At 34.0% G+C, this 115343-nt stretch carries 95 protein-coding genes, 15 tRNA genes and 2 pseudogenes (1 of these 112 cut by a window edge); 46 read left to right on the plus strand and 66 right to left on the minus strand.

Features of this window, described 5'->3' with window-relative positions; translation table 11 throughout:
• The first annotated feature begins 81 nt into the window (after window positions 1-81).
• Both KCG49_RS06210 and KCG49_RS06215 read left to right on the plus strand, forming a co-directional pair.
• A complete protein-coding gene (locus KCG49_RS06210; protein ID WP_218545337.1) occupies window positions 82-816 on the plus strand; it encodes a LytR/AlgR family response regulator transcription factor in 735 nt (244 codons plus the stop codon).
• Between the two features lie 76 nt (window positions 817-892).
• On the plus strand, window positions 893-2761 hold the full coding sequence (locus tag KCG49_RS06215) for a tetratricopeptide repeat-containing sensor histidine kinase (RefSeq protein ID WP_256259896.1): 1869 nt from the start codon (window positions 893-895) through the stop codon (window positions 2759-2761).
• 6 nt (window positions 2762-2767) lie between these two features.
• Here the strand turns inward: KCG49_RS06215 and KCG49_RS06220 are convergent, their stop codons facing one another.
• Window positions 2768-3340, minus strand: coding sequence for a DUF3109 family protein (locus KCG49_RS06220; RefSeq protein WP_218545339.1), 573 nt, complete (start codon window positions 3338-3340; stop codon window positions 2768-2770).
• Window positions 3341-3430: 90 nt separating this feature from the next.
• On the opposite strand from KCG49_RS06220, the gene KCG49_RS06225 reads away from it, so the two are divergent.
• The 3 genes from KCG49_RS06225 to KCG49_RS06235 all read left to right on the plus strand — a co-directional run bounded on the left by KCG49_RS06225 (window position 3431) and on the right by KCG49_RS06235 (window position 4944).
• The gene (locus tag KCG49_RS06225; RefSeq protein WP_218545340.1) at window positions 3431-4012 is read left to right on the plus strand and encodes a MarC family protein; all 582 of its coding nucleotides are present in this window, start codon (window positions 3431-3433) and stop codon (window positions 4010-4012) included.
• A 111-nt stretch (window positions 4013-4123) separates the two neighbouring features.
• Window positions 4124-4327 carry a hypothetical protein gene (locus tag KCG49_RS06230; protein WP_218545341.1) on the plus strand — a complete coding sequence of 68 codons (204 nt, stop codon included), beginning with the start codon at window positions 4124-4126 and terminating at the stop codon, window positions 4325-4327.
• Window positions 4324-4944: an FAD-dependent oxidoreductase gene (locus KCG49_RS06235; protein WP_218545342.1), complete on the plus strand. Its 621-nt coding sequence runs from the start codon at window positions 4324-4326 to the stop codon at window positions 4942-4944. The genes KCG49_RS06230 and KCG49_RS06235 overlap by 4 nt, the downstream gene beginning before the upstream one ends.
• On the opposite strand, the gene KCG49_RS06240 is transcribed toward KCG49_RS06235, so the two are convergent.
• The 29 genes and pseudogenes from KCG49_RS06240 to KCG49_RS06380 all read right to left on the minus strand — a co-directional run bounded on the left by KCG49_RS06240 (window position 4934) and on the right by KCG49_RS06380 (window position 21198).
• Entirely contained in the window at window positions 4934-6541 is a 1608-nt protein-coding gene (locus tag KCG49_RS06240; RefSeq protein WP_218545343.1) for a S41 family peptidase, read from the minus strand. The genes KCG49_RS06235 and KCG49_RS06240 overlap by 11 nt on opposite strands.
• A 26-nt stretch (window positions 6542-6567) precedes the next feature.
• The gene (locus KCG49_RS06245) at window positions 6568-6996 is read right to left on the minus strand and encodes a deoxycytidylate deaminase (RefSeq protein WP_218545344.1); all 429 of its coding nucleotides are present in this window, start codon (window positions 6994-6996) and stop codon (window positions 6568-6570) included.
• Between the two features lie 91 nt (window positions 6997-7087).
• Window positions 7088-7678 carry a HupE/UreJ family protein gene (locus KCG49_RS06250; RefSeq protein ID WP_218545345.1) on the minus strand — a complete coding sequence of 197 codons (591 nt, stop codon included), beginning with the start codon at window positions 7676-7678 and terminating at the stop codon, window positions 7088-7090.
• 240 nt (window positions 7679-7918) lie between these two features.
• Window positions 7919-9019 carry a slipin family protein gene (locus tag KCG49_RS06255; protein WP_218545346.1) on the minus strand — a complete coding sequence of 367 codons (1101 nt, stop codon included), beginning with the start codon at window positions 9017-9019 and terminating at the stop codon, window positions 7919-7921.
• Between the two features lie 477 nt (window positions 9020-9496).
• Window positions 9497-9551: transfer RNA gene (locus KCG49_RS06260), tRNA-OTHER, on the minus strand.
• Between the two features lie 1721 nt (window positions 9552-11272).
• Window positions 11273-11758 carry a ribonuclease H-like YkuK family protein gene (locus tag KCG49_RS06265; RefSeq protein ID WP_218545347.1) on the minus strand — a complete coding sequence of 162 codons (486 nt, stop codon included), beginning with the start codon at window positions 11756-11758 and terminating at the stop codon, window positions 11273-11275.
• 34 nt (window positions 11759-11792) lie between these two features.
• A tRNA-Phe gene (locus KCG49_RS06270) sits at window positions 11793-11865 on the minus strand.
• 5 nt (window positions 11866-11870) lie between these two features.
• Window positions 11871-11943 (minus strand) — tRNA-His (locus KCG49_RS06275).
• Window positions 11944-11951: 8 nt separating this feature from the next.
• Window positions 11952-12024: transfer RNA gene (locus KCG49_RS06280), tRNA-Gln, on the minus strand.
• Between the two features lie 3 nt (window positions 12025-12027).
• Window positions 12028-12101, minus strand: a tRNA-Leu gene (locus tag KCG49_RS06285).
• A gap of 4 nt (window positions 12102-12105) precedes the next feature.
• Window positions 12106-12179, minus strand: a tRNA-Leu gene (locus KCG49_RS06290).
• A 12-nt stretch (window positions 12180-12191) separates the two neighbouring features.
• Window positions 12192-12263: transfer RNA gene (locus KCG49_RS06295), tRNA-Glu, on the minus strand.
• Window positions 12264-12270: 7 nt separating this feature from the next.
• Window positions 12271-12342: transfer RNA gene (locus tag KCG49_RS06300), tRNA-Pro, on the minus strand.
• Between the two features lie 5 nt (window positions 12343-12347).
• Window positions 12348-12420: transfer RNA gene (locus KCG49_RS06305), tRNA-Asp, on the minus strand.
• Between the two features lie 5 nt (window positions 12421-12425).
• Window positions 12426-12508, minus strand: a tRNA-Tyr gene (locus tag KCG49_RS06310).
• Between the two features lie 8 nt (window positions 12509-12516).
• Window positions 12517-12589: transfer RNA gene (locus KCG49_RS06315), tRNA-Cys, on the minus strand.
• Window positions 12590-12597: 8 nt separating this feature from the next.
• Window positions 12598-12684 (minus strand) — tRNA-Ser (locus KCG49_RS06320).
• Between the two features lie 14 nt (window positions 12685-12698).
• Window positions 12699-12771, minus strand: a tRNA-Pro gene (locus KCG49_RS06325).
• Between the two features lie 150 nt (window positions 12772-12921).
• A tRNA-Lys gene (locus tag KCG49_RS06330) sits at window positions 12922-12994 on the minus strand.
• An 893-nt stretch (window positions 12995-13887) separates the two neighbouring features.
• The gene (locus KCG49_RS06335; RefSeq protein ID WP_218545348.1) at window positions 13888-14214 is read right to left on the minus strand and encodes a hypothetical protein; all 327 of its coding nucleotides are present in this window, start codon (window positions 14212-14214) and stop codon (window positions 13888-13890) included.
• A gap of 32 nt (window positions 14215-14246) precedes the next feature.
• Window positions 14247-14582 (minus strand): hypothetical protein, encoded by a 336-nt coding sequence (locus KCG49_RS06340; RefSeq protein WP_218545349.1) that lies wholly within the window; start codon window positions 14580-14582, stop codon window positions 14247-14249.
• A gap of 81 nt (window positions 14583-14663) precedes the next feature.
• Window positions 14664-15224 carry a metallophosphoesterase family protein gene (locus tag KCG49_RS06345; RefSeq protein ID WP_218545350.1) on the minus strand — a complete coding sequence of 187 codons (561 nt, stop codon included), beginning with the start codon at window positions 15222-15224 and terminating at the stop codon, window positions 14664-14666.
• Between the two features lie 102 nt (window positions 15225-15326).
• The gene (locus KCG49_RS06350) at window positions 15327-15644 is read right to left on the minus strand and encodes a hypothetical protein (protein WP_218545351.1); all 318 of its coding nucleotides are present in this window, start codon (window positions 15642-15644) and stop codon (window positions 15327-15329) included.
• Window positions 15645-15664: 20 nt separating this feature from the next.
• A complete protein-coding gene (locus KCG49_RS06355; protein WP_218545352.1) occupies window positions 15665-16186 on the minus strand; it encodes a hypothetical protein in 522 nt (173 codons plus the stop codon).
• Entirely contained in the window at window positions 16186-16878 is a 693-nt protein-coding gene (gene prfH / locus KCG49_RS06360; RefSeq protein ID WP_218545353.1) for a peptide chain release factor H, read from the minus strand. The genes KCG49_RS06355 and prfH overlap by 1 nt, the downstream gene beginning before the upstream one ends.
• 13 nt (window positions 16879-16891) lie before the next feature.
• Complete coding sequence (locus KCG49_RS06365) at window positions 16892-18283, minus strand: RtcB family protein (protein WP_218545354.1); 1392 nt, start codon at window positions 18281-18283, stop codon at window positions 16892-16894.
• Window positions 18284-19025: 742 nt separating this feature from the next.
• Window positions 19026-19124, minus strand: a pseudogene (locus tag KCG49_RS06370) (DNA polymerase beta superfamily protein); the annotation flags it as partial.
• Window positions 19125-19135: 11 nt separating this feature from the next.
• Entirely contained in the window at window positions 19136-19807 is a 672-nt protein-coding gene (locus tag KCG49_RS06375; protein ID WP_218545355.1) for a hypothetical protein, read from the minus strand.
• 8 nt (window positions 19808-19815) lie between these two features.
• Window positions 19816-21198 (minus strand): RtcB family protein, encoded by a 1383-nt coding sequence (locus KCG49_RS06380; protein ID WP_218545356.1) that lies wholly within the window; start codon window positions 21196-21198, stop codon window positions 19816-19818.
• Window positions 21199-21359: 161 nt separating this feature from the next.
• On the opposite strand from KCG49_RS06380, the gene KCG49_RS06385 reads away from it, so the two are divergent.
• On the plus strand, window positions 21360-22373 hold the full coding sequence (locus tag KCG49_RS06385) for a helix-turn-helix transcriptional regulator (protein WP_218545357.1): 1014 nt from the start codon (window positions 21360-21362) through the stop codon (window positions 22371-22373).
• Window positions 22374-22571: 198 nt separating this feature from the next.
• Window positions 22572-23012 (plus strand): heavy-metal-associated domain-containing protein, encoded by a 441-nt coding sequence (locus KCG49_RS06395; RefSeq protein ID WP_218545358.1) that lies wholly within the window; start codon window positions 22572-22574, stop codon window positions 23010-23012.
• Between the two features lie 363 nt (window positions 23013-23375).
• Here KCG49_RS06395 and KCG49_RS06400 read toward each other — a convergent pair.
• The 9 genes and pseudogenes from KCG49_RS06400 to KCG49_RS06440 all read right to left on the minus strand — a co-directional run.
• Window positions 23376-23757: pseudogene (locus KCG49_RS06400) on the minus strand (SPFH domain-containing protein); the annotation flags it as partial.
• Window positions 23758-23971: 214 nt separating this feature from the next.
• Window positions 23972-25546 carry a serine hydrolase domain-containing protein gene (locus KCG49_RS06405; protein ID WP_218545359.1) on the minus strand — a complete coding sequence of 525 codons (1575 nt, stop codon included), beginning with the start codon at window positions 25544-25546 and terminating at the stop codon, window positions 23972-23974.
• Between the two features lie 98 nt (window positions 25547-25644).
• Window positions 25645-26673 (minus strand): helix-turn-helix domain-containing protein, encoded by a 1029-nt coding sequence (locus KCG49_RS06410; protein ID WP_218545360.1) that lies wholly within the window; start codon window positions 26671-26673, stop codon window positions 25645-25647.
• 176 nt (window positions 26674-26849) lie between these two features.
• Window positions 26850-28055, minus strand: a complete 1206-nt coding sequence (locus KCG49_RS06415; RefSeq protein ID WP_218545361.1) for a TlpA family protein disulfide reductase — start codon at window positions 28053-28055, stop codon at window positions 26850-26852.
• 137 nt (window positions 28056-28192) lie between these two features.
• Window positions 28193-29584 (minus strand): hypothetical protein, encoded by a 1392-nt coding sequence (locus KCG49_RS06420; protein WP_218545362.1) that lies wholly within the window; start codon window positions 29582-29584, stop codon window positions 28193-28195.
• A gap of 63 nt (window positions 29585-29647) precedes the next feature.
• Window positions 29648-30109, minus strand: a complete 462-nt coding sequence (locus KCG49_RS06425) for a hypothetical protein (protein WP_218545363.1) — start codon at window positions 30107-30109, stop codon at window positions 29648-29650.
• A gap of 193 nt (window positions 30110-30302) precedes the next feature.
• Complete coding sequence (locus tag KCG49_RS06430) at window positions 30303-31163, minus strand: helix-turn-helix domain-containing protein (RefSeq protein WP_218545364.1); 861 nt, start codon at window positions 31161-31163, stop codon at window positions 30303-30305.
• Between the two features lie 473 nt (window positions 31164-31636).
• The gene (locus KCG49_RS06435) at window positions 31637-32122 is read right to left on the minus strand and encodes a hypothetical protein (RefSeq protein WP_256259897.1); all 486 of its coding nucleotides are present in this window, start codon (window positions 32120-32122) and stop codon (window positions 31637-31639) included.
• A gap of 28 nt (window positions 32123-32150) precedes the next feature.
• On the minus strand, window positions 32151-33935 hold the full coding sequence (locus tag KCG49_RS06440) for a hypothetical protein (protein WP_218545365.1): 1785 nt from the start codon (window positions 33933-33935) through the stop codon (window positions 32151-32153).
• A 148-nt stretch (window positions 33936-34083) separates the two neighbouring features.
• On the opposite strand from KCG49_RS06440, the gene KCG49_RS06445 reads away from it, so the two are divergent.
• From KCG49_RS06445 to KCG49_RS06465, 5 genes are all read left to right on the plus strand, one after another.
• Window positions 34084-34608: an RNA polymerase sigma factor gene (locus KCG49_RS06445; RefSeq protein WP_218545366.1), complete on the plus strand. Its 525-nt coding sequence runs from the start codon at window positions 34084-34086 to the stop codon at window positions 34606-34608.
• 49 nt (window positions 34609-34657) lie between these two features.
• Window positions 34658-35557: a FecR family protein gene (locus tag KCG49_RS06450; RefSeq protein ID WP_218545367.1), complete on the plus strand. Its 900-nt coding sequence runs from the start codon at window positions 34658-34660 to the stop codon at window positions 35555-35557.
• Entirely contained in the window at window positions 35544-38048 is a 2505-nt protein-coding gene (locus tag KCG49_RS06455; RefSeq protein ID WP_218545368.1) for a TonB-dependent receptor, read from the plus strand. Before KCG49_RS06450 ends, KCG49_RS06455 begins: the two co-directional genes overlap by 14 nt.
• Before the next feature lie 87 nt (window positions 38049-38135).
• Window positions 38136-38753: a Crp/Fnr family transcriptional regulator gene (locus KCG49_RS06460; RefSeq protein ID WP_218545369.1), complete on the plus strand. Its 618-nt coding sequence runs from the start codon at window positions 38136-38138 to the stop codon at window positions 38751-38753.
• Between the two features lie 75 nt (window positions 38754-38828).
• Entirely contained in the window at window positions 38829-39041 is a 213-nt protein-coding gene (locus KCG49_RS06465) for a YgaP family membrane protein (RefSeq protein WP_218545370.1), read from the plus strand.
• A gap of 307 nt (window positions 39042-39348) precedes the next feature.
• On the opposite strand, the gene KCG49_RS06470 is transcribed toward KCG49_RS06465, so the two are convergent.
• The 8 genes from KCG49_RS06470 to KCG49_RS06505 form a co-directional block, all read right to left on the minus strand.
• Window positions 39349-39430, minus strand: a tRNA-Leu gene (locus tag KCG49_RS06470).
• A 43-nt stretch (window positions 39431-39473) separates the two neighbouring features.
• The gene (locus KCG49_RS06475; protein ID WP_218545371.1) at window positions 39474-39767 is read right to left on the minus strand and encodes a F0F1 ATP synthase subunit delta/epsilon; all 294 of its coding nucleotides are present in this window, start codon (window positions 39765-39767) and stop codon (window positions 39474-39476) included.
• A 79-nt stretch (window positions 39768-39846) separates the two neighbouring features.
• A complete protein-coding gene (gene atpD, locus KCG49_RS06480) occupies window positions 39847-41355 on the minus strand; it encodes a F0F1 ATP synthase subunit beta (RefSeq protein WP_218545372.1) in 1509 nt (502 codons plus the stop codon).
• A 157-nt stretch (window positions 41356-41512) separates the two neighbouring features.
• Window positions 41513-43075 carry an SGNH/GDSL hydrolase family protein gene (locus KCG49_RS06485; protein ID WP_218545373.1) on the minus strand — a complete coding sequence of 521 codons (1563 nt, stop codon included), beginning with the start codon at window positions 43073-43075 and terminating at the stop codon, window positions 41513-41515.
• A gap of 12 nt (window positions 43076-43087) precedes the next feature.
• Window positions 43088-45907, minus strand: coding sequence for a TonB-dependent receptor domain-containing protein (locus tag KCG49_RS06490; RefSeq protein WP_218545374.1), 2820 nt, complete (start codon window positions 45905-45907; stop codon window positions 43088-43090).
• Between the two features lie 170 nt (window positions 45908-46077).
• Window positions 46078-47925 carry a glutamine--fructose-6-phosphate transaminase (isomerizing) gene (glmS, locus tag KCG49_RS06495; protein WP_218545375.1) on the minus strand — a complete coding sequence of 616 codons (1848 nt, stop codon included), beginning with the start codon at window positions 47923-47925 and terminating at the stop codon, window positions 46078-46080.
• A 12-nt stretch (window positions 47926-47937) separates the two neighbouring features.
• Window positions 47938-49626, minus strand: a complete 1689-nt coding sequence (bamH, locus tag KCG49_RS06500) for a BamH family beta-barrel-assembly machinery protein (protein WP_218545376.1) — start codon at window positions 49624-49626, stop codon at window positions 47938-47940.
• 7 nt (window positions 49627-49633) lie between these two features.
• The gene (locus tag KCG49_RS06505) at window positions 49634-50446 is read right to left on the minus strand and encodes a glycogen/starch synthase (RefSeq protein WP_218545377.1); all 813 of its coding nucleotides are present in this window, start codon (window positions 50444-50446) and stop codon (window positions 49634-49636) included.
• A gap of 109 nt (window positions 50447-50555) precedes the next feature.
• Between KCG49_RS06505 and panC the strand changes: the two genes are divergently transcribed.
• The 11 genes from panC (at window position 50556) to KCG49_RS06560 (ending at window position 66487) form a co-directional block, all read left to right on the plus strand.
• Complete coding sequence (gene panC, locus KCG49_RS06510) at window positions 50556-51407, plus strand: pantoate--beta-alanine ligase (protein ID WP_218545378.1); 852 nt, start codon at window positions 50556-50558, stop codon at window positions 51405-51407.
• 13 nt (window positions 51408-51420) lie between these two features.
• Window positions 51421-51771, plus strand: coding sequence for an aspartate 1-decarboxylase (panD, locus tag KCG49_RS06515; protein WP_218545379.1), 351 nt, complete (start codon window positions 51421-51423; stop codon window positions 51769-51771).
• Between the two features lie 4 nt (window positions 51772-51775).
• Window positions 51776-52735 carry a lysylphosphatidylglycerol synthase transmembrane domain-containing protein gene (locus KCG49_RS06520; protein ID WP_218545380.1) on the plus strand — a complete coding sequence of 320 codons (960 nt, stop codon included), beginning with the start codon at window positions 51776-51778 and terminating at the stop codon, window positions 52733-52735.
• A gap of 43 nt (window positions 52736-52778) precedes the next feature.
• On the plus strand, window positions 52779-53927 hold the full coding sequence (locus tag KCG49_RS06525; RefSeq protein WP_218545381.1) for an alpha/beta hydrolase: 1149 nt from the start codon (window positions 52779-52781) through the stop codon (window positions 53925-53927).
• A gap of 55 nt (window positions 53928-53982) precedes the next feature.
• Window positions 53983-55236 (plus strand): alpha/beta hydrolase, encoded by a 1254-nt coding sequence (locus tag KCG49_RS06530; RefSeq protein ID WP_218545382.1) that lies wholly within the window; start codon window positions 53983-53985, stop codon window positions 55234-55236.
• Window positions 55237-55253: 17 nt separating this feature from the next.
• A complete protein-coding gene (radA, locus tag KCG49_RS06535; RefSeq protein ID WP_218545383.1) occupies window positions 55254-56612 on the plus strand; it encodes a DNA repair protein RadA in 1359 nt (452 codons plus the stop codon).
• Between the two features lie 562 nt (window positions 56613-57174).
• Window positions 57175-61110 (plus strand): DUF8693 domain-containing protein, encoded by a 3936-nt coding sequence (locus KCG49_RS06540; RefSeq protein WP_218545384.1) that lies wholly within the window; start codon window positions 57175-57177, stop codon window positions 61108-61110.
• 97 nt (window positions 61111-61207) lie between these two features.
• Window positions 61208-61780 (plus strand): hypothetical protein, encoded by a 573-nt coding sequence (locus tag KCG49_RS06545; RefSeq protein WP_218545385.1) that lies wholly within the window; start codon window positions 61208-61210, stop codon window positions 61778-61780.
• Between the two features lie 129 nt (window positions 61781-61909).
• Window positions 61910-65335, plus strand: a complete 3426-nt coding sequence (gene ileS, locus KCG49_RS06550) for an isoleucine--tRNA ligase (protein WP_218545386.1) — start codon at window positions 61910-61912, stop codon at window positions 65333-65335.
• 6 nt (window positions 65336-65341) lie between these two features.
• The gene (locus KCG49_RS06555; protein WP_218545387.1) at window positions 65342-65725 is read left to right on the plus strand and encodes a TraR/DksA family transcriptional regulator; all 384 of its coding nucleotides are present in this window, start codon (window positions 65342-65344) and stop codon (window positions 65723-65725) included.
• A gap of 96 nt (window positions 65726-65821) precedes the next feature.
• Window positions 65822-66487 (plus strand): lipoprotein signal peptidase, encoded by a 666-nt coding sequence (locus KCG49_RS06560; protein ID WP_218545388.1) that lies wholly within the window; start codon window positions 65822-65824, stop codon window positions 66485-66487.
• On the opposite strand, the gene KCG49_RS06565 is transcribed toward KCG49_RS06560, so the two are convergent.
• Genes KCG49_RS06565 through rimK form a run of 3 tightly spaced genes read right to left on the minus strand, consistent with a single transcriptional unit; the run spans window position 66441 to window position 68893 of the window.
• Window positions 66441-67004, minus strand: a complete 564-nt coding sequence (locus KCG49_RS06565) for a 5-formyltetrahydrofolate cyclo-ligase (RefSeq protein WP_218545389.1) — start codon at window positions 67002-67004, stop codon at window positions 66441-66443. The genes KCG49_RS06560 and KCG49_RS06565 overlap by 47 nt on opposite strands.
• Complete coding sequence (locus tag KCG49_RS06570) at window positions 67004-67969, minus strand: succinylglutamate desuccinylase/aspartoacylase family protein (protein WP_218545502.1); 966 nt, start codon at window positions 67967-67969, stop codon at window positions 67004-67006. Before KCG49_RS06570 ends, KCG49_RS06565 begins: the two co-directional genes overlap by 1 nt.
• 48 nt (window positions 67970-68017) lie before the next feature.
• Window positions 68018-68893, minus strand: coding sequence for a 30S ribosomal protein S6--L-glutamate ligase (gene rimK / locus KCG49_RS06575; RefSeq protein ID WP_218545503.1), 876 nt, complete (start codon window positions 68891-68893; stop codon window positions 68018-68020).
• Window positions 68894-69035: 142 nt separating this feature from the next.
• On the opposite strand from rimK, the gene uvrC reads away from it, so the two are divergent.
• The 9 genes from uvrC to KCG49_RS06620 all read left to right on the plus strand — a co-directional run bounded on the left by uvrC (window position 69036) and on the right by KCG49_RS06620 (window position 84048).
• Window positions 69036-70829: an excinuclease ABC subunit UvrC gene (uvrC, locus tag KCG49_RS06580; protein ID WP_218545390.1), complete on the plus strand. Its 1794-nt coding sequence runs from the start codon at window positions 69036-69038 to the stop codon at window positions 70827-70829.
• 5 nt (window positions 70830-70834) lie between these two features.
• Window positions 70835-73093 carry a patatin-like phospholipase family protein gene (locus tag KCG49_RS06585; protein WP_369680349.1) on the plus strand — a complete coding sequence of 753 codons (2259 nt, stop codon included), beginning with the start codon at window positions 70835-70837 and terminating at the stop codon, window positions 73091-73093.
• 684 nt (window positions 73094-73777) lie between these two features.
• Window positions 73778-74932: a homogentisate 1,2-dioxygenase gene (locus tag KCG49_RS06590; RefSeq protein WP_218545391.1), complete on the plus strand. Its 1155-nt coding sequence runs from the start codon at window positions 73778-73780 to the stop codon at window positions 74930-74932.
• Between the two features lie 143 nt (window positions 74933-75075).
• Window positions 75076-76239: a 4-hydroxyphenylpyruvate dioxygenase gene (gene hppD / locus KCG49_RS06595; protein ID WP_218545392.1), complete on the plus strand. Its 1164-nt coding sequence runs from the start codon at window positions 75076-75078 to the stop codon at window positions 76237-76239.
• Window positions 76240-76517: 278 nt separating this feature from the next.
• Window positions 76518-77306 carry a DUF3108 domain-containing protein gene (locus KCG49_RS06600; RefSeq protein ID WP_218545393.1) on the plus strand — a complete coding sequence of 263 codons (789 nt, stop codon included), beginning with the start codon at window positions 76518-76520 and terminating at the stop codon, window positions 77304-77306.
• Window positions 77307-77315: 9 nt separating this feature from the next.
• On the plus strand, window positions 77316-78248 hold the full coding sequence (locus tag KCG49_RS06605; protein WP_218545394.1) for a tryptophan 2,3-dioxygenase family protein: 933 nt from the start codon (window positions 77316-77318) through the stop codon (window positions 78246-78248).
• A gap of 11 nt (window positions 78249-78259) precedes the next feature.
• On the plus strand, window positions 78260-79576 hold the full coding sequence (locus KCG49_RS06610; RefSeq protein WP_218545395.1) for a M23 family metallopeptidase: 1317 nt from the start codon (window positions 78260-78262) through the stop codon (window positions 79574-79576).
• Window positions 79576-81222, plus strand: coding sequence for a glucose-6-phosphate isomerase (pgi, locus tag KCG49_RS06615; protein WP_218545396.1), 1647 nt, complete (start codon window positions 79576-79578; stop codon window positions 81220-81222). The genes KCG49_RS06610 and pgi overlap by 1 nt, the downstream gene beginning before the upstream one ends.
• 162 nt (window positions 81223-81384) lie before the next feature.
• Window positions 81385-84048: a TonB-dependent receptor gene (locus KCG49_RS06620; protein WP_218545397.1), complete on the plus strand. Its 2664-nt coding sequence runs from the start codon at window positions 81385-81387 to the stop codon at window positions 84046-84048.
• A 56-nt stretch (window positions 84049-84104) separates the two neighbouring features.
• Here the strand turns inward: KCG49_RS06620 and gldD are convergent, their stop codons facing one another.
• From gldD to mutY, 4 genes are all read right to left on the minus strand, one after another.
• Window positions 84105-84674, minus strand: coding sequence for a gliding motility lipoprotein GldD (gldD, locus tag KCG49_RS06625; protein ID WP_218545398.1), 570 nt, complete (start codon window positions 84672-84674; stop codon window positions 84105-84107).
• Window positions 84671-85990 (minus strand): gliding motility-associated protein GldE, encoded by a 1320-nt coding sequence (locus KCG49_RS06630; protein ID WP_218545399.1) that lies wholly within the window; start codon window positions 85988-85990, stop codon window positions 84671-84673. The genes gldD and KCG49_RS06630 overlap by 4 nt, the downstream gene beginning before the upstream one ends.
• Before the next feature lie 22 nt (window positions 85991-86012).
• Window positions 86013-86477 (minus strand): single-stranded DNA-binding protein, encoded by a 465-nt coding sequence (locus KCG49_RS06635; RefSeq protein ID WP_218545400.1) that lies wholly within the window; start codon window positions 86475-86477, stop codon window positions 86013-86015.
• A 72-nt stretch (window positions 86478-86549) separates the two neighbouring features.
• Window positions 86550-87599 (minus strand): A/G-specific adenine glycosylase, encoded by a 1050-nt coding sequence (gene mutY / locus KCG49_RS06640; protein ID WP_218545401.1) that lies wholly within the window; start codon window positions 87597-87599, stop codon window positions 86550-86552.
• A 134-nt stretch (window positions 87600-87733) separates the two neighbouring features.
• On the opposite strand from mutY, the gene KCG49_RS06645 reads away from it, so the two are divergent.
• Together KCG49_RS06645 and KCG49_RS06650 are read left to right on the plus strand one after the other, a co-directional pair.
• Window positions 87734-88024: an HU family DNA-binding protein gene (locus tag KCG49_RS06645; protein WP_185788003.1), complete on the plus strand. Its 291-nt coding sequence runs from the start codon at window positions 87734-87736 to the stop codon at window positions 88022-88024.
• Window positions 88025-88384: 360 nt separating this feature from the next.
• A complete protein-coding gene (locus KCG49_RS06650) occupies window positions 88385-89929 on the plus strand; it encodes an Rne/Rng family ribonuclease (RefSeq protein ID WP_218545402.1) in 1545 nt (514 codons plus the stop codon).
• A 66-nt stretch (window positions 89930-89995) separates the two neighbouring features.
• Here the strand turns inward: KCG49_RS06650 and KCG49_RS06655 are convergent, their stop codons facing one another.
• From KCG49_RS06655 to KCG49_RS06665, 3 genes are all read right to left on the minus strand, one after another.
• Window positions 89996-91033, minus strand: a complete 1038-nt coding sequence (locus tag KCG49_RS06655) for an aldo/keto reductase (RefSeq protein WP_218545403.1) — start codon at window positions 91031-91033, stop codon at window positions 89996-89998.
• A gap of 85 nt (window positions 91034-91118) precedes the next feature.
• The gene (locus tag KCG49_RS06660) at window positions 91119-92078 is read right to left on the minus strand and encodes an OmpA/MotB family protein (RefSeq protein WP_218545404.1); all 960 of its coding nucleotides are present in this window, start codon (window positions 92076-92078) and stop codon (window positions 91119-91121) included.
• 130 nt (window positions 92079-92208) lie between these two features.
• Window positions 92209-92970: an exodeoxyribonuclease III gene (locus KCG49_RS06665; protein WP_218545405.1), complete on the minus strand. Its 762-nt coding sequence runs from the start codon at window positions 92968-92970 to the stop codon at window positions 92209-92211.
• 136 nt (window positions 92971-93106) lie between these two features.
• On the opposite strand from KCG49_RS06665, the gene KCG49_RS06670 reads away from it, so the two are divergent.
• Window positions 93107-96535 (plus strand): DUF8818 domain-containing protein, encoded by a 3429-nt coding sequence (locus KCG49_RS06670; RefSeq protein ID WP_218545406.1) that lies wholly within the window; start codon window positions 93107-93109, stop codon window positions 96533-96535.
• A 103-nt stretch (window positions 96536-96638) separates the two neighbouring features.
• Window positions 96639-97172, plus strand: coding sequence for a DUF3575 domain-containing protein (locus KCG49_RS06675; protein WP_218545407.1), 534 nt, complete (start codon window positions 96639-96641; stop codon window positions 97170-97172).
• A gap of 227 nt (window positions 97173-97399) precedes the next feature.
• On the opposite strand, the gene KCG49_RS06680 is transcribed toward KCG49_RS06675, so the two are convergent.
• Both KCG49_RS06680 and KCG49_RS06685 read right to left on the minus strand, forming a co-directional pair.
• Window positions 97400-98944: a glycine--tRNA ligase gene (locus tag KCG49_RS06680; protein WP_218545408.1), complete on the minus strand. Its 1545-nt coding sequence runs from the start codon at window positions 98942-98944 to the stop codon at window positions 97400-97402.
• A gap of 63 nt (window positions 98945-99007) precedes the next feature.
• Window positions 99008-99892 carry a DUF8428 domain-containing protein gene (locus KCG49_RS06685; protein ID WP_218545409.1) on the minus strand — a complete coding sequence of 295 codons (885 nt, stop codon included), beginning with the start codon at window positions 99890-99892 and terminating at the stop codon, window positions 99008-99010.
• Window positions 99893-100017: 125 nt separating this feature from the next.
• Here KCG49_RS06685 and KCG49_RS06690 point away from each other — a divergent pair, with 125 nt between their 5' ends.
• Window positions 100018-100638: a ComF family protein gene (locus tag KCG49_RS06690; RefSeq protein ID WP_218545410.1), complete on the plus strand. Its 621-nt coding sequence runs from the start codon at window positions 100018-100020 to the stop codon at window positions 100636-100638.
• Window positions 100639-100693: 55 nt separating this feature from the next.
• Window positions 100694-102310: an Ig-like domain-containing domain gene (locus tag KCG49_RS06695; protein ID WP_218545411.1), complete on the plus strand. Its 1617-nt coding sequence runs from the start codon at window positions 100694-100696 to the stop codon at window positions 102308-102310.
• Here the strand turns inward: KCG49_RS06695 and KCG49_RS06700 are convergent.
• The 5 genes from KCG49_RS06700 to KCG49_RS06720 all read right to left on the minus strand — a co-directional run bounded on the left by KCG49_RS06700 (window position 102294) and on the right by KCG49_RS06720 (window position 106337).
• Window positions 102294-103073 (minus strand): amidohydrolase, encoded by a 780-nt coding sequence (locus tag KCG49_RS06700; protein ID WP_218545412.1) that lies wholly within the window; start codon window positions 103071-103073, stop codon window positions 102294-102296. The genes KCG49_RS06695 and KCG49_RS06700 overlap by 17 nt on opposite strands.
• Before the next feature lie 44 nt (window positions 103074-103117).
• Window positions 103118-103759 carry a hypothetical protein gene (locus KCG49_RS06705; RefSeq protein WP_218545413.1) on the minus strand — a complete coding sequence of 214 codons (642 nt, stop codon included), beginning with the start codon at window positions 103757-103759 and terminating at the stop codon, window positions 103118-103120.
• Between the two features lie 59 nt (window positions 103760-103818).
• A complete protein-coding gene (locus tag KCG49_RS06710; RefSeq protein WP_218545414.1) occupies window positions 103819-104346 on the minus strand; it encodes a BAR domain-containing protein in 528 nt (175 codons plus the stop codon).
• 173 nt (window positions 104347-104519) lie between these two features.
• Window positions 104520-105662 (minus strand): methionine aminotransferase, encoded by a 1143-nt coding sequence (locus KCG49_RS06715; protein ID WP_218545415.1) that lies wholly within the window; start codon window positions 105660-105662, stop codon window positions 104520-104522.
• Between the two features lie 135 nt (window positions 105663-105797).
• The gene (locus KCG49_RS06720) at window positions 105798-106337 is read right to left on the minus strand and encodes a DinB family protein (RefSeq protein WP_218545416.1); all 540 of its coding nucleotides are present in this window, start codon (window positions 106335-106337) and stop codon (window positions 105798-105800) included.
• 190 nt (window positions 106338-106527) lie between these two features.
• Between KCG49_RS06720 and KCG49_RS06725 the strand changes: the two genes are divergently transcribed.
• On the plus strand, window positions 106528-108615 hold the full coding sequence (locus KCG49_RS06725) for a S46 family peptidase (RefSeq protein WP_218545417.1): 2088 nt from the start codon (window positions 106528-106530) through the stop codon (window positions 108613-108615).
• 14 nt (window positions 108616-108629) lie between these two features.
• Here KCG49_RS06725 and KCG49_RS06730 read toward each other — a convergent pair whose 3' ends face one another.
• Together KCG49_RS06730 and ahcY are read right to left on the minus strand one after the other, a co-directional pair.
• Entirely contained in the window at window positions 108630-109121 is a 492-nt protein-coding gene (locus KCG49_RS06730; RefSeq protein WP_218545418.1) for a very short patch repair endonuclease, read from the minus strand.
• A 173-nt stretch (window positions 109122-109294) separates the two neighbouring features.
• Window positions 109295-110611: an adenosylhomocysteinase gene (gene ahcY / locus KCG49_RS06735; protein ID WP_218545419.1), complete on the minus strand. Its 1317-nt coding sequence runs from the start codon at window positions 110609-110611 to the stop codon at window positions 109295-109297.
• Window positions 110612-110743: 132 nt separating this feature from the next.
• Between ahcY and KCG49_RS06740 the strand changes: the two genes are divergently transcribed.
• The 7 genes from KCG49_RS06740 to arfB all read left to right on the plus strand — a co-directional run.
• Window positions 110744-111370 (plus strand): 4'-phosphopantetheinyl transferase family protein, encoded by a 627-nt coding sequence (locus KCG49_RS06740; protein WP_218545420.1) that lies wholly within the window; start codon window positions 110744-110746, stop codon window positions 111368-111370.
• A 95-nt stretch (window positions 111371-111465) separates the two neighbouring features.
• A complete protein-coding gene (locus KCG49_RS06745) occupies window positions 111466-112215 on the plus strand; it encodes a phosphoglycerol geranylgeranyltransferase (RefSeq protein ID WP_218545421.1) in 750 nt (249 codons plus the stop codon).
• A gap of 13 nt (window positions 112216-112228) precedes the next feature.
• Window positions 112229-112489, plus strand: coding sequence for a hypothetical protein (locus tag KCG49_RS06750; protein ID WP_218545422.1), 261 nt, complete (start codon window positions 112229-112231; stop codon window positions 112487-112489).
• Between the two features lie 48 nt (window positions 112490-112537).
• Entirely contained in the window at window positions 112538-113170 is a 633-nt protein-coding gene (pnuC, locus tag KCG49_RS06755) for a nicotinamide riboside transporter PnuC (RefSeq protein ID WP_218545423.1), read from the plus strand.
• Window positions 113131-113700, plus strand: coding sequence for an AAA family ATPase (locus KCG49_RS06760; protein ID WP_218545424.1), 570 nt, complete (start codon window positions 113131-113133; stop codon window positions 113698-113700). Before pnuC ends, KCG49_RS06760 begins: the two co-directional genes overlap by 40 nt.
• The gene (locus KCG49_RS06765; protein WP_218545425.1) at window positions 113697-115253 is read left to right on the plus strand and encodes a DUF4301 family protein; all 1557 of its coding nucleotides are present in this window, start codon (window positions 113697-113699) and stop codon (window positions 115251-115253) included. The genes KCG49_RS06760 and KCG49_RS06765 overlap by 4 nt, the downstream gene beginning before the upstream one ends.
• A gap of 2 nt (window positions 115254-115255) precedes the next feature.
• Window positions 115256-115343 carry the 5' end (the start) of an alternative ribosome rescue aminoacyl-tRNA hydrolase ArfB gene (gene arfB / locus KCG49_RS06770; RefSeq protein ID WP_218545426.1) on the plus strand. The gene runs 317 nt beyond the window's last position, so 88 of the gene's 405 nt are visible here — the first part of the coding sequence; it begins with the start codon at window positions 115256-115258; its stop codon lies off the right edge, out of view.

Raw genomic sequence — 115343 nt, forward strand, 5'->3', positions numbered from 1 at the left:
TACATAAAATTCTACACGATATACATAAAAGCATTTTAGAAATTTAAGATATGTATATATTTATAATCTATATATTTAGCTATGTTAAAATCTGTAATTGTTGATGATGAACCAAAGGCTATTCAAAGTTTAATTTGGGAGCTTAATAACTTTAAGGAAGAGATCGAAGTTACTGCGTCTTTTACAAACCCAGAAGAAGCACTAAAGTATTTGGCATCCAATACACCAGACTGTCTGTTCCTAGATGTACAAATGCCAACCATTGGCGGTTTTCAGTTTTTGGAGCAGTTAGAAGATGTTAATTTTGCGGTTGTCATTACTACGGCATATGATGAATATGCGATAAAAGCTCTTAAACACGAAGCTATTGACTACCTCTTAAAACCAATTGATTCTGATGATTTAAGAGAAACTATAGCTAAAATTAAAAAACATAGCGACCGTAATCTCAATGCTGAAAAGTTTGAACGTATACTGTCAAATTTCAATACTAAATTTGATAAAAAACGAATCACCATAAATGCTGATGGTAAGCTGCTCTTTTTAGATGTGGATGATATTATATATGTGGAATCTGATGGTAACTACAGCACACTTTTTCTTCAAGATCAGAAAAAGATTGTAGTCACAAAAAAACTTAAAGAGGTTGATTCTATACTTCCGGAACATTATTTCTTTAGAATTCATAATTCGTACATCATTAACCTTAATAAAATAAAGGCATTTATTAAAAATGAAGGTTATGTTATTATGGATAGCAATCATAAAATCCCTGTTGCCAGACAACGAAAATCCGATTTTCTGGAAAAATTATAATTAAAAACGGTAAAACTTGAATAATAGCGTTTCATATAAATTTTTTAAACTTTTCTTAGTATGCTGTACTTATACTTTGACTGGAAATGCACAAGATTTAGATTTTGAAACCACATTAGACGATATTACCAAAACTAAGCCCACAACTTATATTGGTATTGACAGTTTACTTAAACCTTTTGAAAGGGATAGCGTAAAGATGCAGCATGTGTTAGAGATGTCTAAATTGAATGCCTATAATGAAGGTACGAGTTATGCACTGAACGCATTAGGGGTTATAAATAGAAATATTTCCAATTATGACAAATCCATAAAATTACATGAAGAAGCAAAATCTTTTGCAGACAAAGCAGATAGCGATGAGTTAAGGATTGTAAGCCTTAATATGATTGGTGTTGCATATAGGCGTATGGATATTATTAAACCGGCTCTAGATTACCATACACAAGCTTTAAAGATTGCTTATGAGGCTAGTAATCCTTCACCTACTGTGAGCTACAATATTGCGGTTTCGCAAAATAGTATTGGTAATATTTATCTGGCTCTTAAGCAATATGATATTGCCCTTATACAGTTTAGAAAATCACTTGAGATAGAAGAAAAAGCAGATAACAAACTGGGCCTGGCCATTAACTACCACAATATAGGTTATGCGGAAGAAGCCAAAGGGAATTTAGATGTGGCATTAGCCAACTATGAAAAATCCCTGTACTATAATGAAACCATCAATTCTGAAGTTGGCCGAATGATTTGCTTTAACAGTATTGGAGGCATCTATCTCAAAAAAGAAAATTATGAAAATGCTGAGCCCATAATTAAGGATGCACTAAAAAAAGCTTTAGCTCTAAAGGATCAGTTTTATATCGCATCATCCTATATTAATCTGGGTCAGTTAGAGATTGAATTAAACCAAATTTCTGAAGCAGAAAAGAATCTAAAAAAAGGGCTCGAAGTAGCAAATACCTATAATTTAAAATCATCAATTGCAGCGTCTAGTAAACTGTTGTCGGAAGTCAATCAGAAAAAGGGAAATTATAAAACAGCTTTAGAATATTATCAAAAGGCTGTTGGTATAGAAAACACAATTCTTACGGAACAGAATCTTCAATACGTCAATGATATTGTTATCGAATACGAGAATGAAAACAAGAATAATCAAATTAAGGCATTGGCTTCAGAAAATGAAGCGGTTCGTCTACGGTTAGAACGTAATAAAAATATTTTTTGGTATTCAATGCTTACGCTATTTTTAATTGGCACTGCCATGTTTGTTATTAATAGAAACAGAACTTTAAAGCAGGATAAACAAATTTTAACCTTAGAGCAAGATATGTTGAGAAGCCAGATGAATCCTCACTTTATCTTTAATTCGCTTAATTCCATAAAGCTTTATATTATTAATAATGAAAAAGAGAATGCTGTTTATTACTTGAATAAATTTTCGAAATTGATTCGTAAGATTTTAATCGCATCCAAGGAAAAAGAAACCACCTTGCAGGACGAACTCGATACCATGAAACTTTACATGAATATTGAGAATATCCGTTTTGATAATGAAATAGACTTTAAAATAAACGTAGATGAATCTCTAAATACGGAAATCACCAAAGTACCATCTTTGATTCTTCAACCGTTTTTAGAAAATGCTTTATGGCATGGGTTATCCTCTAAGCCAAATGATAAAAAAATAATATTAAATGTTTTTAAAAATTCTTCAGACTATATCACAGTTGAAATTATAGATAATGGTATTGGTAGAATTGCTTCAAAGAAAATAAAGGATAACAAAAAATTAAAACGAAAATCTGTTGGGATAGATATTACCAAAGCGCGTTTGGCCAACTTCTCTAAAGCTTTTGAACATTCCTATACTCTAGATATTGATGATTTATATGAAAGCGATACACCCTCTGGTACTAGAGTGACCTTAAACATTCCTGTGTAAAAAGGGTTATTTTTCAAAGTTTTTCTCAGCCACCTTTTCTAGCTCGGCATACCAATCTTTACCGAATTTTCTAATCAGTGCTTCCTTAACAAATTTGTACACGGGCACTTGTAATTCTTTCCCTAGTGAACAGGCATCATCACAGATCTCCCATTTCTCGTAGTTAACACCAGAAAATTCAGAATACTCTTTTACTCGTATTGGGTACAGATGGCAGGATACAGGTTTTTTCCAAGCTATTTCACCTTGGTTATAAGCTTCTTCAATAGCACATAAAGCGGTATTCTTTTCATCAAAAATAACATAGGCGCACTCAGCTCCATTAATGAGGGGTGTTTCTAAATCTCCAAAAGCTGTTTTTACATAAGTTCCTTGGGCTTCGATGACTTCAATACCCTCTTTTCTAAGAAAAGGTTTTACTTTAGGGTAGATGTCATCGAGAATTTTTACTTCTTCTTTATCTAAAGGCGCACCAGCATCGCCATCAATACAGCAAGCTCCTTTGCATGCGGATAAATTGCACACAAAATCTTTTTCGATAATATCTTCTGAAACGATTGTTTTTCCAAGCTGAAACATGCTGCAAAAATAGTTAAACTTTACTGTAATTTAATATTGAAAATCAGTATTAAAATCGCACCTTTGCCGCGAAATTTAAAATTAGGTGTTATGGAATTAAATTTTAAAGAAATATTCACGGCATTTATGGTACTTTTTGCCGTGATAGATATTATTGGAAACATACCTATTATTATAGATTTGCGTAAAAAAGTCGGACATATTCAGAGCGAAAAAGCATCGCTCATCGCTGGTGTGATTATGATTATATTTTTGTTCGTTGGTAAAAGCTTACTTAACCTCATTGGTATCGATGTAAATTCCTTTGCTGTTGCAGGTGCTTTTATCTTGTTTTTTATTGCATTAGAAATGATTTTAGGAATAACACTCTACAAACAAGAAGATAGTAATGCCATTACCGCTTCTGTGTTTCCTTTGGCTTTCCCGCTTATTGCTGGGCCAGGAAGTTTAACAACTTTATTATCATTACGTGCGGAATTTGCTACTGAAAATATTATTGTAGCCGTTATTTGTAATGTTGTCGTTATATATATTGTGCTAAAAACGTCTGCAAAGATTGAACGTATTCTCGGTCCGAACGGAATTAACATAATAAGAAAAGTTTTTGGTGTAATTTTGCTGGCAATAGCAGTAAAATTATTTGCTCATAACATTAAGGCGTTATTGGTATAAAAGCAGATAATCTTTCTTGCAGATAGGTGTCATTTATCGGGCAATTTGGTGCTAATCAATATCGTTTAGTATTGAATTACGGTTATATTAAACTTTAAAATATAATAGAGCATGAAGATATTCACATGGATTTTAACCATTCTTGCCGTTGGCTTAATTATTTTTAATGCGACAAAGTTAAATTTTGACGCACTTTTTGAAGGTGAAAGCTATACAGCAATTCTTACTATTGTAGCTGCGTTGTGTGCTGTTATTTTACTTCAGATTCTTAGGATATCCAAAAAAATAGAAGTTCTAAGTAAAAAACACAAATGAATTTTGATGCTTTAATCATAGGAGGTGGAGCTGCAGGTTTATCTTGTGCTTTGGTTTTGGGTTCTGCTAAGGACAAAGTCTATGCAAAAGATAAGCGTATTGGTATAGTAACACACCAAAAAACTTCGCACCTTCAGAATGCACTGTTTAATAATGTTCTTGGTTTACGGCCAGGTACTTTGGGCAAGGATATTTTACAAGGTGGGAAACAGCAGCTCAAAGATTTATATCCTCATGTCAACCAAATTGATAGAGAAAAAGTTACGGCAATTTCAAAAGATATTGAAACGGATAAGTTGTTCTACATTAAGACAAACAAAAATTTATATACATCTAAAATAGTAGTGATTGCTGTAGGTTATACGAACTTAATTACGGTAAAAGGTTTAGAACATTATATTGAGCCGCATCCTAGGGCCAACCCTGAGAAAAATAGGATTTGGTTAAAAAACTCAAATCATTTAGTGGAAGAAAATCTCTATGTGGCCGGTACTTTAGCAGGTTGGCGAAGTCAGTTTTCCATAGCTTGCGGAAGCGGATCACATGTTGCTACAGACATCCTAACACTTTGGAATGATGGAAAACATACCAAGGTACACGATAAGATTACTGTTTAAAATTAGGATATTCAGTACTTAAAAAAATAATTTCTTGTACCATAATATCTTCCTTGTTCAGGATTTCTTCAAAGGCATTATCATCAAATAATTGACGTGCCAACGTTGCTTTAATGAGTCGTCTAATCTCATCATTATAAGCCACAAAAGTGATGTTGGTTCCTTCCTTTTTATTGACATATTCTTGAAAACGTACAACAATATCATCATTGACTTCAAAATTATTTATAAAATCGTACTTCGCTATATTTTCGTAAGCGCTTCGGTCTTTGTCTAATTCCTCAAAAACAAAATAGCCAAAATGGCCTCTTCGTCTTAAATAGTTAATGGTCTCATTATCAAACGAACGGTCGGTTGGGACAAATACATCAGGTATAATTCCGCCACCGCCATAGACAACTTTACCTTTTGGTGTGGTGAATTTTAAAGAATCGTCAACTTCAATACTTGTTTCGTCAGCCAATTCCCCAGTTCTTAAACGTTTGAAATAATCATTATAATAAGAGTGGTTGTCGCCATTGGTATATGGCCTTTGTATGGAACGACCTGTCGGTGTGTAATATCTTGAAACCGTTAAGCGGACTGCACTACCATCTCCCAAAGCCATTTCGCGTTGTACCAAACCTTTACCATAAGAGCGTCTTCCAACTATAATTCCTTTATCGTTGTCTTGAAGTGCACCTGCTATAACCTCACTTGCGGAAGCAGAGTTTTCATTGATTAAAATATAAATTTCACCGTCTTCAAAATCGCCTCTACCAGTTGCATAAGTGCGTTCTTCTTTTCCTTTTTTATCTCTTGTAAACAAAATTAGCTTATCATCTTCTAAAAACTCATCTGCAATTTGCTCTGCAATGCCCAAAAATCCACCAGGATTATCACGTAAATCTAAAGCTAACTTTGTTGCTCCTTGGTCTTGTAATTCATCTAATGCTGATTTGAATTCTTTAAAACTAGATTCAGCAAAGCGGTTCATTTTTATGTAGCCTAACTCATCTGTAAGCATATAAGATGATAAAACACTTTTAATTGGGATGTTCTCTCTCCTTAAGTTAAATTCTAAAAGATTATCTTCCCCTTTTCTGTAAACAGTTAATTTTACCTTTGAGTTTTTATTTCCCTTTAGTTTTTTGGATATAAAATCGCTGGTGACGTTTTTACCATAAATAACTTCGTCGTCCGCTAACAAAATTCGATCCCCACTCATTATACCTGCACGTTCACTGGGCCCACCTTCTGAGGGCTTAATAACAGCTATAGTGTCTTTGTAAGGGTAATAATTGATGCCAATACCCACAAAATCACCTTTCATGTTTTCGGTAATTCGTTGTAAATCTTCTTTAGGAATATAAGTAGAGTGTGGATCTAGGTTGTCTAAGATTCCGTTTACCGTAACGTCTACTATGCTATCTGTGTTGACTTCATCAACATATTCATAGTCAATGTAATCTATAAGACGATTGAGCTTATCTTTTTTGCTATTGGTTGTAAAGAGATTATCGGAGGTATCAGTGAAATTTAACTTTCCGCCAATGACAACTCCTACCGCAATGGCGATTCCGATGATAAGTGGTATGTATTTATTTTTTGTTGCCATACGATTTCCCATTAATAGTGGGAATATTAATCTATATCTTCAATATGTTCTAATTCTATACCAGCTTTTGATAAAAATTGTAAGCCAGAATCATCCTTATATCCTTTGTGATAAACTACTCTAATTATACCAGCTTGATGAATCAATTTACTACACTCCTTACAAGGTGATAATGTGATGTACAATGTAGCGCCCTTAATCGATTGGGTCGATGCAGCTACCTTTAAAATAGCGTTGGCCTCTGCATGCAGTACGTACCATTTGGTATAGCCTTCATCATCTTCGCAATAGTTTTCAAAACCTGTTGGCGTACCATTATAGCCATCAGAAATTATCATCCGATCTTTAACAATAAGCGCACCAACTTGCTTGCGCTTACAATGCGATAGTTTTCCCCATTCTCGGGCAATACGTAAATAAGCTTTGTCGTAACGTAACTGTTTTTTCTTTGGCATTAACTATACATACAATGTAGGTAACGAATATAAAAGGATAGAATTGTATAAACAATTTAGAAGCCGTTAAAGTTTTACCAAACTTTTAAAATCAATTCAGCAATTCACTTTCAATTATCATAGGGATAACGAGTCCAATTACTACAGATGACAGTACCATTACCCAATCGCGACGTGAAAACCTAAAGATAGTTTGACATAAAAACCCTAAAAATAAAACTACAAAAACAATAATAATTTGTGCAATTTCAATGCCTAAAGCAAACTCAATAAGAAGCTCTACTTTATTTTCGGATTGACCTGCAAACATTTTAAATTCTCTAGCAAAACCTAGTCCATGTACCAACCCAAAGAATAAAGTCGTAAAAAACAAGAGTCCAACTTTAGTGTTTTTATCTTTTTTACCTGCAGTAAATACGTTGTAGATTGCCGTAATTAATATAGTTAAGGGAATTAAAAATTCAACGAGTTTTCCATTAACACTGACAACTCCATAAGCTGCCAATACCAATGACAAGGTATGACCTAAGGTAAACATGGAAACTAAAAGTAATACGCGTTTCCAATCTCTAAATATATAAGGAACGGCTAATACCATTAAAAAGAGAACATGGTCATAACCGTTAGGGTCTAATACATGGTTGATACCATATTGTACATTAAACCAAAAGTTATCTAACATAATTTAATTCATTTGGGATGAATCAAAGTTACGATTAAAATTCATAAAAATGCTTTAAGATTAATGTGATGTTTTTATGGTTTGTCAAAGTGCTATTACAAAACCTTTAGTAAATTAAATACAATAGTGATGGATGTTTAATCTAAGCTATCATCAAAAACTAATCCAATGGATCTTTAAACATAAGTAGGTATACATAATAAAGTAAAAATGCATTAACCTAAATTAATGCATTTTCCATTACTTATTCACAGAGAAAATATCCTTTAATTGTTCAATCACGTTACCGTTTCCTGCAACTGTAATTTCTCCAATTTTATCAGCGATTTTCTCTACATATTCCATCTCTTTTAATTTAAACAACATGCTGTTGTCTTCCATTAATTTTGCGGTATTTAACAAGCTTCGTGTAGATGCTGTTTCTTCACGTCTAGTTACCACATTAGCCTGTGCTTTTTTGTGAGCAATCAATACTTGGTTCATAATATCTTTCATATCACCTGGCAAGATTACATCTCTAATACCTGTATGCAATACGTTTACACCCAATTTGCTAGCCTGTGCTTTCACATCGTTTAAAACTGCTTTAGCAATCGTTTCCTTTTGCTCTAACAATTCGTCTAATGTATAAGCCCCAACAAAGGCTCTCAATGCTAACTGTAAGATACTATACAATTGCTTTTCGTAATCTTTGTTATGCATTAAAGCAGTCTCAATGTTTGCAACTTTATATTGTGCATAAAAATTAATACGAACATTAGCCTTGTCTTTAGTTAACAATTCCTGACCAGCAATTTCTAATTGCAATTGACGCATATCAGCTTTTGCGATTTTAATAGTTTGGTCATTTTTCCAGAAATGGTAGGTGCCATGTTCTAAAGTTTTTACAAACTTATCGTTAACAATCATAATTGCTTTTTCGAAAGCTGCAACCTCAAATACTCTAATGTATTGGCGTAATTCTGGCTTATTGTAAATTGCTTTTTCAATGGCCTCTGTAATCTCGATTTTACTCAAATCTGTAGTTACAAATTTATAATCGATCAAGCTATTCCAATACGTATAACGACCAGCAGTTAATACCTGCTTAAAATTGCCATTTTCGTATACCAAAACAATCTCATTATCCTTAACCTCAATAACGGTTAATAGCTCTGCCAATGCCTGATCTTTAAGTAAGATCTCTAAGGCTCTTGGCGTATTGAATGGTTGAGACAGGCTGTATTTTACAACTTTGGCTCTAAAGCCTATCCAATGCTTACCTTCAGTAATAACACGTGTGTAATTACCATTTTTAAACACTAAACCGACCATACCAGCATGAATTCTTACTCTTTGCATTATTTCTAAATTTTTGTTCTGATATTTCTATTTTTTCAGATCAGAACGGTTAAACATTTATAATAGAATTCTCTCTATGAGAATGACTATTTTTTGGTAAAACAAAGCGAAAGAAAACCATCTTTCTAACTACGGAAATACAACTGATTTAAAGTGTTATTTAGTATTGTTTTTTAGATGATTAATCAACCCCTAGACATGAGTATCCTCAAACCTTTTGATTGAAAAATGAATCTTTAAAAGAATACCAAAAACTGCTTAAAATACATGTGTATCTCAAGGTGCTGTCTAGACTGCGCCAACAACAAGTTGCCTTTGCCAGTTTAAATTCACTTTGTTTTTTGCCGTTTAAAGTGTGACACACTTGGTGGTCTTTTTTACAAGTGACCTTCTTCTTGAAAAGATGGATTTTAAGTCCATTTTCAAACTGTAACTGAAATACAGCGCGTCTGCCAGTTCCGCCACAAGACCATCTGATCTTGGTAGGATTCGAACCTACACTTGAATCTATTGCTCTAACCAACTGAGCTACTTCCCCTTATTTGCGGTATAATTTGTGGGGAAGATGGGAGTCGAACCCATGACACATAGAATGGTGATTATTATTTGGCAAATAATCAACGCCTTCAAGTCAAGTTGCATATACTTATCTAATGCCAATTGGCAAGGATGTATACAATAGTGCTATACCGAAACACGTAACAAGACTTGCTTGATGCTATGAGGCTATTTTATAAAGGGTTTATATTGTCATTCAGAGCAAAGCGATGAATCTTATTTTTCTGAAATTCAGAAGTTTTAATAATTGTAAAGATTCTTCATTTCATTCAGAATGACACTCTTCAAATAGCCTTTCTTATTAATAAGAACGCTGTACCTCTTACCGGATTCGAACTGGTACTTCTGTTAAAACAGACAGATAGGCTCTAAATGCGCTTCCCTACTTTACATCCTGTGTTTTTCGGTGCTTCTGCAAAACCTAGTCATTGGCGGGTGAACCACCAACCACATCATCCTATCACTCCACGGCTCCGTAATCTTTTTCCGCAGCTCTTCCTTTTAAGCTAAAGAGGTAAATTAATATTTTAAAAAGCGTTCTGAGAATACCTTCGCTTTAGGATAAGCTTTCTTAGGATTATAGCCGTAGCCCTTCCCTAATTTTCCACGCGCTTCTCATTGCTTAGAGAATTACGTACTTATCCGATGCCTAATGGCGTTACAGCCGTTCAGCGACTTAGACTTGGCCTGCATAGTGGTATTATACCACGCTTTGCAGTTACAAGGGTTGGCTCCCTTACCATTCATAGACGTCCTCTTTTAAGGCGGCCTATTAGAATGTTCACTACACAGTAAAGGTTTGCGGCCTCTACTGTCCCATATATTGCAATGGGTTTAGGCAACTACTAGCTGCTGTAACGTTCGAAGTCTTTTGCGTTTGTATGAAAAAATACAATGCTCACCTGAGCTATCCTTCAATTGGTGTAGGATTGGGATTTGAACCCAAAAATGTTTGACCTAGGAAAAGGGCTTCGAAAATGGCTCCGTAGATTTTGGCCTACAAAATACCAGCCTTCTCCTTGTATACCTCCCAGTATACGGTATGTTAAGTCGCCGAATAATTTCTTACCGGGTTACTTTAATACTGCAATGCGCTCCGCTAGGTTGGATGACCTACACGTAACCCATTACTACAACTTTTCCTATTGATGTCTCCATCTTAAGCCTAATTTCTGTCGGCTATAAGCTCTTATCTACGTCAGCGGTTGCCCCTTGCAAATAGTAACTTATGTGAGTTGCTTGCTTACCTGTACTGTTCTCGTAAGAAAACAGTCTCCATTTACAGTGTCTGTAAACAGATTTATCCTTGTTACCAAGTTTATCTAAGGACGATAAGCCACCCCATCACTCGATAATAGAGATTAACAAATGATGATTTTTATATTAATGAAACTATATATAGTCTCAATTTATGTCAATGAACATTTTTTATGAAGCTCTGCCAGCTTCGATATCTGGCAGAGCACTACTTGTAAAGTCTGATTCCAAAAGACTTTTATAGATTCTCGACTTCTCGAGAATGACAGTTGTCTGTCAATTACACTACAAATATTTTAAGCTACTGCGCAATGTTTATGCGCAGTAAAAATTATTTTATTTAACCCTTTTTATTTAGAATTCCGCCAGGTCTTAGGTTAATTAAAACCCAGCAGAATCCCTTAGAAAAGAATAGGAACCTATTCTAGAGTGAAGTATTTATACCACCTTATCTGCACAAGATGAACTTGCAAAGGCATATGGTTTCGCTTTAAATACAAATCCCATTCCTAGTATATAACCCATAGCATCTTTAAGTGCTACATTTGATTGAAATTTTGGATCTGTATTAATATCAGCGTGTACCTCAAGCTCTACATTATAGGTTTCAAGAATATTACAGATCGCATAAGCCACTTCTACAGACATGGTTACCTCTTTTAGCATACGCTCTTTAATACCAATCTTTGTGCTTCCTTTAAGGTTTCGGATGAACATAAAACCACCCTTACCTTCTCGAAGCACTACAACTACGGTTGCGTAAGCAATATGACCTTGGTAAGCTTGCGAATCTGAACCTACGCAAATCTTTAAGCGATGCCCAGCTTTTTGTTCTCTAACAATAGCATCTTTTATCAGCTTTGTAATTGGTTCATCAAAGGTTTTACCACTCATAGTTCTCCATTTTTGTTGAGTTGGTTTCATGATTTCCTCTTTTTTTAGTTAAAAAATTAATTAGTGGAACAAACTGGACTCGAACCAGTATCTCCTGGGCTTCAACCAGACGCATTGACCAACTTTGCTATTGTTCCATTTTGGGTGACTTCGGGATTCGAACCCTGTTCTTCTCATTCACAGTGAGACGTTTTACCAAATAAACTAAAGACACCATATTTTGAAAACCCGATAGGACTCGAACCTATACCTCAGGAGTCAAATTCCTGTATGCTCACCATTTACATCACGGGTCTATGTACTCCACCTTGGATTCGAACCAAGACTAAACGGGGCTTAAACCCGATGCCTCTTCCAGTTGGGCTAGTGGAGCATAGTATGGGGAGAGAGATTCGAACTCTCAGATTCCTGATTCTAAGTCAGGTGCGTTTGCCATTTTCGCCATCCCCACATTTAATATTTGTATTCCGTAGGGGAATCGAACCCCTAATTCCACATAGAAAGTGTGGCGTCTTAACCATTTGACCAACGGAACATTTTTGTCTGAGAAGCAGGATTCGAACCTGCGACCTCTCGCGTCCAAGGCGAGTAAACAACCACCGTTATCTTCCCAGATATGCAGTACTGACGGGATTCGAACCCGCAACTTTCCGAGAGACAGTCGGATGCACTAGCCATTGTGCTACAGTACTATTTGTGGAAGCGGTAGGACTCGAACCTACAAGCTCCGAAGAGACCAGATTTACAGTCTGGAGAGCCAACCAATTACTCAACACTTCCAAAATTTGAGACAAGGATGAGATTCGAACTCATAGATAACGGATTTGCAATCCGTCGCCTTAACCATTCAGCCACCTTGTCATTTTTAGCGGAGAGCAAAGGAATCGAACCTTCACCACTTTTACATGGACTTGATTAGCAGTCAAGCGTAACAAACCAGTATTTACCTACTCTCCATTAATTATTTTAGTCTGAGAGACAGGATTTGAACCTGCAACCTCTCGCTTCCAAAGCCAGTAAACTATCCATCGTTATCCTCTCAGTTTTGCGGAAGGAGCGAGGTTAGCTCATGTGATTTCTATTTTATTAAATAAGTATTCGTGAATGCTTTGCATTTCGAACTCGCAAGGCCTATTAAAGCTCAACAATTTTCAAGATTGTTTCAGTCACCTATCTGATTGCCCTTCCTTTTGTTGACGCGGTGAGGATCGAACTCACAACCCCTCGGTTAAAAGCTGAGTGCTCTGCCAATTGAGCTACGCGTCACTATTTTTTATTTCAATGAACACCATAAAAAAAGCGCCTCGTTTTACGGAAGGCGCTTTCTTTATATCTATGAATACATATCTATGTATCCATAACCCTCCTAGTATATATTGTAAATCTTTCATCATTCCCTGCCACGACCATGTATTTCGGCGAACTTATGCAGAGACGTATTTGAATAGTATATTGTAAATAGTTTGTCATTTGTTTTTTAATTATTTCGACGGTGCAAATATGAAATGCATTTTTGAATTATGCAAGAAAAATTACAATTTAATTTACTGATAATCAGTTAGTTAATTTAAATTTGGATAATATAACCCCTGTCCGTATGTCTACGGATTCTCAACATGTTTACAATGGCCTGTCTCTCAATTGTTTCACTGTTTATTTAGTTTCTATGTTATTGTTTTATAGCTTCAAAATATTTTCAAAAAAAATTATGTTTAGATCCCGAAATAAATTCAGGATGATTTCAATTAATAAGTTTTAATTCGCTCTTTTAGCTTTTAAAACTTAAGTTTCAAACAAAAAAGCGCCCAACTTTTAGGTTGGACGCTTCATATTATCGTTTTAATAGTATTTAAATCATATTCAATACTTAAAATTAGATACAAAACGTCCTGAGATGGTACTCAGTAAAATAACTGCCCATCTATAATCGCCGCATTCATTAAAGTGCGACATCGGTTGTTTATGTATCTGTTTTGTAATCATTTATTATTACTGTGTCGCAAATATCTAATTTTAATTTTGTTACGCAAATATTAAAATAGATGTACGTAATGTTTTTACGTACTAAGCAGCTTTTTTCAGAATCAGTATTCTTAATGATCTTTAAGTGAGTAGTGTCCAAATTTAGTAGCTTGAAATATCTTTAGCTTAACATACATTTAGATAATACTATTTTCTCTTCTTCTTTTTTGAAGGCTTTGATAGCAGTTATCACATACTGCATCTGAACGGCAAAAACTAAAAGAATCAGGATCATCCGTATATTTAACAACCATGCCCATCTGTTTAAACTCTTTTCTTGTTTTTTTTGAAAATATGCTCTTATATTGTTTTTTAAGAGCCTTTCTTTCGTCTTCACTTAATAACTCAGAATATTTCAATTCAACTTTTAGTCGATCTCCATTTTCAGTAATACCAAGCTCTTTTAACTTATCTTGAATCACCGCATTATTCTCAATCATATTGAGAATATTTTCTTTTGACATTATTCCACATTCAGGGCTCATTTTTTAATCTTTTATTTATTTCTTCTTATTTCCATCAAGTCATTGTAACAATAATCACATACGGCATCAGTATAACATATTCTAATATGTATTTTACCAGCACCATATTTAAAAAACATATTCTTGCCCATTTCTGATTTAGAAAATTCGGGTAAAAATTCTTCTATTTCACTAAAGAGATGAGCCTTCTCTTTGTTAGTTAGTAGTTCTGAATATTTTAACTCAACTTTCAATTTGTCATTATCCTCAACTATACCCAAATCCTCAAGTTTCTTATTAAGTAATTCGTTATTGTTGATTAACTTCAATATATCTGCTTCTGTCATTTCTTTACAACCCGTTTCCATTATCTTTTGTTTAAATTTTTACTTCATTGTTTTAATATACATAATTAAGTTCAATATGAAATACTATATAACCATTTGTGATTATTTAAATGGAGGTGCCCATGTTTTTTGACCCATAATGGCTTTGACTTCTTCGTAAGTAATCGGATAAAAGTCGTGGCAATCCACACCAACATCAAAACTATTACTATTAGGATCATCTGGTAAGCTACCGTGTGAGTGTCCGTATAAATGCCATGTACCTCTAAAGCTAGATCGCCAAACTCGCATCGCATAATGCAAGAGAATGATCTTTTGCTTGCCATTAGGTGCATCAGCATCATTGACATTAAGCTCAAAGTAATCTTTTATCCATTCGAATCGGTTGGGATTTGCTAAAGCTGATCCTTCGTGATTACCTCGAATGAGGAAGATCTTACCATTCAACTCATCTAAAATATCTCGCATACGCTCTGCTTTGCAGAGACCAAAATCACCTAAATGGTAAACTTTGTCGTGTTTATTAATGCGAGAGTTCCAACGTTTTATGAGTTCTTCGTCCATCTCTTCAACTGTTTCAAAAGGTCGGTTGGTGAACTTTATAATATTGGTATGACCAAAGTGATGGTCTGACGTAAAGTATATGTTTCTTGTTGTATTCATGTTTTCTATTTCTCACCTTTCGACTGCGCCGAAGGCAAGCTTCGGTGGGAATCTCATATTTTAAAACCTACAAGGTTGTCTAAACCTTGCAGGTTATTATTGTTAGTGTTTAGATTCATACATTTTGTCTCTGCTATCTATTTCGCCTAAGGGGCTTCCTTTGAAAGTTAAAATGTTGATGAATCCGTTGTCTTCATTTATTAAAGAATCTTTCTCTTTAACGGCACCAATTGATTTGTTTCCATAGTCACCAGTAAGTTTTTGGGTTGCCGGATCGACATCTCCCCAAAGCTTGGTGGATTTTCCATGGTCAATGGGTTCAACAAAATAGGTAATTCCTGTAATTTTACTACTTACAATAAATCGTCCTGTTCTATCTGTTCCTGTTAGGAATCGTTTTAATAATTCTTGTCGTCTCATAACAGTACGTTTTTAATTTATTATTCCTTTTTCTTTTTGCCTTTTTTTACTTTTCTCTTCTTGTCTTTCGGCATTTTATCCTTGATTCGAGACTTAGCTCCGTCAATATCACTCATAAAACTGCCATTATAGGTGTGACGTTTTGCTAACTTAAGTTGTAATAAAGCTTCTTTGTAGCAGACTTTTTGCTCAAAAAGAATAGCTTTTTTGTAATATAATATCGCTTTGTCAGAACCCTTCACAGTTAAAGCAAAATCGATAAAGCGTTCTGCCTCTTCATAATCCTCATTCCATAATAAGAGATTTAGATAATGCGGATAGATATGAAATGCATTGACGTTTTCTGCTAAGGCCTCAGCATATGCAGATTTAGCTTTTTCGTAATCGTATAAAGTTTCTGCATAAATACGTCCCATTAAACATAAAGCCATGGTATTCTTCTCATCATAAGACAAGGCATAGTTTAAAGCTTCTATAGCTTCCTCTAATTCATAAGGATATGCATCTAATGCTTTAAATATATAGTTATTTACTAGTGTCATTATTTTAATTGTTTACGCAAATCAGTTTTTAATTGATTTCGTTTTGATTTATAATTCTTTTCTTTTTTCTGAATCTTAAAATCTGATCCTTTAAAAACTCGAATAGGGTTACTACGTTGTAAATTCAAATGATTTTCCCATTGGTTTTTAATTTCAGATTGTAATTGCGCAATGTTATGCTCAGCAATTTTTTCTTGCAATCGTTTCAACGCTATTTTTTTGTTCTGATGTTGTGATCTGCTATCCATTACCAAAACTTGTATACTTGTTGGTTTATGCGTTGCGCGTATAGCAGAACTCACTTTATTAACGTGTTGCCCGCCTGGGCCTGAACTTCTTATGGCTTGATATTGTACTTCATTTTCATTTATAGCAGTTGTCGTTTTACTTTCTATTTCATAAATACCAATAAACCAGTTTTTACGCTTATGAAACTTTCGAAATGACGATTTCCCTATCCATTGTATTGTCCCTAACCAGTCTATTAAAAAAGATTCTAATTCTTTTCCTTGTAATTGAATAGTTGCAGACTGTAGCGTTCTGTTTTCAGTACCATGTTCTCTTTGTAAAAGCGTATAATTTATTTTAGCTTTTTTTATATCTTCAATGAGATACTTTAAAACTTGAGCTACAACCCAGCAACATTCAACAGGCCCTCTACCAGCTGTTATTTGTATAGTTTTTATTTTCATTTTTCTTTTAAAATTATTTATCCATTCTTACAATTTTTGGTGTAAACGTGCCTAACACTTCTACCAATTCTTGTTGATTGTTCATTACTTTTTTTATGTTTTTGTACGCCATTGGTGCTTCGTCTACACCTCCACCAATTAGGGTAACATCGTGTTTTTTCAATTGAGATTTAATATCGCTTTTAGTGAACTTTTCCTTACACTTTCTACGCGAATGCAAACGTCCTGCACCATGCGAAGCGGAATTTAAACTCTCACTGTTTCCCAAGCCTTTTACAATATATCCTGGTGCCGTCATAGAACCCGGAATAATGCCTAGTTCGCCTTTATTTGCTGGTGTTGCACCTTTACGATGTACAATGCATTCGTTACCATTGATAGTTTCTTTCCACGCAAAATTGTGATGATTTTCAATCTTTGCAATGGCTTTTGAACCTAATAGTTTAGCAATGCGATAATGAATATCGTCATGACAAGCTTTAGCATAATCGCCAGCCAAATTCATGGCTAACCAATATTCTTGTCCGTCGTGCGTATTCAAATCTAACCAAGCCAAATGTTGCACATGTTTTGGTAATGGACACTGTTTAGTAGCCAAATAAGTATAATGTTTAGCAATATTTGCGCCTAATCCTCTTGAGCCGCTATGTGATAAAACACCAATGTATTCGACTGTTTCTAGATTCCATTCGTTGTTAACATCTGTAATAGTTACTTTTCCAAACTCTACAAAATGATTACCACCTCCAGAAGTTCCTAATTGCTTAAAAGCTTTTACTTTTAACTTTTTTAACAATGGAATATCATTGAATTCAGCACGTTCAAAAATTTCATGATCGTGTTTTTTATCGTGTGTTTCGTACATTCCAAACTTGGTATGCTCTTTTAAAATATTTTCCAATTGATGTTGTTTTCCTTTTAAAAAACTTGCTTTAATTGGATAAATAGTTAAACACATTCTACAACCAATGTCAAAGCCTACTCCATACGGAATTACCACATTGTCAGTTGCTAAAACACCGCCGATTGGTAATCCGTAACCTGAATGTGCATCAGGCATTAACGCACCTTGCACAGCAATTGGCAACTTTAAAGCATCGTACAACTGATATTTTGCTTGATCGTCAATTTCGTTTTCACCATAAATAGTAAACGGCGCTCTGGTATTGTTTAGTTGATGAAATCTAACCTCAACAGGCTTAATTAAACCTTCAGCTACTTTTCCCCAAATAGCATTGTTTTCAAACTTTTCAGGGTTTTGCAACACTTCTTTGGCTTCTTCTAAAATACGTTCTTTTTTTTCGCGTTTTCTATATCTGTTAATTTGCCCTAAAGCAATATTGATACTGTTGTTTTTTGGAAAGCCTAATTTTATTAGGTCTTTTCCTTTTAATTTATTTCCCATTATTTTGAGACATTAATTGTTAGGCATTAAACATATAGATGTGTAATGCTGAAAAAATTGATGGTAAGTCTCAGAAATTGAAGGCTAATCAAAAAGATGGTAGCATAGAAAAATCCGAAACTTTAGTGGCGCTTCGGATTCTTCATAATTATTAAATAGAATTCTTTACTTTCTATTGGTTTATAAAGTTCCGAAGTAGGTGCAAAAAGAGTCCTAGCCCTTTTGGTACACTTGTTTGTATTTGATACTTAAACATTTTACTTCGTTTTATTTAGATTGTGCTTTAACAATCGAGTGGTATTTTATGCTTTATTGCGGTGCAAATATAAAATGGAATTTTTGAAATTTCCAAATAAAATTTGAGTTTAATTTTTTGATAATCAGTTATTTACGATTGATTAAGGCAATAGAATTTCTGTCCGTATACTACAGATAACAGCTATTTTTTATAACTGATTGTTAGGCTGATATTTAGCTTTAAACTCACATTTTTTCAAGTCAGAAAAAAATTATAAAAAAAAGCGTCCAAGAAATTGGACGCTTTTTAGATTTTATATCTTTTTTAAAGTTTTTACCTATTTCATATTTAACAGAAATAGCTTTTCAGCATCCTTTTTATGTTTTGTTAGTCTATAAATCATCGGTTTTAACTTTGTTTTGTTTGTATTATTAGTTGCAAATATGCAAGAATTAATGGGTTGTTTGCAAATTATCGGTATAAAATTTTGTTCTTAGTATGCTTAAACCCCCAAGCTCTGCTTCCTGATTCTACAGCAAATAAGATTTCTATATTTTTATCTTTCTCTATTTCTGAGAGCTTATCTAGTATTTTGGTTTTCATAATGTTTTAATTTACGTACTTGCTCTTCGAGATTCTAATAAACTATAGGCAATAGAAACTCTGTTTGCCAACTCTTTATCATTTGTTTCAAAAAACAAAGCTTCTACTTTATCAAGCATTTTTTTACTTGAATAAAATCTTAGTAATCTATCATCTACTTTATAAAAGTATCCATTTATTTCACCTTCAACTATTTCATAAATTAACTTTTTTGAATTAGACTTTGTCAAAATATCAGATAGCTTTTCAAATTTATTATATTCTAGATTTAGTAGAATGAAATCATTGATATTTTTTGAGTTCTTATCCAAAGCATTAATCAGTAGAGCTTCAAAATAATTTACTATAGCATTAATCTCATTTGTATCCCAAGTTTTCCACTTATTATAGTTCAATTTTTCAAAAGTTGTAAAATCATTAACAACTTCTGTGTTTTGCATTAGCTCTAATATCCTTGGTAAAAAATGTTTATAATCATTAATGCATCCAAAGGTTGTTGTAGCTGAAGTCATAAAATGATACAAGTCGTTTTCAGTTAATTTTCTCATTGGTTTAGAAAGTAATTGTTTTATTTCTTCATCAGAAACACAACAGTCACAACTTCTAGCTCTTAAATTTCCTTCAATCGTATATTTTGAAAAAATTGAATATAAATTCTCTGTAGATTTTTTAATTGTCATCATCTCTCATTTTAACGTCTCCTACGTTTTTTCCAAGGTGCATTTTTTTGCCAGTCGCCAGCCATTATACAGCCGTAGGGCAATACTTCATCAATTACTTTGCCTAGGCCAAATTCTTCCATTTGGTTTCTAACGGTTTCGGCATTTTTATAAGCCGATGGCAATTCGGTAATATCAATTTCATTAGAAAAAAATCTAATATCTAAACCTTTGGTTTCTTTATTAAATATCTCTTGAAACGTTCCTGTTTTGCTTTTTCTGTGTTGCGTTCTACTCACATTTCTTCCTGCGCCATGAGGTGCAAAACCTAAATTGTTATTTGTAGTTTTACCTTCTACAATTAACACAGGTTCAGACATATTCAAAGGAATCAATCTCGGCCCTGTAATATCTGGCATAAATTTAGGGTCTAACGGCGTTGCGCCTTTGGCGTGGTAAAACAAATCGCCCTCTTTAAAGACAAAATTATGTTCGTTCCAGAATCGGTTTTCTTTTTCAATTCCTAGTTTTTCAAGTGTGGCATCGTGCAAAACTTCGTGGTTTTTCTTTGTCCATTTTCTAATGATTTGTAATGCTTCCCAATACTGTTTCCCTTCTTCGGTATCAAAAGGAATCCAAGCATTTTGTTTTAAGGTTTTTGGCGATAATTCTTTTCTGAATCGTTCTGCTACTTTCATGCCTTTTCTATACAAATTGGCACCAAATCCACGACTTCCGTGATGGGTAACCATCATCGTATTTCCTGTGTTTTTAGATTTACCAATAAACAAAAAGTGGTTGCCATCGCCTTGAGTACCTAAATGCGATCTGGCAGCAGAAATACACTTTTGATCATTTAAAAAATAGTTGGCTTCTATCTCGGCTAACAAATCCATAGGAAAACGAAACTGCGTATTTCTATCTCTTCCACCAGGACCAAAATGTGTAATGCTATGCGCAGCATCTAAAACATCTTTTGGTTCAGCTTTTCCAAAATCGGTTAGCATTACCGAGCAGCAAATATCGGCACTGTGCATACCTGGGTGAATGGCATTTTTTGCTACAGCAACACCGCCTACTGGAATAGTACCATTACCTCCCGTTGGGCATGCATCTGGCATAATTGACCCATTAACTAATGTTGGTGTCTTCATTAAAGTTTTCATCGTTTCAACTACCGAGTTAACATTTGTTTCCTCTAATTCGTTTTCTGCTTTAATGTTAATTGAGAATGGAACTGCATTTTTATGTAAATCTATTGGGTCTGGAGATTTAAACTGTTCTAAATATTTTTTTAAAGCATCACCTTCTAATTGATTTTCATTAATATGACTTAATGCTTCTTTAAACCATTTTCCTGATCTAAATCCCATTTCAATTAATGTATGTCCCGTAATGTTTGTTCTGTTTTCCATTTCTTATCTATTTTAAACTCCGCCGACTCCTCGTTCGACGGAGCATTACTTCAAAGCCTTTTAAAAGACTTATTTATGATTTCGATACAAATATTTTGTCTATATGCGCAATCTTTTTGCGTAGATAAAATTATTCCTTATTTTTCATTAAAATTTAATCTATGGCTTTAAATAAAAATGCATTAATACGCTATAAAACTATTGATAAATGTCTTCAAAACAATTATAGGCAATGGACATTAGATGATTTAATTGAAGCTTGCTCTGACACATTATATGAATATGAAGGAAGGGAAGTTAACGTTAGTAAGCGAACTATACAATTAGATATTCAAATGATGCGTAGTGATAAGTTGGGTTATAATGCGCCTATTGTTGTTTACGATAAGAAATTTTATAAATACGAGGATGAAGATTATTCCATAACAGATATTCCGCTAAACGAAAACGACATGAATGTCCTTTCTGAAACCGTGGAAATGCTAAAGCAGTTCAAGGATTTTTCGTTGTTTTCAGAATTGGGAGGAATCATTCAACGCTTGGAGGACAAAGTGTATACTGAAAAGACAGATCAGTCCGCAATAATTCATTTAGATAAAAATGAAAAGCTAAAGGGCTTAGAGCATTTAGATGTTTTGTACCAAGCAATTATTAAGAAAATGGTTTTGAAAATAAAGTACCAATCCTTTAAAGCAAGGGAAGCTTCCGAAATTGTTTTTCATCCTTACATATTAAAAGAGTTTAATAACAGATGGTTTTTAATTGGCAGACCCGGAGTGGAGGCTAAAAAACCTATAGTTACTTTCGCTTTAGATAGAATTGTGAGCATTGATTACGATACAGCTATTACATATAGGAACAATAATTTCAATGGAGATGAATACTACAAGGATGTTATTGGTGTAACGGTGTCAAATACTAGAGCAGAACGTATTCAGTTTTGGATTGATAAGAAAAATGCACCTTATGTAATTACGAAACCATTCCATCGTTCCCAAAGAGTCATCAAGAAAACAGATGATGGTGTTATTTTTAACATTTTTGTTCAGATTAATTTTGAATTAGAACGTCTGATTTTAGGATTTGGCGATTCCATTGAAGTTATTAAGCCAAAAAGACTAAGAGATCGAATGAAACAAAAGCTTGAAAAAGCAATGGCATTTTACATAGATTAACCTTTTAAAATCAAAATCCGTAATCATTTTAAAATTAATGAATTACGGATTTTATCTGTACTCAAGGTGAGATTAATTCACTTTGTTGGCTAAGTAAAGAAGAGAAGATTTTGAACCCGTATTTCGGAGATGCCATGCTAACCTGCGGAGAAGTAAAACAAGTAATAGAATAATTGATAATAATTAAATTTTTTAAAAATGAAGAAAGTGATTTTAAGTGTAGCTGTAATTATAGCTATGGGTTTTACAAGTTGTAAAAATGAAACAAAAAAAGAAACAGAAACAAACACAACTGAAGTCTCAAAAGAAATGGCGATGACAGATTTATCTTTTGGGGTAAGGGGGAATTGTGGTCTGTGTAAAAGTACAATTGAAAAAGCAGCAAATAATGTAGATGGAGTGGCTAGTGCAAATTGGGATAAAGACAAGAAGAAAATTGATGTATCATTCGATAGTTCCAAAACAGATGAAATGGCAATTCACAATGCCATAGCTGAATCTGGTTATGATACTGAAAAAGTAGCAGGAAGCGAGAAAGCTTATGAGAGTTTACCTGATTGCTGTAAATATGACCACGATATGGAAATGAATCATTCTGGAGACGTAAAAGCTGATGACCATTCTGACCATAATCACTAGGATGACACACCATTTGAACAAAAAAGCCTCAATTAGAAGCTTTTTTTATTTACTATAAAAATATTAGATTTTGTTATATGTATCAAATGGCAAAGTACCTACTTTCAATTTACCCTGCCCCTATTTTCTTTATGGGGATATCCCACTAAATTTCCGATTAAAATTCATAAAAATGCTTTAAGATTAATGTGATGTTTTTATGGTTTGTCAAAGTGCTATTACAAAACCTTTAGTAAATTAAATACAATAGTGATGGATGTTTAATCTAAGCTATCATCAAAAACTAATCCAATGGATCTTTAAACATAAGTAGGTATACATAATAAAGTAAAAATGCATTAACCTAAATTAATGCATTCTCCATTACTTATTCACAGAGAAAATATCCTTTAATTGTTCAATCACGTTACCGTTTCCTGCAACTGTAATTTCTTCAATTTTATCAGCGATTTTCTCTACATATTCTAAACAACATGCTGTTGTCTTCCATTAATTTTGCGGTATTTAACAAGCTTCGTGTAGATGCTGTTTCTTCACGTCTAGTTACCACATTAGCCTGTGCTTTTTTGTGAGCAATCAATACTTGGTTCATAATATCTTTCATATCACCTGGCAAGATTACATCTCTAATACCTGTATGCAATACGTTTACACCCAATTTGCTAGCCTGTGCTTTCACATTGCTTAAAACGGCCTTAGCAATCGTTTCCTTTTGCTCTAACAATTCGTCTAATGTATAAGCCCCCTATGTAGATAGTTTTATCATTTTGAGCTACTAAAATGGAACCACTAAAAGGCTTTGAGCTATATTAACATTGGCTTCTAATAATTGTTGTGTTTTTTCAACATTATCTCCTGGTTGTGCCATACAACCTAGACAAAAAAATGACATGAGGATAACTCTAAATAGATTAATTTTCATCTCCAATATTTTAATATTTGTTTTCTTAATAATTCTCTTAATCTCTTTTTTCTATTGATTTATTTTTTTTACTTTCTTCCATCTTTTCAATTTTATTCTGTATCTCAACAATCCATTCAGTCACCCATTTTTTGTCTTTTTTAGTTTCATCGGTATTTAATTTATCAATGGTTAACTTATAATATTTAATGGCTTGTTCATTTTTACCACGCTCCATATAAGCCTCAGCTAAAACTTCCCAAGCACCAGCATTATTTGGCATAGCTACTGTTGCCAATTTTAAGAAGTCGAATGCTTTTTCAAAATTTTCTTGTTGCCAATACTGCCATGATATATTGTTAAATTCAACCAATTCAAAATAGTAATCATCTTTTTGAGCACTTAATTTTTTGGCTTCACTAGCAATCGTCTCGTAATCATTTTTTTCGTAAAGCAAAGACAATCTTTCTACTCCTGATATTTTAACCTTCTCTATAGGGTTTCCTTGTAAGATATTTTTTATTTGATTATTAATCTTACTGAGATATGGTGTTTTTGCATTTGCAATTAAAAAGTAGGTGTAATTTTCATCTAAAGCAATTCTAAAAAAACAATTTTCACCCTCTGATCCTCCTCTATGTCCTATATTTCTTTTGCCATTTATCATTTCTAACTGCCAACCTCTAGCATACATATTTTGCTTACCATCTTTTGTTTTTGCAGGTGATAGCATTTTTTTAATGGCTACACCTTCTATGATTTTTGCTGTTTGTAGTGCGTTACTAAACTTCCATAAATCTGTAAATGTTGAGTTGAGTCCTCCAGCTCCTTTTCTATCTCTGAAATAGGAATCTAAATAATCTGGATAACCTTCATGAAAATCCAAAGGAACATAGGCTCCTTCCTGCAATGATAATGCATGTGGTTTTGCTAAATTTGTGTCATCATTTATGTTAGTTAATCGCTGTGTGTGTTTCATATTAGCAGGTTCAAAAATCAATTCTCGTAGAAGATCATCATATGTTTTTTTGGAAGCTCTTTCTGCTATTCCTGCTAAAAACATATATCCTGCATTACTGTATGAGAATTTTTCTCCAGCAGGAAATTCCTGTTTAGGCTGATGTTCTTCATAGAGTTTAAAAAGATCATTATTTGTAAGTTGTTTAAATTTATCCCAATGCTTCTTTACTAAATTGTCATAGTAAAATGGTATTCCAGATGTGTGTGTTAAAAGATGGTCTATGGTAATATCTGTATAAGGAAGTTTAGGAAAGAAGTCTACTAGCTTATTATTAACAGTAAAGTATTCTAACTCAACCATTTTCATAATAAGGGTCGCAGTAATTGTTTTATTTACTGAAGCTATTCCAAATGAATTCGTTACATCTAACGGTTTTTTTGTTTTCATGTCAGCATAGCCATATACCTTTTCAAATAGCATTACATCCCTATCACCTATCATGAATCCACCATTAAACTGTTCATTTGAATTAAGATCGGATAAAAGTTGATCTATCTTCTCTATTTTCTTTTCTCTGCTTTCTTGACAATTGGAAAAGTTTATACACAGAAGTAAAATAAATGTGTTTTTTACAAATAGTGTAGTTGTCATATTAATAAATCTTACTTTCATTTTTGACGATATAAATTTTTATTGAGCAATAAATGTAGTATCCTTATACATATCAACTAAAAAAAACATTTCCTATATCATGATATAGCAAAATAAATCTATCTTTTTTGGGTTCTAAATTGTTTTGGAGTAAGACCTGTATCTTTTTTAAATAAGTAATTAAACCGGCTATTAGATGAAAAGCCTGAGTCTTGGGCTATTCCATAAATTGTAAGATTTGCTTTCTTAGGATCAAATAAATTTTTCTTTACTTCCTCTATTCGATACTGTAATAAGTATTCTGAAAAACTTAAATCTAGATTCTGATTGATAACCTGAGAAATATATTTTGATTGTATTCCTATCAATTTTGAGAAAATTTGTAATGTTAAATTTTTATTAAGGAATAATTTTTCTTCTCGCATTATTTTTTCTATCTTTTTTAGATACATTTCTCTTTTTTCTCTAGATAGTGGAGATGTTTTGTATTTTTTAGGTTTTATTCCAAATTCGTTTGTTGAATTCATTTCTTTGTAAGCGATATAAAAAACAGGTATTACCAATAGTGATTTAAAGTTTCTCATTAATCCATTGGAAAAAAAATCAATACCAAAATTTCTACATAATATAGATACTAAATAAAAAGAAATTAAAAATGACATCGTAAATAAAGACGGTAGTATCCAACTATAAAATTGTTTTGCTCTTCTATAATTCTTAAAACAATGTCTAATAATTAACATTAGATAAATTATGATTTGAATAATGAAAAGGTTTTGTAAGTCTATGATGTAATCGTGTCTATTAAAAATAATATCAAATAGAGCTATAAAAACATAAGGAGTAGTATTAAAAAAAACTATTCTTTTATTAAGTTTTCCTTCATAAAAGAGCACATATAAGAATAGTAGGGGTCCAATAAACCATGCAACATGAAGCGAAACTCTAAGTAATAATGTTTCTATTCCTAAAAAGGAATTTAGATGGTAGCATGTTCTTATTGAAAGGATTGCAAAACAAAAGCAAAGTAGTCCTAATAAAATATTTAATATTTTTTCTCCCTTTCTTTTAAAAAAGAAATGAAAAACTAAGAAGATAGCTTGGACTGCTATGATTATATTTATTATTGACAGTATTTTCACCAACATTTTAAGGTACAAATATCAATTAGTATGAAAAATAACTTATTTCTATAAATTTAAGTTTTTGATAATAAAGCCATTCAAATTTCAAAATAAATTAATTGTGAAAATTACATCAGAATCATATTTATATAAAGCTAACAATCACCTTCTAATCAGTTACCGCTATTGTGTTAAACTAGTTATTTCATATGTTTATTAATTACTATCTTCGATTGTTCAAAATCATTCGAGTCAAAACCGCTAGTTGACTGAACTATAATTCCAGACTTGTCTATAATATACATAGTTGGGTATGATTTAATCTTAAAAATTTCTGCTATATCATCTCCATTAGGAATATGTATATAACTATAACCTTTATTTTTGAAATAGTTTTCTGCCGCTTGGGGCTTTTTTTCTCCTGCTGACACACCTATAATCACTACATCTTTATTATTCTTATATAACTGCTCTAATCGCTCGATCATTGGCATTGCTATAATACACGGAGGACACCATGTACCCCAAAAGTCAATTAAAACAACCTTTTCTTTTAATTGTTCAGAGGAAAACTTTTCTCCATTTTGCGAAACACCAGACCATTTTGGCGCTAAACTATTTACTTTCAATAAATTTTCGCCTGAAATATCTTGTTGTGTTTCTTGATACGAACGTTCCTGTACAGAAGTATTCTTGTTTATCAAAGTAAAATATGACTTCTGATAATTCTTATTGAGCTTCTTTATGGAAATTGTCTTATGATTAAATTTATCCGTATAAAATATGGGTAATTTAGACTCACTATCTATCCAAAAAATATGGACTGCTTGTATTGGTTTTTTATTCTTTGTTTGAAGTGATTTACCATTCTTATTAGTAGGCATTAAAATACCTGAAACACTTTTAATTATTTGATATTTCTTCTCATTTATAACATCTTCTCCTACATGCTGAAATTTATGAAAAATGTTAGACAAAGGTTTATAGGGTGTTTCCTCAGAGAAAGGTCGAATATGTAACATAAATAAATATTGTTGCAATAAGCCCATAACTATTCCACGAGTGGGTTTTGTATATCTTTTAACTTTGCTTTCTCCTCGCTGAAATAAAAACTGACTTCCATCGTAAGAAAAAGAAAAAGGTTCTGAAACTCCTTTTTCTTCTATCGTACCCTTAACTTTAATTAGAGCTTTTCCAAATCCAATATCTTTGACGTCAGCTTTTTGTTGCGTTATATTTGCTTTAATTGTAGGAAATCCGTATTTCCCTTTTTCTGGTTTTTGACTTATTTCATACTCTATAGAACTTAGGTTTTTACAAACTTTACCTGAGGCTTGTAGAATATTTTCTTGTCCTAAAACTAATGATGAACAAAAAATTAAAATGAGCAATAAGGTTGTTTTCATAATTTATTATTTTAATTCTACTTCGATTTAAATTCCGATTATAGGACGTTAAAATGCAAGCAATGAAGATAGCAGCAGAGAGTTGATAGCATTTTTACATTCTTTCTCAATGATTCATAAATAAATCACTTATAATTTTAGTCCATCATAATTTGTTTTTTTATCCATTCATCAGTAATAACAATTATGTCTTCATTAAAATTTTCTTGCGCATTTTGCCAAGTTTGTTTTGCGTTTAAAACCTTAACATTATCTTCTATACTGCCTACTTTTGATAAATGATGGTTTGTCTCGGGAATTATTTTATAAAAACCTTTCCCAGGTGCAACTTGATTTATGGCATTAGCTATTAACTTAACACTAAATCCGCCACCAATGGCCGCTAAATCTGATGCACCATATAAAGAAAGAGTAGGAATTTTAATTTCTTGATGTTCTTTCAATAAATTCATTTTATTCAAACTCTGTAAAAAAATTGGATTTCGCCCCATAATGGTTTGCCCATTATATCCCAAAGCTTTAAAAATGAATTCCATATCTTCTACAGGGTATTTATCTATAAGTGTTTTTAAACTTTCATCTTCATACAAAAACTCGTACAATGGCATTCTTAAACTATTTATTTTTTCTTGCATACCTCCATAACTAATATTCTCTATTATTGGTAATTGAACTGTGAATATATCAATGATATAATCATACCATGACTTCGCTACGTAACCATACCCTATAATACCTCTAACTCCAATATCTCTTGCAATAAAAGGAGCCTGCATCGCTCCTAAAGAATGTCCCCAAATAAAAATATTATTACTATTAATATATTTATACTCTTTTAATCGTTTAAGCCCTTCTCTAAATCCATCTATTTCTGTTTTTGCATCAACTTCAACACAATGTTTATTATTCATAGAGTCACCCATACCTAATTTTTCAACTCTATAAACGGCATAACCTTTTTTAATAAACCCCTCGATTAATTGATTGACTGAACTATTCTTATAATTATTAATTTGTTCTATTGAGGCACAACTAAAGCCTTGTACATAATAAATTACAGGAAGATCTTTATGTAGCTTATCTTTAGGCAAATACAAGATACTTCTTAATTTGCCTTCGAAATCTACATAATCGTATATAATATCAGCATATATTGAACTTTCTTTGATTGTACCAACAACTTTGCCTTTAAGTTTTTTTACTTTTCCATTTCTAAAAACGGTAGCTGTAATTTTATCTCCTTCTCTATATTTGTCTTTGATAAGATTATAAAAACCCGAACCAACAGGAACACCACCATAATCTATTAAAATATCTTTTTCCTGTATTTTTAAATTAGCACCTGTAGTATTCTTATGTACTTCTTTAACAAAGGTTTTGGCATTACCTTGGTAGCTGAGTTCTTTTGAAATCTGAGGAGTTAGAGGTTGTAATGAAACACCTAAATTTGGTCTTCTTCCTAGTTCTTGTGCATCTGAATTACCAATAAATAAAAGTATTCCAAATAATACTAAAATTGTTTTTTTCATAAATTAAATGCTGATTTTTTTTAAGCCTATTACATAGTACTTTGATTGTTCAGTATAACATTATTAAATCTCTTTTAAACCTATACCTAAAAGAGACGTTAACTCATCAGCACTAAGTGTTTTAATCTCTAAACGCAAACCCAGTTCACTATATGCTATGTTTTCTTTATTTTGAAATCCTAAATTACCAACTGCCTTTTTAGAGTTAGATTTTTTTTCTTTTAAAGTTTTTATGCTTTTTAGAAGTTTAGCTTTTTTGACTTCCTGTCTATTTCCTTGTTTAATCTCTTTTAATTGCTTTTTTGTTTCAGCTACTGGGTTGACCTTTAATCTTGCTTTGTTATATTTTGATGATTCTTGCTTAACTTCTTTAACCAAACGAGCATGCTTTAGGGTTCTAATAGAGGATAACGTTTTTCCTTTTTTAGTAGCGGTTAAAGTATCTACTCTTACCTCTTTAACTTGATTTTGTCCATATACAAAACCTACAAATAATAAACATAAAATGATTACTGATTTTTTCATGATGAATTTGATTAATAATTAAACTTTTGATAATGATAAGTTATCTTTATTAAGTAGAGCATTCAAATATTGCTAATATCTAAATGTGATAATGTTTACAGTAGGTATATTATAATAAGGAAGTTATTATTTATAAACTGTATTTTAAAACTAGCTTATAGTTTGCATAGCTTAATTAACAGAATAAATAAATTTAAAAAACTTTTAATTTTGAAGGACAAAAGCCAAAAGCCTTTTTAAAATTTCGAGATAAATTCTGGCGGTCATTAAATCCTGTTTTTAAAGCAATTTCTTCAAGAGATAAGCTGTCATAACTTAATAGCTCATTTGCTTTAGCTAATCTAATTTTTGTTAAATAATTATAGGGTGTGTCCCCATAAACATCTTTAAAAGTTCTTATAAGATGAAATTTAGAGATGTTTGCATTTAAACTTATGTTATCGATGGTCAAATCTTTGTAAAAGTTATCATTAATAAACGACTTTGCTTTATTCAACCTAGAATGTAGTTCTTGTTTAGTTGAAACTTTTGAAATATTTAATTGATTCATCAGCTTATTTATTCCAATCTGATGTTTAAGCATTTCAAAAGCTAAACTATAATACCATTCTTCATTATCATTATCATTAGTGTTAGTGCAGTTAACAAGATTCACCAAGATACGAGATAGACCATCATTACCAAAATTATACTTACCATTATATAAGTTGAAATCAAAAGTAGTATCGCAACGAGATAGAAAATCTCTATTGAAAATGTCATTCATTATTTCATTAACCATCTTCTCATCTAAATACACACATTTACCAATTACGTCTTGATTGGATTTTATTGAAACATCAATAGATTGGTTTTGATTAACAACTAAAAACTCTCCTGATTTTACGACATAATTCTTATTATCAACTTTATAGTGTTCCACTCCTTTAACTGGAACCTTAATAGAAAAAGCTGACTTTTGGATCGAAATTTGCTTCTGCCTACATTTAGTATTAACAATATGATTTCCAGACTCATTAATAGCTTGCATATCTATGTTTTCGTTTTCCACCATAACACCTTAGTTAGTAATAATGAACAACAAATTAAGCTTTTGTTATATACAAAAAAACTAAAGTTATGTTAATTATCTATAACCTATTTTATAAGCCTAAGATATGAGTAGCAATTTTTGATTTATCTTTTCAACATATTACATTGATAAATCGTTTTACACAATCTTCAAAAACTACATCTCATTTATTTTCTTTCAATTGCCATTTATCAAGTTAAATTTATGTAAAGTAAAAAAATAATCACCCTAGATTCTGCATTAAAATAGAAGCTAAAAAAATTATTTTTTCTATTAAAAAAACTTCGTATTAAAGTCCTTGAAGTTTTAGAAAGTCCCCTAGAGCATCAATAGATCAAAACAGTAATTAGAGACAAGAAGGCATATGACCATAATTATTAATTATAACCCAGTTTTTATATATGGCTCACTCTATCCGAATTTTACAGCTAAGGGACAATTATTAACTTAAACCCTTAATTTCTTTCAAATGTGAGCATATCTGTGCCACCATTTCCTCCACTAATATCAATGAGTTCAATTCTTGTAGATGTTGTAGTTACCACATCCCAATCATCATTTAGGTCTTCAAAATCATTGTCATCTGGTACAGGGAAGAAAATATTGAAATCTATATCGTCATCACTACTACTATCATCACTACTGTTACTATCATCTGTAACTGACCAAGTTCCTGTTATTGTATTTGAACCATTAGTAGCCACCAATGAACCATCAGAATTAAATGTAAAGTCATACCCATTGAAATCGGAAGTTTCATTTTCTCCTGAATCATTAAAGTTTGTGATTCGCCAAGTTCCAGATTGTGCTGTACTCTCAATTTCAGCTATTTGTTGACTATTGTTGTTTGGGCTTCCATCGTCATCATCACTTGAACACATGGATGACATTAACGAAAAGCTTAACATTACTAATAGCCCTAGATTGAATATTTTTTTCATAATTATTTGATTTAAATATGTTTTAATATTATAGTTTTTGAAGTGTTAGGGTATCTGTTCCACCTCCGCCTCCGCTAACATCTTGTATAACGACTTCTGTACTAGTTACAGAAATCACATCCCAATCATCATCATTAAATTCTTCAAAAGGCATATCCGTTCCGAAATCTAAAGTCATATGATTACCAGAACTAAATACTGACCATGTTCCATTGTTGGTGTTAGAACCATTGGAAGCTGATACAGCCCCATCCATATTAAAATCTAACTCATAACCTGTATAATCAGAAGTTTGGTCATCTGCATCTTCGGTATAAGAGGCTACAATCCACAACCCATCTGTTAGGATAGCTTCCAAATTATCATTGCCATTGCCACCGTCAAAAGGCTCTCGCTCAAAAGTCAAAAAGTCTTCAGAACCATCCCCTCCGCTAACATCTTTAAGCCTTATAATATCATTAGTAACTTCAAGAACATCCCAATCGTCTGCTAACTCGTCTAACGGAATCCCAGTACCAAAGTTTAGGTTTAATCCAAGTTCTGTATCATCTCCTGAAGTTGTTGACCAAGAACCATTAGTAGTTCCACTCATATCAGTTGCTGTTGCCGTATTGTCAGATGCAAAATTGAAAACATAATCTGCAAAGTCTGCGGTTTCATCTGTATCGTCAAAAAAGTATGTTACATACCAATCGCCATTTGTAAGAGCATTTACCAATGCTGTATCATCAATGTTTCCACCAGATTGACAATCACTCTCAAATCGCAACCTATCGTCACCTAGTCTTAAATCAACATCAACTTCATCATCATCTTGCTCAATTTCATGTAAGTTCCAAGTATCGTTAAAGTCTGGCAGTCCAGTAACATTAATTACAACTGAAATATTATTACCCGAACCTGAAGCTTCCCAAGTCCCATTGAATGTATTAGCCCCTTGAGTAACTAGAATAGTTCCATCACTATTAAACTCAAATACATAGCCTACATAGTTATCTTCAAGGTCATTATCATTTCTCTCTAGTTTGTCAACTGTCCATTCAGAACAATCAGCAAAAACGGTTTCAAGGTCATTGGTCGTACAGTTATCACAATCATCATCATCGAAATCATTGTCATCGTCTTCATCGCAAGTATCATCTGCCATCTCAATAGCATCCTCTAGCTCTTGTATAGAATTAATGGTCTGTGTAGAGCCATCTGCAAAAATTACGGTAATTGGGAAGTTAATGGTTACAGCTGCAAATTCATCTAAATCATCGATAAAATCGTACATATCATTATCATTGTTGATAGTAATGGTATTGATTAAATCATTGTTCTCATCAAAAACAGATGCCGTAATTGGATATTGGAAGTCAATACATTCTATATCATCATCATCTTCGTTTTCGCCTACACAATTCGCTGTTAGTGCCGCTAATTCGGAATCTGAATTAACAACAACAGTTGAATAATCTGTTAATACAACAGTTATTGGATAGGAGATAACAACAGAGTCCACATCATCATCAAACAAATCGATAATATCCTCAATGTCTTCATAACCATCCTCATCATCAATGGTTAGTTCAATACCGTTGACTGTAACTGTAACTGGAAGTTGAACACTTAAACAACTAGCGTTGTCTATTATGTTATCGCTTGAACCATCATTAAAGGCTGTTCTGCTCATTAAATTGGCTACCGTAGAATTTGCTTCGATTGTTTCTTCAGTAGGAGGGTCAATTGCTAAATCGTCTTCAGTTCTACAAGATGTCATTGTAAAAAGAACACCAAGAACTAGTAATGAGATTGGTTTTAATGTTTTCATAATACATGTTTTAATTAATCGAGTTCGTTTTTTGATTTACCTTATTTAGGCTCTTTATTCTTAAAACAACTGACTAAAAAATTGTCCCAAGAAAAAATAGATTTTTTTTTATTTATCTTTCATTTTTAAAATCAAAAAACGTTTTCCCTTGCCAAAATCATTGCACCAAGATATATGTGATAAAATCCGCTTTTCTAAGCTTTACGAGAAATATGCACAGTCATTGAGTAATATTTTATTTTATAAGTATGGAGAGCTTCTAAACCCTTCTGATAAGGTACAAGAAGCGTTTATTAAGTTATGGGAGAATTGTTCAAAAATTAAGCCAGAAGCCGTTAAATCGTATTTATACACCACAGCAAATAATATGATGCTCAACGAAGTAAAACATCAAAAAGTAGTATTGAAGTATCAGCAAGTAAAACCAAAAGATTACACAAATGAATCCCCTGAATTTGTGTTGCGAAAAAAAGAGTTTTTAAAGCGGTTTGAATGTGCCTTGGCAGATTTAAAGGAAGAGGAACGAGTTGCTTTCCTATTGAATAAAGTAGATGGCAAAACTCACAAAGAAGTAGCTGAAATTTTAGGCATTACCAAAAAGGTAGCCGAACACAGAATATATGGGGCTTTAAATAAACTTAAAGAAGAGCTTGAAGAACTAAATCGAAAATAATTTTGGGACAATTATGTTTTGAGTTGTTTTAAAAATATAACAGCATGTTATGGATAAAGAGCAATTAGTAATAAAATGGTTAAATAATGACCTTACAGGGGAAGAGTCAAAGGCTTTCAATGCATTAGAAGATGCTGACCTATATAAGGAGATTATTGAAGAAGCTCAAAGATTCAACGGTAGTATAAATGCCAAAGTCGAATCTTTTAATGCATTGGATGAGAAACTAGTTTCCAAAAGTAATAATTCTATCAATTGGGTAAAAGTTGTATCTAGTATAGCTGCAATTTTTATTGTTGGTTTTGCACTCTTTACATTTTTAAATAAAGACCAAATTAGTTCTTTTAAGACTACTTTAGCCCAAAATGAAGTCATTACCTTGCCTGACAACTCAATTGTTAATCTCAACGAGCTATCCGAGCTACAATACAATAATTCTAAATGGAATACAAATAGATCGTTGGATTTATTTGGGGAAGCTTTTTTCGATGTAGAAAAAGGAAAACGATTCGATGTTAATACGCCTTTTGGTACTGTAAGCGTTCTGGGCACAGAGTTTAATGTGATGTCGAGAGATAGTATTTTTAAAGTCTCATGTTATGAAGGTTTGGTGCAAGTTGCATTTGATGATGAGAATGTTAAGTTACCTGCTGGAACAGAGTTTATCTTATCATCAGGAAAAGGTTCTAAATCTAAAATTACGATAGCCGAGCCATATTGGTTAAAAAATATGAGTGTTTTTGAAAACGCTTCTTTTGAAGATGTTATCATTGAACTCGAAAAACAATACGATATAGAAGTTCAGCATCCATCTGATTTGAACATTCAATTCACAGGTGCTTTTGAACATGATAATCTTGAAAACGCCCTAAAATCAATCTCTAAGCCCTTTAATTTGACCTATAAAATCGACACAAACAAGGTCATTATTACGAATGGGGAGAACTAGATTTTACATATTTCTGTTATTAAGTGTCTTTCCACTATATCAAATATTAGGACAAAATTCTGAACAGGGTGTACCTATTTCTAAAGTTCTTGAAGAAATTTCACAGGTTCACTTAATCACTTTTAATTATGAAAGCAGTCTTCTAAAAGATATTGTTGTAGCACCTATACCGAAGGATTTAAAACTATCAGCTAAAATTAAGAATCTCGAAAATCAAACTAACCTAATCTTTGAGAGGGTCAGCGATATGGTATATACTATTTCTAAAGCAATTCAGTTGTGCGGTTATATTATAGATTCTGAATCACAAAGTCCACTCGTTTCAGCTACGGTAACGAGTAAGTTTGTTTATGCTGTAACTGATGACAAGGGTTATTTTGAAATTGAACTCAAATCTTTAAATGAGGTATTGACCATCAGGCATATTGGATTCAAGACCATAGAACGTCAATTAAAATACTTCAACTTAAAAGCCTGTTCAACAGTAGCAATGTTTGCTCAACAAGAGGTCATAGCACCTGTACTTATTGAAACTTATTTGGTTCGTGGAATTGACAAAAGACAAGACTGGACAACATCCATTGATTATAAAAAGTTCAGCTTGTTACCTGGTCTTATTGAATCGGATGTTTTGCAGACTGTTCAAGCACTACCAAGTGTTTTGAGTGTTGATGAAACAGTCTCAAACATTAATATTAGAGGAGGCTCTAATGACCAGAATTTAATGCTTTGGGATGATATAAAAATGTATCAGACAGGACACTTCTTTGGTCTCATATCAAGTTTTAACCCACTTATGACACAAAGTGCAAGTGTTATTAATAATGGTTCGGATGTAGCATTGACAGATGGAGTTTCAGGAACAATCCACATGCAAACAGACAAACAAATCGATTCAAAATTCAATAGCGTTTTTGGACTCAACTTCTTAAATGCGGAGTTGTTTTCAAACATACCAATAGGAAATAAATCATCATTGCAAATAGCTTCAAGAAAGTCATTAGATGATTTTGTCAGAACACCAACTTACGATGTCTATTTTGAAAGAGTGATTCAAGAAACGGAAGCAGACAATAATGTTGCTAATGTCACTAATTCTAATCAAGAGTTTGATTTTTATGATGCTTCTTTAAGATGGTTATATCAGCCAACGAACAAAGATTTTTTAAGGCTAAACTTTATTTTGATTAACAACGATTTAGGCTTTAATGAAACTGCCGATGTTAATGGAATTTCACAATCAAGAAGAAGCGGTATTTCTCAAAATACAATTGCTATTGGATTAAACTATAAAAGGCAATGGAATGAAAAGCTGTCCTCAACCATTAATGTTTATGATAATGAGTATAAGCTCGAAGCTCTTAACGCAGATGTTTTAAATAATCAGCTTCAGTTACAAGAAAACATTGTCTCTGAAACAAGTGTTCAATTGAATAACTTATATGAGGAAAATAGATGGCGTTTTAATCTTGGCTATCAATTCACGGAAACTGAAGTTATTAATTTAAACGATATTGATTTACCTCGTTTTGTGAGACGTGATGAAGAAATATTGAGAGAACATGCAGTCTTCGGTCAAGCTTGGTATAAAAGCTCAAATAACGACTTTTCAGTTAGAGGTGGTGTAAGAGCGAACTATCTCACTCGTTTTGAAAAATTGATAGTCGAACCTAGATTAAGCCTTAGAAAATCAATTGGGGAACATTTTGAAATTGAGGCGCAAGGAGAATTTAAGCACCAAAGCACTTCGCAAATCGTCAATTTCCAAAATGACTTTTTAGGTATTGAAAAAAGACGATGGCAACTAGCCGATAACGATAGTATTCCTGTATTACAAAGCAAACAAGCTTCATTTGGAATACTGTATAAGAATAGTGGTTGGCTTTTAGACGCCAAGGGATATTATAAAACAGTTAATGGGATAACCACCCAAAGTCAGAGTTTCACTACCAAATATGAATTTTCAAAAGAAAAAGGCAGTTATGATGTCTATGGATTTGAGTTTCTCTGCAGAAAAACTTTTGGTAATTTCAATAGTTGGTTAAGCTATTCTTACATAAATAATATTTATACATTTGAAACTCTTGAAGATATTGAGTTTCCGAGCAACTTTGACATAACACATTCAGTTACTTTGGGTACAACTTTTAGTAATAAATCTTGGAATGTTTCAGCAGGATTAAATTACCGAACGGGAAACCCAACTACTATACCGTTAGTTGGTAATGAGATTGTAGATGATGATGTGAATTTTGATGAAGGTAATGGTCAAAGGTTAATTGATTATATGAGAATTGATACTTCCGCTATCTACAAGTTTAAAATAAGCAATACATTTCGGTCAGAAATTGGTGCATCTGTTTGGAATATCTCAAACAGGCAAAATGCCATTAATGACTATTACAGAGTCAATGAAAGTAATGGAGTAAATAAGTTCTCAAGATTTTCTTTGGGTTTGACTACAAATGTGGTCATTAGGCTTTATTTTTGAATAAGGACTATTTAAGTCATGGTAATGTTTCTTTTCTGTTTTTTCTGAAGTTTGTATTTTAGGGTTAGTTAACAAATTGCTATCAGTATGGATTTTGATGAAAGTGTCTTATCTTTTTTAAAGCCTCCTTTACTTGAAAAGGTTTTGGCAGAATCATCAATAAATACATTTCCAAAGGGTACAGAGATTTTACGAGAGGAGCAATATGTTAAAGTTTTACCTATTGTACTCGAAGGAATTGTCAAAGTCTATTCAAGGTTTAACGATAAGGAATTATTACTTTACTACATTCAACCTTCTCAAAGTTGTGTAATGACCTTTTACGCCTCTCTAAAAAATACCCCAAGTAAAGTTTACGCATCAATCGAGGAAGATGCTAAAATTCTGCTTGTACCTGTTAGATTACTTCCTAAATGGTTGAATGATTTTCCAGACTTTAATCAACTTTTTTATGACCAATTTAATCTTCGATATTCAGAATTATTAGACACTATTGGTCATTTGTTGACAGATAGAATGGACAAAAGGTTATATGAACATCTTAAAAACAAAGCAGAAGTTACAAATAGTATCTCCATAAAAATGAGTCATAGCCAAATAGCTAATGAATTAGGAACTGCTAGAGAAGTAATCACAAGGATGCTTAAAAAACTTGAAATTGAAGGTAAAATAACACAAGATTCTGGCGAAATAAAACTTAGTTAGTTGTTTGTGACTATAGTCACTGCATAGCTCATGTTGATTTACAATCTTTGTTTTATAAATTTAAAACTAAATAAGATGAAGAAAAATATGGGAACAGCAGATAGAGTTATTAGAATAATAATCGCTGCTATAGTCGGAGTGTTATATTTCAAAGAGATTATTTCTGGTACTTTGGGAATTATTCTATTAGTTGTAGCAGGAATCTTTATACTAACTAGTTTTATAAGCTTTTGCCCCTTATATGCTCCTTTTGGTATAAGAACATGCTCAATCGGAAATAAGAAGTAAATACATTAAATATATCGAACGATAGACCACTTTCAAGTATTTGTGGGTGGCTATTTAGTTTTCTTGGTACTACCCCATTAATTAGTACGAGATTCATTATATAGACAGCATAAAGTAGTAGGAGTCCCAAAGAATAAAATTTTCTTTGATGGATAAGTTTTTTATTATAACTTGCTACAACTTCAATTAACTCTCAAGCCAGACACTACAAGGCTTTCAAAACATCATAAATTTTATTATTTGGGGAATATGCAAAAAAATAATCCTCTAAAAGATTTATTATCAATCAATTAAGGGATTATTACAGTACTCAAGGTGGGAATCGAACCCACACTCCCGAAGGAACTGGATTTTGAATCCAGCGCGTCTACCAATTCCGCCACTTGAGCTAAAAGAAGCTGGTTGAATAATAACTTCTCTAAGGGTTATTTTCTAATCAGCTAAAATAATTAGCTTATTATCTTTCATTTCAATGGTACCAGAATTAATCTTTACAGTCAGTACTTTCTTGTCATCATTATGAGGTATTACAGCAGCGTGTAATTCATCAAAGACCAAATGACTTTGGGTATGTGTATTAACTCTAATTGTACCTTCTTTCAAAATTGAAACGATAGGTGCATGATCTTTTAACATCTCAAACTCACCATTTACCCCAGGTACAACCACAGAGTCAACTTCTGAACTAAATAGAGTAGCTTCTGGTGATACAATTTCTAAATACATATTCTTTATGGTTTGCAGTTTGCAGCTTACAGCTTTACAGCTTTACTAAGGACTGTAAACCGAATTACTGCTTACTAATTTATGCCTCAGCAAGCATTTTCTCTCCTGCTTCAATAGCTTCTTCAATAGAACCTTTAAGGTTAAATGCAGCTTCAGGTAAGTGATCTAATTCACCATCCATAATCATGTTAAAACCTTTAATCGTTTCTTTAATATCTACCAATACACCTGGTATACCTGTAAACTGTTCTGCTACGTGGAATGGTTGAGATAAGAAACGTTGTACACGTCTTGCTCTACCTACAGCTAATTTATCTTCTTCAGATAATTCTTCCATACCAAGAATAGCAATAATATCTTGTAATTCCTTATAGCGTTGTAATAACTCTTTCACTCTCTGAGCACAGTCATAGTGGTCATCACCTAAAATATCAGCAGTTAAAATTCTTGATGTAGAATCTAGTGGATCTACCGCAGGATAAATACCAAGCTCAGCAATCTTACGAGATAATACAGTTGTTGCATCTAAGTGAGCAAAGGTTGTTGCAGGAGCAGGATCTGTTAAATCATCCGCAGGTACATAAACTGCCTGTACAGATGTAATAGAACCCTTCTTAGTAGAGGTAATACGCTCTTGCATTGCACCCATCTCAGTTGCTAATGTCGGTTGATAACCTACCGCAGAAGGCATACGGCCTAATAATGCAGATACCTCAGAACCAGCTTGTGTAAAACGGAAGATGTTATCAACGAAGAAAAGTACATCTTTTCCTTGTCCGTCACCAGCACCATCACGGAAATATTCCGCTATTGTTAATCCAGAAAGTGCCACACGAGCACGAGCTCCAGGAGGCTCATTCATTTGTCCGAACACGAAAGTTGCTTTAGAATCTTTCATAGCAGATTTATCTACTTTTTTAAGATCCCATCCACCTTCTCCCATTGAATGCATAAAGTCATCACCATATTTAATAATACCTGACTCTAGCATTTCACGAAGTAAATCATTTCCTTCACGTGTTCTTTCACCAACACCAGCAAATACAGAAAGTCCACCGTGACCTTTTGCAATATTATTAATCAATTCCTGAATTAATACTGTTTTACCAACACCAGCACCACCAAACAATCCAATTTTACCACCTTTTGCATAAGGCTCAATTAAATCGATAACTTTAATACCAGTAAATAAAACCTCAGTAGAGGTTGATAAATCTTCAAATTTAGGAGCTTGTCTGTGAATAGGCAAACCTGCTTCACCAGCTTTAGGTAAATCACCCAATCCGTCTATAGCATCACCAATTACATTAAAAAGACGTCCGTAAACATCTTCACCAATTGGCATTTGGATAGGAGCACCAGTTGCATGAACTTCTGTTCCTCTACTTAAACCATCAGAAGAATCCATAGCAATAGTACGTACCGTATCTTCACCAATGTGAGATTGTACTTCTAGTACTAATTTAGAACCATCTTGGTTGTTAATTTCTAATGAATCATAAATCTTTGGAAGCTCTGAGCCAGCAGCGAATTCTACATCAATAACTGGACCTACGATTTGTGCAACTTTACCTGTAACTTTTGACATTACTTATATGTTTTTGTTTTGCAATAATTTGAATATGAAAAAACCCTTGGTTTTTTGCGCTGCAAAGATAGAGTTTTATTTAAAAAAAGTATGCTTTTTTGAATAAAAAAAACACGCCTTATAAAAGCGTGTTTCTATTGATAATTTACAAATCTTTTTATTGTAATGCAGGCGAATAATTTGTTGGGAATTCACCAGCTTTAGCAACGTTTCCAGAAGCAACAAAATTAGAGCCATAAGTGGCATCAATTGCTTCTAAAAAGCTATTGGCCATTAAGGCATAACCTCTTGCTGTTAAATGTATGCCATCTAAACTAACTAAACCACCGAATACCAAATCTGTGTTAAGGTTGAATTCATCAAAAACAATACCCATTGTTGAGGCTTGTTCTAAAATAGAATTTAAATCTACCAAGGCTAAACCATTAGCACTTGCAGCAGCTAATATACTTGCGTTATAAGCTTGTGTTGCTACAGTAATTTCGTCTTGCTCTTCAGGTGTTAAAACCCATTTATCTTCTAAAGGAATTGCAACTCCATTGACGGTTTGTGGATTCCCTGGTACTGCTTCAGTACCAATAAAACTTGAAGCAGGTAATACAATTAAATCATCTTCGGTTGCTTGGCGCATACTAACTAATGCGGGGTTGATAGCTGTTAAGTCCGTTAAGCTCTCATCGAAAATAACAACGGCATTTCCTTCACCAGCAGCAAATGAGATGGTTCTTTTTTCTATTTCAGTATCTGCCATTTCTTGTGTCATTGGTGTATTAGCAACTAAGAATGCAAATGCTTGTACTATACCAGCATTATATGCTCCATAGGCTGCGGCACTATTTAAGAAGCCAGCTGTTGCAGCATCTAATGGAACAGGGTTGTGAGGTACTGTGGTAAAGTGTGGTAAACTGGTAATGTTTGGTAAATTTCCAATTGCCCCTTTTGCACCATTAGCTGTTAAGCTATTTATTAAGGTATTTAATGCAAAATCAAATGTAGCAGTATCTGTAATAGAATTGCTGCCGTCACCACCAGAAGTGGCATAACCTAAAACATCATTACCACCTATTTCTGATAATGTAAAAAATGTAGGGTTCTGAGCCACAGCTAATTCTAAAATAGAAGCGTTAGGTGCATTTCCTGTAACCCTGATAGCATAAGGATTTGCAGCTGCTGGAAAATTTCCTAGGTTGCCATAACCTGGTGCTATCAAATGAAAACTCTTAGCGCCAGGGATACCTAAGTTGTTAAATGGCCCAGTTGGATTATTTAGAGCAAAATCTGTGGTAGACATTGCCGCAGGGTTTACAGCTTGTAGCGGTACTGGTCCAGCACCACCAAAAACTAATCGTTCTTCAAAAAGACGTTCTCCAGACATAGGATCTATAACGGGATTTCCTCCTAAAATAAGACCTCCAAAATTGTCATTCATTAAAGGTTGATTAAATGTACCTCCACCAACATTGGCAAACTGATTTGCTATAATGTTAGGGAATGAATTTTCTTGAGATGCGATAAAAAGTCCATTATCGGTGAACCCAGCAGTAAAAGATGCTCCAACAGCGACATAATTAGAAAAGTCTGCAGTACCAGCTGTTAGTTCGGGTAAAACAACTTCATCATCTTCGCTGTTTCTGTCTCTTAGTTCGTCTAATTCCTCGTTTTCACACGCAAAGAAACTTAGCGTGAGCATTGATAAAATTATATACTTTATAGTTTTCATTGCTTAATTTTTTTAAAGATTGTTGATAGTTAAAGACGCATAATATTGAGATCCTATAAAACCTGTTCCAAATGCCGTAAAGTATTCGTCGGCTAATAAATTAGTGGCTCCTAATTTAATGGTCGATTTTAAACTTGGAACTCTAAAGTTAACTTGTGCGTCTAACACATTAAATGCTGGTATTTCACCACTACCAAAAGATGCTTCCCAAAAATAATGATCGCTCCAACGCCAAGCCACATTAAATCCTACATTTTTAAACAATTCTGTTTTACCAAAGCCTAATTTTACTTTATGCTCTGGAGTGTTAAAATTGGTTTGAAAATCTGGGTTTCCTGCCACATCAAAATCTAATCTAGACCATGTGTAGTTTGCACTTAAATCAAAACCATCAAATACTTTTGTTGTTACCCCTATAGCTGCCCCATATGAGTTTACGGTTTCTTCGGTATTGGTGTAAGTTTGATAACCAACAAAATCATCATTTTGTAATGCGGCCAAAATTTGTTGTGTATCAGCATTTAAACCTGCTACAGATGCTGGGTTATTAGGATCATAGCCTGTAAGATCAAAATTTGAAACATCACCATAAAGTGGTGCTACTACATTTTCATTCGCTAAAAAGTCGTTATAAGTGCTATAGTACGCTGATGCGTCAATAATAAAGTCATTTATTTTACCACGATAACCCACTTCAAATGAACTTACTTGTTCAGGATCAACAAAGTTAGAGTTACCTATAAATTGACTACCGTCATTAGCAGGGTCATGCGACCCTAAGTCACCTGCAATAGAAGAAAATAAGGAGTTGGTATACGCCGCTGCGCCATTTTGAACAATTGCAGATGGTAGTCCAAAATTGTTTTGCGCGAACTGACTTACAGGAACACTTCTCTCATATCTATCTCCAATATCTGTAGCACCACCAATTAATGTACCTGCATTGGTTTGTAAACCTATATACAACGCTTGTGTGTCTGGATTTCTAAACCCTGTTTGATAAGATGCTCTAAAGTTGTGGTTTTCGTTAACCGTTAAACCTGCTGAAATTCTTGGCGAGAAAAATCCATCAAATAACTCAGACTTATCATATCTAATTGATCCTGTTAACTTAAGTTCTAAATTTTCATTTAATTCTAAGGTACGTTGTAACTGAGTATAAATACCTAATTCCGAATAGGTAATAGGGCCATTAGCATCTGCATAAATAGTTCCAAAGGAATTTAATCTATATGTCCTGTAAGAGCCACCTACTTGTACCTCTGCAAAATCAAATGTTTCACCGAAATTATAATTAGCATCACCGTGATAGATTTTCGAATTGTCTCTAAATCCAGCACCTGTTAAAAAATTAGTGTCTGAAGTTACTTGATCTAAAAGACGATTAAACTCTTCAGATCCTTCTTCTGGTCTTCCTGTTTCAGCAGCAACTCTAGCAGCAGCATGTGCTTCTGCATCTGTTGCCCCGCCTAACGTTGCGCCAGCATAGGTTTGAATATAATCACCAAACCAATCCCGATGAGATTTCCATGCATTTAATAGGTTTGGTCCTAAAACGTCCATAACATAAGTATCTCCTGCTTTATCTGAAGTGACGTAACCTCTAACAAAGAAATCATTATTTCTTACTTCTATTTTGTGTTGTTGTAATGAGAAACCATCTATTCTATAACGTTGTGCGCCTTGGTAAATGGTTGAACCTGTACCCACTTTCCCAACATATTGAATTTCGAAATCATTTCCCCAAGGACGGAAATATAAGCCCCAATCTGCTTTAATACTTTCAGCGTCATAATCAGTTAAGTCAGATTCTAGATAACCAGTTCTACTCACGTTGACATCTGGAATGATACTTAAACCTCCTGAAGCTTCTCGTATGTTTGTGGTAACTTCATCACCGTAAACGTTGACACCATTGTAGTTTATATTTGATTCTCTTGTACCACCTGGCATATTTTTATCGTCATAGTTTGTTGCAAACCAATCTGTTCCTTTTAGATAACCAAAGTTGACTTTTGCTGCAAATTTATCGCTGAATTTATGAGCCATACTTATACCTAAATCTGTGTAACTATTGTCACCGGCTGCTTCTTGAGATGTTATACCTTGCTTAATATATCCTCTAACTCCTTGATGGTCAAAAGGGTTTTTACTGGTCATAAATAATATTCCATTAAAGGCATTTGCACCGTAAAGTGCGGATGACGCACCAGGTAAAAGCTCTACACTTTGTACATCAGTCTCTACCATACCTAATAGGTTTCCTAAAGGGAAATTAAGTGCCGGTGCCGAGTTATCCATACCATCTACTAATTGCATAAAACGGGTATTAGCAAATGTGGCAAATCCTCTTGTATTGATAGACTTAAAAGTTAAACTATTGGTGTTAATATCTACGCCTTTTAAATTTTCTAAACCACCATAAAAATCAGCTGATGCTGTATTTTTAATAGATTTGAGACCAAATCTTTCTACCGTAACAGGAGATTCGAAAATACGTTCAGGTGTACGAGATGCCGAAATGACTATTTCATCCAACTCATTACCTTCTATCATGGTAACATCAACGGTTTGATCATTTGTTGTAATCTCAATGATCTGTTCTTGAAACCCAGTGTAGGTTATACGAATAGATAGAGGAGGCTCCCGATCTATAGTTATAGTATAGTTACCATCAAAATCTGATACTGTGCCAGAACTAGTGCCTACCACTACAATATTTGCACCAGGCAAGGGTAATCCTGTATTGTCTGTAATTTTACCTTTTATCGTGGTTTGGGCAAACGACACCACGCAAAAAAGCATTGTAAAAAGCTTTAAGATTGTCTTCATTTTAGAGAATTAGTTAATTTATTAGATGAGCAATTTAAATAAATATATGAAAAGTTGATAACAAATTCTCATAAAATTATGCGTGCATAAGAATATTTGGGATAAGAAAAGCCCTTACATTGATAAATTCTCAATATAAGGGCTTTTAAGTATAATAATTTTTTTGTTATTTACTCTACGGTAACCGATTTAGCTAAATTTCTTGGTTGATCTACATTTTTGTCTAACATTACTGCAATATGATAAGATAATAATTGTAGAGGAATTGTAGTTAACAATGGTGTAAGACACTCTAGAGTCTCAGGGACTTCAATGACATGATCGGCTAATTCTTTTACACTTACATCACCTTTGGTAACAATACCAATGATTTTACCTTTTCTAGATTTTATCTCTTGGATATTGCTTACCACTTTTTCGTAATGTCCCTTTTTAGTAGCGATAACAACTACGGGCATCTGCTCGTCAATCAATGCAATAGGGCCATGTTTCATTTCTGCCGCAGGATAGCCTTCAGCGTGGATATATGAAATCTCTTTTAATTTCAATGCGCCTTCTAGGGCCACAGGAAAATTAAATCCTCGACCTAAATACAAAAAGTTTGTAGCGTATTTATATATGTCCGCTACAGTTTGAACGTATGCATCTGATTTTAATGCTTCTTCAACTTTACTAGGAATTGTTTCTAGTTCAATTAAATGATGTCTAAACTCTGAACTCGATAGGGTTCCTTTAGCCCTCGCTAAGCGTAAAGCCATTAAAGTTAGAACCGTAATTTGAGTTGTAAATGCTTTTGTGGATGCAACACCAATTTCTGGCCCAGCATGTGTGTAGGCTCCAGCATCGGTTTCTCTTGCAATGGAAGATCCAACAACATTACAAACACCAAAAACAAATGCGCCTTTTGATTTAGCCAACTTAATAGCAGCTAGTGTATCTGCTGTTTCGCCAGACTGGGAAATAGCTATTACAATATCTTTTTCTGTAATAACAGGATTTCTATATCTAAACTCTGAAGCATATTCTACTTCAACCGGTATGCGTGCTAAATCTTCAAAAATATATTCTGAAACTAAGCCTGCATGCCAAGATGTACCACAAGCAACTACAATTATACGATCTGCCGCGAGGAACTTTTTCATGTTATCCTCAACACCAGCAAGTTTTATCATAGCCTCATTACTCAGTAAGCGCCCCCTAAAGGTATCGAATATAGCTTCTGGCTGTTCGTGTATTTCCTTGAGCATAAAGTGGTCGTAACCACCTTTTTCAATCTGTTCTAGGTTAAGCTGAAGCTCTTGAATATAAGGATCTACCAAAGCATCATTCTTAATCTTTCTTACTTTAACACCCTTATTGCGTCTAATAATTGCCATTTCCTCATCTTCGAGATAAATAGCGTTTTTGGTAAATTCGATAAAAGGTGAAGCGTCACTGGCGATAAAGAATTCATCCTCACCAATACCGATAGCTAATGGACTGCCTAGTTTAGCTACAACAATTTCGTTGGGTTTATTATTATCAAAAACGGCAATAGCATAAGCACCTACCACTTGATTTAAAGCAATCTGCACAGCCTTACCTAGTTTGATGTTTTCGTTTTTCTTTACATCTTCAATTAGGTTAACTAATACTTCTGTGTCTGTATCTGATTTAAAAGTATACCCACGTTTGATAAGTTCCTTTTTTAAGGCATCGTAGTTTTCAATTATTCCGTTATGGATAATGACTAAATCTCCCGAATTAGAGTAGTGCGGGTGCGAATTTACATCATTAGGAACACCATGCGTAGCCCATCTTGTATGACCAATGCCTAGAGTTCCGTCTATTGAAATTTCATTTTCTAAACGTTCTTTTAAGTCAGAGACTTTGCCTTTGGTTTTGGAGAGTTTTATATCGTTACCGTCATACAGAGCAATACCTGCACTGTCATAACCACGATATTCTAACCTTTGAAGTCCTTTAATTATAATAGGATAGGCATCACGATGACCTATATATCCAACAATTCCACACATGGGTTGATTTTTTTAGTCGTTTGGTTCTGTATAATATATCTCTAGATATACTTTTTTACTTTCATCTTCTGTATTGTTGCCATGCAAAACAGTACCTCTTGGTGTTAATACCGAACTGATTGGAACTGTAAAATCTGTATCTTCCATCGATTGCACTTGCCTTTGTATGCCCGATCCTTCGATATTGACATTTAATGAAACTGCTAGTCCCAACTTAACATTGGTAGAATCTCTTATTAGCAAATTGTTAATGTGCTCAGTGATTTTCAATTTATATTTAATACCATTTCCATCAGGTTCATCATTAACACGTTGTAACGGCCCAAGATGATTTGAAATCGAGGATAAAGGTAAGCTATTGTTAACTCCGTCTAAAAAATAATCTACCAACGGTACTTTATTATCTACATCATACAGATATATACGATCTGGTTCTCCCCCTTGGAGTATACTTTGGTCTACGTAAAAGACTAAGTTGGCTTCGTTGACCAAACGCTTAGAGCGTACAAATTTTCCATCGCTTGTAGTTTCAACAAACGTATTTTTCCAATCATCAAAGGTGTTATCATTTTCAATATCAATATCATCTCCATTGAATAATTTAATATTTGCAATAGAGCCTTCACCACCTTTTAGATATAGTCGACTATCACCAGTATCTGGGTCACCATCATTGATTGGAAGCGTAAACGCATTTTCTAGGAAATTAATGTCATTCCCGTTGAGGTTAATAACAAAAGATACATTTTCTCTTGTGTCGTCATCATCTGTAGTAGACGTTGTAAGCCTAGAATAATAAATTGTGACATTAGAAGCTGCAGCGGTTGTATTGAGAAATAAGAAGCTGCCATTATCCATGTTATTCGCTTCGGCTTTAAAGTAAAGCCCTCTAAAATATTCCGAAAAATTATTGGCACTGCTTAAAACTGTTTCTCCTTCTTGGCTTAAAATTTTGTTTTCCCAATATGTCGTTTCTAGCTTAAGTCTTATGCCTGGTGATTGCCTTGTAACCAATTGTTCTTCGTCTTCACCTTCAGGCTCTTCACCTAACAAAATAAAACCTTCTTCATTAATAGTTACATTGCCTTCGTCATCGAGTGTTACGTGGTTGACTTCTGTTGGGTTAGGTATAACGACTAGCTCTTGTCCTTCTAAAGCAGCATCAGATATGGTTTCTGTTTCTGAAGCTGATTTATTTGAAAAATAGGGTTGACTTGCCCCAAAGTTATCATTAGGGTCAAAATCCCTAATAAAATAATTGCTTTCAAAAATACTAAGCTTAATTGGTTCTCTACCTATTACAGAATCAATATCGTATGTAATATTTCCATCATCGTCAATAGCAGTCACAGTAAATTGATAAGGAAGTGTTAAGACTACAGAGTCAACTACAATTTCCTCTCCAAATTCTGGGTCGAAAGTTGATAATGTAGGCTGAGCCACAAAACTAGATGTTACTCTACCGTAAGCATCGTCATAGATTCCTAAGGTATTAAAGCCAATACCATTTGTTTGAACTGGCCCAAGTGTTTCTGTATATGTAATGACATCGTAAATATCATTTTCTATGTCGAAATTTGTAGCAATATCATCATTTATGATATCAGAATCTAGTGTGGAAAAATCTTTATCGCAGGCTATAAAGCTAGATATAATAAGTGCGAATGCAAAAATTTGAAGGGCAATTTTATTCTTTTTCATAGGTGTCTTAACTGTTAAGAACAGTGTCTTTATAAAATTCTGTATATGGGTCTGCAAATTCTTCAATGGGATAAAAATCTAAAACAGGTTTGGTTACATCATCTATATAAGTATCTAATTCTTTAGGCAATACTTCTGATCCTCTAATAATAGCATCAGAGTTATCTATAGCTATTTTCATTAGATTGATGTAATCTGGTTTTTCTAATGGTTTTATGGCATCGTCTGCTAAACCGTCAAATTTTACTTTTTCAATCATGTTCTTATTTAACGAACCTTCAAAGGTTTGATTGTATACAGAAGTTACAATTTTACTTTCAGTAAATAAAGGCTCGGTTTTGTAAAACTCTTTTAAGTATAATGGCAGTAATGAAGCCAGCCAACCATTAACATGTATAATGTCTGGAGCCCAATTCAGTTTTTTTACGGTTTCAATTACTCCTTTGGCGAAGAATATGGCACGTTCGTCATTGTCTGAAAAAAGTTTACCATCTTCATCTGTTAAAGTGGCTTTACGCTTAAAATACTCTTCATTATCAATAAAATAAACCTGAATACGTTCTTTAGGAATCGACGCTACCTTAATGATTAAGGGCATGTCTAAATCGTTAATTATCAAGTTGATACCAGAAAGTCGTATAACCTCATGTAGCTGATGTCTCCTCTCATTAATATTGCCAAAGCGCGGCATAAAAATGCGTATCTGACCTCCTTGTTTGTTTACCATTCTTGGAGCTTCAAATGACATTGAAGAAATTTCCGTTTCGGGTAAATATGGAACTACTTCCGAGGACACATACAATATTCGTTTATCTTTCATAAATCAACTGCTTTTGAAAATTAAGAGTAAAAACATGCAAAATTACAAAAATTTGTGCAGATTGCCAGTAAAATATTATGTTTGCACGCGTTAATTTTTTGTTAGAGTATTGAAAATATTTTATAATAAAACCAAATTGTCTCAACATGTTGAGACCTTAAAAGCCAAAGGAAGTAGCATTGGTTTTGTCCCAACTATGGGTGCGCTTCATAACGGGCATTTGTCTTTGGTAGAAAAAGGACTGAGTGAAAACGACATAGCTGTTGTGAGTATTTTTGTAAACCCGACTCAATTCGACAACCAAAACGATTTGGATAAATACCCAAGAACATTAGATGCAGATGTGTCGCTTTTAGAAACCATCAGCGACAAAACGATTATAGTTTATGCACCAACAGTTAAGGATATTTATAGTGATAATGTTGTCTCGCAATCTTTTACTTTTGATGGTTTGGAACATGAAATGGAAGGTGCCTTTAGGGATGGTCATTTTGATGGGGTTGGCACAATTGTGAAGCGTTTGTTTGAAATTGTAATGCCCAACAAAGCTTACTTTGGCGAAAAGGATTTTCAGCAATTGCAGATTATAAAAAAAATGGTGCAGTTGCACGATATATCTGTAAAAGTTATAGGTTGTCCTATTTACAGGGCTGAAGATGGATTGGCAATGAGCTCAAGAAATACAAGACTGACTCCAGAGTATAGGGAAGTTGCCCCATTTATCTACAAAACCTTAAAAACTGCCAAAACAAAGTTTGGCACAAAAAGTGCTAAAACTGTATCGGAATGGGTTAAGAAGCAATTTAAAAAACAACCACTCTTAGAGTTGGAATATTTTATTATCGCTGATGTAGAAACCTTAAAGCCAGTAAAACGAAAATCAACAAAAAAGACATATAGAGCTTTTATAGCTGCATATGCAGGCGATGTAAGACTTATAGACAATATCGCATTAAATTAATTATCTTTGTAGCATGCAAATTCAAGTTGTAAAATCTAAGATACATCGTGTTAAATGCACAGGGGCAGACCTTAACTACATTGGTAGTATAACTATCGATGAAGATTTAATGGACGCTGCTAATATTATACAGGGCGAGAAAGTTCAGATTGTAAATAACAATAATGGTGAACGTCTGGAAACCTATTGTATTCCCGGACCTCGTAAGAGTGGGGAAATTACTTTAAATGGAGCAGCTGCAAGAAAAGTTGCCGTTGGTGATATTTTAATTTTAATCACTTATGCCTTTGTGGATATCGAAGAGGCTAAAGTATTTAAACCCTCGTTAGTATTTCCGAATGAAGCTAACAATCTTCTAAAATAAACTTTTGAGCAAACCAAAATCCATCCTAAAAGTTGTTTTACCCTTACTCTTAGGAGTTGCTTTGGTATGGTACTCTCTATCGCAAATTTCAGTTTCTAAATTGGTTCAGTATTTTAAGGATGCGGACTACTTTTGGATTGTACTTGGGGTGAGTTTGGGCGTTCTAAGTCATGCATCGAGAGCGTACAGATGGTTGTTTATGGCAGAACCGTTGGGGTATAAACCCAAGTTTGTCAATAGTTTTATGGCTGTGTACTCTGCATATTTAATCAATTTTACGATTCCTCGGGCAGGTGAGATTGCCAGAGCTTCTATTTTGACAAATTATGAAGATGTGCCTTTTGATAAAGGTTTTGGTTCCATTGTGGCTGAGCGTGTGGCAGATACTATAATGTTACTTATAATAATAGGAGTGGCACTCATTTTAGAGTTTGAATTCATATATAGTTTTTTTATAGAAAAATTTAATCCATTAACACTGTTGATTGGTATAGTAGTTTTGTTGATGGTAATTTTGGGATTGTACTTTTTTATTAAGAGTAGTGCTTCAAAATTTGCCTTGAAGGTTAAAAGCTTTGTGAATGGTTTGGTAGAAGGTGCTCTGAGCATTTTTAAAATGAAGAAAAAATGGGCTTTTATTTTCCATACAATGTTTATTTGGGTAATGTATTTATCAATGTTCTACTTTACAACATTGGCACTACCAGAATTAAATGATATATCCTTGGCTGCTATTTTAATAGGGTTTATTATGGCGAGTTTTAGTATCGCAGCTACAAATGGGGGCATCGGGTCATTTCCCGAGGCTATCGTAATAGCATTTACATTGTTTAATATGCCAGAAGATCCGAGTAGAGCGTTTGGGTGGATAATGTGGTCCACACAAACTCTAGTAATTATTGTTTTAGGTGGTTTGTCATTAATATACTTACCTATCTATAATAGAAAGAAAAACAGCATATAGAAATATTTTTTACCTTGCTTTAACTTTTAAGTCTATCAATAATATGAAGAAATTTTACACGCTTATCATTCTATTTTTAATGGCATTGAATCTTCAGGCACAGGCAATTTATAAAACCTTAGACTCATATAAACTTGGTGGTGAGCGCAAGTTAAAAATTCAGTTGCCAAGAAATTACAGTGTTGATTCCGAGACCACTTACCCATTAATAATTGTTTTAGATGGGGATTATCTTTTTGAGCCTGTTGCGGGTAATATTGATTACCAAGCTTATTGGGAGAGTATACCAGATTGTATTGTGGTAGGGATAAACCAAGTAAATACCAGAAAAGATGACTTTATTAATAATATTGATGGAGTTGCAGTAACGGAAGAAAACAATGGTTTTTATGACTTTATAAATGTTGAGTTACTGCCTTATGTAGAGGAAAACTACAAAGTATCAAGCTTTAAAATTATCATTGGGCACGACTTAGGAGCCAATTTTATTAATTACTATTTGTTTGAGGATAGTCCAATATTTAGAGCATTTATAAGTCTAAGTCCAGATTTAGTACCAGAGATGGTCAATAAATTGCAAGAACGCCTAGCAGTCTTACAACAAGAAACCTTTTATTATATGGCAACAGCAGATGCAGACCTCAAGGCTCTAAGAAATGATATTATAGATTGCGATGCTAAACTTAAATCCATTGAAAATGAAAAGTTGAATTATATGTTTGATAATTTTAATGATGCCAATCATTATTCATTGGTTGGTAGAGGAATTCCAAGGGCACTTAATGAGATTTTTCAATTATATAAACCTATAAGTAGAGAAGAATACAAAGAAAAAATATTGACTTCTCAAGATTCTCCATATGATTATTTAATTAAGAAATATGAGAACATGGCTTATTTTTATGGTTTTGAGAAGACGTTAATCGAAAACGATATTAGAGCAATAGCATCAGCTTCTAATAAAAAAGACGATATAGAGTCCTTAGAGAAATTAGCCATATTGGTCAGTGAGAAATTTCCAAGATCTATGTTAAGTGCTTATTACATGGGTATGTTCCACGAAAGAGATGGCAACCTTAAGAAAGCATTATTAAAATATAAATCGGGCTTGTTGTTAGAGCCATCTCAATATATTGATAAAGAAATTATGCTCGATAAGATGTACGAAGTTCAAGATGCAATGAAAAATTAGTAACTTAAAGGTATTTTAACATGTTTAGTAATCTTTGGATTAAACCTACTTACAAATGAAAAAAACTATTCTTACACTATTGGTCTGTGTTTTGTACTTGCCGCTATCGGCACAAATTACTTACGACGAAATTAGTTCATCCGAGTTAAACACTGTTCGTCAATTAAAAATAAAGTTACCGAAAAATTACGACCCTTCTTCAGGGATTATGTATCCTTTAATAATAGTTTTTGATGGGGATTATTTGTTTGAACCCATAGTTGGTCAGGTACATTTTCAAACTTATTTTGATGATATGCCAAGTTCCATTATTGTGGGCGTAATACAAGGTAGCGAGCGACGTTACGATGGGTATTGTGATGAGGTTACAGGTTTACCAAAAGAGTCTGGTTTGCGGTTCCATAATTTTGTGGCACAAGAATTAATCCCTTATTTAGACGGAAAGTATAATACAAGCAAATTTAGAGTAGCTGTTGGGCACGACTTAATGGGTAATTTTATTAACTCCTATCTATTTAAGGAAGATCCTCTTTTTAATGCTTATGTATGTATCAGTCCTGATTTAGCGGGCACAGTTAGGGATTATCTAGGAAAACGCTTAGAGTTTTTTAAAGACGATATCTTTTATTACATGGCGACTTCGGACAAGGATTTACCATATATAAGAGACGCTGTTTTAAGTGCAAATTCTCAAATCTCAGAAGTAAAAAATCAGTATTTAACTTATTATTTCGATGATTTTAAGGGCGATACGCATTACACATTAGTAAATGGAGCTATCGCAAAGTCTTTTGACAAAATTTTTCAATTGTATCAACCTCTTCGAGAAAAAGAGTTAGAGGAAAAAGTTTTATCCTATGAGGGTACTTTAGACAAATACCTGGTAGATAGATATGATAGAATAGAAGACCTATTTGGAATAAAAAAACCTATAACCGAAGAAGAGTTTGAAAAAACAGTTAAAGTTGCCGAACAACGAAGTGATTTAGAATCTCTGGAAAAAATCGGAAAATTGGCTAAGAAGTTAAATCCAGAATCTGTTCTTGGCAATCATTACCTAGCCTTACATGCCGAAAAAGCAGAAGATATAAAAAAAGCTATTAAGCTGTATGAAGCATCTTTAACTCTTGAAGAGACCGATCTTATTGTTTATGATTTTATAGAGTCTAAATTAGAGGAACTTCGCTCAACTATTGAATTGGGTGAGCTCGAAAAGGAACTTGAAAAAGAGAAAAGAAAAATAGAAAAAGAAGAGAAGAAAGCGGAAGCCAAAGCAAAAAAGGAAGCGAAGAAAAATGATGATAATTAATCCACAATAATAAGACTATGGCTAAGGTAAAGACAACATTTTTTTGTCAAAATTGCGGCAGTCAATATGCCAAATGGCAAGGGCAATGTACGTCTTGTAAATCGTGGAATACCATTGCGGAAGAAGTTATTCAGAAGCCTCAAAAAAGCGATTGGAAATTTTCATCCTCTAGCACTAAACGCGTATCCAAACCTCTAAAAGTTAACGAAATAGACAACTCTCAAGAGGCGCGGCTGAATATGAAAGATGCAGAGTTTAACCGTGTGCTTGGTGGAGGTATGGTGCAAGGTTCATTAACACTTTTGGGCGGTGAGCCAGGTATTGGCAAGAGTACTTTATTACTTCAGATAGCATTACAACTTCAATACAAAACACTTTATGTTTCTGGTGAGGAAAGTCAAAGACAGATAAAAATGCGTGCAGAGCGTATCAATCCTAATGGTAATAACTGCTATATTCTTACAGAAACCAAAACACAGCATATATTCAAGCAGATTGAAGACTTGGATCCAGATTTGGTTATAATAGATTCCATTCAAACCTTACATAGCGATTATATCGAATCTTCGGCTGGTAGTATTTCTCAGATAAAGGAATGTACCACAGAACTAATAAAATTTGCTAAGGAAACATCTACACCAGTTTTATTAATTGGGCATATCACTAAAGATGGTCATATTGCTGGGCCAAAAATTTTAGAACATATGGTCGATACGGTTTTACAGTTTGAAGGAGATCGTAATCACGTATTTAGAATTCTGAGGGCAAACAAAAACAGATTTGGCTCTACCAATGAGTTGGGGATTTATGAGATGCAAGGTTCTGGTTTACGTGAAGTCTCTAACCCATCCGAAATATTAATTTCCGAAAAGGACGGTGAACTTTCTGGTAATGCAGTCGCAGCCACTTTAGAAGGTTTAAGACCTTTGATGATAGAGGTACAAGCCTTGGTTAGTACAGCGGTATACGGAACACCTCAGCGTTCTGCAACAGGTTTTAATGCCAAACGATTAAATATGCTTTTGGCCGTTTTAGAAAAACGTGCAGGTTTCCGTTTGGGAGCAAAAGATGTCTTTTTAAATATTACTGGCGGAATCACTGTAGACGATCCAGCTATAGACTTAGCGGTTGTTGCTTCTATTTTGTCCTCCAATGAAGATGTAGCACTGCCAAGTGAATATTGTTTTGCTGCTGAAGTTGGTTTATCTGGTGAGATAAGACCAGTGCAACGTGTAGCACAACGTATTTTGGAGGCAGAAAAATTAGGGTTCTCCACTATTTTTGTATCTAAATACAATAAAATTTCTCTTGAAGATACTTCTATTAAAATTCAGCTGATTTCAAAGATTGAAGACTTGGTTGGATATTTGGTTTAGAACGATAATATATTACAATATTTTATAAAGTCACCTTTAACTACTAGGTGGCCTTTTTTGTTTCAATACAATGAGATTTTATAAAAAGCATTCAGATTTTGCGGGTTAAATTTTCAATTGATTTTCAAAATTGGAGATTTAACCAATTCATTGTCTCAACTTTCTGTAAATGAGATGCTTTTTATAGCATTTCTGTTGAATTTCGTATTCATTTTTCAAAATTTGTGAGGTTTATTTAGTTTGAAATTCTGAAATATTGTATTAAATCTTTGTTTATAGAGTTGTAAATCACTGAAAATGAAGTGTTTTTAAACGGATTTTTTTGAATTTGATATTTACTAAAAATCACTTTATCGGATTTATTAAGCACTTTATCTAAAAAATAAAACGTTTTTCTTTGCGGTCTTATCATGAATCAGTATCATTGTTTCATATCATTATAGAGATTTATTACAATTCTCCCTCTAAGTCTCAAATTCATTACATTAAAAAATCCATTGTATTAGAAATTTAATCTAGGTGCATAATTAACTATAGCCCCAAACTATAAAAAGATTTAATTATGAACTTAAACTACAAATTCTTAATTGTATTACTTGTTGTAATTACATGTCATTCGGCTTTTTCTCAAGATGTTGATAATGACGGTGTGTTAGATGCATACGATGTAGATAATAATAATGATGGTGTTATTGATACATCAGTTTGTACAGCGATATCTGGAGGTGCTTCTCCACAAGGAGATGCTATTAGTTGGACAAAAAATGGACTTAAGATTTTTTCAATTGCCAATAATACCAATGGATTAGGGTATCAAGAATCTGGGTTTCAAGAAGAGGTGTACTCTAAAGGTGAAATGTTAACGGTATTAAATGGTTCTAGCGATTATAGCTTTCCAAGCAGTTCATGGACAGCAGGTTCTGCCAACACAAGTGTTGGTACATTTGCAAACGGAACAATTGATTTTGAATCTAACTATTACCGAAGAACAAGCTCTTCGAGAATTGCACTTTTAAGAACCACTACAGCTGGTAATTTTAAGTCTGGTAATTCTGGTCATGCAGTTTATATTTATCCAGAAACAGGCGCACAAACAGGCGATTATTATACTGTGAATATAAATTTCACATCACCAGTACGCTCTTTTAGTTTTGACCTAATTGATATATTCGATACAAATTATGATGGCGGAGTTATAAGTCAATACGAAATATATGTAGATGATAACCTAGTTGGTTATTATAGAGATACATTTGTGGGGGATGATGGTACAGGAAATATCAATCTTTATGATGCTGATGGTATTTTAAAAGGGTCGGTAAACTCAGGCCAGAATATTGAAAATAATTTTGGTATAACAGCAGACACAGGTATTGGTAAAGTTTCAATTAAGCATATTGTTGTATCAGGACAAATGGGTATTAATACTCACGAACCTCACGGACTGGATACATTCGCTTATAGCTTTGTATGTTTACCACCAGTTGATATCGATTCGGACGATGACGGTATACCAGATAATATAGAAATACAAAGTACATTAGGATATATTGCACCTAGTGGTACTGTTAATACCTCTGGATCTTACAGAGGACTTTGGACTAATTACGGAACAGGCATGACTCCTGTTGATACAGATGAAGACGGTACGCCAGATTATTTAGACTCAGATAGTGATAACGATGGCATTCCTGACATACAAGAAAATGGACAGTTAAGTACGGTTTCCAATTTAGATACAGATGCTGATGGATTAGATAATAACTTTGACAGTAACAATTCTTCTTTTGATACTAATGACGAAGTTTCTTCAGGTACACTTTCAGATTTAGTAAGCGCATTTGGTGATGCGGATGGTGATGCTGGCACGGGCGGTGATTTAGATTATCGAGATATATTCAATACAAATCCACCAGCTAATGCAACCATAGATTTTGATGGTGTCGATGATTATTTACAAGGGGATAGTTTTATACAAGGCTTAGGGTCGTTTACTATCATGGCATGGGTAAAGATAGATGCATCCAATGCGGGTAACTCTAGTGCAACAATTGCAGGAGAAGGTACCTCATGTAGGTTGTATGCCCTAAATGGCAATAAACTAATGTTTGGCATCCGCACAGAACTAGGAACAACTGCAATTAACGGAATTGAAATTAATTATGATGAGTGGCATCATGTTACAGGTACTTTTTCAAATATAACAGGTGAACAAACAATTTATGTTGATGGTGAAGAACAAAAAAAATTGACTTTAACCAGCTTAATAGGGAAAACTATTCAAGCTCCCAGCTCTTGGAATGGGGATTTTGAAGTAGGGAGAATTCCATGGAATTTGAGCAACAAGCAATATTTTACTGGTAATATTGATGAAGTTAGGGTATTTAACACTGAACTGAGCGATGAACAAATACAGCAAATGGTTTATCAAGAAATAGAAAACGTAGGTGGGCTTGTACAAGGGAAAACGATACCAAAACCAATAAAGGATACCAAAACCTTACAAACACTGTCTTGGTCAAACCTATTGGCGTATTATCCAATGACAGATATTAAGAATAGTACCACATCAGATTATTCAAGTAATAACAAAACCTTAAAGCTCAATAATATTTCAACTGTGCAAGAGCAAACTGCACCAATGCCGTATCAGACAGGTTCAAATGGTGATTGGAGCAATCAAAGTACTTGGTTGCATGGCGAAGTATGGGATATCGAAGACGCTTCTACTAACAAAGCTTGGAGTATAGTGAATATAGCAGACAACGTTACGTCGTCTAATTCTCACACCAACCTTGGGTTGCTTATAGATTCTAATAAAAAACTGACCATTAGTGGCGATCAAAAGGTAGAGAATAATTGGTATTTAGAGCTTAATGGAACATTAGATCTCAATGCGGATTCTCAATTAGTACAAACTGAGAATAGTGATTTGGTAACGTCCTCTACCGGGAAGGTTCTGAGACGTCAAGAAGGTAATTCAAGTGTGTATTGGTACAACTATTGGGCATCACCGGTTGGTAGCTTGGGAGCGACGACATTATCAGATAATAACAAGAGTAGCAATAATGATAATAATTCTAGCTACAGTTTAGATATGTTAAAAAAACCAGATGGTACTAATTTTGAGTTTACGAGCGCATATGATGAACAAGGAAAGATAAGTACGTATTGGTTATACACCTATATAAATGGAGTAACCTATTACGACTATGCATTTCTTAATCCAGATACAGCATTAGAGCCAGGTGTAGGTTACACTTCTAAGGGTACAGGTGTTGGTTCACAACAGGAGTATGTATTTGAAGGTAAACCCAATAATGGCACCATAATAGTCCCAGTTACTGATATAGGAGGCAATGGTTCCGTACCAGCAGTCACTAAAACAGATTATTTATTAGGAAACCCATATGCATCAGCCATAGACTTGCATAAGTTTATAGATGACAATGCAGGTGTTAGCGATGGTACAATACAGCTTTGGCAACAATGGAGTGGGGCTTCACATATATTAAATGAATATAATGGTGGTTATGCCCAGGTTAACAAAACAGGAGCGACAAGAGCCTATCAGTTTGTAGGTATAGAAGGCGCTAACAATGGTAACCAAGATGGTACAAAAACACCTACTAGATATTTGCCAGTAGGACAAGGTTTTATGACGGAAATTGTAAATAGTGGAGATATTGTATTTAAAAATAGCCAACGTGTATTCATCAAGGAATCAGATGCCGATGGGTCTTATGATACTGGCTCTGTATTTTTTAGAAGTGTAATAGCTTCAAATGCTGAGACTACAACAGAAAATTTAATGCAAAAACTTCGTTTAGAGTTTAATTCTGTAGACGGACCAGCAACAAGACGAGAATTGTTACTTGGTTTCAGCGAAGAAACGTCAGATGGATTTGACTATGGTTATGATGCCAAAAATGTAGAAGAATATGATGATGATTTAAACTTGATATTGGGAGACGAATTAATGACCATACAAGCATATAGTGCAATAACAGAGGATAAAGTGGTGCCATTAAATCTAAAAACCTCAGGAACGTATAACTATACCATAAAGCTCACAGAGACTGAGAACATACCAGAAGATCAGGATATGTTTATAAAAGATAACCTCACAGGCGAGTATTATGATTTAAGAAGCGACCAGCCATTTGAGTTTTCTTCAGAAGCCGGAGAATTTGCAAATAGATTTGAAGTCGTATTCCAAGAGCAATCGGAGAGTTTGTCAATCAATGATTCAACATTAGAAAATTTAAACTTTTACTATGCAATGGGAAGAGACAAGATTGTGGTACTGAACCCTAATAGTATTGAGATTAAAACATTTGAGCTTTATAACATTGTGGGTCAATCAGTTTATAAAACAGTTGCTTACCAAGGTACTTACAATGAGTACGATGTAAATGGTTTAAGTACAGGAGCTTATATTATGAGGTTAAATACGCTGGAAAATGGTGTGCTGACCAAGAAGGTCGTAGTAAAGTAATATTTTTAGTTAGTAATAAAGGCCGCTTAGAAAATATTTTAAGCGGCTTTTTTTGCCAATAACTACTTTAGTAAAAAAAGCGGTAGTTTTGAACATTATGAAAAATCTTACCTTCTTTATAATTTTTATTACTTCGATTAGTTTTTCACAAACACAAGAAGCAACGTTACATTTTTACGATGGTGAGTCAATATCTGGGTATGGATCTATTTTTCAAGGGCATAAAATAAAATTTAGAGTTTCCCTAGAAGATGAACCTGATGTTTGGACAGGACTTATAGTCAGTGGAATTACATTTCATGGTTTTGAATATGATATTAAATTTGGGTATTTATACGTCAAAAACCATAAACGTCACCCATTACTTTTAGAGGTGTTAACCGAAGGAGAAGTCACACTGTATGCAAGTGTGAACAGAAAAATATTTTTTCAACCAACCAATGATGATGGCATCATCCCTCAAAGTACTGTTTCCTTTCCCACGGTAAAATACTATGTTAAAAGGGACGACGAAGAATTAGGTACAAAACTAAAAGGACGTTTTAAAAAGTGCATTATAGCATATTTTGGAGAGTGTTCAGGCATAATAAAAGGTATAGATAATCATGAGTTTCGTTGGGCAACAATGATCGACTTAGTAAATTACTATAATGATTTTTGTGTAGACTAAACGCTTCGAGTAGCAACAATTATTTCAAGTTAAAAAATAAAAATTCCAATTAGAACACATAGCGCTTTAAAGTTGTGTTCTATTTATCCAAAATTCTTTAATTTTGCGCTCTTATAACACAAGACTACAATGAGCCAAAAGTTCACTGAATATAAAGGACTTAACTTACCAAAAGTTGCAGACGAAATAAACAACTACTGGCAAGACAATAATATCTTTGAAAAGAGCGTAACCACTAGAGAAGGAAAACCGCCTTACGTCTTTTTTGAAGGGCCACCTTCAGCTAATGGTTTGCCTGGAGTACACCATGTATTAGCTCGTGCTATTAAAGATATTTTTCCACGTTATAAAACCATGAAGGGATTCCAGGTTAAGCGTAAGGCTGGGTGGGATACACATGGCTTGCCGGTAGAACTCGGTGTGGAAAAAGAGCTTGGTATTACTAAAGAAGATATAGGCACTAAAATCACTGTAGAAGAATATAATGAGGCTTGTAAAAAAGCCGTGATGCGCTATACAGATATCTGGAATGACCTTACGCAGAAAATGGGCTATTGGGTAGATATGGACAACCCATACATCACCTATAAATCTAAGTATATGGAATCTGTTTGGTGGTTACTAAAACAGATTTATGAGAAAAATTTAATTTACAAAGGTTACACCATTCAGCCCTATTCTCCAAAAGCAGGCACAGGATTAAGCAATAACGAATTAAACCAGCCAGGCACGTATCAAGATGTTACCGACACTACTGTTGTGGCACAGTTTAAGGCTAAACAAGAAACCTTACCAGATTTTTTAAAAAATGAAGGTGATATTTACTTCTTGGCATGGACAACAACACCTTGGACATTGCCAAGCAATACAGCATTGACTGTTGGGGCTAAGATTGATTATGTTTTAGTGGAAACCTATAATCAATATACATTCAAACCAATGAATGTCATCTTGGCAAAAAATTTAGTTGGAAAACAGTTTGATGGAAAATATAAGCAAGTCGAAGAAAAACCAGAATTGTTAGAATATAATGAAGGAGACAACCAGTCTGCCAGCAAGGCAGGAAAAATCCCTTTCTATGTTGTAAAAGAATTCAAAGGAAAAGATTTAGTTGGTATTACTTATGAACAATTGCTAGACTATGCACTTCCAAATGACAATCCAGAAAACGCCTTTAGAGTCATTTCTGGAGATTTCGTTACAACAGAAGATGGTACAGGTATTGTACATACGGCACCAACGTTTGGAGCCGATGATGCCTTGGTGGCTAAACAAGCAAAGCCAGAAGTTCCACCAATGTTGGTAAAGGATGATGACGATAATCTAGTACCTTTGGTAGATTTGCAGGGGCGTTTTAGACCAGAGATGGGGGAGTTTGCGGGCAAATATGTAAAGAATGAATATTACGATGATGGGGAAGCCCCAGAACGTTCTGTAGATGTTGAAATTGCCATTAAGCTAAAAACTGAAAACAAGGCCTTTAAAGTTGAAAAATATAAGCACACCTACCCAAATTGCTGGAGAACGGATAAACCTATTTTATATTACCCTTTAGATTCTTGGTTTATTAAAGTTACCGATGTTGGAGAGAGAATGCAGGAGCTGAATAATACTATAAATTGGAAACCAAAATCAACAGGAGAAGGTCGTTTTGGTAATTGGTTAGCCAATGCCAACGATTGGAATCTATCACGCTCAAGGTTTTGGGGAATTCCTTTGCCAATTTGGCGAACAGAAGATGGAAAAGAAGAATTATGTGTTGGTTCTGTCGAAGAACTTAAATCCGAAATGGCCAAGGCTATTGAGGCTGGTGTTATGTCCGAAGATATATTTGCAGACTTCGAAGTTGGTAACATGTCCGAAGAAAATTATGAGACTATCGACCTACATAAAAATATAGTAGACAAGGTTGTTTTGGTTTCAAAATCTGGGCAACCTATGAAACGCGAAAGTGATTTAATAGATGTTTGGTTCGACTCAGGTTCCATGCCTTATGCACAATGGCATTATCCTTTTGAGAATAAGAATTTGATTGATAAGAATGAAGCTTTTCCTGCTGATTTTATTGCAGAAGGTGTAGATCAAACACGTGGATGGTTTTACACGCTTCATGCTATTGCAACTATGGTTTTTGATTCCGTAGCCTATAAAAATGTAGTGTCAAATGGGTTGGTTTTAGATAAGAACGGACAAAAAATGTCCAAGCGGTTAGGCAACGCAGTAGATCCATTTGAGACATTATCTAAATACGGTGCTGATGCCACACGTTGGTACATGATAAGTAATGCCAATCCATGGGATAATCTAAAGTTTGATAGTGATGGCATAGCTGAAGTAAATCGAAAATTTTTCGGAACGCTTTACAATACCTATTCATTCTTTACGCTTTACACCAATATTGATGGCTTCAATTATAGCGAAGTAGACATTCCATTGAACGAACGACCAGAAATAGACCGTTGGATTTTGTCCGAGTTAAATACTTTGGTTGAAAAAGTTGATAAATTTTATGCAGAATACGAACCAACAAAAGCAGCTAGAGCAATTTCAGACTTTACACAAGATTATTTGAGTAATTGGTATGTGCGTTTAAGCAGAAGACGTTTTTGGAAAGGAGATTATCAAGCCGATAAAATTTCAGCATATCAAACGCTTTATACCTGTATGAAAACGATTGCAAAGCTTGGTGCGCCAATAGCACCGTTCTTTATGGATCGTTTGTACTTAGATTTAAATGCTGTAACCAAAAAGGAAGCTTTTGAAAGTGTACATTTAGCCGAATTTCCAGAAGTAGATAAATCAGTAATTGATAAAGTTCTGGAACGAAAAATGGAAAATGCACAGACAATATCATCATTAGTTTTATCGTTGAGAGCTAAGGAGAAGATTAAAGTGCGTCAGCCACTTCAAAAAATAATGATTCCTGTAGATAGTCAACAACAAAAGGAAGAGATTTCTGCCGTTTCTGATTTAATAAAGCATGAAGTCAACATAAAAGAAATAGAGCTTTTAGAAGATGCATCAGATATATTGGTGAAGAAAATTAAACCAAATTTTAAAATTTTAGGGCCTAAGTTTGGAAAGGATATGAAGTTGATTTCCAGTGCAATAAATGCGTTTTCTGCAGATGATATTAAAAAAATCGAGCAAAACAGCAGTTTAGACGTTGAAATTAACGGAAAAATTATTACTTTGGGATTAGATGATGTAGAGATTACATCGCAAGATATTGAAGGATGGCTTGTTGCAAACGAAGGAGCTTTAACAGTGGCTCTAGATGTAACCATAAATGAAGAATTACGTAAAGAAGGTATTGCTCGTGAGCTCGTAAACCGCATTCAAAATTTACGTAAGGATTCAGGCTTTGAAGTTACTGATAAAATTGATGTACAGCTTCAAAACGATACATTGGTTGCAGCGGCAATTGCTTCGAATGAGGCATATATTAAGTCGGAAACCTTAACGGAAGAATTAGAAATTAAAGACACAATAAATAATGGTATAGAAATTGCTTTTGATGAAGTCAATACCAAACTATTTATACAAAAACATTAAAAAGACATGGCAACAGATACAACAAACAGATATTCAGATAAAGATTTAGAAAAATTCAGAGTTTTAATTCAAGATAAAATTGATAAAGCTGAGCACGATTTAGAATTAATAAAAAGTGCATACATGAACGACCATAACAATGGTACAGATGATACATCACCAACCTTTAAAGCTTTTGAAGAAGGTAGTGCTACAATGAGCAAAGAAGCAAATTCTGCATTGGCCATACGTCAGGAAAAGTTTATACGTGATTTGAAAAATGCCATGATTAGAATTGAAAATAAAACCTATGGAGTTTGCCGAGTTACGGGTAAATTAATAAACCCTGAACGCTTAAAATTAGTGCCTCATGCAACATTAAGTATTGAAGCTAAAAATATGCAGAAGTAGAATTCCTTTGAAAAAAGGAATCTCATTAAACAGAGATTGTATTAAATTAATAAAAGATAACAAAGCTTTGAATATAAGTTCAAAGCTTTTTTTAATATGTCGTTAAAAAAAGCCTCAATTATTATAATTCTCATTTTACTGATAGATCAAATCAGTAAAATTTATATTAAAACGCATTTTCAACTGGCTGAAACCGTTGAGGTATTCACTTGGTTTAAAATTCATTTTATAGAAAATGACGGTATGGCTTGGGGAACAAAGCTGAGTGATTTCTTTACATTTATTTCAGATAAATCAGCCAAGCTTTTTTTAACGTTATTTAGAATTGTAGCCGTAACTGGTATTGGATTTTGGTTGGTAGATGTCACAAAAAAAAAGAAATCCAAAATATTGGTTTTCGCTATCGCTATCATTTTTGCTGGTGCTTTAGGTAATATTTTAGATTCTGTATTTTATGGTGTGTTGTTTAGTGGTAGCAATATGCAAATAGCCACGTTTCTGCCTGAAGGCGGTGGTTATGCAGAAGTGTTTCATGGTAAAGTTGTGGATATGTTATATTTTCCAATATGGAGTGGTGTGTTGCCAGAGTGGTTACCAGTTATCGGCGGAAAATACGTTTCATTTTTCGATCCTGTTTTTAATGTGGCCGATGTCGCTATAAGTACGGGCATTGGTATTTTAATTGTGTTTAATAAGAAGGCGTTTAAAGACTCCTCTAAAACTGAAACACCTTATTCGGAGTTACACAATAATCAAGCTTAATATCATTTTCCGAAGCTTCAATAGTTTGGTCTTCAGCTTCAAAAATAGAAACTCCGATTTTAATAATTTTAGGGCTACAGTTCGTTAAAAACCGATCGTAAAATCCTTTACCGTAACCTACTCTGTTTCCTGATTTATCAAAAGCCAAAAGCGGAATAAAAACAACTTCTAATTGTGACGATTGAATTTCTATGCCATCAATAGGTTCGGGGATATTATATCTGTTCTTTTTAATTTTTGTATTATCAGTGAGTAGATAATGCGTCATCGAGTAATCTTCAAAATTACTTTTTGAAATAACTATATTTTTATCCTTTCCCGCTAGAACATTCAATATGTATTCTGTATTGATTTCCTTTTGCTCTTCAATAGTTAAGAAGATATGATAGAATGATTTATCCCAGATATTAAGTGGTAATAATTGATTGGCAATGGCAAGGCTAAAATCTTCAATCTGTTCTAAAGAGAGTTGTTTTCTTAAGGTTTTATATTTTTTCCGAAGTTCTTGTTTTTTCATTAGTCTAACTTTGTAGAAATATGAAAAATAGCATCACCTTGATAGATAATAGGTGACTCATTAACATTAAAAATACAACCATCATTCGGTGCTTTTACAAAATGATTAAAACTGCCGTAAGGATCAGTAATATGCCCCAAAACATCACCTTTTTTAACTTGAGTATTCACTGAAACATTAGACTTAAACATGCCTGAATGGTTAGCCCTAATCCATTTGCTATCTACAACTTTAATGCAGTTTTTTTTGGGTTTGGACACTTTGAACTTACTATTAAGCATACCCAAATGCGAAAGCACACGTTTGGTGCCGTTGACACCTGTATTGGTTATAGTACTATGAATATTAAATGACTTTCCTCCTTCGAACAAGAGCATTGGAATACCCAGTTTGTAACAAGAATTTCTGAAGGATTTATTAAGGTTTTTAGAATAGTAAATGATCGGTGCGCCAAAAACCTGAGCCAACTCATCCAAAACTATTTCGTTTTTCACTATTCTGATTTGAGCAGCATTAAAACGATCGGCGCCACCAGTATGAAAATCTAAAATTAAGTCGGCATGTGGCACAATTTCAGTCATCAATTTATGTGCGACTCTACTGGCAAGCGAGCCTCCTTTTCCACCTGGAAAAACACGGTTTAAATCCCTGCCATCAGGAAATTCCCTATCCATATGAATAAACCCAAAAACATTAATAACTGGTATACAAATAATCGTTCCCTTTTTAGGTTTATTGATGCCTTTTGCTATAACCTGACGTACAATTTCTACACCATTGATTTCGTCTCCATGAATCCCGGCAGTTATCAATACCGTTGGTCCAGGTTTTTTAGACCGTTCTATAATTACTGGGACATCAATGGTATTTTGTGTATGGAGTTTCGCAACATTAAAACTCACTTTGGCACTTTCACCCAATGCTACCTTTTCATCAAGTATATGTAATACTTCTTTTTCGCTCATATTAATTTCCTGCGAAAGCAGGAGTCTCATCTTTTAATCTAACTTATTCTATTTCCTATTTCTTTCAATAAATGTAATAATTGCCCTTGCAATATTTTTTTGTGTTGCGCCCTCAATACCTTCCAATCCTGGTGTGGAATTGACTTCCATAATCAGTGGTCCTCTATCAGACCGTAGCATATCTACACCACAAACAGGCAACTTTAATGCTCTGGCGGCTTTTATGGCTAACTTTAACTCATCTTCAGAAAGTCTAACCAGAATGGCACTCCCACCTCTATGTAAATTAGAGCGAAATTCACCTTCTCTGCCTTGGCGTTTCATAGCTCCTACAACTTGCCCATCTACGATTAAGGCTCTTAAATCCGCACCTTTAGCTTCAGCTATATATTCCTGAACGAGAGCTCTAGCTTGTAGTCCGTTAAAGGCCTCCAATACAGACTCTGCTGCATTTTTGGATTCTGCCAAAACCACTCCAAGCCCTTGCGTGCCTTCGAGTAATTTTATGATAACAGGTGGTCCTCCAACATGCGCTAAAACCTCTTCAACATCGCGCGAGTAATTAGTGAATACGGTTTTTGGCATTCCAATACCAGCTTTAGATAGCCGTTGAAAACTTCTCAACTTATCTCTACTTCTAATAATTGCATCAGATGTAACGGTTGTAAAGACGTTCATCATTTCAAACTGTCTTACTACGGCACAACCAAAAAAGGTAACTGAAGCACCAATTCTAGGGATAATAGCATCAACGTAATCGAGGTAACGATCTCTGTAGTAAATGGTTGGCTTTTCTTGTTCGATAATGATATCGCATTTAAGCGGATCGATCACCTCAATATCATGCCCTCTTATTTCACCTTCTTCAATAAGGCGTCTTGTAGAATAGAGGTTTTCGTTTCTAGAGAGTATGACGATGTTCATAAAAATACTTAAAGTGCCTAAAGTTAAGAAGTATTTAAAGTTACTCAAATTTTTAAGTTGGTTTATTATTGCGAGATAAGTTATCTGTTAACTTTAAGCACTTATAACCCTAAATTTATAACTTTTATATACCTTTGATTTAATGCCAGAAACAACCCTAGAAATACAAATAAAAACCTTGCCGCATCAGCCTGGTGTTTATCAATATTTTGATGCTGATGATACGTTAATTTATGTTGGAAAGGCAAAAGATATTAAAAAACGGGTAAGCAGTTATTTTACCAAACATCATGACTACGGTAAAACACGTGTTTTGGTAAAAAATATTGCTTCGGTAAAGCATATTGTTGTTGAAACAGAAAACGATGCGCTTTTGCTCGAAAACAATCTGATAAAAAAATATCAGCCTAAGTACAATGTAATGCTTAAGGACGATAAGTCCTATCCTTGGATTTGTATTAAAAAAGAACGTTTCCCCAGAGTGTTTTCAACACGCCGTGTATTTAAAGATGGCTCGGAGTATTTTGGGCCATACACCAGTATGAAAACGGTAAAAACCCTTTTGGGTTTAATAAAAGGCTTATATCAATTACGCACTTGTAATTACGATTTGTCTGAAGCTAAAATAAATGCAGGAAAATATAAAGTTTGCCTAGAATTTCATTTGGGTAATTGTAAAGGCGCTTGTGAGGGCAAAGAAACCGAAGCAGAATATCACGGAAATATTAAGGCCATAAGAGAAATCCTAAAAGGAAACTTTAAAGATTCTTTACAGCAATTTAGAGAGCAAATGAAGCAATATGCTGAAAATATGCAATTTGAAGATGCTCAGAAAATAAAAGATAAACTTGAAATTTTAGAGAATTATCAAGCCAAATCCACTATTGTAAATCCTAAAATTAGTAATGTAGATGTGTTTTCGATAGTAAGCGATGAAACCTATGCTTATATCAATTTTTTGCAACTAAGTTACGGTTCGATCATTAGGTCTCATACTTTGGAAATAAAAAAGAGATTGCAAGAGCCAGACAAAGAATTGTTGGAAATTGCCATTACCGAAATCCGTCAACGTTTTAATTCAAATTCCAAAGAAATTTACGTACCATTTAAGGTTGATTTAGGTGAAGAGATTAAGGTAACGGTTCCTAAACTTGGTGATAAAAAGAGCATTGTCGATTTATCAAAGCGTAATGCCGTGTATTACCGAATGGATAAACTGAAACAGATAAAAATTGTAGATCCAGATCGGCATGCCAATAGAATTATGGCTCAGATGAAAGCAGATTTACGATTATCGGAAGAGCCAAGACATATAGAGTGTTTTGATAATTCAAACATTCAAGGTACAAATCCGGTAGCGGCTTGCGTGGTGTTTAAAAATGGAAAACCAAGTAAAAAAGATTACCGTCACTTTAATATTAAGACTGTAGAAGGTCCAGATGATTTTGCATCGATGGAAGAGGTAGTTTACAGACGCTACAAGCGTCTTGTGGAAGAAAATCAGCCATTACCACAACTCATTATTATTGACGGAGGAAAGGGGCAGTTATCTTCGGCATTAAAAAGTTTAGATATTTTGGGTTTAAGAGGAAAAATAGCGATTATCGGAATTGCAAAACGTTTAGAAGAATTATTTTACCCAGATGATCCAATTCCATTATATTTAGACAAGAAAAGTGAGACGTTAAAAATCATTCAGCAATTACGAAATGAAGCTCATCGTTTTGGTATTGAACATCATAGAAATAGACGTAGTAAAAGTGCTTTAACCACTGAGCTTGAAAATATTTCTGGAGTAGGTGAACAAACCATTATTGATCTTATGAAACAGTTTAAAACGGTGAAACGTATTGCTAATGCTAAACTAGATGAACTTGAAGCTGTTGTTGGAGTCTCTAGAGCCAGTAAAATTTATAATTATTATCATAAAGAATAAACCCATTGAGATTATCCCTAACATATAATCAACTCTTTAAATGTGTTATCCTAAATCTAGCCTTTTTATTACTGAGCTATAACACACTATTAGCACAAGAAACCCAACAACCAAAGGTAGGTTTGGTATTAAGTGGAGGAGGAGCCAAAGGCTTTGCACACATAGGTGCATTAAAAATCATAGACAGCCTAGGAATACAAATAGACTATGTTGCTGGCACCAGTATGGGAGCAATAATTGGATCATTGTATGCTACAGGTTATTCAGGCGAGCAATTAGAGGATATGTTCAATAATCAAGATTTTAATGAGCTAATAAATGATGAATTTAGAAGATCTTCAAAATCTTTTTACGAACGCGAGAATTCTGAAAGGTATGCCGTCAATTTACCCTTCGATAATTTTAAGATCAATTTGCCATCCGCACTATCAAGAGGTCAGAATGTCTATAATTTACTCTACAAATTAATGCTTCCTGTTAATGAAATAAGAGACTTTGAAAAATTACCTATTCCCTTTTTCTGTATTGCCACCAACATAGAAACTGGCGAATCTTTAGTCATGGATAAAGGTCATTTAGCCGAAGCAGTAACAGCAAGTGGTGCATTGCCATCATTGTTTCAACCTGTGGTTATTGATGGTGAGATATTGATTGATGGAGGTGTAACCAATAATTTCCCAGTAGAGGAATTAAGAGCCAAAGGCATGGATATTATTATTGGTGTTGACGTGCAAGATGCCTTAAAAGATAGAGAATCCTTAAAATCGGCACCAGATATTTTAATGCAGATCAATAATTTTCGCACTATAAAAGCGATGAAGAATAAAGCACCTCTAACGGATATTTATATTAAACCAGATATCACTAATTTTTCTGTTATTTCCTTTGATGAAGGTGGTGATATTATTGCTAATGGTGAAGCAGCTGCAAGAGCGAACATGTCACAATTGCAGAACATAAAAAACCAACAAAACCCAGATTATAAAAGACCTTATATAAAACCTATAGACAGTATAAAAATCAACTCAATAAACATAAGCGGTAATGAGCGTTATACGAGATCTTATATTATAGGAAAACTAAAGTTTAGAAATAATGCAAGTATCAGTTATGGGGACTTTAAGAAAGGTATTAATAGCCTTATAGCAACTAATAATTTTGATACTTTTAGATATTGCTTGGAGCCGAGCGCTGACAATGATGGTTACAACCTCATGGGAGAATTAAAAGAGTCTGAAACTACCACATTTTTAAAATTAGGGATTCATTACGATGATTTATACAAAAGTGCGGTATTGGCCAACCTGACAAAAAAACGCTTGTTATTTAATAATGATGTAGCCTCGTTAGACATAATTTTAGGCGATAACTCAAGATATAATTTTGAATACTTTATAGACAAAGGATTTTACATTAGTATAGGAATTAAATCGAGATATAATCAATTCAGTAAAAATGTTAATCCACTTTTGGTTTTAGAAGAAGGCTCTCCTTTGTTGGACGATTTAAATAGAATAAATGCTAAGCTGTCAGACTTTACAAATCAAATTTATCTGCAAACTATTTTCAGAAAAGATTTTGCATTGCGTGCAGGTGCAGAATATAAACGTCTTAAGGTTACATCCGAAACCATAATTGATGATGACCAAGAAGACAGAATTACATTTGAAAACTCAAACTATTTCAGTGCTTTTGGAAATTTAATTTTTGATGACTACGACAATTCATTGTTTCCAAAACGTGGCTTTTATTTTAATGGGGATTTTCATTTGTATTTTAATGCTACAGGTTTAAACCGAGACTTTGAAGAATTTTCAATTGCCAAGGCAGATATGGGTTATGCCTTTAGTTTTAATGATAAAGTGACATTAAAGACAGAAGCTGCGGGTGGTTTTAAAATAGGCGATAACTCTACCACAACGTTAGGCTTTGGTTTGGGGGGCTATGCCAATAATTTTATTAATAATTTTAAATCGTTTTATGGCTATGACTTTTTAGCCCTATCTGGTGATAGTTTTGTAAAAGCTACGTTTACGTTAGATTATGAAATCTTTAAAAAGCATCATATTCTGTTGGCAGCCAATTACGCCAACATAGAAGATGGTCTTTTTGAAACAGGTGATTTCCTTTCTACTCCAGAATATAGTGGTTACGCTGTAGGCTATTCGCTAGAAACATTTTTAGGGCCATTAGAAGCCAAATATAGCTACTCACCAGAATTAAAAGAAAGCCAATGGTTTTTTAATCTAGGGTTTTGGTTTTGACGAAAACATCTGTTTTTGTCATACTGAATTTATTTCAGCATCTCATTAAAAATAGTTGTGTTAATCTTTGAAAATCAATTCCTTGATTAGGTGATTATTTATAAAATTATCAATAATATTGATAGCATTAATCACTGCTATTAATACTGTTAGATATACCATTTTCTAAAGATTCACAACCTCTAGATATTCAGTATAGTCTGCGTAGTCAGTTTCAGTAATTTGAAAATAATTTTGTGTTAAGTTCCTTAGGGTTTAGCCTTGGATTGATTAGGTAAATATTAGCAAACGAAAAAGCTGTATCGTTCTTAAAGTAGGTGCTTTTAAATTCTGGTTTATCAAGCCCTAGTATAACTTCAGTTTCAATATCTATCTTTATTTCAGAAATGGAGATGTTTATTTCAGAATTTTGTGAATAGATGAGTTGAATGGGTAATAGAGCGATAAAAAATAATTTTTAGTGGCATTACCGTGTCATTTTAAAATAAACCGAAGTCATTATAAATTTAATAAATTTTTCAGATATTTGTAACACTATGAAACCTTTCTGGCAAAATCTAAAACTTCATTTGCATTTCCTTATCAAAAGGAATCCAGAATAGCACTGCATTTTTGTTTATTCCTGCGTAGACAGGAATCCCTTTAATTTTCGTAATTTTAATACAAATTTTAGAAACTAGAAAAATGCCATTTTATCATAAATTAGGAAAAATTCCACCAAAGCGTCATACGCAATTTAAGAAAGCTGACGGAAGCTTTTACTACGAGCAGTTGTTCGGAACCATAGGTTTCGACGGTATGTCAACAAACAGCTACCATGAGCAACGGCCAACCCAAGTCAAAGAGATAAGAAAACAATACAGTATAGCGCCAAAAGTTGCAAAAGCTAACAATATGCAATCGTATCGCTTTCATGGTTTTAAGGTAAAACCAGAAAATGATTATCTAGATAGCCGAAAAATTGTGCTTACCAATAGCGATTGCAATATTATTTTGGCGGCACCTAAGCAATCTACTAGAGATTATTTTTATAAAAATACAGATGCCGACGAATTGATTTTTATTCACAAAGGCACAGGAAAACTGAGAACCATGCTAGGTAATCTCGATTTTAAATATGGAGACTATCTTTTGGTGCCAAGGGGAATTATCTACAAGCTCGATTTTGACACAGAAGATAACCGATTGTTTATCGTAGAATCTTACAGGCCAATTTACACACCTAAGCGTTATAGAAATTGGTTTGGGCAATTATTGGAGCATTCCCCATTTTGCGAGCGCGATTTAAGACAACCGCAAGAATTGGAAACGTACAATGAATCGGGCGACTTTTTAATCAAAATAAAAAAGCAAGACGAAATCATAGAAATGGTTTATGCCTCACATCCTTTTGATGTTGTTGGCTACGATGGCTACAACTATCCATACGCATTTTCAATTCACGATTTTGAACCCATTACGGGTCGCGTACATCAACCGCCACCAGTACATCAAACATTTGAGACTGATGCTTTTGTGGTCTGTAGCTTTGTGCCACGACTGTACGATTACCATCCGCTAGCGGTACCGGCACCGTATAATCACAGTAATATTGATAGTGACGAGGTATTATATTATGTAGATGGTGACTTTATGAGCAGAAATGATATTGACGCAGGGCACATTTCTTTACACCCAGCAGGTATTCCGCATGGACCACATCCTGGCGCAATGGAACGCAGTATTGGTAAGGTAAAAACAGATGAATTGGCCGTGATGGTAGATACATTTAAGCCTTTAAAAGTTACTGAAGAAGCTTTGAAAATTGCCGATGAAGATTATTATAAGTCTTGGTTGTAATAAAAGAAAATATAGTTTAAAATAACAATTAAAAACATTAGAAGGGAAAATAGCAGAATTTTCAAAAAATGACAATGAGTTTTCAAAACAAACTACAAGATGTCTTTTTCTCTCTATTCTAACTTCTCTATTCTGTAAAAGATATGAGTAAAAAAGAAGTAAAATCCGTTAACTACGGTTTAGAAAAAATATTCGATGGAGCGCAAGATTTTCTTCCGCTTCTGGGAACAGATTATGTGGAGTTTTATGTGGGTAACGCCAAACAATCAGCGCACTTTTATAAAACTGCATTTGGGTTTCAGTCTTATGCTTATAAAGGCTTGGAAACAGGTTCAAAAGACCATGTGAGCTATGTGCTTAAACAAGATAAAATCCGATTGGTGTTAACCACACCTTTAAACAGCAAATCTCCAATTAACAATCATATTGTTAAGCATGGGGATGGCGTAAAGGTTATAGCGCTTTGGGTTGATGATGCCCGTAAATCTTATGAAGAAACCATAAAACGAGGTGCAAAATCCTACATGGAACCTGTCGTTGAAAAAGACGAGCATGGTGAGGTGGTAAGAGCAGGAATTTACACTTATGGAGAAACCGTACATATGTTTGTTGAGCGAAAAAACTACAACGGGGCATTTATGCCAGGTTTTGTAGAGTGGAAAAGTGACTACAACCCAGAACCCGTAGGTTTAAAATATATAGATCATATGGTCGGTAATGTAGGTTGGGGGCAAATGAACACATGGGTAAAATGGTATGAGGATGTCATGGGCTTTGTCAACTTCTTGTCATTTGACGATAAGCAGATCCACACCGAATATTCTGCCTTAATGAGTAAGGTAATGAGTAACGGCAATGGCCGAATTAAGTTTCCAATTAACGAACCCGCAAAAGCCGCTAAGAAATCACAGATTGAAGAATATTTAGATTTTTATGAAGACTCTGGCGTACAACATATCGCTGTCGCTACAGATGATATCATTAAAACCGTTGCACAATTAAAAGCTAGAGGTGTTGAGTTTTTGCCACCGCCACCGCAATCATACTATGATATGATTCCTGAGCGATTAGGTGTACACATGGAAATGATGAAAGAAGATATAAAAGAGCTTCAAAGCTTATCTATATTGGTAGATGCCGATGAAGAAGGTTATTTATTACAGATTTTTACAAAACCAGTTGAAGATAGACCAACGTTATTCTTCGAGATTATTCAGCGTATGGGGGCACAAGGTTTTGGAGCAGGAAATTTTAAAGCCTTGTTCGAAAGTATTGAACGAGAGCAAGCAAAACGAGGAACTTTATAATAGAGAAGCGCGTTTAACTCCCTACAGAAAAACGCGCTTATAAAACCAACTCTAAAATTCTATACATAAACACAAACTTAGAATTTATGTATTTTGGTTTGCTCTACTATGGTATCGTAGAACTATTAAAATGTGAGCATTTATCGAAATTTTTTTAAAATCGACTAAGGTTTTTGCTTGTATATCAATGTTTTAATAGATTTGGAATAGTAATTGTATTTAAGATAGTTGTAACAAAATAATTGCGTTACATTATTTAAATTTACAAACTAGAAGTTATGAAATATTTATTTGCCATATTAGTATTCCTTATTGGATTAAAAGCACCAATTTCTCAAAAAGAATCAGCCTTTCAAGAGGGAGAATGGTTTAAGTTCAAGATGAGTTACAGTGGGTTTCTAAAAGCAGGTAATGCCACTTTATCGCTAAACGAGTCTACTTTAAACGGAAAATCTGTGTACCATGTGGTAGGAAAAGGATGGACTACAGGATTAATAAAAGCTGTTTTTAAAGTAGAAGATCATTACGAAAGTTATTTTGATAAAGAAACTGGTGCACCTTACAAGTTTATAAGAAGAATTGACGAAGGAGGACACACCAAGGATATTGAAATAGACTTTTTACATGACGAACAAAAAGCGGTAGTCAATAATAAAAAGAAGAAACGAATAAGAACTATAGAAACTCAACAAGATGTTCAGGATATGGTTTCTATGTATTATTATTTGAGAAATAATATAGATATTAAATCGTTAAGAAAAGGTGACGAAATAAAAACCAATATGTTTTTTGATGAAGAGAACTACGGTTTTAAGCTAAAATACTTAGGAAAAGATACCATAGAGGTAGATATTAATGGAACAGATGTTAAAGTAAGAGCTTTAAAATTTAGACCTTATGTAATGGCAGGTCGAGTGTTTAAAGAAGAAGAAAGTTTAACATTATGGGTAAGTAACGATAAAAATAAAATACCATTAAAGATAAAAGCCGATTTAGCTGTAGGCTCACTTCGCGCAGACTTAGTAGCTTTTAAAGGACTAAAACACTCTTTTAAGACGATACATTAAAATTAATTCATGCCAGACCAAACTAACTACGACGAAATTTTAAAACAACTTCAAGAGAAGTACACCAAAATAGACCAAGATACAGATGACCATTTATACGGCTTGCTTTACAGCAAGCCGATTACTTATTGGGATTACATACAAACGGATGCGTTACTAAATCTTCAAACACAACGTACAACGCTACCAGATGAGATGGTTTTTATTGCCTATCATCAAATTAACGAGCTCATTTTTAAGATGATACTATGGGAAATATCCCAAGTAGCAGAAAAAGAAAATTTAGATGTTACTTTTTTTGAAAGTAAAATAATGCGTATCAGTCGATATTTTGATATGTTAACAACGTCATTCAATATTATGAGAGAAGGTATGGAGGTTGAACAGTACATGAAGTTTCGTTACACTTTAACACCTGCAAGCGGATTTCAGAGTGCACAATATCGCTTCATAGAATTTGCATCGACAGAATTGATTAATCTCATCGATTACAGATTCAGAAAAGATATAGATAGAAATACGCCTTATACGCACGCTTTTGAGCACTTATATTGGCAAGCTGCTGGAAAAGATCATAAAACAGGAAAAAAATCCACGCTTTTGGTTAATTTTGAAAAGCGATACAAAGACGAGTTTTTAAGGTTTATGGAAACCTATAATACCAAGAATTTGTGGACACGTTTTAAGGAATTACCTTTAGAGGACCAAAAGGATGAAGACCTGATAAAGGCCATGCGTCACTTTGATTATACGGTTAATGTTACTTGGGTAATGGCACATTATAATGCCGCAAAGCATTACATTGAAAGTGGTATTGGAGATGGTGAAGCTACGGGTGGCAGCGATTGGAAAAAGTATATGCATCCTAAGTATCAGCGACGTATTTTCTTTCCAGATTTATGGACAGAAGAAGAATTAAAAAATTGGGGAAATAATATATAATTAGCGCATTAATGCAATTAAGAAGACTAATAACAATAGCCGTAATTGCGGTTTGTTTTTTGGCATGTAAAGACGATAACTCAGCAGAAGAAGCTTACAAAAAAGAGGTTGCTGAAATCGCTGAAGAAGAAAATATTTTAGAATTTGGCTTTAATCTAAAGGACTACGAGTTTAAACGCGATACCATAAAGAAGGGAGATACATTTGGTGTTATATTAGAGCGAAATAATATTGGTTATCCAAAAATCTATCAAATAGCAGAAAAAACCAAAGACACTTTCGACATTAGAAAACTTCAGGTCGGTAAACCTTATACGTTATTGTTTCCAAAAGAAGATATAAATGATAGCATAAAGAAGCCAACAACATTTATATATCAAAAAAATTTAGAAGATTACGTTGTTATAGATTTTAAGGATTCCGTTCAATCTTATACAAGCAGAAAGCCAATTACCTATATCGAAAAAACTGCTACAGGTATTATTGAAAACAATATTTCAGAAACATTGGAGAACAAAGGCATAAGTCAAAAATTAGCATATATAATGGCTGATGATATCTATGCCTGGACCATAGATTTTAGAAGGCTCCAACCAGGTGATCGGTTTAAAGTTATTTATACAGATAAATATATAGACGACAGTATTTATGCAGGTGTCCATAATGTAAAAGCAGCCTACTTTGAGCATAACGGCGATTCTTTATATGCTTTTGAATTTAAAACAGATTCAATTAAAAACATAGTCGATTATTTTAGTGAAGACGCAAAAAACCTTCGTCGTGCATTTTTAAAAATGCCAGTAAAGTTTGGCCGATTATCCTCTCGCTACAATCTTAAGCGCCGTATAGCATATTATGGCTACAAGGTAAGACCACACAAGGGTACAGACTTTGCTGCGCCCATTGGTACTCCAATTATGGCCACGGCCAACGGAACTGTAACAGAATCCCGACGAAGAGGTGGTAATGGTAAATATGTTAAAATAAGGCATAACGATACGTATAGTACACAGTATTTGCACATGAAAGCTCAAAATGTAAAAAAAGGACAGTTTGTAAAACAAGGAGACATTATTGGCTGGGTTGGTATGACAGGTAATTCTGGAGGCCCGCATGTGTGTTATCGCTTTTGGAAAAACGGAAAGCAAGTAGATCCTTTTAAACAAAAATTACCTGAGGCGAAACCCATTTCAGATAGTCTTAAAGTAAAATATCTAGAATATATAAAACCTATAAAACAGCAATTAGATAATATCTTTTTCTTAGAAGCTGATGGCATAGAACCAGAAAATACAATAACCGAAGATCCAATCACCGATATACAATAATGGCATTAAAATCTACCAATCCTATCCAGACAGAATCTTGGAAACAATTACAATCGCATTTTGAGATTATAAAGTCTAAGCATCTAAAAACTTTGTTTAGCTCTAATGCTAATAGAGCAAATGATTTAACCATTAAATGGGAAGACTTTTATGTAGATTTCTCTAAAAACAGAATTACAACAGAAACTTTAGATTTATTACTTCAATTAGCTAATGAATTAGATCTAAAAGATGCTATTTCAAAATATTTTGAAGGGGATATTATCAATGCCACAGAAGGCAGGGCAGTTTTGCATACAGCACTTAGAACATCAAAAGGTGCTGCCATTTTTGTGGATGGAGAAAATGTAATTCCGGAAGTATATGAAGTAAAAGAAAAGATTAAAACGTTTACATATGCAATTGTTAATGGTGAGCACAAAGGATATACGGGCAAGGCTATTACTGACATTGTAAATATCGGAATTGGAGGCTCTGACCTTGGACCGGCAATGGTTGTAGACTCGCTTCAATATTACAAAAACCATCTCAATGCACACTTTGTTAGTAATGTTGATGGAGACCATCATAGGGAGGTAATTAAAAACTTAAACCCAGAAACAACACTTTTCGTTATCGTTTCTAAAACCTTTACCACGCAAGAGACATTGTCCAATGCAAATTCCATTAGGGATTGGTTTTTAGAAAGTCAACCAGAAGCGGCAGTTTCAAAACATTTTGTTGCGGTATCTACAAATATCGAAAGCGTGAAAGCCTTTGGTATTGATGAGGTCAATATTTTCCCAATGAAAGATTGGGTTGGTGGTCGTTTTTCGTTGTGGAGTGCTGTAGGCTTATCCATTAGCCTTGCGCTAGGTTATGAAAACTTTGAAAGCTTACTAAATGGGGCTCATAAAATGGATGAACATTTTAAAACAACAGATTTTAAAGATAATATTCCTGTTGTATCAGCATTACTTACCATTTGGTATAATAATTTTTTCAAAGCCGAAAGCGAGGCCATAATTCCATATACACAATACCTAAACCAATTTGCAACCTACTTGCAACAAGGTATTATGGAAAGTAATGGAAAAAGTATAGACAGAGATGGTAATACAGTTAATTACCAAACCGGAACGTTAATCTGGGGAGAACCAGGCACCAACTCGCAACACGCTTTTTTCCAGCTTATTCACCAAGGGACAAAATTAATTCCAGCAGATTTTATTGGCTTTGTAGAATCGCTTCATGGTAACAGGGATCATCACGATAAGTTAATGTCCAATTATTTTGCGCAGACAGAAGCTTTAATGAATGGTAAAACCGAAGCAGAAGTTTTATCGGAATTAAAAAAGCAATCACTTTCTGAAAATGAAATAGAAAAACTAGTGCCTTTCAAAGTGTTTGAAGGCAATAAGCCAACAACTTCAATCTTAATCCAAAAATTAACACCAGAAAGTTTAGGAAAACTTATAGCTATGTACGAGCACAAAATCTTTGTACAAGGCATTATTTGGAATATCTACAGTTACGATCAATTTGGTGTAGAATTGGGTAAACAATTGGCAAAATCTATTCTCAAGGAACTAAATTCAGCTGAAAATTCTTCAAAGCACGATAGTTCTACTCAAAATTTAGTGGCTTTTTACAGAGATAATCGTTAAAATCTGTTAAAAAATTTCTAAAAAATTAATTATGCATGCATAAAAGTTGCTAAATGCATAATTACTTGGTAGTGTTAAAATTCTTAACATTTAGATAATATTATACCCATAGTTAGTCGTAATTTTGCCAAGAATATTGAAACCAATTAACTTAAATTTTATATGAAAAAATTTAATCAACTTTTATTTGCAACTGCAGTGATGCTCTTCACTACGGTAGCGTTTGCTCAAAGTTCTATTAAAGGTAAGGTAATAGATGCTGAGATGAACTCACCACTTCCTGGAGCCAACGTGCTCGAGAAAGGAACAACAAATGGTATGACAACAGACTTTGAAGGTAGCTTTACTTTAACTACCCAATCAACTTCTGGTGAGATCGTAATTTCTTATGTGGGTTACGAATCTAGAACTATTAAATTTAATGGAGATGCAGATCTAGGAACAATAGTACTAAACCCAGACAATAGTTTAGCTGAGGTTGTTATTGTTGGTTCTGGTGTTATTGACTTAGCTGAAGATAGAAAAACTCCAGTAGCCGTTTCTACAATTAAAAAATCTGAAATCCTCGCAAGAGGTGTTGGTAATGTTGAGGTTACTGAGATTATGAAGTATTCGCCTTCTGTATTCGTATCACCTGGTGGTGGTGGCTTTGGTGACAGTGCTTTGTTTGTAAGGGGTTTTGACGATACCAATACAGCTGTATTATTAAACGGTCAACCCATAAACTCTCAAGAGGATGGAAGAATATTTTGGTCTAATTGGCAAGGTTTGTCAGATGTTGCTAATGCTATTCAAATACAACGTGGTTTAGGATCTTCTAAATTAGCGATTTCTTCAGTAGGTGGTACAGTTAATATTGTAACTAAAGCAGCTGATAAACAAAGAGGTGGTTCTGTACGTTTCTTAGCTGGTAACGATAGTTACTTTAAGACTACAGCAGAATACAATACAGGTGTTAATGATAAAGGATGGGCATTTTCATTCTTGGTAGACCACTGGCAAGCACATAGAAGCTGGGCAGAAGGAACATTTGGTCAAGGACAGAATTACTTTTTCTCTGTAGGTTATAAGCCAAATGAAAAACACAACTTCAACTTCTTATTAACTGGTGCTCCGCAATTCCATGGTCAACGTTGGTCACAAAGAGAAAGCACTATTGAAGACGATCCAAAGTTTAACCAACATTGGGGTTATACAAGTGGTGAAGAAAATGGACGTTATACTTCTGATATAGAGTCAGAGCGTCGTAACTATTATCATAAGCCAGTAATGAACCTTAACTGGGATTGGACCATTAGCGAAAAATCTAGTTTGTCTTCTGTATTATATGCCTCTTGGGGACGAGGAGGCGGAACTGGTCCTAGAGGTGAAGGAAGACTAAGAACACCAGATGGGCAAATAGATTATTTTGCCATTGAGCAACAAAATTTTGGTGATCCCGACGGTATAGGTAACTCTGGTGATTATTTAATTTTACCTGGAGATGATGATGTTTTGGGGACTGATGATGATGAAGATGGAAACTACATCCGTAGAGCATCGGTAAACAATCATTCTTGGTATGGTTTGGTGACAAACTTTAACACCGAGCTAAATGAAAACCTAAATTTTAATGTAGGTGCAGATTTAAGATTATACAGAGGTGACCATTTTAGGCAAGTTGTGGATTTTTATGGTTTGGAAGGTTGGGCAAACGACAGACCAGATGGTGCAGTAGTTACTGAAACCTTTGAAGCAGATCCTTGGGCAGCTTTGTTTGATTTTGCAGATGAAGACCAACGTATCGATTATGATTACTCAGAAAACATCAATTATCAAGGTGTATTCTCACAAATTGAATATGCAACTGATAAGTTTTCTGCATTTTTTCAAGGTGCGGTTTCCAATCAATCTTTTGAAAGAGAAGGGCGTTTTCAAACCGATGAGAATGGTAACCAAGTCACTAGAAATTCTGATAAAATCAATAAAATAGGTTATAACATTAAAGGTGGTACAAGCTATGCTATTAATGAAGCCAATAAGTTTTTTGTTAATGCAGGTTACTACTCTAGACAGCCATTTTTAGATAATATTTTTAATGATATTAGAACATCTAATGATTTTGTCAATCCTGAAGTGGATAATGAAGACATCACAGGTGTTGAAGCTGGTTATGAGTTTAAAATAGGGGATAACTTTAGTGCTATTGTAAACGTTTATTATACCAAATGGGAAAATAGAGTAATTCAAGAAGACGACGGTGTTAATACTAATGGAACACCTAATGATCCCTCTGATGATTTCAATACACGTACTTTTCAAAGAGGTGTGAACCAGACACACAGAGGTGTGGAGTTTGATTTCATGTATCGCCCTACACATTGGTTAAGACTTAATGGTTTTATATCTGCGGGTAGCTGGAAGTATGATGGCGAAAGTAGTTTTGATGAATTTGATGATGACACAGGTGAACTTATTAATTCTGAAACTGGAGTTAATAGAGATGGCGTTAGTGTGCCTGGTTTAGCACAAACAACTATGGGGCTCACCGCTAGGGCAAATATAACAAGCGGTCTATCTTTAGATGGGGGCGTGAAATATTTTGGGAACAACTATAGAAATGAGCCTTTTGCAGCTTTAACCACTAGAAACACAGGTAAAATTGATCCTTTTGCATTGGCAGACTTAGGTTTTACTTATAACTTCAATATAGGTAAAGAACGTTTAACCCTAAGAGGTAACGTTTTCAATGTTCTTGATAATGTGGTAGTGAGTAACTCTGATCGTTTTGGGTTTTTTAATACAGATGGTAGAACTTACAACGTAAGCTTACGTTACAATTTCTAAGTAAACTTAAAGTTATACAATAAAAAAACCGCTGTCAAACAGCGGTTTTTTTATTGTTAATTTTTCCATTTGATACTTTCCATTATGCGCTTGATATCCTTTTTTAAATATTCTGAAGCAGGATAAATAGAATCGTAATTGGGTTTTGCATAGAAGTATAAAGAACCACTTAGAAAGTGATTAACGCTATCTGTAACATAAAATTGCGATTGTGATGCGGCATCACCGCCAATTTCATACAGCATGCCATAAACCCTATTTTCACTATTCAGAAATTCGTTCTGAGAAATTTCATCAGCTTTAATGGTATGCTTTTGAGTTAGATTTTGAGCATCACGGAGTAAACTATCCAGGTTATCATCATTCACCGCCTTGTAAGTAAGATAAATTGTGGCTTTTAAACTGGGGTATTTTACATCTATTCCTTTTGATTTCCCAGATGTTTTTACTTTAGTGATCGGTTCTGAAAGCTTGTTTCTTTCAAAACTAAAAGGAAGTGGGGTGATAGCCTTTTCGTATTCAGCAGCAGGGTATTCTAACCTTAAATAGCCTTTTGGTTTTGGTAAGGGGTCATCACCGCAACCTAGCATAAAAAGACTTAAAAAGGGAATAACTATACGTTTCATAAATTAGGCTTAAGTATGGTTAGTTTAATTTGTTTTATACGTTTTCGCTCTAGAGCTTCTATAGTAAAAACGTAATTTTTAAAATTTATTTTACTGCCTATTCTAGGAAAACCACCAGAGATTTCTAATACAAAGCCAGCTAAAGTTTCAGCTTCTCCTTTTCTATTTTCAAAGTCTTCAGAGTTGTCTTCAATACCAACAATTTTATATACATCTTTTAAAGGTGTTTTACCCTCAAAGCTATAGTTATTGTCATCTAGTTTGGTGTAGATTAAATCATCGTCATCGTATTCATCGCTAATATCGCCCACAATCTCTTCGATAATATCTTCTAAAGAGACCAAACCAGAAGTACCACCATACTCGTCAACTACTACCGCTAGATGTACTTTTTTTGCCTGAAAATCGACCATTAAATCATCTAATTTTTTGTTTTCTGGTACAAAAAATGGATCTCGCAATATACTTGTCCAGTTGAATTTGTTCTTATTTAGATGTGGTAAAAGATCCTTAACATAGAGTATACCTTTTATAGTATCAATACTTTCCTTATATACCGGAATTCTAGAATAACCATTGTCAACAATATCCTTTATAATGGTTTCAAAAGGTGTGTCAACGTTTAGCGCAAACAAATCCATCCTCGGTCTCATCACTTGCTTCGTATCTGTATTTCCAAATGACACAATTCCTTGTAACAGTTTTTGTTCTTCTTGTGTAGTGTCTTGGCTATTGGTGAGTTCTAGAGCTTGCGATAACTGGTCTACACTAAGGTTAGACTGTTGCTTGCCAAATCTATCCTGAATTTTAAGCGTTACATAACGCATTGGCAAGCTAATAGGAGAAAATAGTACATCCAAAAACTTTAAAGGCTTTGCCATAAAAGACGAAAACTTTACACTATTTCTGCTAGCATATATTTTTGGAATGATTTCACCAAATAACAAGATTAAAAACGTAGCTGAAACCATTTCAAGTAAAAATCGTACGACAGCATTTGTAACATCCTTAAAAAGTGTTTCTCCTATGTAGGCAAACAATAGTACAATAGCAATATTTATAAAGTTATTGGCCACTAAAATAGTGGCCAACAACTTTTTAGGACGTTCTAGTAATTTAGCAATAATCTGCATAGCAAAAGACTTGTTTTCCAGTCCTTCATCTATATTCGATTTAGTTAAAGAAAACAAAGCCACTTCAGCACCAGAAACTAGTGCGGAACAAGCTAAAAGCACAAAAAGTAATACAACACTTGTAATAAATGAGGTATTGGTAACTAATAAATTTGAAATTAAAACCGTGGGTTCTGGATCCAAGATAAAATTAGATTAATTGAATTTAGAATGGTAAATCATCATCACCATCTGGTACAACACTGTTTTGGCTTTGCTGTTGCTGAGGTTGCGATGGTTCTTGTGCATTAGATTGGTGAGCGGTTGGTTGCTGCTGTACTTGTTGCTGTTCATTCTTATTGGTTAAGAATGTAAAATCGGTACATTGTATTTCGGTAGAATAACGCTCCATACCTTTGTCGTCCGTCCACTTTCTGGTTTTTATACGACCTTCTATATATACCTTATCACCTTTACTTAGGTATTTTTCGCAAATTTCAGCCGCTTTGTTTCTCACCACAATATTGTGCCACTCTGTATTAGAGACACGTTCGTTAGTTTGTTTGTTGGTATAAGTTTCGTTGGTTGCCAATGGGAAACGACCGACACAATTTTTGTCATCGAAATAATGCATTTTTACTTCATCTCCCAAATGCCCGATTAGCATTACTTTATTTAACGTTCCTGACATAATAGTTTTGTTTTAGCCTACAAAGTTACAGTTTTAGATAGTAACCTTAAAATTAATAAAAAAATGTGATTTCTACATACTATTAAAATTGAAGTGCTCTATAAATTCACTGATCAAAACAGGAGTAGGATAGGTGGTCAAATTTTTAATAGGAATGCGCTCCTTTGGTAACTCATCAACTTCAATAATCCAAAATTTAGTGTGCAGGTGTTGGTGCGAAAGTTTATGGATTTTATCTGTTTCATTATAAAGCGAGTATTCAAATTTAAGTTTTTCTAAAGCTGTATCTTTTAGATTTAGTAGTTGAAATTCTTTAGTCGTTAAGCTTTTTTCAGATTCAATTAATGGAAATTGATATAGGTTTTGCCAAATCCCTTTACCAATTCGTTGTTCTAGTAATGTGTTTTTATTTTGGTCTATACAAACTAAAAAGTTGAAATACTTCGTGGTAACTTTGGTTTTCTTCAACTTTACGGGAAGCACATCAACTAAATTCTTTTGCAATGCAACACAACTATCTTTTAATGGGCATATTGAGCAATCGGGACTTTTGGGTTTGCACTGTTTAGCACCAAACTCCATAATAGCTTGGTTGTAGTTGGCAGGTTCTTTTTTATCAATTATAGATGAAGCTAAAGCTTTAAATTCTTTAATACCTGCAGTGGAATTAATCGGAGTGTCAATTCCAAAATAACGCGATAACACTCTGTACACATTACCATCCACCACAGCGGCAACTTCATTAAAAGCTATAGAGGCAATCGCACTAGCCGTATAATCACCTACGCCTTTAAGTTTTAATAAATCCTTATAGTTATCTGGGAATTTGCCATCTAAATCAAAAGCAATATGTTTTGCTGTGGCATGAAGGTTTCTGGCTCTAGAGTAATACCCTAAACCTTGCCATAATTTTAAAACATCATGTTCAGAAGCATTAGCCAGATCAAAAACCGTGGGATACTGCTTAACAAAACCTTCATAATAAGGTAAGCCTTGTTTAACTTGAGTCTGCTGTAAAATTATTTCTGAAAGCCAAATGTAGTATGGATTTTTTGTCTTTCGCCAAGGTAGTTCTCGCTTATTAATTGAGTACCAATGAGTTAGTTTGTTTTTAAAATCCATTTGACCTTTAAATAATTAAAGCAAAATTAAATCTTTATAACGTTAAATTTTAATTAATTACGCTTGAAATATTGAAATTAAATTACATATATTTGCATCCCTTAGAATTTATAGTAACTCTAAAACTAATAACAATGACAAAAGCCGATTTAGTAGCTAAAATATCTGATAAACTTGGAATAGAAAAAGGCGATGTACAGGCTACGGTAGAAACTTTTATGGAAGAAGTAAAATCATCATTAGAAAGTGGTGACAACGTATATTTAAGAGGTTTCGGAAGCTTCATTATTAAAACAAGAGCTGAGAAAACAGGTCGTAACATTTCAAAAAATACTACGATTAAAATACCAGCTCACAACATACCAGCTTTTAAGCCAGCTAAAGTATTTTTAGAAGGTGTAAAATCTAATGTTGAAGTGAACTAAAACAATATTAATTAAAAGCATTATTTATTATGCCAAGTGGTAAAAAAAGAAAAAGACACAAGGTAGCGACGCATAAGCGTAAAAAACGTAGACGCGCTAATCGTCACAAAAAGAAATAAATTGTTAAAAGTAGTTTTTCGACTACTTTTTTCAGTTTTAAAAAAACGTTCTTTGATATAGAATTTAGGCACATTTAATAGAGTGTACTTAAGTTTGTTGGACATTCTCGAATTGTTCGAGAAATCCTGTGTCAAATAATTGAACTTCGTTATGTTTTTTCACATAAAATGAAAAATTGTAAATGAGTTCGTTTAATAAAATCCATCTATCTCAATGAAGAGTTAGATATAAATTAACATTATGAACAAAGAATTAATCGTAAGATCGAGTTCAGATATTGTTGATTTTGCTTTATTAAAAGATGGAAAACTTATTGAATTACACAAAGACGAAGAGGATAACAACTTTGCGGTTGGTGATATTTTTATTGCCAAAATACGTAAGGTTATGCCAGGTCTAAATGCCGCGTTTGTTAACGTGGGTTACGAAAAAGATGGTTTTTTACACTATCACGATCTGGGACCAAAATTACCTTCACTTTTAAAATTCATTAAACGTGTAAGCACAGGAAAATTAAGAGATTACAATCTCAAAGACTTTCCGATGGAAAAGGATTTAGACAAGCATGGCAAAATTGCACATGCATTAAAATCTAATCAATCCATTTTAGTACAAGTAGTAAAAGAGCCCATTTCCACAAAAGGACCACGCATTAGTTCGGAACTATCTATTGCTGGGAGATATATTGTCTTGGTGCCGTTTTCTAACCGTATTTCAATTTCTCAAAAAATTGAATCACAAGAAGAAAAAGACCGACTTAAAAGACTTGTTAAAAGTATCACACCTAAAGGATTTGGTGTTATTATTCGTACCGTAGCAGAAGGCAAAAAAGTTGCCGAGCTCGATAGTGATTTACAGAATTTGCTGAGTCGATGGACAGCAATGTGTAAAAAATTGTACAAAGCACATCACCCCACTAAAGTATTGGGAGAAATGAACAAAGCATCCTCGATTTTGAGAGATATTTTTAATGATTCGTTTTCTGGTATTGTGGTAGATAATGAAGAACTGTACATACAAGTAAAAGATTACGTGCAACAGATTGCACCGAAAAAAGAGTCTATTGTAAAGTATTATAAAAACGGAGTGCCAATTTTTGAAAAATTTGGTATCGAACGCCAAATAAAAACATCATTTGGTAAAACCGTTTCTATGGCTAGAGGAGCGTATTTGGTTATAGAACATACCGAAGCTATGCATGTTATAGATGTAAATAGTGGTAACCGTTCTAATAAAGAAAAAAGCCAAGAAGACACTGCTCTAGAAGTTAACATGATTTCTGCTGCAGAAATTGCCCGACAGTTACGCCTGCGTGATATGGGAGGTATAATCGTTATCGATTTTATCGATATGGGACGCGCAGAGAATCGTAAAAAGCTTTACAACTATCTCAGGGATGAGATGAAAGACGACAAAGCAAAGCACAAAATATTGCCGCCGAGTAAGTTTGGTTTAGTGCAAATTACCAGACAGCGCGTTAGGCCAGAGCGTAATATTAAAACTAAAGAAGAGAATCCTAATTTAGTAGGAGGAGACGAAATCGAAGCACCAATTAAAGTGGTGTCTCGCATTAAGCAAGACCTAGAGCGGATTCTCAAAAAAGACTATAAGAAGATAACCTTAAATGCACATCCTTTTATAGCAGCCTTTTTAACCAAAGGGTATCCATCGGTACGTACAAAGTGGTTCTTTGAACACAAAAAATGGGTAAAAGTTTTACCTAGAGATGCTTACACTTATCTTGAATACCATTTCTTTGACAAAGATGGTAACAAAATCAAATAATATCTATTAAAAAAAAGCCCAATTGAAATTTCAATTGGGCTTTTTAGTTTTACAAAGCTCAGTTTATTAAGGAGCCGGATTAGGGATCTTGGCATGGACTTCATTAATAGCCTTCATTACATCGTCTGAAAGCGAAATATTTATACTATCAATATTTTCTTCTAATTGTTCTAAGTTAGTTGCTCCAATAATATTACTGGTTAAAAACGGGCGTTCATTAACAAAAGCCAATGCCATTTGTGCCAAAGACATGTTATGGTCTTCAGCAATTTTTAAATAGCGTTTTGTAGCTTCAGTAGCTTGCTCACCACTATATCTTGCAAATCTTGGAAACAACTTTAAGCGTGCATTATCGGCAGCTGTGCCCTTTATGTACTTACCAGATAAGACACCAAATGCCATAGGGGAATAAGCCAGCAAACCAATATTTTCTCTATGGGCAATTTCAGCTAAAGCACCTTCAAAAGATCTACACAACAAAGAATATGCGTTTTGAATGGTAATCATCTTTGGTAAATTATTATACTTAGCTTCTTCGAGATAGCGCATGGCTCCCCAAGCTACTTCATTAGAAATACCTATATGTCTAACTTTACCAGATGTAATGATGTCGTCAAGATTATGAAGAATTTCATTAAAGTTATCTTTCCATGGGTCATTTGGATTGTGTACATAATCTCTCGCTCCAAATAATTGTGTTTCACGTTCTGGCCAATGTAATTGGTATAAATCTATATAGTCGGTTTGCAGACGCTTTAAACTGTTGTCCACAGCTTCATTAAGTGCTGCTTTGCTAAAACCATTAGTTCTTATATGTGCGGTGTAGTCGCCAGGTCCTGCAATTTTAGTCGCTAAAACTACTTTATCCCTGTTGCCAGTTTTTGTAAACCAATTGCCAATAATACGTTCGGTTTCTGCATAGGTTTCTGCTTTTGCTGGTACAGGATATAATTCTGCTACATCAAAAAAATTAACTCCTTTATCTAATGCCAAATCCATTTGTGCAAAACCTTCGTCTTTAGTGTTTTGATTGCCCCAAGTCATGGTGCCAAGGCATATTTTACTAACTTTTATATCGGTGTTGGGTAATGTGGTGTATTTCATAGTATTTCCCACGAAAGTGGAAATTTTATTAAATTAAATTTTTGTTTTTTTTATAAATAAAATTCTGCCTTTATAGGCATGACAATTACATGTCATTCAACAATTTAGAAATTTCATCAAGCTTAGGTGTTAATATCACCTCTATACGTCTGTTCTTTGCTTTACCTTCAACCGTATCATTAGAGGCAATAGGCGCATATTCTCCACGACCTGCTGCGGTTAGGTTTTCAGGATTTATAGATACATTTTCTCTAAGAATATTAACAATTGCTGTAGCACGTTTTGTTGATAAATCCCAATTGCCACTCAGTTGAGCGTTGCCTTTGTAAGGATCATTGTCTGTATGGCCTTCAATTAAAATAGCGATATCAGGATTTTTAGCCAAAACACCTCCTAATTGCTGTACAGCTTTGCGACCTTCGGTGCCAACAGACCAACTCCCTGACTGAAATAGTAATTTGTTTTCCATGGATACATAGACTTTTCCATTGCGTTGCTCAACCGTTAAACCTTTACCTTCAAAATTGGTTAATGCCTTAGAAATAGCATCTTTTAAAGCACGCATATTCGCATCTTTTGCTGCAATAACACTTTCGAGTTCAGCTACACGGTTTGAGCGACTTTCGAGCTCTCTTTTTAAATTTTCTAAACGCTCGTTTTCAGTAGCCAGGGCTTGTTCTTTGGCTTCAAGTTGAGCTAAAAGCTCCCGATTCTTTTTTGAATTTTTTGCGATTTCTGCAGAACTGTTTTTTTCTAAGGCATTATAGGACGCTTTTAGGTTATCGAGATTAGATTTGGTGGCTGCATAATCTGCTTGTAATCTATCACGCTCTTGTATAGCTTCATCATAAGCAGCTTGAAGTTGATCTAAATCGTTAGAAAGCTTTGTATTGTCTTGAGATAGAGTCTCTATGTCATCAGATAAAGCTCTATTTTCTTTTTTAAGGTTGGCATATTTGTCTTCGAGATCAGTATATATTTTTTTTGAGACACACGATGTTAATAGAGTAAGTGTTAATGTAATTAATGAGAGTTTTTTTATCATGATTATTATTTTAGTTTTTTAATTACACCCCTAAAGTCCCCTCAAGGGGACAAGTATACAAATTAACTTTTTCAGTTGTCCCCTTGAGGGGACTTTAGGGGTGTTTTTTGATAGTAATTCGTTTAATTTATTAAACATCAAGTTCTAATAAAATTGGGCAATGGTCGCTATGTACAGCTTCGGTAAGTATAACGCTTCGTTTAATTTTTTCTTGTAGAGGTTCACTTACCATGGCATAATCCAATCGCCAACCTTTATTGTTTGCTCTGGCATTGGCTCTGTAACTCCACCATGAAAACTCTTGCTTTTCAGGATGTAAGTGACGAAAGCTGTCAATAAATCCACTATCAATAAAATTACCTAGCCACTCGCGTTCTTCTGGTAAAAATCCAGAAACTCCTTTCATTTTTGGATTATGTATATCGATAGCTTCATGACAAATATTATAATCTCCACAAACCACTAAGTTTGGTTTTTCTTTCTGTAAATCATTTAGGTAGTTATGGATTAAATCCATGTATTCAAACTTATGGGCTAATCTTCTATCATTGGTTCCCGAAGGTAAATACATACTCATAACGGAAAGATTGTTGTAATCTACCCTGATGTTTCTCCCTTCAAAATCCATGGATGCTATTCCGGTTCCAAACTCAATATGATTTGGTTTGGCCTTACATAAAATAGCAACTCCGCTGTAACCCTTTTTTTGTGCACTGAACCAATAGTTATATTCATAACCAGCTTCAGCGAATAGCTCTAAATTGAGCTGTTCTTTCATAGCTTTAATTTCCTGTAAACAAATCACATCTGGATTTGTAGCTTTTAACCAATCAATAAAGCCTTTATTCATAGCAGCTCTGATGCCATTAACGTTGTAAGATGCTATTTTCATGATGCAAATTTATTAATTAGTAAATGCCAAATGTCCGATTATCGGTCTAAATTAAATAATACCCTACTTTTACACTATTATTTTGAGTCTATTTTAACAATAAAATATTTCAAGATTTAGGCAGTTATAATTCTACATGAAGAGTACGTTACTTTTTCTTTTAATTCTTTGTTCTTTTTTGGGGTTTTCCCAAGAGAATTCTAGTAACTATAAAAGGAAACGTTTAGCAGTTAAAGACACAATACAAATAGATTCTGTCAGTATTAATCCTTCAAAATTCGTTATAAAAACCAAAGACGGAAAAGTTTTAGATTCGACCTTGTACACTATCGATTTTTCAAAGGCAATTCTACGATTTAATCAGCCAATAGTAATGGACACTATTGAAGTTGAATACCTAAGCTATCCAAAATTTTTGACTAAAGTTTACAAACAACTAGATGATAATGTGATTGTGGACCGATCGGGTTCTGGTACCGAAGCATTATATAAACTCGAAAACACTAAAAAACGAAACGCATTTACGCCTTTTGATGGTTTAACTACCTCTGGAAGTATTTCAAGAGGAGTGACTATTGGCAATAACCAAAACTCTGTATTGAACAGTGAGCTCGATTTGCAGATTTCTGGTAAATTGAGTGATAAGGTATCTTTAAGAGCCTCAATACAGGATGCCAATATTCCGTTACAGGAAAGTGGATATTCGCAACGTTTAGATGAATTCGATCAAGTGTTTATAGAGCTTTTTAGTGATAATTGGAATATACGTGCAGGTGATGTTGATTTGGTGAATACCAACAGTTATTTTGCCAATTTTTCTAAACGTGTCCAAGGTTTGCTGGTCAGTGCAAATTTGAGTGAAAAAACTAACGTTTTTGCTTCGGGCGCATTAGTAAGAGGACAATTTACAACCACACAATTTACAGCTCAAGAAGGTAACCAAGGTCCTTATAAATTGCGTGGGCCTAATAATGAACTCTTTGTACTTATTGTCTCGGGTAGTGAAACCGTTTACGTCAATGGTGTGCCTTTAGAGCGTGGGGAAAATAGAGATTACATCATCGATTACAATGCTGGTGAAATAATTTTTAATTCTACCTATCCCATCACTTCCGAAATGCGAATTACAGTCGATTACCAATTTAGCGAACGTAATTATTCGCGCTTTACAGTATTTGGTGGTAGTTCTTATAAGTCCGAAAAACTAAGTTTAAATGTTTCGGTGTATTCTGAAAGTGATGCCAAAAATCAGCCATTACAGCAAAATTTATCATCAGAACAAACGCAGATTTTAGCTGATGCTGGCGATGATAGGAGTTTAATGGTTGCTCCTTCTGCAACATCCGAGTCGTTTTCTGAAAATAGAATTCTTTATCGGCAGGAGATTATTGGTGGGGAAGAAGTGTTTGTGTTTTCTCAAGATCCGGATGACGATTTGTTTAGCGTGCGCTTTACGCTGGTTGGTGCCAATCAAGGTAACTATATATTGAGCAATAGTAATGCCGTGAGCAATATTTTTGAATATGTGCCACCAATTTCTGGAGTACCACAAGGAAATTACGAGCCAATTACACAACTGGTTGCGCCAGAACGTTTACAAATAGCAGTTTTAAATGGCCGTTATAAACCAACTGAAAAAACGGATGTATTTTTTGAACTGGCTGGCAGTAAAAATGATATTAACCTGTTTTCGAATATAGATGATGACGATAATGATGGTTTTGCAGGGAAGTTAAGAGTGAACCAAAAACTCATAAAAACAGATAGTCTATGGAATTTATCCGCTTTGGTGGATGCAGATTTTATTCAGAAAGATTTTAGAACAATTCAGCGTTTGTACAGAGCAGAATTTAACCGTGATTGGAATTTAGAAGACGATAGAGATGACCAAGGCAATTTTAATTTTGGTGATCAGGTTTTGTTGACTTCAGGATTGCAATTGGCGCACTCTAAAAAGGGAACGGCAGCTTACAATTTTGAATATCTAGACTATGCAGATAATTTTAAAGGTAACAGGCATAATGTAACAGCTAATTTGCGTTTGGGTGATTTCAATATATTTTCAAACTCTAGCTTTTTAAATAGTGAAAGTACCATTAATCGTTCTACATTTTTAAGGTCATTTAATCGTGCTGTTTATGGTAAAGGTAATAAATGGGCAGGAGCAAAATTTGCGATTGAAGATAACGAACAAACTGTAATTGCTACTGATTCCTTAACGGCCTTGAGCCAAAAATTTACAGCTTATGAGGCTTTCGTTGGTATTGGGGACAGTACTAAAGTCTTTGCTGAGGTGGGTTACATCAAACGTTTTAATGATAGTTTGCGTAATAATTCAGTGGAACGTGTTAATACATCCGATACATATTATTTAAATTCGCGATTGATTCAGAATAAAAATACCAATCTACAACTGTTTGTAAATTATAGAGATTTAAAGGCTGAAGAGCAGTCTACGGAAGATGAGCAGAGTTTAAATAGTAGATTAAACTATAACCAAAAATTCTTTAATAATCTTATCGTTTGGAATACCAGTTTTGAAACCAATTCAGGTACTTTACCACAACAAGATTTTACCTATGTTGAGGTTGAAGCTGGGCAAGGCGCATACACTTGGATAGATTATAATGAAAACGGTATACAAGAACTCAACGAGTTTGAAATCGCTCAATTCGCCGACCAAGGCAGTTACATAAGGGTATTATTGCCCAATCAGATTTTTGTAAGAACGCATCAAAATCGATTGAGTCAGACGTTGACAATCAACCCAGTGCAATGGAATAAATCTGAAAATAAAACGAAAAAGTTCTTTTCACATTTTTACAATCAAACGTCTTATTTAATTGACAGAAAGGTGCGCAGAGAAGGCAACAACTTTAACCTCAATCCTTTTAAGGAAGATAAGGAAAATCAACTAGCTTTAAATAACAGTGTACGAAATGTTTTGTTTTACAACCGAGGAAAACAACACTATACCACATCGTACACATTTTTAACCAATACAAGCAGAAACTTATTGTCTATAGGGTTTCAGGAGAATAAATTGACTAATCATCAATTGAATTTTAATCATAAATTTGCTAAAAATTGGTTGGCGAATGCACTGGCGAGTTTTGGTACCGACGAAAGTATTAGTGAAAATTTTGCCAACAGAAACTTTAATATTGAGGAAGAGCGTTTTCAGCCAAAACTATCGTACTTATTTAGTGAAAATGCACAGTTTGATGTGTTTTACCAATACACTTCAAAAAGTAATACCATAGGTGGTTTAGAAACACTGTCGCAAAATAATTATGGATTATCGTTTACATATAACAATGCCCAAAAGATTGCATTAACAGGTGAGTTTAATTTTTTTCAAAATGAATATGATGGGAATCCAAATACGCCGGTGGGATTTCAAATGCTTGAGGGGTTGCAACCGGGGAGAAATTTTACATGGAGTTTATTGGCCCAAAAGAAACTGACCAAGTTCTTGGATTTAAATTTAAATTATTTTGGTAGAAAAACGGAGACTTCAGAAGTCATTCATACAGGTACCATTCAGCTGAAGGCTTATTTTTAAAATGATTTGAAAGTCCTTACGCAATCGTTGTGGGAATTTAGTGTCAAAGTGGTATAATTGTTGTGCCAACACATAAACTATAATCAAATAAACAATCAATTACATGAAAAAATCAGCTTTAGCCGCTTTGTTATTTTGCTCAATTTTTACACTCAGTGGACAAGAATCACAGACCAATGAAGATCCTTATCTGGCAAAACACGAAGTTAAACTCAATGCACTTATGCTGGTTGTGGGAGCTGTAGAAGTGGGTTACGAGTATCTTTTAAATGACGAATCTGGTGTTGGAATCAGTGCATTTGTAGCTTATGATGAAGAGATTAAGGATAACATTCAGTATTACATATCACCATATTACAGGTATTATTTTGGAAAGAAATATGCGGGAGGATTTTTTTTGGAAGGTTTTGCAATGCTAAACAATTCCGAAAGGGATCTAGATATCTTCTTTGATGATGACGAAGATAATTGGGTTACTGATTTGGCTCTTGGAATAGGTTTGGGAGGCAAATGGATTACCAAAAAGGGCTTTGTCGGAGAAATTAACTACGGAATTGGCAGAAACTTATTCAAGGCAGATGAAAGCGAATTCGATTTTATAGGAAAGTTTGGTATAAGTATTGGTTATAGGTTTTAAAAGAAATAATAAAAATTCTTCTTTAGCTCGAAGCTTGTCCTTTTTAAATGTTATGTAGCGCCTAAAGGATATTTAGAGTCTAAAATACACTAATACCAATTTATAGATTTTTTGAAAGAAATTAAGAACGACAGATTTTTACATCTTTTACACAGTTTTACTGTATTAGAAGTCTTTTACTTTGTATTATTTGAGTAATTGAGAAGATGTGTTGATGCAGTAATGCATCATTCCGCTCGCATCAACCACTCTTTAATATCAACTTCTTTTTTTATGATGTCACGTAGTTCTTCAATTTTAACGCGCTTTTGTTCCATCGTATCTCTATGACGGATGGTTACCGTACGGTTTTCAATACTTTCGCCATCTACAGTAATACAAAATGGTGTTCCGTTGGCATCTTGTCGTCTGTAACGTCTACCCACAGCATCTTTTTCGTCATAAGCAACATTAAACTCCCACTTTAAATCATTAACAATATCTTTTGCCATTGTTGTTAAGGCTTCGTCCTTTCTTACCAAAGGTAAAATAGCAGCTTTTGTTGGAGCCAATACTGCAGGAAGCTTTAAAACGGTTCTTGTTGAATTATCCTCTAAGGTTTCTTCAACGAGTGCGTTAGAAAATACGGCTAAAAACATACGGTCTAAACCGATTGAGGTTTCTAAAACGTAAGGAGTATAACTTTCGTTATCCTCATGGTCAAAATACTGTAGTTTTTTTCCAGAAAATTCTTCGTGTTGTTTTAAATCGAAGTCTGTACGTGAGTGAATCCCTTCTAATTCTTTAAATCCAAATGGGAAGTTAAACTCTATATCTGTAGCAGCATCTGCATAGTGTGCTAATTTTTCATGGTCGTGGAAGCGGTAATTTTCTTCGCCCAAACCTAAAGATTTATGCCATTTTAAACGTGTGTCCTTCCAATACGCAAACCATTCTTTTTGAGTCCCAGGTTTAATGAAGAATTGCATTTCCATTTGTTCAAACTCGCGCATTCTAAAAATAAATTGTCTAGCAACAATTTCATTTCTAAAGGCTTTGCCCGTTTGTGCGATACCAAATGGAATTTTCATACGACCCGTTTTTTGCACGTTTAAGAAGTTTACAAAAATACCTTGAGCCGTTTCTGGCCTTAGATACACGGTAGTTGAGTTATCTGCCGATGCACCCAATTGTGTGCCAAACATTAGGTTAAACTGCTTAACGTCTGTCCAGTTTTTACTTCCAGAAACTGGGCAAACAATACCTAGATCTATAATAAGCTGTCTAAAACCTTCGAGATCATTGTCTTCTTGCACTCTTGTTAGCTCTGTAGTAATCTCGTCGATTTGCTTTTGGCGACGAAGCACGTTGCCATTTGTAGATCTAAACTCGTTTTCATTAAAAGCATCACCAAAACGTTTTTTTGCTTTAGCGATATCCTTGTTTATTTTCTGTAGGATTTTCTCTCTATGATCTTCTACCAAAACATCAGCTCTGTAACGCTTTTTAGAATCTTTATTGTCAATCAAAGGATCGTTAAATGCATCGACGTGCCCAGAGGCTTTCCAAGTGGTTGGGTGCATAAATATGGCTGCATCGATGCCTACAATGTTATCGTGCATTTGTACCATTGCTTTCCACCAATAGTCTCTAATGTTTTTCTTTAATTCTGCACCATTTTGTGCATAATCGTATACAGCACTTAAACCGTCATAGATTTCGCTGCTCTGAAATACGTAACCATACTCTTTTGCGTGAGAGATTACTTTTTTGAATTTATCATCGTTTGCCATGTTGCAAAAATAAAAAACCACTCAAATTAACAGAGCGGTTTTACAAAAATTATGTGTTTTTAGTTATTTTAATTGAATACTCGTGCCGCCTAGCTTTCTGTCTTTATGAAAAACATTGATAAAATAGTAGCCTTTAGAGAAAGGTTGGTCGTCTTGGTCTGCCACAATTGCGGTGCAGATTTCCAAGTTTTTATTGTCAAAATAAAAAACTTCTTTTTTACTGTAGATTAAAGACGTACGCCCAAAAACAACTTCACCTTTGTCAGAAACGACGTTACCTTGGGGACTCACAATTTGTATATAAATATCCTTATTTCCTTTGGTGGTTAGAGGGTTTTCTGATAATCTTATACAAACATCTATAGCATTAGCGCGTCTGGCTCTTGCGGTTAATCGTTTCTTACCAGATTTTAATTTGTAGGCCTGAGCTTCAACACTATTGGCTTTTATAAGCGAAGCTTCATCAATAGTCTTGTTTAAAGAATCATTGGCTTCTTCTAGCTCATTAATCGTCAGTGTTTTCTTTTCAATGGTATTAAGCGCATAACGTTTTTCTCTCTGCAATTTTATATTGGCAGAATTAAGAGAGTCTATGGTGCCAAGAAGCACCTTGCTTTTAGTTTTTAAGACTGAAAGCTGATTTTTAAACCTATTGATTATTGATAAGTCACTTTTTAATAATCTTAAAGAATCTAAAGTAATTTTAGTTTCTGATTTTGCCTCTTGGAGTTGAGAAGCCATAAGATCATAATCTTGGCTTAAAACGTCATAACTCAATAACATCTCCGATAGCTCTTTTTCTATCAAAAACTTTTCTTGTTTTAGAAATTCTTCGTAGGATTTAATGGATTTATAATTTGTAAAACTATATTTTCCTAAAACAGTTAAAACGACCAATAATGAACCTATAATTAATCTGTAGTTAAATAATTGAGGGTTAACTATCATTATTAATTTCTTAGTTGAGACGAAATTAGAGTATATTGGACATCAATTTTATTTTAATCGATTAAGTGGTAAAAAATTTGTTGAACTTATTCTTTCCTAAAGTCTGTGAAGCTTGTAATAACATTATGACAGACAATGAATTAATAATTTGCCTACAATGTAGGCATCAATTGCCAGTTACAAATTTTCATTTTGATAATCCTGAAACCGTCAAAAAAATAGTCTACGGACGTGTTAAATTAGAAAACGCAACGGCACTTTTGCACTTTTCTAAAAAAGGGATTGTTCAGCAATTACTTCACCATCTAAAGTACAGAGGTCATCAACAAATCAGTGGTTTTTTGGGTAAATGGTTAGGAACGGAATTAAGCACTGTCAAGGCTTATAAAGCTATAGATGTCATTGTGCCAGTACCTTTGTACAAAACCAAGTTGCGGAAACGTGGATACAATCAAGTTGCTGAATTCGGAAAACAGATTGCAAAGGCACTTAATGCAGATTATAACGATACTGTTTTAATTAAAACAAAAGCGACAAAGACCAAAGTTTTTGAAGGGAGGTTATCGCGATGGAATGATGATAGAGCTGTATTTGCTATTTCAGAAAATGAATCCCTGTATGGTAAGCATATTTTGTTGGTAGACGACATCATTACAACTGGTGCGACAGTTGAAGCTTGTGCTGCAGAATTGTTAAAAATTGATAATATTAAGTTAAGTCTTGCCACTATGGCAATTGCCGATTGATTTTTTCGTTTCTAACATTTAAAATTGTTTCTTTGTGCTAAATTATTTTGAGCAAATGCGTTCATATTTTATACGAATTTTAAGTATTGTTCTTTTTGCTATCGTTATGGTAAGCTGTGCCAATCGTGGTTCTCCTTCTGGTGGTGAAGTAGACAGTGAGCCCCCAGAAATAATCCGTGAGATACCAGAAAATTTCTCAACTAATTTTAGTGCAGAAGAAATCCGAATCTATTTTAACGAATACGTAAAAATTAAAGACTTAAGAAAACAACTCATCATCTCACCGCCAATGGATAACGAGCCTGTTATTGTGCCATTGGGAGGAGCAAGTGATTATATTTCTATAAAAATAAAAGACACACTACAGCCCAATACAACTTATGCCTTTAACTTTGGCGAAAGTATTGTAGATAACAATGAAGGTAATCCATATCCATACTATCGTTATGTGTTTTCTACTGGGGATACTATTGATTCACTTTCTGTACAAGGCTATGTGGAAGATGCTTTATTGGATGAACCTGATACTTTTGTGTCTGTAATGTTGTACGAAGTAGATTCTACTTATACCGATTCTATAGTTTACAAAGAAAAGCCTAGATATATTACCAATACCTTAGATAGTGTAACGACGTTTAGTATCGATAACATAAAAGCCGGAACTTATAAATTAGTAGCCTTAAAGGATAAAAATGGAAATTATAAGTTTAATCAGAAAGACGATAAAATTGGATTTAAAAAAGGCTTTATTACAGTGCCTACAGACTCAGTTTACCCATTAACGCTGTTTAATGAAGAAGTCAATTTTAAAGCGATTAAGCCAAAACAAGATGGAGCAAGCAAGATTATTTTTCCTTATGAAGGCGATTACGAATCCATGCGAATAAAAGTTCTAGGTGATACGCCAGAAGATTACCAAACAAGAATTGTTAAAGATCCTGAAACTGACACACTATATTATTGGTACAAACCTAAGTTTGAAATTGATACTACGTTTTTCTTGGTGTCCAATGGAAAGTACGTAGATACCTTTAAACATCGTTTTAGAAAATTGGAAGAAGATTCCCTAGTTATGAGTGCTGTGTCTTCTAGAAGCTTAGATTTTGACAAAGATTTTACCATTGAAGGCAATATTCCGCTTATTAAGATTGATAAATCAAAAATCAATATTATTGATAAGGATTCTGCTGCCATCGATTTTGAGGTAGAATATGACTCTATTTACAATAGATATAAACTACCAATTAATAAGGTTGAGGGGCAAAAATATAATATACAGATGCTGCCCGAAACCTTTTGGGATTTTTATGGCGGTACAAATAAAGATACCTTAAGTTTTGTGGCCCTCACCAAGATGAAATCTGAATATGGTAATATCAGAGTTAATCTAAGAAACGCCACATTACCTCTTGTAGTTCAGTTGGTTAATGATAAGGGAGAAGTACTTTACGAGCGTTACGCAAAAGATACTCCGGTTGTAGATTTTACAGATTTAGAGCCAAGACGCTATAACCTACGCGTTATTTTTGACAGCAATGGCAATGGTAAATACGACACAGGAAACTATTTGCTAGGCATACAACCAGAACGTGTAAGTTATGCGCCAAAAGATAAAGTTGATGAGGTTAGGGCTAGTTTCGATTTTGTTATAGATTTCACCCTTTTAGAATAAAATCATCCCTATCCTTTAAAAAGCCTAATTTTTCTCTGTATTTGTTAATTTGTGCTTTTTCTAGGGTAATAATCTCGATGCTTTCTTTGTTTTCAGGAATTGTATCTATACGATGGCCTAACACATTATATACTGCAGAATGTCCAGAGTATTCGTAATTATTGCCATCCAATCCAATACGGTTAACACCAATACAGTAACTCATATTTTCAATAGCACGTGCTTTTAAGAGCGCATCCCATGCGTCTACTCTTATTTTAGGCCAGTTAGCTACATAAAGTAACAAATCATAATCCTCAGTATTCCGAGCCCAAACAGGGAAGCGTAAATCATAACAAATTAAAGGGCAGATGGTCCAGTCTTTATAATTGAGAATCACTTTTTCAGTACCAGCTGTATAGACCTTGTGCTCACCAGCTAAAGTAAATGTATGCCTTTTGTCATACTGGGTTATTTTCCCCGATGGCTCAACAAAAACAAGACGGTTGTAATAATTGCCGTTTTCTGATATGACCAAACTTCCAACTAAAGCTATATCTTTTTCTTTAGCCATTTTCTTTAACCAACTAATACTTTCACCATTCATGGTTTCGGCTATTGCACTTGCATTCATGGTAAAACCAGAGGTGAACATTTCTGGTAAAATAATAAGATCAGCATCTTTCAGGATGCTGATCTTATGTTCTATATTATTTCGATTGGCTTCAGGATTTTCCCAAACTAAATCGGTTTGAATTACAGCTACTCTCAATTCGTTTTTCATAATTTAAAAATACGAATTTGAAAGATTATTGCTATATTAATTTATTATAATCTTTCTTTTGCTTTTTCAACATTTTCAGAAAGTTTCTCTATTTTTTCTAGCCACTTTTCTTCATCTACCGGCGATAACTTTCCTTTCTTTTTAAGCTTTTGGTATTTCTTCTGAGTCTTAGAAAGCTTTTCTTGGGCTTTTTTGTATTTACTCTTTAGTTTCTCTTGCTTTTTTAAAGCTTTTTCAGCTCTTTTTCTTTCTTTTTCTGCTTTTTTAGCAGCTTTTTCAGCTTTCTTGCGTTCCTTTTCTAATTTTTTTGCTTCTTTTTCTTGACGCTTTTTAGTTTTAGCAGCTTTTTCAGCTTCTTCTTGGGCTTTTTCTTTCTGCATTTTAGCCATTTCAGCTTCTTCCTTAGCTTTTGCTTTCTCTAATTCTGCTCTCTCTTTTACTTTTTTTAGCTCTTCTTCTTTTTGCACGACAGTATTTTCAATCTTCACTTTACTTTTTTCGGTAATTATAGCAGCTTCCTTTAAAATGGTTGTACGTTCTTCAATCGTGAGGATTTCGGTGATATCTTCACCATTTAAAAAGATTTTTTCGTTTTTAACCTCATAGGTCTTTCCTTTCTTTTCAACTTTTTGAGCAAAAGATGTTAGCGAAAAGGCTAAGAATAAAAGTATAATGTAATATTTCATCGTGTTTATATTTTACGTTTTGATTTTAAGACACAGAAATATGTAAAAAGTAACAAAATTTATTGATATTTATCGAGCTCAACCTTAGCCTTCTCTACTTCGACCTCTAATTTTTTCAGTTTAGCTTCCCATTCTTTTTGCTCTATTTTAGAAAGCTCTCCTTTTTCTTTTAAGGTTTTAAAAGTTTTCTTCTCTTCACTGTAGCGTAATTTTATTTTAGCATAATCGTCTCTAGCATCCTGGCGTACTTTTATTTTTGTTTGAAGCGCATCAAGTTGGTCTTTAAGTTCGCGTTGCCTGTTTATGGCATTTTTCTCTATTTGCTCTTGTTCTTTAATAGCTTTTTCGAGAGATTTTTGTTTGTCTTCTTCTGCTTTTTCAAGCTTTTCTTTTCTATCGATTAAATTCTCAATACTTTCTCTTTGCGAATCTTTTATATCATCTGTGACATTTATACCATTTTGTTTTATGGTTTTGCCATCAAAATTATAAACTTCCCCATCTTTAGTAATAACTCGCTGACTACTGCTGCAAGCTATTAATTGGATAAGAAAAAGGGACAATAGTACTTGTTTTATAAATTTCATTTATTTAAATTTTTGTAATCATCTGTTTTTAGTGACTTAATTATATGGGCTGGTGTGGACACATTGTCTGCCGAATGCTAATTATGTACTTTCATAACAAGTGTTTTAATGTATTACTTTAATAAAAAGAAAAAAGGTCTAATAATCGAATAATTTAAAAAAGGTTTAACACTTTAGATAATATTGAGGATTTCTGCTGCTTTCACTAAAGTCTCGTCAGTTTTGGCAAAACAGAATCGTAATACCCTATCGTCTTTATCTTTTTCATTAAAAACAGATAATGGAATGGAGGCGATCTTAAATTCCCTTGTTAAACGCTTTGCAAAATCCACGTCATGCTCATCTGTAATATCTGAATAATCCAAAACCTGAAAATACGTACCTTGAGAAGGTGTGAACTTAAACCGAGATTCTGAAATTAGGTTTAAAAACAAATTACGTTTTTGTTGAAAAAATTGACTCAACCCTAAATACGTCTCAGAATCTTGCATATAATCAGCGATTCCTTTTTGTGAAGGATGGTGTACGGAAAAAACATTAAACTGATGTATTTTTCTAAATTCTACCATTAAGTCTTCTGGTGCGCAGCAATAGCCAATCTTCCAGCCTGTATTATGAAATGTTTTACCGAAAGAGGCTGTTATAAAACTTCGCTGTTTTAAATCACTAAACAGACAAGCGCTTTGATGTTGCTCGCCATCAAAAACAATATGCTCGTAAACTTCGTCGCTAAGCACAATAATATTAGTGTTTTTGGTTAATTTTTGAAGTGCTAACATATCTGCTGTAGACCAAATCGTTCCACTGGGATTGTGAGGCGAGTTAATGATAACCATTTTGGTCTTATTTGAAATTTTTGAAGCCACCTCATTCCAATCTATCTTATAATGTGGTGCAGACAATTGAATTGCGATTGTTTTTCCACCATTAACTTCAATAGCAGGTTGGTAACAATCGTACGCAGGTTTAAAAATAATGACTTCATCGTCAGGCCTTACAAAAGCTGAAACAATAGTGTATATGGCTTGTGTTGCACCAGCAGTAATAGTAATTTCTTTCTCAGGATGATAGGTTGAGTTATAAAGCAACTGGTATTTATTAGAAATGGCCAAACGCAATTCTAAATTGCCAGCCATAGGGGCATATTGATTGTAGCCATTATTCATGGCATCCGCTACCAAATCATTTAGCTTTAGAGAACTTGGATAGTTAGGAAATCCTTGGGATAAGTTAATGGCTTTATGCTCGCTGGCAAGCGCACTCATTATTGTGAAAATTGTGGTGCCAATGTTAGGAAGTTTGGACTGGTGTTGCATAGGACGTAAGATACTAAATCATTAGAAAATGATATAGATGCTGTATACTGAAAATTATGATTTTGCTGGGATTACAATAAATAACGATTTAGTTAAAAGTTGGGTTTTAAATGAAAGGTTAAGTATTTCTGCTCGCTAGTTGTTTAAAATATCATCCACAATTTTTAAGTGGTGTTTGGTATGTACTTCCATAAACCGAATGGTCTGGGCTTTATTGAGTTGGCCAAAGACAAAATGTTCGAAATTAGAATTTTCATCCAATTCCTTTAGCTTAGCAATATTGACTTTTGCTTCTTCAAGTTGTCTATAAATGGCTTTGGCTACTATAACTTCGGGCGGTTTAACTACATCTGGCGATTGTGCTCTTCCTCTGGGAATATAGCCAGCTGTTAACGACATAATCCTAGCTCCGCTTATAGAGCTTTTAAAAGCATCTGGATTAGATTTTTCTAAAACTTCTGTAACTCTATTTATCGTTTTTAAGATATGGTCTAATTGCCATGCTACATCTGCTTTCGAAACTTCAGGATTTATCTCGTCTCTATGTGGAATATAGTTTTCTACTTTAGCGAGTAAAGGGACTAAAACTTCTGGGTTGTCTTGATTCATTTTTATTTTAGAATAAACAAATAGTAATATTAAAAGTAATACTAAAATTGAGATTCTTCTTTTCATAGTATGTCATTTTAGCTATTAATATATGGCTTTACTTTTAATCTTTAATTTTGAAATTGAATTTTTATTTTTTGGTAAGGTTATAAAACTTTATAAAAAACGAATTCGCAATAAAAGGTTTAATCTACTAGACAATTAAACAGATTTTAAGTTTCTTTTTTATCTTTACCTACATACTAAAATGAATATTATGAGAGTCTTAAAATTTATCGTCTTTTTTATTGTTTTTCAAGTTTCTGCCCAGCAAGGAGGCATGTGGATTCCTTCACTTTTAGAGGGAATGAACGAGGACGAAATGCAAAACTTAGGAAGTAATTTGACTGCTAAAGATATTTATGATGTTAACAATTCTAGTCTTAAAGATGCCATAGGTCATTTTAATGGAGGATGTACGAGCGAAGTCATTTCACCAAAAGGACTTTTGCTAACCAATCATCACTGTGGTTTCAGCCAAATACAATCCCATTCGTCTTTAGAGAATGATTATCTAAAAGATGGTTTTTGGGCTATGTCCTTAAAAGATGAAATCCCTAACGAGGGACTTTTTGTGGAATTTATTGTACGTATAGAAGATGTCACAGAGGCAATGTTAAAGGGTGTCACTGACGATATGAGTGCACGCGAAAGGCAATCTCAAGTTGATAAAAACAGAAATGAAGTTGAAAAAAATGTGCAAAAAGAAGATTGGCAAGGCTTAAAAATCAGACCGTTTTACAAAGGCAACCAATACTTTTTGTTTGTTACAGAACGTTTTGACGATGTACGTTTGGTTGGTGCACCTCCAACCAGTATCGGTAAGTTTGGTAGCGATACAGATAATTGGGTTTGGCCAAGGCATACGGGCGATTTTTCGATATTCAGAATTTATGCCGATAAGAACAACAAACCAGCAAAGTATAGCAAAGACAATGTGCCATACAAGCCAAAGCACTTTTTACCTATATCTTTAGACGGTATTGAAGAGGGAGATTTTACCATGGTATTCGGTTTTCCTGGTCGTACCAATGAATATTTGCCAGCCGTTGCTGTAGAACAAATTACCCAAAAGGTAAATCCATCTAAAATTGCTATAAGAGAAGCAGCTCTAAAAGTGATTGATGCCAATATGAAAGCTGACGATCAAATCCGTATTCAATATGCCTCCAAACAAGCAAGAATCGCCAATGCCTGGAAAAAATGGATTGGCGAAAACCAAGGTATTGAAAAAAGTGACGCAATCGCAATAAAGCGAGAGTTTGAAGCTGAATTTACCAAAGCTCTAAAAGCACAGGGCAAAGAAAATCAGTTTGGAAATATTTTACCAGAGTTTGAAAGACTGTATAAAGAATTTGAAACTGTAAATATAAAACGAAATAGTTTTTTGGAAGTTTTCTTTAGGACCAACGAATTAATGCAAATGACGTTTCGTGCTGCACAACTCGAAATGTCTGCGCAAAATGGTGAAGATGCTTTCAATAAAACTAGAGAAAGTACAATTAAAAGACTAAAAAGTATTCACAAAAATTATAATGTAAAAGTAGATAGAGGTGTTTTTAAGTCTGTAATGCCATTGTATGATTCAAATCCGGATTACAATATTTATGATAAAACGGCATTTACCAATTTAGATAATGCATTAAAATTATTGGATGGGGATCCTAAGACCGTTATCGAAAAGCTCAATGCGGATGCTGCTTATCGATATGCAAAACCTCTAATTTTAGAATTTTACACAAAACATGAACCAGAGTTCCAACGTCTAAATACTCAAATCAATGCACTGCAAACACAATACATGAAAGCGTTGATGGATGTATTGCCAGAAGAGCGTTATTTCCCAGATGCCAATAGTACACTTAGGGTTACCTACGGAAAAGTAAATGGTTATTCACCAAGAGATGCCATATATTATAGTCCAGTGACCTATTTAGAAGGTGTTATGGAAAAGTATGTGCCAGATGATTATGAGTTCGATGTACCTGAGAAGCTGAGAGATTTGTACGACGCTAAAGATTATGGTAAGTATGCTGATAAAAAAGGAAAATTGCCTGTTTGTTTTTTAGGGACCAACCATACCACAGGAGGAAATTCTGGAAGTCCTGCGATTGATGGTGAAGGTAACTTAATAGGTTTAAATTTTGATCGTGTCTGGGAAGGCACCATGAGCGATATTTACTATGATCCAGAAATTTGTCGAAATATAATGGTCGATCTGCGTTACGTACTCTTTATAATCGACAAGTACGCTGGTGCCAAGCATTTAATTGATGAGATGAAATTGGTGCATCCCAAGAAGTAGAGATGCAGTCCGTTTTATGTTTTGTTGTTTAATATCTGGCTGAGTCCAGCTGTATGTAAATACATCATTACATCATTTATACAAGTTTTGAGATTGTCTTTAATTTCGTGTGTCCAAAACCGAAATACGGTATAATCCATGTCTTTTAATTGTTGATTAACTTCTCTGTCGCGTTGCATATTACGTTCAATCTTTGGAATCCAAAACCTACGGTTAGTCTTAATTTTAGATCTCCGTTCGTCCCAATTATAGCCATGCCAAAATTCACCATCAATAAAAATAGCAAGTTTGTATTTCTTGATGCTAACGTCAGGTTTTCCTGGTAGTTGTTTGCTGTCTACACGATAACGAACACCTTTTCTCCATAGTGCTTTTCGAAACAGCAATTCAGGTTTTGTATTCTTACCACGGATTTTACTCATAATTTTAGAGCGTTGCTTGGTGGTGTAGAAACCAGATGCTTCGTTAAATCTTGGGACTTTTATTTTTTCTTCCTTGTATGTCATAGTATCAAAAGATAATAAGAAATATATTTTTTTAAGTTCTGACAGAATTTGTTGGAAACTAATTAATGTCTGTTTTTTCTCAAAATTACACTTAGTATATAAATAACAATCAAAAAATCCCAAGTATGCAGGCTTGGGATTTTTTTGATTGTTATTTTAAAATGGAGTTATCGTTAATATCGATAATGCTCGGGCTTATAAGGACCTTCAACTTTTACGCCAATATATTCTGCTTGATAATCTGCCAATTCAGTAAGCTCAACACCAATTTTTTCTAAGTGTAGTTTTGCAACTTTTTCATCTAAATGCTTAGGCAACATATAAACTTCGTTTTCGTAGTTCTCACTATTGTTCCATAGTTCTATTTGAGCCAAAGTTTGATTCGTAAATGAGTTGCTCATAACGAAACTTGGATGACCTGTTGCACAACCTAGGTTTACTAATCGACCTTCGGCTAAAATAATAATGTCTTTACCGTCAATGGTATATTTATCTACTTGTGGTTTAATGGTATCTTTGGTATCTCCATAATTCTCATTTAACCAAGCCATTTGTATTTCATTGTCAAAATGACCAATATTACAAACTATAGTTTTGTCTTTCATGGCTTTAAAATGCTCAGCTCTAACAATGTCTTTATTTCCTGTTGTAGTAATAACAATATCAGAATTGGCAACTACGGTTTCTAATCGCTTTACTTCAAAACCATCCATGGCAGCTTGTAATGCACATATAGGGTCAATTTCAGTAACGGTAACAATACTACCAGCACCTTTAAAAGATGCAGCAGTTCCTTTACCAACATCACCATAACCACAAACGGTTACACGCTTACCAGCTAACATAATATCTGTTGCTCTACGAATGGCATCAACCGCAGATTCTTTACAACCATACTTATTATCGAACTTAGATTTGGTTACAGAATCGTTTACATTAATCGCAGGCATTGGTAAAGTTCCATCCTTAACACGTTCGTATAATCTGTGCACTCCAGTTGTTGTTTCTTCAGATAGACCTTTTATTCCTGGTGCTAATTCTGGGTATTTGTCTAAAACCATATTTGTTAAATCTCCACCATCATCTAAAATCATGTTTAATGGTTTACGATCTTCACCAAAGAAAAGCGTTTGCTCTATACACCAATCAAACTCTTCTTCTGTCATGTCTTTCCATGCATATACGGCAGTTCCAGCAGCAGCAATAGCAGCAGCGGCCTGATCTTGAGTAGAGAAAATATTACATGAGCTCCAAGTTACCTCGGCACCCAAAGCTTGTAATGTTTCAATTAACACAGCAGTTTGTATGGTCATGTGCAAACATCCTGCAATACGTGCTCCTTTTAAAGGTTGTTCGTTTTTGTATTCTTCTCGCAGACTCATTAAGCCTGGCATTTCTGCTTCAGCTAATTCAATCTCTTTTCTTCCCCATACCGCAAGCGACATATCTTTTACCTTGTTTGGTACGTAAGCAATTGTTTTAGTACTCATATTCTTTTTTATCTTTTTTAAAATTGTTCTTGCCTTTGGGTTTATGGCTTAAATAACTAAATTCGCTACATCAAAAAAAGCCAACTTCGCCTTAGGCGATGCAAAGATAATCAATAGGATTCAGAATATTAAATGCCACTGTACAAATCCATTAGCGTAAACTCACAAACTACTGTTAAAATATGGAAGGTCGAAGAATCCTATAAGGATTTATTAGAACCTCTCGATTTAAAACCTCAGAGTTTAGAACGTGTTTTAGGAATGAAAAGTGAGATCCATCAGCGTGGCTTTTTAAGTGTTAGGCATTTACTCAGGGCATTTGGTTATACTGACCAAGATTTGTTTTATGATGCTAATGGTAAACCTCATCTCAAGGATGGAAAACACATTTCAATAACTCATTCCTTTACCTTTTCTGGTGTTATTGTTAGTGATAAGGAAGTAGGTATAGATATTGAAATGCAACGGGACAAAATAGGTGTTATAGCTGAAAAGTTTGTTGAGTACGAGTTTTACTATTTGGATAAAAATGCCGAAGATTACATAAGAAAGCTAATTGTCATCTGGGCTATTAAAGAATCTTTATATAAGTTGTTTACAACACCGGGAATGCTCTTCAAAGAACATTTTTTGGTGATTCCGTTTATGATAGGTGATGGTGAAACTGTAGCATGGATTGATTATAAAAACAAAAAATATAGATATAATACCGCCTTTTTAGAGTTTGAAGGGTTTACTTGCGCTTATGTAGTTCCTTAAAATGGAATGAAGACAAGACAACTAAGAAGTAGGAGCTAGTTCGAATTCGGATTTTTTATTCTGGAATTTAACTACTCTAGACGCTAATTAATACTATGAAATATTCGACTAATGAAATATTAGAATCAATCAAGGCTGACAGTAAAAGTCTAGCAGTTCTTATTGATCCTGATAAAATGGAGATTGAAAATATTTCAAGTTTCATGTTTAAAGTAAATTCATCCATTGCGACACATATTTTTGTTGGTGGTAGCGAAGTTGATGAGGGAGTTACGGAAACTTTCGTTGTTGAAATAAAGAAGCATACCAATTTACCAGTGGTGTTGTTTCCTGGCGATGTGATTCAGATAACCGATAAAGCTGATGGCATTTTGTTTTTATCTCTAATTTCTGGTAGAAACCCAGAATACTTAATAGGCAAACATGTAGAAGCTGTTTCTAAAATAAATGAAACAACTCTAGAAGTTTTGCCAACCGGTTATACACTTATCGAAAACGGAAAACAAACTTCAGTAGAGCGTATTAGCCAAACCCAACCGATTAAAAGAAACAAAGTTCAAACCATAATCGATACAGCCAAAGCAGGCGAGTTGTTAGGCATGCAGCTAATTTATCTTGAAGCAGGAAGTGGTGCCACGCACCCAATAGAGCCAGAAATAATTCACAAAGTGAAAAAAGAACTAAAAATTCCACTGATTGTAGGAGGAGGAATTAGATCAATTTTAGAACTAGAATCGGCATATAAAGCTGGAGCAGATTTAGTAGTTATAGGCACTGCTTTTGAAGAAGATGAAATGTTTTTTGACAAATTGCGAAAGCAATCTGCCAAAAAAACAGACGATTAAAAAATTTAAACAGATGAAAATATCAGTAGACTTAACATTATCACCATTACAAGATGATTACGAAACACATGTCATCAATTTTATTAAAAGATTAAGGGATTCAGAGTTTACAGTACTAGAAAACCCATTGAGTACCCAAATCTATGGAGATTTCGATATGCTAATGCCTTTTTTAGCCCAAGAAATTAAACGCTCTTTTGAAGCTGTCGATATCTCAGTGTTACAAATGAAAGTTGTAAAAACAGATAGAAGCGACTATGAACCTAACTTCTAATATCTTGCAAGATAGATAGGCTTCTGTAGGTGTAAATACTATGATTGAATGAACCAAATTTTTGATTTTCTTTTTGCGCAATACTCAGCATACCAAACATCAGACATTGTTTTAGAAATTACAGCTGTTATTTTTGGATTTCTATCAGTTTGGTTTTCTAAGCAAAATAAGATTTGGGTATTCCCAACAGGAATGATCAGTACAGTAATTTTTGTTTACTTGTTGTTTAAGTGGGAATTACTTGGCGATATGATGATTAATGGATATTATTTCATTATGAGTGTTTATGGATGGTATATCTGGACACGTAAGGTTGATGATACCCATGTAACACCAATTTCTAGAACAACATTAAAGGAAAAAAGAGCCAGTGTTCTAATTTTTATTGCCACGCTAATATTTGTTTACATAGTTTACAAGGCTTTTGGTAAATGGAATGGTTGGGTTGCCTATGCAGATACGCTAACAACTGCAATCTTTTTTGTGGGCATGTGGCTTATGGCGAGACGCAAGATTGAAAATTGGATTTTCTGGATTATTGGTGATATCATATCTGTACCTTTGTATATGTATAAAGGATTTACGTTTACAAGTTTCCAGTATTTAGGATTTGCAGTTATTGCCATATTTGGATATTTAGCATGGAAGAAGCACTTAGACAACAACATTCAAACTGCATAAAAGTCGTTTTGTTTGGTCCAGAATCTACTGGTAAAACAACATTGTCACGTCAGTTAGCAAGACATTATAATTCGGTTTGGGTACCAGAATATGCACGAGAGTATTTGCAGAATAAGTGGAACAATGAGCGCAAAACCTGCGAGCCAAAAGATTTGCTACCGATCGCTATTGGGCAAATGAAGCTTGAAAATGAGCTGGCTCAAAAAACAGATTCCGTTCTAATTTGTGATACAGATTTACTGGAAACCAAAGTTTATAGTGAAGCTTATTATTCAGGAACATGTGACCCGATTTTAGAAGCATATGCTCTAGAAAATTCTTATGACCTTTATTTTTTAACTTATATTGACACTCCTTGGGAAGCAGATGACCTAAGGGACAAACCCAATGAAAGAAAACGGATGTTCAAAGCTTTCGAAACTGCTCTAAAAACCTACAATAAACCTTACGTTTTATTAAAAGGCAATAAGCAAGAGCGACTTAAACTAGCTGTTGAACATATTGATAACTTACTACAAAAAAAGAAATGAGTTTTACGGAAAAAGATATCAAGCAGATTAAAGCTAAAGGCTTAGCCTTAGAAGAGGTTGAATCTCAAATAGAACTTTTTAAAACCGGAATACCCTTTACAAATATTGCTGAAGCAGCTACTGTTGGTAATGGTATTATAGGTCTGGATACTAAGCAAATAGATGAAGCCATTCTTCATTTTGAAACCAAGAAAAGCAAGGCATCACTTTTAAAGTTTGTACCAGCTTCTGGTGCAGCTACTAGAATGTTTAAGTTTTTATTTCGATTTTTAAAAGAGTATAACCCAAATAAAGAATCTTTAAATGCATATATAAATAAAAAGAACCTCAGAGAATTAGCACTTTTTTTGGTTGGTATAGAAAAGTTTCCTTTTTACGACCAGGTTATAGAACAGCTAAAAACAAAATCCATTGACTTTGACAGCTTGTCCATTAGTGACAAAGCACTTCATTTTGTGAATACCATGTTAGATGAAAATCAACTCAATTTTGGAAATTCACCAAAAGGACTTCTACCGTTCCATAAGTATAAGAGTAACCATATTTCTACGGCGTTTGAAGAACATTTGTACGAAGCTGCAATCTATGCTTCGGACGATAATAAGGCGAAGCTTCACTTTACGATATCCGAGCGTTATAAGGATAAATTTAGCCAAGAGTTTAAGCGTATTGAGGAATATGTTGAAGATAATACAGGCGTAAGCTTTGACATTTCATTTTCTTATCAGCATGAATCTACAGATACCATTGCCGTAACATTAAAAGACAAACCGTTTAGGGAAGATGATGGGAAGCTGGTGTTTAGACCCTCTGGTCATGGGGCTTTGTTGAAAAATTTAAATGCACTTGAAGCTGATGTCATCTTTGTAAAGAATATAGACAATGTTGTTGTAAAGCAATACAAAGAAGAAATGGCTAAATACAAAAAAGTATTAGCTGGTATATTGTTTAAACTTCAAAATAAGGCGTTTAAATACATGGGGGTTTTAGATAAAACCAATATATCTAAAGAAGACTTTAGCAAAATGGAAGCATTTCTAACAGATGAAATGTGTATCAAAATTTCTGGTGAATATCATAAATATTTAGATAAGTATAAGATCGAATACTTACGTGAAAAGTTAGATAGACCAATTCGTGTCTGTGGAATGGTGAAAAATGAAGGTGAGCCTGGAGGTGGCCCTTTTTGGGTAAGAGACCAGTTTGGTAATTTATCTCTGCAAATTGTAGAGTCGGCACAAATTAATCTTAAGAATAAGTGGCAAAAAGATATCTTAACTAATGCCACACATTTTAATCCTGTAGATTTGGTCTGCGGAGTTAAAAACTATAAAGGAGAAAAGTTTAATCTTGAGGATTTTGTAGATACCAATGCCGCTTTTATTACCAAGAAAACTAAAGCAGGTAAAGAACTTAAAGCTCTTGAATTACCTGGGCTTTGGAATGGTAGTATGGCACATTGGAACACCATTTTTGTTGAAGTGCCAATTATTACTTTTAATCCGGTTAAAACTGTAAATGACTTACTAAAAGCACCGCATCAAATTAATTAATTGTGGATGTCGACTTACTTAAATCTGAATTAACTTTCAAAGCTGTTAGAAGCTCAGGAAGTGGTGGGCAACACGTCAATAAAGTTGCAT

It is taken from the genome of Winogradskyella luteola (assembly GCF_019203985.1).
In the GTDB taxonomy this organism is placed as follows: domain Bacteria; phylum Bacteroidota; class Bacteroidia; order Flavobacteriales; family Flavobacteriaceae; genus Winogradskyella; species Winogradskyella luteola.

What these genes read in the sequence shown, in the direction of transcription:
- KCG49_RS06565 (WP_218545389.1), bottom strand. Translation starts at nt 67,004, where the DNA reads ATGAAAAAACAAGAACTTCGGAAAAAATATAAAACCTTAAGAAAACAA.
- KCG49_RS06700 (WP_218545412.1), bottom strand. Translation starts at nt 103,073, where the DNA reads ATGAAAAACGAATTGAGAGTAGCTGTAATTCAAACCGATTTAGTTTGG.
- ahcY (WP_218545419.1), bottom strand. Translation starts at nt 110,611, where the DNA reads ATGAGTACTAAAACAATTGCTTACGTACCAAACAAGGTAAAAGATATG.
- KCG49_RS06430 (WP_218545364.1), bottom strand. Translation starts at nt 31,163, where the DNA reads ATGGTGGAAAACGAAAACATAGATATGCAAGCTATTAATGAGTCTGGA.
- KCG49_RS06265 (WP_218545347.1), bottom strand. Translation starts at nt 11,758, where the DNA reads ATGAAACCAACTCAACAAAAATGGAGAACTATGAGTGGTAAAACCTTT.
- KCG49_RS06545 (WP_218545385.1), top strand. Translation starts at nt 61,208, where the DNA reads ATGAAAAATCTTACCTTCTTTATAATTTTTATTACTTCGATTAGTTTT.
- KCG49_RS06650 (WP_218545402.1), top strand. Translation starts at nt 88,385, where the DNA reads ATGAACAAAGAATTAATCGTAAGATCGAGTTCAGATATTGTTGATTTT.
- KCG49_RS06460 (WP_218545369.1), top strand. Translation starts at nt 38,136, where the DNA reads ATGGATTTTGATGAAAGTGTCTTATCTTTTTTAAAGCCTCCTTTACTT.
- KCG49_RS06340 (WP_218545349.1), bottom strand. Translation starts at nt 14,582, where the DNA reads ATGGAAACGGGTTGTAAAGAAATGACAGAAGCAGATATATTGAAGTTA.
- KCG49_RS06570 (WP_218545502.1), bottom strand. Translation starts at nt 67,969, where the DNA reads ATGAGCGAAAAAGAAGTATTACATATACTTGATGAAAAGGTAGCATTG.
- KCG49_RS06620 (WP_218545397.1), top strand. Translation starts at nt 81,385, where the DNA reads ATGAAAAAATTTAATCAACTTTTATTTGCAACTGCAGTGATGCTCTTC.
- KCG49_RS06725 (WP_218545417.1), top strand. Translation starts at nt 106,528, where the DNA reads ATGAGAGTCTTAAAATTTATCGTCTTTTTTATTGTTTTTCAAGTTTCT.
- KCG49_RS06540 (WP_218545384.1), top strand. Translation starts at nt 57,175, where the DNA reads ATGAACTTAAACTACAAATTCTTAATTGTATTACTTGTTGTAATTACA.
- KCG49_RS06335 (WP_218545348.1), bottom strand. Translation starts at nt 14,214, where the DNA reads ATGTCAAAAGAAAATATTCTCAATATGATTGAGAATAATGCGGTGATT.
- KCG49_RS06225 (WP_218545340.1), top strand. Translation starts at nt 3,431, where the DNA reads ATGGAATTAAATTTTAAAGAAATATTCACGGCATTTATGGTACTTTTT.
- KCG49_RS06245 (WP_218545344.1), bottom strand. Translation starts at nt 6,996, where the DNA reads ATGCCAAAGAAAAAACAGTTACGTTACGACAAAGCTTATTTACGTATT.
- KCG49_RS06605 (WP_218545394.1), top strand. Translation starts at nt 77,316, where the DNA reads ATGCCAGACCAAACTAACTACGACGAAATTTTAAAACAACTTCAAGAG.
- KCG49_RS06435 (WP_256259897.1), bottom strand. Translation starts at nt 32,122, where the DNA reads ATGAAAAAAATATTCAATCTAGGGCTATTAGTAATGTTAAGCTTTTCG.
- KCG49_RS06405 (WP_218545359.1), bottom strand. Translation starts at nt 25,546, where the DNA reads ATGAAAGTAAGATTTATTAATATGACAACTACACTATTTGTAAAAAAC.
- KCG49_RS06680 (WP_218545408.1), bottom strand. Translation starts at nt 98,944, where the DNA reads ATGGCAAACGATGATAAATTCAAAAAAGTAATCTCTCACGCAAAAGAG.
- KCG49_RS06690 (WP_218545410.1), top strand. Translation starts at nt 100,018, where the DNA reads ATGACAGACAATGAATTAATAATTTGCCTACAATGTAGGCATCAATTG.
- KCG49_RS06600 (WP_218545393.1), top strand. Translation starts at nt 76,518, where the DNA reads ATGAAATATTTATTTGCCATATTAGTATTCCTTATTGGATTAAAAGCA.
- KCG49_RS06345 (WP_218545350.1), bottom strand. Translation starts at nt 15,224, where the DNA reads ATGAATACAACAAGAAACATATACTTTACGTCAGACCATCACTTTGGT.
- KCG49_RS06685 (WP_218545409.1), bottom strand. Translation starts at nt 99,892, where the DNA reads ATGATAGTTAACCCTCAATTATTTAACTACAGATTAATTATAGGTTCA.
- KCG49_RS06635 (WP_218545400.1), bottom strand. Translation starts at nt 86,477, where the DNA reads ATGTCAGGAACGTTAAATAAAGTAATGCTAATCGGGCATTTGGGAGAT.
- KCG49_RS06420 (WP_218545362.1), bottom strand. Translation starts at nt 29,584, where the DNA reads ATGAAAAAAACAATTTTAGTATTATTTGGAATACTTTTATTTATTGGT.
- KCG49_RS06505 (WP_218545377.1), bottom strand. Translation starts at nt 50,446, where the DNA reads ATGAAAGATAAACGAATATTGTATGTGTCCTCGGAAGTAGTTCCATAT.
- KCG49_RS06765 (WP_218545425.1), top strand. Translation starts at nt 113,697, where the DNA reads ATGAGTTTTACGGAAAAAGATATCAAGCAGATTAAAGCTAAAGGCTTA.
- KCG49_RS06380 (WP_218545356.1), bottom strand. Translation starts at nt 21,198, where the DNA reads ATGGAAAACAGAACAAACATTACGGGACATACATTAATTGAAATGGGA.
- KCG49_RS06240 (WP_218545343.1), bottom strand. Translation starts at nt 6,541, where the DNA reads ATGGCAACAAAAAATAAATACATACCACTTATCATCGGAATCGCCATT.
- KCG49_RS06660 (WP_218545404.1), bottom strand. Translation starts at nt 92,078, where the DNA reads ATGATAAAAAAACTCTCATTAATTACATTAACACTTACTCTATTAACA.
- KCG49_RS06365 (WP_218545354.1), bottom strand. Translation starts at nt 18,283, where the DNA reads ATGGGAAATAAATTAAAAGGAAAAGACCTAATAAAATTAGGCTTTCCA.
- rimK (WP_218545503.1), bottom strand. Translation starts at nt 68,893, where the DNA reads ATGAACATCGTCATACTCTCTAGAAACGAAAACCTCTATTCTACAAGA.
- KCG49_RS06655 (WP_218545403.1), bottom strand. Translation starts at nt 91,033, where the DNA reads ATGAAATACACCACATTACCCAACACCGATATAAAAGTTAGTAAAATA.
- KCG49_RS06715 (WP_218545415.1), bottom strand. Translation starts at nt 105,662, where the DNA reads ATGCAACACCAGTCCAAACTTCCTAACATTGGCACCACAATTTTCACA.
- uvrC (WP_218545390.1), top strand. Translation starts at nt 69,036, where the DNA reads ATGCCAGAAACAACCCTAGAAATACAAATAAAAACCTTGCCGCATCAG.
- KCG49_RS06670 (WP_218545406.1), top strand. Translation starts at nt 93,107, where the DNA reads ATGAAGAGTACGTTACTTTTTCTTTTAATTCTTTGTTCTTTTTTGGGG.
- KCG49_RS06740 (WP_218545420.1), top strand. Translation starts at nt 110,744, where the DNA reads ATGCCACTGTACAAATCCATTAGCGTAAACTCACAAACTACTGTTAAA.
- KCG49_RS06355 (WP_218545352.1), bottom strand. Translation starts at nt 16,186, where the DNA reads ATGACACTAGTAAATAACTATATATTTAAAGCATTAGATGCATATCCT.
- pnuC (WP_218545423.1), top strand. Translation starts at nt 112,538, where the DNA reads ATGAACCAAATTTTTGATTTTCTTTTTGCGCAATACTCAGCATACCAA.
- KCG49_RS06490 (WP_218545374.1), bottom strand. Translation starts at nt 45,907, where the DNA reads ATGAAGACAATCTTAAAGCTTTTTACAATGCTTTTTTGCGTGGTGTCG.
- radA (WP_218545383.1), top strand. Translation starts at nt 55,254, where the DNA reads ATGGCTAAGGTAAAGACAACATTTTTTTGTCAAAATTGCGGCAGTCAA.
- KCG49_RS06485 (WP_218545373.1), bottom strand. Translation starts at nt 43,075, where the DNA reads ATGAAAACTATAAAGTATATAATTTTATCAATGCTCACGCTAAGTTTC.
- bamH (WP_218545376.1), bottom strand. Translation starts at nt 49,626, where the DNA reads ATGAAAAAGAATAAAATTGCCCTTCAAATTTTTGCATTCGCACTTATT.
- KCG49_RS06450 (WP_218545367.1), top strand. Translation starts at nt 34,658, where the DNA reads ATGGATAAAGAGCAATTAGTAATAAAATGGTTAAATAATGACCTTACA.
- KCG49_RS06415 (WP_218545361.1), bottom strand. Translation starts at nt 28,055, where the DNA reads ATGAAAACAACCTTATTGCTCATTTTAATTTTTTGTTCATCATTAGTT.
- KCG49_RS06255 (WP_218545346.1), bottom strand. Translation starts at nt 9,019, where the DNA reads ATGCAAAGAGTAAGAATTCATGCTGGTATGGTCGGTTTAGTGTTTAAA.
- KCG49_RS06210 (WP_218545337.1), top strand. Translation starts at nt 82, where the DNA reads ATGTTAAAATCTGTAATTGTTGATGATGAACCAAAGGCTATTCAAAGT.
- mutY (WP_218545401.1), bottom strand. Translation starts at nt 87,599, where the DNA reads ATGGATTTTAAAAACAAACTAACTCATTGGTACTCAATTAATAAGCGA.
- atpD (WP_218545372.1), bottom strand. Translation starts at nt 41,355, where the DNA reads ATGTCAAAAGTTACAGGTAAAGTTGCACAAATCGTAGGTCCAGTTATT.
- KCG49_RS06235 (WP_218545342.1), top strand. Translation starts at nt 4,324, where the DNA reads ATGAATTTTGATGCTTTAATCATAGGAGGTGGAGCTGCAGGTTTATCT.
- KCG49_RS06465 (WP_218545370.1), top strand. Translation starts at nt 38,829, where the DNA reads ATGAAGAAAAATATGGGAACAGCAGATAGAGTTATTAGAATAATAATC.
- panD (WP_218545379.1), top strand. Translation starts at nt 51,421, where the DNA reads ATGCAAATTCAAGTTGTAAAATCTAAGATACATCGTGTTAAATGCACA.
- KCG49_RS06555 (WP_218545387.1), top strand. Translation starts at nt 65,342, where the DNA reads ATGGCAACAGATACAACAAACAGATATTCAGATAAAGATTTAGAAAAA.
- KCG49_RS06590 (WP_218545391.1), top strand. Translation starts at nt 73,778, where the DNA reads ATGCCATTTTATCATAAATTAGGAAAAATTCCACCAAAGCGTCATACG.
- gldD (WP_218545398.1), bottom strand. Translation starts at nt 84,674, where the DNA reads ATGAAACGTATAGTTATTCCCTTTTTAAGTCTTTTTATGCTAGGTTGC.
- KCG49_RS06665 (WP_218545405.1), bottom strand. Translation starts at nt 92,970, where the DNA reads ATGAAAATAGCATCTTACAACGTTAATGGCATCAGAGCTGCTATGAAT.
- KCG49_RS06475 (WP_218545371.1), bottom strand. Translation starts at nt 39,767, where the DNA reads ATGTATTTAGAAATTGTATCACCAGAAGCTACTCTATTTAGTTCAGAA.
- KCG49_RS06525 (WP_218545381.1), top strand. Translation starts at nt 52,779, where the DNA reads ATGAAGAAATTTTACACGCTTATCATTCTATTTTTAATGGCATTGAAT.
- KCG49_RS06385 (WP_218545357.1), top strand. Translation starts at nt 21,360, where the DNA reads ATGGCTTTAAATAAAAATGCATTAATACGCTATAAAACTATTGATAAA.
- KCG49_RS06395 (WP_218545358.1), top strand. Translation starts at nt 22,572, where the DNA reads ATGAAGAAAGTGATTTTAAGTGTAGCTGTAATTATAGCTATGGGTTTT.
- KCG49_RS06230 (WP_218545341.1), top strand. Translation starts at nt 4,124, where the DNA reads ATGAAGATATTCACATGGATTTTAACCATTCTTGCCGTTGGCTTAATT.
- KCG49_RS06350 (WP_218545351.1), bottom strand. Translation starts at nt 15,644, where the DNA reads ATGAGACGACAAGAATTATTAAAACGATTCCTAACAGGAACAGATAGA.
- KCG49_RS06750 (WP_218545422.1), top strand. Translation starts at nt 112,229, where the DNA reads ATGAAAATATCAGTAGACTTAACATTATCACCATTACAAGATGATTAC.
- KCG49_RS06560 (WP_218545388.1), top strand. Translation starts at nt 65,822, where the DNA reads ATGTCGTTAAAAAAAGCCTCAATTATTATAATTCTCATTTTACTGATA.
- KCG49_RS06410 (WP_218545360.1), bottom strand. Translation starts at nt 26,673, where the DNA reads ATGTTGGTGAAAATACTGTCAATAATAAATATAATCATAGCAGTCCAA.
- KCG49_RS06425 (WP_218545363.1), bottom strand. Translation starts at nt 30,109, where the DNA reads ATGAAAAAATCAGTAATCATTTTATGTTTATTATTTGTAGGTTTTGTA.
- KCG49_RS06530 (WP_218545382.1), top strand. Translation starts at nt 53,983, where the DNA reads ATGAAAAAAACTATTCTTACACTATTGGTCTGTGTTTTGTACTTGCCG.
- KCG49_RS06440 (WP_218545365.1), bottom strand. Translation starts at nt 33,935, where the DNA reads ATGAAAACATTAAAACCAATCTCATTACTAGTTCTTGGTGTTCTTTTT.
- KCG49_RS06710 (WP_218545414.1), bottom strand. Translation starts at nt 104,346, where the DNA reads ATGAAATTTATAAAACAAGTACTATTGTCCCTTTTTCTTATCCAATTA.
- KCG49_RS06705 (WP_218545413.1), bottom strand. Translation starts at nt 103,759, where the DNA reads ATGAAATATTACATTATACTTTTATTCTTAGCCTTTTCGCTAACATCT.
- KCG49_RS06695 (WP_218545411.1), top strand. Translation starts at nt 100,694, where the DNA reads ATGCGTTCATATTTTATACGAATTTTAAGTATTGTTCTTTTTGCTATC.
- KCG49_RS06675 (WP_218545407.1), top strand. Translation starts at nt 96,639, where the DNA reads ATGAAAAAATCAGCTTTAGCCGCTTTGTTATTTTGCTCAATTTTTACA.
- KCG49_RS06220 (WP_218545339.1), bottom strand. Translation starts at nt 3,340, where the DNA reads ATGTTTCAGCTTGGAAAAACAATCGTTTCAGAAGATATTATCGAAAAA.
- KCG49_RS06645 (WP_185788003.1), top strand. Translation starts at nt 87,734, where the DNA reads ATGACAAAAGCCGATTTAGTAGCTAAAATATCTGATAAACTTGGAATA.
- hppD (WP_218545392.1), top strand. Translation starts at nt 75,076, where the DNA reads ATGAGTAAAAAAGAAGTAAAATCCGTTAACTACGGTTTAGAAAAAATA.
- KCG49_RS06455 (WP_218545368.1), top strand. Translation starts at nt 35,544, where the DNA reads ATGGGGAGAACTAGATTTTACATATTTCTGTTATTAAGTGTCTTTCCA.
- KCG49_RS06610 (WP_218545395.1), top strand. Translation starts at nt 78,260, where the DNA reads ATGCAATTAAGAAGACTAATAACAATAGCCGTAATTGCGGTTTGTTTT.
- ileS (WP_218545386.1), top strand. Translation starts at nt 61,910, where the DNA reads ATGAGCCAAAAGTTCACTGAATATAAAGGACTTAACTTACCAAAAGTT.
- glmS (WP_218545375.1), bottom strand. Translation starts at nt 47,925, where the DNA reads ATGTGTGGAATTGTTGGATATATAGGTCATCGTGATGCCTATCCTATT.
- pgi (WP_218545396.1), top strand. Translation starts at nt 79,576, where the DNA reads ATGGCATTAAAATCTACCAATCCTATCCAGACAGAATCTTGGAAACAA.
- KCG49_RS06745 (WP_218545421.1), top strand. Translation starts at nt 111,466, where the DNA reads ATGAAATATTCGACTAATGAAATATTAGAATCAATCAAGGCTGACAGT.
- KCG49_RS06720 (WP_218545416.1), bottom strand. Translation starts at nt 106,337, where the DNA reads ATGAAAAGAAGAATCTCAATTTTAGTATTACTTTTAATATTACTATTT.
- KCG49_RS06375 (WP_218545355.1), bottom strand. Translation starts at nt 19,807, where the DNA reads ATGATGACAATTAAAAAATCTACAGAGAATTTATATTCAATTTTTTCA.
- prfH (WP_218545353.1), bottom strand. Translation starts at nt 16,878, where the DNA reads ATGAAAATAAAAACTATACAAATAACAGCTGGTAGAGGGCCTGTTGAA.
- KCG49_RS06250 (WP_218545345.1), bottom strand. Translation starts at nt 7,678, where the DNA reads ATGTTAGATAACTTTTGGTTTAATGTACAATATGGTATCAACCATGTA.
- KCG49_RS06760 (WP_218545424.1), top strand. Translation starts at nt 113,131, where the DNA reads ATGGAAGAAGCACTTAGACAACAACATTCAAACTGCATAAAAGTCGTT.
- KCG49_RS06730 (WP_218545418.1), bottom strand. Translation starts at nt 109,121, where the DNA reads ATGACATACAAGGAAGAAAAAATAAAAGTCCCAAGATTTAACGAAGCA.